The 108,413-nt window shown below is 35.3% G+C and carries 79 protein-coding genes and 1 tRNA gene (1 of these 80 cut by a window edge); 52 read left to right on the forward strand and 28 right to left on the reverse strand.

Annotation, left to right across the window (positions count from 1 at the left end; translation table 11 throughout):
• The 12 genes from rpoN to V7719_RS11930 form a co-directional block, all read right to left on the reverse strand.
• On the reverse strand, nt 1–1,364 hold the 5' portion of the coding sequence (gene rpoN, locus V7719_RS11875) for an RNA polymerase factor sigma-54 (RefSeq protein ID WP_335730127.1). 97 nt of this gene lie to the left of the window's left edge; the window shows 1,364 of its 1,461 coding nt (coding positions 1–1,364); the start codon lies at nt 1,362–1,364; the stop codon falls past the left edge of the window.
• Nucleotides 1,365–1,482: 118 nt separating this feature from the next.
• Entirely contained in the window at nt 1,483–2,925 is a 1,443-nt protein-coding gene (asnS, locus tag V7719_RS11880) for an asparagine--tRNA ligase (protein WP_335730128.1), read from the reverse strand.
• Nucleotides 2,926–2,955: 30 nt separating this feature from the next.
• On the reverse strand, nt 2,956–5,379 hold the full coding sequence (locus tag V7719_RS11885) for an efflux RND transporter permease subunit (RefSeq protein ID WP_335730129.1): 2,424 nt from the start codon (nt 5,377–5,379) through the stop codon (nt 2,956–2,958).
• A 71-nt stretch (nt 5,380–5,450) separates the two neighbouring features.
• The gene (locus tag V7719_RS11890) at nt 5,451–6,728 is read right to left on the reverse strand and encodes a hypothetical protein (protein ID WP_335730130.1); all 1,278 of its coding nucleotides are present in this window, start codon (nt 6,726–6,728) and stop codon (nt 5,451–5,453) included.
• 61 nt (nt 6,729–6,789) lie between these two features.
• Nucleotides 6,790–7,347 carry a ribosome recycling factor gene (gene frr / locus V7719_RS11895; RefSeq protein ID WP_335730131.1) on the reverse strand — a complete coding sequence of 186 codons (558 nt, stop codon included), beginning with the start codon at nt 7,345–7,347 and terminating at the stop codon, nt 6,790–6,792.
• A gap of 49 nt (nt 7,348–7,396) precedes the next feature.
• Nucleotides 7,397–8,104: a UMP kinase gene (gene pyrH / locus V7719_RS11900; protein WP_335730132.1), complete on the reverse strand. Its 708-nt coding sequence runs from the start codon at nt 8,102–8,104 to the stop codon at nt 7,397–7,399.
• A 216-nt stretch (nt 8,105–8,320) separates the two neighbouring features.
• Nucleotides 8,321–9,295, reverse strand: a complete 975-nt coding sequence (tsf, locus tag V7719_RS11905; RefSeq protein ID WP_335730133.1) for a translation elongation factor Ts — start codon at nt 9,293–9,295, stop codon at nt 8,321–8,323.
• A gap of 87 nt (nt 9,296–9,382) precedes the next feature.
• Nucleotides 9,383–10,309, reverse strand: a complete 927-nt coding sequence (rpsB, locus tag V7719_RS11910) for a 30S ribosomal protein S2 (protein ID WP_335730134.1) — start codon at nt 10,307–10,309, stop codon at nt 9,383–9,385.
• Nucleotides 10,310–10,537: 228 nt separating this feature from the next.
• The gene (rpsI, locus tag V7719_RS11915) at nt 10,538–10,924 is read right to left on the reverse strand and encodes a 30S ribosomal protein S9 (protein ID WP_335730135.1); all 387 of its coding nucleotides are present in this window, start codon (nt 10,922–10,924) and stop codon (nt 10,538–10,540) included.
• Entirely contained in the window at nt 10,924–11,379 is a 456-nt protein-coding gene (gene rplM, locus V7719_RS11920; RefSeq protein ID WP_335730136.1) for a 50S ribosomal protein L13, read from the reverse strand. Before rplM ends, rpsI begins: the two co-directional genes overlap by 1 nt.
• Nucleotides 11,380–11,751: 372 nt before the next feature.
• A complete protein-coding gene (locus V7719_RS11925) occupies nt 11,752–12,336 on the reverse strand; it encodes an HD domain-containing protein (protein ID WP_335730137.1) in 585 nt (194 codons plus the stop codon).
• Nucleotides 12,333–13,226, reverse strand: coding sequence for a YitT family protein (locus V7719_RS11930; protein ID WP_335730138.1), 894 nt, complete (start codon nt 13,224–13,226; stop codon nt 12,333–12,335). The genes V7719_RS11925 and V7719_RS11930 overlap by 4 nt, the downstream gene beginning before the upstream one ends.
• 205 nt (nt 13,227–13,431) lie before the next feature.
• Here V7719_RS11930 and V7719_RS11935 point away from each other — a divergent pair, with 205 nt between their 5' ends.
• Together V7719_RS11935 and V7719_RS11940 are read left to right on the forward strand one after the other, a co-directional pair.
• A complete protein-coding gene (locus V7719_RS11935; protein ID WP_335730139.1) occupies nt 13,432–15,063 on the forward strand; it encodes an ABC-F family ATP-binding cassette domain-containing protein in 1,632 nt (543 codons plus the stop codon).
• A gap of 587 nt (nt 15,064–15,650) precedes the next feature.
• Nucleotides 15,651–17,603 carry a YgiQ family radical SAM protein gene (locus V7719_RS11940; RefSeq protein WP_335730140.1) on the forward strand — a complete coding sequence of 651 codons (1,953 nt, stop codon included), beginning with the start codon at nt 15,651–15,653 and terminating at the stop codon, nt 17,601–17,603.
• Nucleotides 17,604–17,761: 158 nt separating this feature from the next.
• Here V7719_RS11940 and V7719_RS11945 read toward each other — a convergent pair whose 3' ends face one another.
• The 3 genes from V7719_RS11945 to polA form a co-directional block, all read right to left on the reverse strand.
• Nucleotides 17,762–20,032: an aminotransferase class III-fold pyridoxal phosphate-dependent enzyme gene (locus tag V7719_RS11945; protein ID WP_335730141.1), complete on the reverse strand. Its 2,271-nt coding sequence runs from the start codon at nt 20,030–20,032 to the stop codon at nt 17,762–17,764.
• 90 nt (nt 20,033–20,122) lie between these two features.
• Nucleotides 20,123–20,515: a (deoxy)nucleoside triphosphate pyrophosphohydrolase gene (locus tag V7719_RS11950; protein ID WP_335730142.1), complete on the reverse strand. Its 393-nt coding sequence runs from the start codon at nt 20,513–20,515 to the stop codon at nt 20,123–20,125.
• A 10-nt stretch (nt 20,516–20,525) separates the two neighbouring features.
• Nucleotides 20,526–23,387, reverse strand: coding sequence for a DNA polymerase I (polA, locus tag V7719_RS11955; RefSeq protein ID WP_335730143.1), 2,862 nt, complete (start codon nt 23,385–23,387; stop codon nt 20,526–20,528).
• Nucleotides 23,388–23,676: 289 nt separating this feature from the next.
• Between polA and V7719_RS11960 the strand changes: the two genes are divergently transcribed.
• Complete coding sequence (locus V7719_RS11960; protein WP_335730144.1) at nt 23,677–24,606, forward strand: isoaspartyl peptidase/L-asparaginase family protein; 930 nt, start codon at nt 23,677–23,679, stop codon at nt 24,604–24,606.
• Between the two features lie 3 nt (nt 24,607–24,609).
• Here the strand turns inward: V7719_RS11960 and V7719_RS11965 are convergent, their stop codons facing one another.
• Nucleotides 24,610–25,473 (reverse strand): cyanophycinase, encoded by an 864-nt coding sequence (locus V7719_RS11965; RefSeq protein ID WP_335730145.1) that lies wholly within the window; start codon nt 25,471–25,473, stop codon nt 24,610–24,612.
• 97 nt (nt 25,474–25,570) lie between these two features.
• Here V7719_RS11965 and cphA point away from each other — a divergent pair, with 97 nt between their 5' ends.
• A complete protein-coding gene (gene cphA / locus V7719_RS11970) occupies nt 25,571–28,210 on the forward strand; it encodes a cyanophycin synthetase (RefSeq protein ID WP_335730146.1) in 2,640 nt (879 codons plus the stop codon).
• A gap of 70 nt (nt 28,211–28,280) precedes the next feature.
• On the opposite strand, the gene V7719_RS11975 is transcribed toward cphA, so the two are convergent.
• Nucleotides 28,281–28,553: a hypothetical protein gene (locus V7719_RS11975; protein WP_335730147.1), complete on the reverse strand. Its 273-nt coding sequence runs from the start codon at nt 28,551–28,553 to the stop codon at nt 28,281–28,283.
• 172 nt (nt 28,554–28,725) lie between these two features.
• Here V7719_RS11975 and V7719_RS11980 point away from each other — a divergent pair, with 172 nt between their 5' ends.
• Nucleotides 28,726–30,138 (forward strand): aldehyde dehydrogenase family protein, encoded by a 1,413-nt coding sequence (locus tag V7719_RS11980; protein ID WP_335730148.1) that lies wholly within the window; start codon nt 28,726–28,728, stop codon nt 30,136–30,138.
• Here V7719_RS11980 and V7719_RS11985 read toward each other — a convergent pair.
• The 3 genes from V7719_RS11985 to V7719_RS11995 are packed head-to-tail and all read right to left on the reverse strand — an operon-like array spanning nt 30,135 to nt 35,817.
• Nucleotides 30,135–31,157: a N(4)-(beta-N-acetylglucosaminyl)-L-asparaginase gene (locus V7719_RS11985; protein ID WP_335730149.1), complete on the reverse strand. Its 1,023-nt coding sequence runs from the start codon at nt 31,155–31,157 to the stop codon at nt 30,135–30,137. The genes V7719_RS11980 and V7719_RS11985 overlap by 4 nt on opposite strands.
• Nucleotides 31,158–31,164: 7 nt before the next feature.
• On the reverse strand, nt 31,165–32,829 hold the full coding sequence (locus V7719_RS11990) for an MFS transporter (RefSeq protein ID WP_335730150.1): 1,665 nt from the start codon (nt 32,827–32,829) through the stop codon (nt 31,165–31,167).
• Between the two features lie 39 nt (nt 32,830–32,868).
• Nucleotides 32,869–35,817, reverse strand: coding sequence for a GH92 family glycosyl hydrolase (locus V7719_RS11995; RefSeq protein WP_335730151.1), 2,949 nt, complete (start codon nt 35,815–35,817; stop codon nt 32,869–32,871).
• 273 nt (nt 35,818–36,090) lie between these two features.
• Between V7719_RS11995 and V7719_RS12000 the strand changes: the two genes are divergently transcribed.
• Both V7719_RS12000 and V7719_RS12005 read left to right on the forward strand, forming a co-directional pair.
• Complete coding sequence (locus tag V7719_RS12000) at nt 36,091–37,314, forward strand: metallophosphoesterase (RefSeq protein WP_335730207.1); 1,224 nt, start codon at nt 36,091–36,093, stop codon at nt 37,312–37,314.
• A 143-nt stretch (nt 37,315–37,457) separates the two neighbouring features.
• Nucleotides 37,458–37,754: a thioredoxin family protein gene (locus tag V7719_RS12005; protein ID WP_335730152.1), complete on the forward strand. Its 297-nt coding sequence runs from the start codon at nt 37,458–37,460 to the stop codon at nt 37,752–37,754.
• Between the two features lie 15 nt (nt 37,755–37,769).
• On the opposite strand, the gene V7719_RS12010 is transcribed toward V7719_RS12005, so the two are convergent.
• Together V7719_RS12010 and V7719_RS12015 are read right to left on the reverse strand one after the other, a co-directional pair.
• Complete coding sequence (locus tag V7719_RS12010; protein ID WP_335730153.1) at nt 37,770–38,411, reverse strand: polysaccharide deacetylase family protein; 642 nt, start codon at nt 38,409–38,411, stop codon at nt 37,770–37,772.
• 86 nt (nt 38,412–38,497) lie between these two features.
• Complete coding sequence (locus V7719_RS12015; protein ID WP_335730154.1) at nt 38,498–41,854, reverse strand: glycosyltransferase family 117 protein; 3,357 nt, start codon at nt 41,852–41,854, stop codon at nt 38,498–38,500.
• A gap of 150 nt (nt 41,855–42,004) precedes the next feature.
• On the opposite strand from V7719_RS12015, the gene V7719_RS12020 reads away from it, so the two are divergent.
• Nucleotides 42,005–42,077, forward strand: a tRNA-Gln gene (locus V7719_RS12020).
• A gap of 61 nt (nt 42,078–42,138) precedes the next feature.
• On the opposite strand, the gene V7719_RS12025 is transcribed toward V7719_RS12020, so the two are convergent.
• Nucleotides 42,139–42,963 carry a universal stress protein gene (locus tag V7719_RS12025; RefSeq protein WP_335730155.1) on the reverse strand — a complete coding sequence of 275 codons (825 nt, stop codon included), beginning with the start codon at nt 42,961–42,963 and terminating at the stop codon, nt 42,139–42,141.
• 155 nt (nt 42,964–43,118) lie between these two features.
• On the opposite strand from V7719_RS12025, the gene rimP reads away from it, so the two are divergent.
• The 3 genes from rimP (at nt 43,119) to infB (ending at nt 47,731) form a co-directional block, all read left to right on the forward strand.
• Complete coding sequence (gene rimP / locus V7719_RS12030; protein ID WP_335730156.1) at nt 43,119–43,583, forward strand: ribosome assembly cofactor RimP; 465 nt, start codon at nt 43,119–43,121, stop codon at nt 43,581–43,583.
• Between the two features lie 12 nt (nt 43,584–43,595).
• Nucleotides 43,596–44,828, forward strand: a complete 1,233-nt coding sequence (gene nusA, locus V7719_RS12035; RefSeq protein ID WP_335730157.1) for a transcription termination factor NusA — start codon at nt 43,596–43,598, stop codon at nt 44,826–44,828.
• A gap of 65 nt (nt 44,829–44,893) precedes the next feature.
• The gene (infB, locus tag V7719_RS12040; RefSeq protein ID WP_335730158.1) at nt 44,894–47,731 is read left to right on the forward strand and encodes a translation initiation factor IF-2; all 2,838 of its coding nucleotides are present in this window, start codon (nt 44,894–44,896) and stop codon (nt 47,729–47,731) included.
• Nucleotides 47,732–47,799: 68 nt separating this feature from the next.
• Here the strand turns inward: infB and V7719_RS12045 are convergent, their stop codons facing one another.
• Entirely contained in the window at nt 47,800–48,180 is a 381-nt protein-coding gene (locus tag V7719_RS12045; protein ID WP_335730159.1) for an SPOR domain-containing protein, read from the reverse strand.
• 243 nt (nt 48,181–48,423) lie between these two features.
• Here V7719_RS12045 and V7719_RS12050 point away from each other — a divergent pair, with 243 nt between their 5' ends.
• The 24 genes from V7719_RS12050 to V7719_RS12165 all read left to right on the forward strand — a co-directional run bounded on the left by V7719_RS12050 (nt 48,424) and on the right by V7719_RS12165 (nt 87,027).
• A complete protein-coding gene (locus V7719_RS12050; protein ID WP_335730208.1) occupies nt 48,424–49,710 on the forward strand; it encodes a c-type cytochrome in 1,287 nt (428 codons plus the stop codon).
• 34 nt (nt 49,711–49,744) lie between these two features.
• Nucleotides 49,745–52,894 (forward strand): TAT-variant-translocated molybdopterin oxidoreductase, encoded by a 3,150-nt coding sequence (locus tag V7719_RS12055; protein WP_335730160.1) that lies wholly within the window; start codon nt 49,745–49,747, stop codon nt 52,892–52,894.
• Nucleotides 52,895–52,925: 31 nt separating this feature from the next.
• Nucleotides 52,926–54,377 carry an NrfD/PsrC family molybdoenzyme membrane anchor subunit gene (nrfD, locus tag V7719_RS12060; RefSeq protein ID WP_335730161.1) on the forward strand — a complete coding sequence of 484 codons (1,452 nt, stop codon included), beginning with the start codon at nt 52,926–52,928 and terminating at the stop codon, nt 54,375–54,377.
• A 9-nt stretch (nt 54,378–54,386) separates the two neighbouring features.
• The gene (locus tag V7719_RS12065) at nt 54,387–54,917 is read left to right on the forward strand and encodes a DUF3341 domain-containing protein (RefSeq protein WP_335730162.1); all 531 of its coding nucleotides are present in this window, start codon (nt 54,387–54,389) and stop codon (nt 54,915–54,917) included.
• Between the two features lie 9 nt (nt 54,918–54,926).
• On the forward strand, nt 54,927–55,487 hold the full coding sequence (locus tag V7719_RS12070; RefSeq protein ID WP_335730163.1) for a c-type cytochrome: 561 nt from the start codon (nt 54,927–54,929) through the stop codon (nt 55,485–55,487).
• A gap of 24 nt (nt 55,488–55,511) precedes the next feature.
• Nucleotides 55,512–56,900: a quinol:cytochrome C oxidoreductase gene (locus V7719_RS12075; RefSeq protein ID WP_335730164.1), complete on the forward strand. Its 1,389-nt coding sequence runs from the start codon at nt 55,512–55,514 to the stop codon at nt 56,898–56,900.
• Between the two features lie 27 nt (nt 56,901–56,927).
• A complete protein-coding gene (locus V7719_RS12080; RefSeq protein ID WP_335730165.1) occupies nt 56,928–57,989 on the forward strand; it encodes a cytochrome c oxidase subunit II in 1,062 nt (353 codons plus the stop codon).
• 24 nt (nt 57,990–58,013) lie between these two features.
• Nucleotides 58,014–59,804, forward strand: a complete 1,791-nt coding sequence (locus tag V7719_RS12085) for a cytochrome c oxidase subunit I (protein WP_335730166.1) — start codon at nt 58,014–58,016, stop codon at nt 59,802–59,804.
• A 69-nt stretch (nt 59,805–59,873) separates the two neighbouring features.
• Nucleotides 59,874–60,896 (forward strand): Holliday junction branch migration DNA helicase RuvB, encoded by a 1,023-nt coding sequence (gene ruvB / locus V7719_RS12090; protein WP_335730167.1) that lies wholly within the window; start codon nt 59,874–59,876, stop codon nt 60,894–60,896.
• Between the two features lie 90 nt (nt 60,897–60,986).
• Complete coding sequence (locus V7719_RS12095) at nt 60,987–62,318, forward strand: cytochrome P450 (RefSeq protein ID WP_335730168.1); 1,332 nt, start codon at nt 60,987–60,989, stop codon at nt 62,316–62,318.
• 73 nt (nt 62,319–62,391) lie between these two features.
• Nucleotides 62,392–66,489: a hybrid sensor histidine kinase/response regulator transcription factor gene (locus V7719_RS12100; protein ID WP_335730169.1), complete on the forward strand. Its 4,098-nt coding sequence runs from the start codon at nt 62,392–62,394 to the stop codon at nt 66,487–66,489.
• Nucleotides 66,490–66,653: 164 nt separating this feature from the next.
• Complete coding sequence (locus tag V7719_RS12105) at nt 66,654–67,736, forward strand: class I SAM-dependent methyltransferase (RefSeq protein WP_335730170.1); 1,083 nt, start codon at nt 66,654–66,656, stop codon at nt 67,734–67,736.
• A 79-nt stretch (nt 67,737–67,815) separates the two neighbouring features.
• Nucleotides 67,816–68,487 (forward strand): hypothetical protein, encoded by a 672-nt coding sequence (locus tag V7719_RS12110; protein ID WP_335730171.1) that lies wholly within the window; start codon nt 67,816–67,818, stop codon nt 68,485–68,487.
• A gap of 73 nt (nt 68,488–68,560) precedes the next feature.
• Entirely contained in the window at nt 68,561–69,139 is a 579-nt protein-coding gene (locus tag V7719_RS12115; RefSeq protein ID WP_335730172.1) for a hypothetical protein, read from the forward strand.
• Nucleotides 69,140–69,461: 322 nt separating this feature from the next.
• Nucleotides 69,462–70,805, forward strand: coding sequence for a cytochrome-c peroxidase (locus V7719_RS12120; protein ID WP_335730173.1), 1,344 nt, complete (start codon nt 69,462–69,464; stop codon nt 70,803–70,805).
• Nucleotides 70,806–70,867: 62 nt separating this feature from the next.
• Complete coding sequence (gene queG, locus V7719_RS12125) at nt 70,868–71,788, forward strand: tRNA epoxyqueuosine(34) reductase QueG (protein ID WP_442969081.1); 921 nt, start codon at nt 70,868–70,870, stop codon at nt 71,786–71,788.
• Nucleotides 71,789–71,911: 123 nt separating this feature from the next.
• Entirely contained in the window at nt 71,912–74,191 is a 2,280-nt protein-coding gene (locus tag V7719_RS12130) for an NADP-dependent malic enzyme (RefSeq protein ID WP_335730175.1), read from the forward strand.
• 82 nt (nt 74,192–74,273) lie between these two features.
• Nucleotides 74,274–74,855 carry a Holliday junction branch migration protein RuvA gene (gene ruvA / locus V7719_RS12135; protein ID WP_335730176.1) on the forward strand — a complete coding sequence of 194 codons (582 nt, stop codon included), beginning with the start codon at nt 74,274–74,276 and terminating at the stop codon, nt 74,853–74,855.
• Between the two features lie 66 nt (nt 74,856–74,921).
• Nucleotides 74,922–82,298: a T9SS outer membrane translocon Sov/SprA gene (gene sov / locus V7719_RS12140; protein WP_335730209.1), complete on the forward strand. Its 7,377-nt coding sequence runs from the start codon at nt 74,922–74,924 to the stop codon at nt 82,296–82,298.
• Between the two features lie 61 nt (nt 82,299–82,359).
• Nucleotides 82,360–82,740 (forward strand): glycine cleavage system protein GcvH, encoded by a 381-nt coding sequence (gcvH, locus tag V7719_RS12145; RefSeq protein ID WP_335730177.1) that lies wholly within the window; start codon nt 82,360–82,362, stop codon nt 82,738–82,740.
• Nucleotides 82,730–83,095: a VanZ family protein gene (locus V7719_RS12150; RefSeq protein ID WP_335730178.1), complete on the forward strand. Its 366-nt coding sequence runs from the start codon at nt 82,730–82,732 to the stop codon at nt 83,093–83,095. Before gcvH ends, V7719_RS12150 begins: the two co-directional genes overlap by 11 nt.
• Nucleotides 83,096–83,158: 63 nt before the next feature.
• Nucleotides 83,159–83,884 (forward strand): energy transducer TonB, encoded by a 726-nt coding sequence (locus V7719_RS12155; RefSeq protein ID WP_335730179.1) that lies wholly within the window; start codon nt 83,159–83,161, stop codon nt 83,882–83,884.
• Nucleotides 83,885–84,002: 118 nt separating this feature from the next.
• Nucleotides 84,003–84,797, forward strand: a complete 795-nt coding sequence (locus tag V7719_RS12160) for an energy transducer TonB (protein ID WP_335730180.1) — start codon at nt 84,003–84,005, stop codon at nt 84,795–84,797.
• A 118-nt stretch (nt 84,798–84,915) separates the two neighbouring features.
• Entirely contained in the window at nt 84,916–87,027 is a 2,112-nt protein-coding gene (locus V7719_RS12165; protein ID WP_335730181.1) for a gliding motility protein RemB, read from the forward strand.
• A gap of 3 nt (nt 87,028–87,030) precedes the next feature.
• On the opposite strand, the gene V7719_RS12170 is transcribed toward V7719_RS12165, so the two are convergent.
• Nucleotides 87,031–87,915 (reverse strand): MBL fold metallo-hydrolase, encoded by an 885-nt coding sequence (locus V7719_RS12170; protein ID WP_335730182.1) that lies wholly within the window; start codon nt 87,913–87,915, stop codon nt 87,031–87,033.
• Nucleotides 87,916–88,042: 127 nt separating this feature from the next.
• Here V7719_RS12170 and cyoE point away from each other — a divergent pair, with 127 nt between their 5' ends.
• From cyoE to tsaB, 16 genes are all read left to right on the forward strand, one after another.
• Nucleotides 88,043–88,936, forward strand: a complete 894-nt coding sequence (cyoE, locus tag V7719_RS12175) for a heme o synthase (RefSeq protein WP_335730183.1) — start codon at nt 88,043–88,045, stop codon at nt 88,934–88,936.
• Nucleotide 88,937: 1 nt separating this feature from the next.
• Nucleotides 88,938–89,519 carry a cytochrome c oxidase subunit 3 gene (locus V7719_RS12180; RefSeq protein WP_335730184.1) on the forward strand — a complete coding sequence of 194 codons (582 nt, stop codon included), beginning with the start codon at nt 88,938–88,940 and terminating at the stop codon, nt 89,517–89,519.
• Nucleotides 89,520–89,657: 138 nt separating this feature from the next.
• A complete protein-coding gene (locus V7719_RS12185; RefSeq protein WP_335730185.1) occupies nt 89,658–90,635 on the forward strand; it encodes a cytochrome c oxidase subunit 3 in 978 nt (325 codons plus the stop codon).
• A gap of 22 nt (nt 90,636–90,657) precedes the next feature.
• Nucleotides 90,658–91,098, forward strand: a complete 441-nt coding sequence (locus tag V7719_RS12190) for a cytochrome C oxidase subunit IV family protein (RefSeq protein ID WP_335730186.1) — start codon at nt 90,658–90,660, stop codon at nt 91,096–91,098.
• 89 nt (nt 91,099–91,187) lie between these two features.
• Nucleotides 91,188–91,904 (forward strand): hypothetical protein, encoded by a 717-nt coding sequence (locus tag V7719_RS12195; RefSeq protein WP_335730187.1) that lies wholly within the window; start codon nt 91,188–91,190, stop codon nt 91,902–91,904.
• Between the two features lie 6 nt (nt 91,905–91,910).
• Entirely contained in the window at nt 91,911–92,666 is a 756-nt protein-coding gene (locus tag V7719_RS12200; RefSeq protein ID WP_335730188.1) for an SCO family protein, read from the forward strand.
• 6 nt (nt 92,667–92,672) lie between these two features.
• Nucleotides 92,673–93,242: a DUF420 domain-containing protein gene (locus V7719_RS12205; protein ID WP_335730189.1), complete on the forward strand. Its 570-nt coding sequence runs from the start codon at nt 92,673–92,675 to the stop codon at nt 93,240–93,242.
• A 3-nt stretch (nt 93,243–93,245) separates the two neighbouring features.
• The gene (locus V7719_RS12210; protein ID WP_335730190.1) at nt 93,246–93,473 is read left to right on the forward strand and encodes a hypothetical protein; all 228 of its coding nucleotides are present in this window, start codon (nt 93,246–93,248) and stop codon (nt 93,471–93,473) included.
• A gap of 135 nt (nt 93,474–93,608) precedes the next feature.
• Nucleotides 93,609–94,310, forward strand: coding sequence for an ABC transporter ATP-binding protein (locus V7719_RS12215; protein WP_335730210.1), 702 nt, complete (start codon nt 93,609–93,611; stop codon nt 94,308–94,310).
• Complete coding sequence (locus tag V7719_RS12220; RefSeq protein ID WP_335730191.1) at nt 94,303–95,547, forward strand: ABC transporter permease; 1,245 nt, start codon at nt 94,303–94,305, stop codon at nt 95,545–95,547. The genes V7719_RS12215 and V7719_RS12220 overlap by 8 nt, the downstream gene beginning before the upstream one ends.
• A gap of 1 nt (nt 95,548) precedes the next feature.
• Complete coding sequence (locus V7719_RS12225; protein WP_335730192.1) at nt 95,549–96,811, forward strand: ABC transporter permease; 1,263 nt, start codon at nt 95,549–95,551, stop codon at nt 96,809–96,811.
• Nucleotides 96,812–96,860: 49 nt separating this feature from the next.
• Nucleotides 96,861–98,018: an efflux RND transporter periplasmic adaptor subunit gene (locus V7719_RS12230; protein WP_335730193.1), complete on the forward strand. Its 1,158-nt coding sequence runs from the start codon at nt 96,861–96,863 to the stop codon at nt 98,016–98,018.
• 55 nt (nt 98,019–98,073) lie between these two features.
• Nucleotides 98,074–99,516, forward strand: a complete 1,443-nt coding sequence (locus V7719_RS12235; protein WP_335730194.1) for a TolC family protein — start codon at nt 98,074–98,076, stop codon at nt 99,514–99,516.
• Nucleotides 99,517–99,519: 3 nt separating this feature from the next.
• The gene (locus V7719_RS12240; RefSeq protein ID WP_335730195.1) at nt 99,520–100,821 is read left to right on the forward strand and encodes an efflux RND transporter periplasmic adaptor subunit; all 1,302 of its coding nucleotides are present in this window, start codon (nt 99,520–99,522) and stop codon (nt 100,819–100,821) included.
• Complete coding sequence (locus tag V7719_RS12245; protein ID WP_335730196.1) at nt 100,811–101,314, forward strand: TlpA family protein disulfide reductase; 504 nt, start codon at nt 100,811–100,813, stop codon at nt 101,312–101,314. The genes V7719_RS12240 and V7719_RS12245 overlap by 11 nt, the downstream gene beginning before the upstream one ends.
• A gap of 6 nt (nt 101,315–101,320) precedes the next feature.
• Nucleotides 101,321–101,992: a tRNA (adenosine(37)-N6)-threonylcarbamoyltransferase complex dimerization subunit type 1 TsaB gene (gene tsaB, locus V7719_RS12250; protein ID WP_335730197.1), complete on the forward strand. Its 672-nt coding sequence runs from the start codon at nt 101,321–101,323 to the stop codon at nt 101,990–101,992.
• A gap of 2 nt (nt 101,993–101,994) precedes the next feature.
• On the opposite strand, the gene V7719_RS12255 is transcribed toward tsaB, so the two are convergent.
• The 3 genes from V7719_RS12255 to V7719_RS12265 form a co-directional block, all read right to left on the reverse strand.
• Entirely contained in the window at nt 101,995–102,801 is an 807-nt protein-coding gene (locus tag V7719_RS12255) for a mechanosensitive ion channel family protein (RefSeq protein ID WP_335730198.1), read from the reverse strand.
• Nucleotides 102,802–102,893: 92 nt separating this feature from the next.
• On the reverse strand, nt 102,894–103,577 hold the full coding sequence (locus V7719_RS12260) for a hypothetical protein (RefSeq protein ID WP_335730199.1): 684 nt from the start codon (nt 103,575–103,577) through the stop codon (nt 102,894–102,896).
• A gap of 319 nt (nt 103,578–103,896) precedes the next feature.
• Complete coding sequence (locus tag V7719_RS12265) at nt 103,897–104,796, reverse strand: NifU family protein (RefSeq protein ID WP_335730200.1); 900 nt, start codon at nt 104,794–104,796, stop codon at nt 103,897–103,899.
• 353 nt (nt 104,797–105,149) lie between these two features.
• Between V7719_RS12265 and V7719_RS12270 the strand changes: the two genes are divergently transcribed.
• The coding region (locus tag V7719_RS12270) for a choice-of-anchor L domain-containing protein (RefSeq protein ID WP_335730201.1) at nt 105,150–108,413 on the forward strand (3,264 nt) is incomplete at its 3' end.

The raw sequence follows: 108,413 nt of genomic DNA on the forward strand, positions 1-108,413 counted from the left end.
ATGGTCGCTAATTTTTCGTCGGTTAATGGTTTTTTCTTGTTTTCCTCTTCAATAACGATTTCCAGTATTTTCTTGATTTCGCGCGTAGAAACTTCTTCACCTTGATCGTTGGTCATCGATTCACTAAAGAATTCTTTGATGAGTTTTGTTCCATAAGGCGTATCTACATATTTACTATTCGCTACACGAGATACTGTAGAGACATCCATGTTGATTTCATCTGCAATATCTTTTAAGATCATTGGCTTTAAATTGCGTTCATCACCTGTAAGGAAGAATTTCTTTTGATAATGCATAATAGCACTCATGGTTACAAAAAGGGTCTGCTGGCGTTGTTTAATAGCTTCTATAAACCATTTGGCGGCATCTAACTTCTGCTTGATAAACATCACCGCGTCTTTTTGCGATCTACTCTTGTCTTTAGATTCCTTATACCCCTTCATCATATCGTTGTATTCACGAGATACGTGAAGCTCTGGAGCATTTCTTCCGTTTAGTGTCAATTCCAAATCACCATCTACAATTTTGATAGCAAAATCTGGAACCACATGTTCTACCATTTTATTATTTCCAGCATAAGAACCTCCTGGTTTAGGGTTCAAACGCTCAATTTCTTCTATGCCATCTCTAAGCTGAACTTCAGTAATATCAAACTTTTGAAGTAATTTTTTGTAGTGCTTTTTGGTGAATTGATCAAAAGCTTTATCGATAATATTACAAGCGAGTTCTACATCCGGATGTTTTTCTTTTCTATGCAATTGAATACTTAAACACTCCTGAAGGTTTCGAGCGCCAACTCCTGCTGGATCTAACTGATGTACAATGTGGAGTACCTTTTCGATAGATTCTTCTGTAGTAAAGACATTTTGAGTGAATGCCAAATCATCCATAATATCGCTTAGTGAACGGCGTATATAACCACTTTCATCAACACTTCCGACTAAAAATTCAGCGATTTCTCGTTCTTCATCATCAAGTCTGAAGGTGTTTAATTGATTCCGTAAATGCTGGGTAAAAGAGGTGCCTGCAGCATATGGCATTACTTTTTCTTCGTCATCAGCACTGTAATTACTAGTTTGAGTCCGATATTCGGGGACTTCATCATCACTTAAATATTCGTCAATGTTGATGTCTTCAGTGTTGATTTCATCATTATCGTTATAATCATCTTCCGAATTATCAAACTCGTCAAATGTGTCATCATCCTTATCTTCTTTACCAGTATCTAGTGCAGGATTTTCTTCTAGCTCTTGTTTTATACGTTGCTCAAATGCTTGCGTAGGCAACTGTATCAACTTCATAAGCTGAATTTGTTGCGGTGACAACTTTTGTGATAACTTAAACTGTAAATATTGTTTGAGCATGCTATGTTTTCCTTTAAAGTAAAGTTAAAAAAACTATTGATATACGCTTATAAAAACAATGGCTTTTAAGAATAATTTAAAAGACTACTCAAAATGTGGTAACTGAGTGAAGTCGAAGTTAAAACTCGGCATTTTGTGGTGTTCTAGGATAAGGAATTACGTCTCTAATATTACCCATTCCTGTTGCGAACATGACTAAACGTTCAAAACCTAGTCCAAAACCAGAATGCACAGCAGTACCATATTTACGTAAATCTAAGTACCACGATAACTCTTCTTCAGAAATATCTAAAGCTTTCATTTTTTCTTTTAAAACATCTAAACGTTCCTCTCGCTGAGATCCTCCTACCATTTCCCCAATACCTGGAAATAGGATATCCATTGCTCTAACTGTTTCTCGACCTTGATTATCAGGTTCGTTTAAACGCATATAAAAGGCTTTAATATTCGCAGGATAATCAAATAAGATTACGGGACATTTAAAGTGCTTTTCGACTAAGAAACGTTCATGTTCACTTTGTAAATCGGCTCCCCATTCTTCAATGATATAATTGAATTTCTTTTTCTTGTTAGGCTTACAGTTTCGCAAAATATCTATTGCTTCAGTGTAGCTTACACGCTTGAAATTGTTGTCGACAACGAATTTAATTTTTTCAATTAAACTCATTTCAGAACGTTCTACTTGAGGCTTAGTTTTTTCTTCGTCCAGTAAACGGGTTTCTAAAAACTCTAAATCTTCACGATTGTTTTTAAGCACATAACTTAATACCGATTTCATAAAATCTTCAGCTAAGTCCATATTTCCGCTTAAGTCCATAAAGGCTACCTCAGGTTCTATCATCCAGAATTCTGATAAGTGACGAGTCGTGTTGGAATTTTCAGCTCTAAACGTTGGTCCAAAGGTATATACCTTACCTAAAGACATCGCAAAGGTTTCGGCTTCTAATTGACCAGAAACGGTGAGATTGGTTTCTTTTCCAAAAAAATCCTTTTTATAATCTATATTTCCGTCGTCATCTAAAGGCGGGTTTTTAGCATCAAGAGCACTTACTCTAAATATTTCACCTGCACCTTCAGCATCACTTCCTGTAATGATTGGTGTGTGCATGTTGTAAAATCCGTTGTCATTAAAATACTTGTGAACAGCAAATGATAAAGACGAACGTAGTCGCATCACTGCACTAAATGTATTTGTACGCGTACGCAAATGTGCATTTTCACGTAAGAATTCAAACGTGTGTTTTTTAGGTTGAATCGGGTACTCATCAGGATCAGAATCACCAAGAATGTCAATAGAAGAGACTTGTATCTCTACCTTTTGACCTTTTCCTTGGCTTTCTACCAATTCGCCCTTAATATGAACAGCAGCACCTGTAGTAATACGTTTGAGTAATGCTTCATCTGTATTTTCAAAATCAACAACACACTGAATATTATGTATCGTAGAACCATCATTTAAGGCAATAAAACGATTGGCTCTAAAGGTTCTTACCCAACCTTTAATTTCTATAGGTTGAAGTGTAATATCTTGTGTTAATAACTGTGAAACGGTATAGCTCATTAGTTTAAAATTTTATGCAAATATAAATGTTTATGAATTTATGTCTTCTTCGGAATGATCATCTACGGAATCGTCATCCTCAACCGGAATAATATTTATCGATGGCTCTCGCATCACTTCCTTATTCGCAATGCTGCGCTCAAGTGATAGTAATAATGACGGAAGCAATAGTAAATTTGATAACATTGCAAACAATAAAGTAGCTGAAACCAATGCTCCTAATGCGACTGTTCCTCCAAAACTTGATGTTGTAAATACGATAAAACCAAAGAACAATACGATTGATGTATAGAACATACTCACACCAGTTTCGCGTAATGCAGCGTAAACCGATTTACGTATTTTCCAGTGGTTAGCTTGCAGTTCTTGTCTGTATTTTGCCAAAAAGTGAATGGTATCGTCTACCGAAATTCCGAAGGCAATACTAAACACCAAAATTGTTGAAGGTTTAATAGGGACACCTAAGTAGCCCATTAATCCTGCAGTAATCACAAGTGGAAGAACATTTGGAATTAGTGATACGATAATCATTCTTACGGATCTAAACATATACGCCATGAATATGGAGATCAATAATATGGCTAACGACAGTGATATCGCTAAGTTTTTGACTAAGTATTTGGTTCCTTTTTGAAATACCAATGCTTTTCCAGTCATGGTCACATTGTAACGTTCGGCAGGCTTGAATACTTTATCTATTTTATTTTGAAGATCCTCTTGAATACGTTCCATTTTTTTTGTGCCAATATCTTTCATAAACGTCGTTATACGGGCATATTGACCTGTACTATCTACAAAATTTTGCAATAAATCAACATCAGATGATGAGTTTTTGGCATAGGATAAAATGAAACTATTTTCTTGACTTGTCGGCAATTGATAATATTTAGGATTCCCATTATAATATGCTTGCTTGCTGTATTTCACCAAACTCACTACGGAAATTGGACGAGATAACTCAGGTATTTCGTCAATGAGGTCTTCAATCTGCTCCATTTTTTTGAGCGTACTCAACTTCATGACCCCTTTTTTATGTTTGGTATCCACCATAATCTCTAGAGGCATAATTCCATCAAATTCTTCTTCAAAGAATCGAATGTCTTTAAAAAAGGCTTCCTCTTTTGGCATATCTTCAATAAGACTTCCAGAAATTTCAATCTTATAAATTCCTATAATACTAACAATAATGAGTACAAGAGAGGTTACATAAATGGAGATTTTTTTCTCTCTCACCATACGTTCGATCCAATTGACAAAACCACCAATCCAACGTTTGTTTAAATGTTCTAAATGACGCTCTTGCGGATAAGGTAAAAACGTATAGATGATTGGTATCACCAGTAAACACAGTATGAAAATCGCCAGAATACTCAACGATGCAACGATACCAAACTCCTTTAATAGTTGACTTTCAGTTAAAATAAAAGTGGCAAAACCAGAAGCGGTTGTCACATTGGTCATCAAGGTGGCATTACCAATTTTGGTAATGACACGCTGAAGTGATTTTACTTTATTGCCATGAAGTTTTACTTCATGCTGGTATTTATTGATGAGGAAAATACAGTTAGGAATTCCTATCACAATTATAAGAGGCGGAATTAATGCTGTAAGAACTGTAATTTCATAATTGAGCAATCCTAAAATCCCGAAGGTCCACATCACACCAACACAGACAACGATGAGCGAAATAATTGTCGCTCTAAAGGATCTAAAAAATAAAAAGAAAATCAGTGAGGTAACACCTAAAGCTAACCCAATAAAGAGTCCGATTTCATCTACAATATTTTGGGAGTTTAAGGTCCGTATGTAAGGCATTCCTGAAACGCGAACATCCAAATTATTGGCAGCTTCAAAATTCTTGATGTTTTCATCAAGCGTTAACATGATAAAATCTTTCCTAGCCGATGTATTTACTATTTCTTTTTTGAGATAGATAGCGGTTCTAATCGTTCCTGTTTCGGTATTGAACAAGAAATTATCATAGAATGGATACTGTTTAAATAACTCCTCTTGTAGTGTTTTAATCTGCTCTTGGGAGCTTATAGAGTCTTTGATAAAAGGCACCAAATCGAAACGCTCTTCGTCGGTATTCTTTATAAGTTTTTGCAAGTCGTTAATAGACACTACAGTTTCAATTTCGTCGTAAGCTTTAAAATCTTCGGAAAGTTGATTCCAAGCGTTTAACTTTTCCACTGTAAAAAGCGTAGAATCCTTAACACCAAGAATGATTAAGTTGCCTTCTTCACCAAAAATATCGAGAAATTCATTATAAGTGACATTGACCTCATGCTCGTCTGGAAGTAAATTGGCTTCGGTATAGGTAAAACGCATGTTTTTCCATTGCGTACTAAAGAAAAGGGTTGCCAAAACTATGACCACCAAAATGCCGATTTTATTACGCAAAATTAGTCGCGCAACAACTTCCCAAAAATTCTTTGTAAACAGTTTAAACATTTGCTTTGTAAACGAAGCGCAAAGGTAGAAAAAACCCGAGGATAACTGATAAAATTTAACGATATATTGTCTTATAAACTCACATTAAAAGTAAACTTTGCAGCAATATTATCTGCTATTGAAGGTAGATGATAACCTCCATATCGATAAGCGAAACTCAAACCGAAACCCAAGAGTAATTTATTCAATTCAAATCCTGCTTCTGAATAGCCTTTTGATAAAGTTCCAAAACTGATATTTTCATGGCGTTCAATATCTTGCATATCACCAAGAGCAAATCTTGAAATAAGGACCAATTGTGGTCTATAACGTTCGGTGATTTTGAAGGGTTTTACAAAATGTTTAAGTTGAAGCGTTGCGTACCTGTCTGAGAAAAATTCATTAAAATACATGGTTTCAAAACTATTGATTCCAGCAACAGAGAAGCGCTGTAAAATAGTTTCTTTTGTAATGTTATTGGGATATGCATGGTACAAATGTGTTAAAGGTGTTTGTCCTGTAGCAATACCACTTGTAAGAATTGCTTCGGTAAAAACATCTTCGTTGTATCTAAATCGGTGAATCGTTCTGAAGTCGGTTTTAAAGAAATTGAAATCTCCATTTAGAACATCTCTGTAACTTTGGGTGAACTGTAAAGTGAATTTTGGATAACCATTTTTAGTTTCATTAACTTTACCTTTATCAACTTCAAAATCACTAAAAGGACTCCATTGCAATGCTATTTTTGCCGTACTGACATCAAAATTCCCAAACGATTCACCATTTACATTAAATAGATATTCATAGGTTGGATCTATTTTACTAACCGCTAATTCCATTTCCGAAAGCAAATGATTAGAGAATTTGTGTTCAAGTGTAACGGCTTTTGTAATGTGTTTGTGAAAGAGGTCAATATTTAATAAACGAGGTTCAAAAAAAGAGAAAAATCGTTTGTCGGTTAAAAATGTAGAACTTCCAGTTTCTTGTAAATCATCTGTGTAAGAGAGGTTTATCCAAGTGCTTGTAGACTCACTAACTCTAAATCCACCACCAATTTTGTATTTGAATCGATGGTCTTTAAATCCGTAAACCACGTAAGAATCGATACTGTATTTTTTTGAAAAGCCATCATTTGTTTCTCCACCAAGTCCAGTTCTTAGACCTTCATATTGGTTGTATTTTACTAAATATTTTAAATCTATGTTTAAAATTTTGGTTGGATAAAACCCATTGCCTAATTGCTTTAAAAATTCTCTTTTGTTTAATGAATCGTTCTTAACTTTAGTGGAATCATTTTCCTGATTAGGCGTTTGAGAATGCGATGCATAAGTGAATAGTGTCAATAGAATTAAGCAACAAATCTTATGCATTTAATAGTTGAATAAATGAATTAATAAAAAAAGCGACATTTGGTTGGTCGCTTTTTGAGAGTTATACTGTCATGATTTCTTTTTCCTTGACATCATAAATATCGTCTATCTTTTTAACGTACTTGTCAGTCATTTGTTGCACGTCAATTTCTGCATTTTTTTGTTGATCTTCAGAAGCATCATCAAGGTCTTTGATGTCTTTGTTAGCTTCTTTTCTTGCGTTTCTTACACCAATTTTGGCATCTTCAGTTTCAGCTTTAGCTTGTTTTGATAGGTCACGCCTGCGTTCTTCAGTTAAAGGGGGAACGTTAATGATGATGGTTTCTCCATTGTTCATTGGGTTGAAACCTAAATTTGCAAACATAATACCACGTTCAATTTCTTGAAGCATATTTTTTTCCCATGGTTGAACTGTAATTGTTCTACCATCTGGTGTGTTTACATTGGCGACTTGTGATAATGGTGTTTGAGAACCATAATAATCAACCATTACACTTCCTAGCATTGCAGGACTTGCTTTACCAGCCCTAATATTTGCAAGTTGTTTTTCTAGGTGTTTTAAAGCGCCATCCATTGCTTCTTGAGTCGCATCTAAAATAAATTTTATGTCTTCGTTCATTATTTAAAAACTTTAATTTGTAAATATCTTACCAAAAAATAAGCCAAAGTTATAAATTAACCTTTGTTCCAATGTTTTCGCCGGAAACAACCTTTAGTAAATTTCCTTTTTTATTCATGTCAAATACGATAATAGGAAGGTTGTTTTCCTGGCTTAATGTAAACGCGGTGGTGTCCATGACTTTGAGTCCTTTTCTTAAAACATCGTCAAAAGTAATATGATCAAACTTTACAGCATTTATATCTTTTTCTGGATCTGCAGTGTAAATACCATCAACTCGAGTGCCTTTTAAAATCACATCAGCTTCAATCTCAATTGCCCTTAACACAGCAGCAGAATCTGTAGTGAAATAAGGATTTCCTGTTCCTCCACCAAAAATGACAACACGTCCTTTTCTGAGATGACTCATTGCTTTCCGTCTAATGAAAGGTTCTGCAACCTCGTTAATTTGTATGGCTGTTTGTAATCGTGTTTTAACATCAGCATCTTCTAGGGCATTTTGTAATGCTAAGCCATTAATAACAGTAGCTAACATGCCCATGTGGTCCCCTTGAACACGATCCATACCTGCCATTGCACCAGCGACTCCTCTAAAAATATTTCCACCCCCAATTACAATGGCGACTTCTACCCCTAAATCTGTAATTTCCTTGATGTCCTTAGCATATTCTGATAAACGTTCTGGGTCAATACCATATTGGCGAGATCCCATTAGCGCTTCACCAGATAATTTCAGTAGGATTCTTTTATATTTCATTTGTTCGTGTCTATTGCTTTTAATAATCGAATGCAATTCTCTATATTAAAATTTGTCTTTTATTCAAATTAGCAGCTATGGCTTATTTCATAATTGCGATGATAGTTTAGCAAATATAATCATTATTGTAATTTAGAAAAGTAGAATTTGAAATGAGTTCATAAAAAAACCTCTCAGGTAGTGAGAGGTTTAGTTTTATATGAAAGAATAAATAGATTATCCTAGTGTAGCACGTTTAAATCCTGTAACAGCAACGTCACCATTAGACGCTACATACCTAGCAACAGTTTGCTTCTCATCTTTGATAAACTTTTGATCCAATAAACATTGTTCTTGGTCTAAAGTGGTGTTATCAGAAATGAAACGCTCCATTTTACCTGGTAAAATTCTGTCCCATATTTGTTCTGGCTTACCTTCAGCTGTTAATTCTGCTTTTGCAGCGTCTTCAGCTTGAGCAATTACTTCTGGAGTTAACTGCGCCATAGAGATGTAAGTAGGTACATTTTTTAAAGTTTTACCTAAACGTCCTAATTCAATATTATCTTTTTCAATCACTGCAATTCTAGCTTCAGTTTCCGAAGCGATAAAAGCAGGATCAAAATCTTTGTATGATAATGTTGTTGCTCCCATAGAAGCGACTTGCATAGCAACATCTTTCACTAAAGTTTCAACGTTATCCACTTTTGCAGATAATCCTACTAAAGCAGCAATCTTGTTAATGTGAACATATTGTCCAACATAAGGTGCATCTAACTTTTCAAAAGCAGTAATATCTAATTTCTCACCAATTACTCCAGTTTGTTCTATTAATTTTTCTGCAACAGTCATTCCACCGAAATCAGCAGCTAAAAACTCCTCTTTTGTATTACAAGTTAAGGCGATATCTGCTAATGCGTTAGCTAATGTTACGAAGTTGTCGTTTTTTCCAACGAAATCTGTTTCACATCCTAATACGATAGCAATACCAGAAGTGTTCTCTGCATTAATTTTTGCGATTGCAGCTCCTTCAGAAGAATCTCTGTCGGCTCTTTTTTCTGCAACTTTTTGTCCTTTTTTACGAAGTACTTCAATGGCTTTATCAAAATCGCCTCCAGCTTCAACTAAGGCGTTTTTACAATCCATCATACCAGCTCCAGTGGCTTGTCTTAATTTATTTACTTCTGCTGCTGTAATTTTTACAGTATTTTCCATTGTGTTATAAAATTTAAAAAAGTCGTTTAATTTATATTTCGTGAAGAAAACAATTAAACGACTTATCTATATTGAGTATTTGTTAATTTATTCTTCTTCGTTAGCTGCTACTACTGGTGCAACTACTTCAGTTTTTTTCTCAGCTTTTGCTTCAACCTTTGCTTCAACCTTTGTTTCTGCTTTGGCCTCAACTGTTGTTTCAACTACTGCTTCAACTGTTGCTTCAACTGTTGCTTCAACTGCTGCTTCAACTGCTGCTTCAGTTTTCACTTCTTTTTCTGCTTCTGGTGATTTTTCACTTTTAGCATCTTTTTCAGCTTTCTCTGATTTTCTTTCAGCTAAACCATCAGCAACTGCTGCCGCTACTGCAGACATAATGCAGTCAATAGACTTAGAAGCATCATCATTAGATGGAATTAAGTAATCTACTTCACGAGGATCAGAGTTTGTATCTACCATTGCGAAGATTGGAATGTTTAATTTCTGTGCTTCTTTAATAGCGATGTGCTCACGTTTGATATCTACAACAAATAATGCTCCAGGTAAACGTGTCATATCAGAAATAGAACCTAAATTCTTTTCTAATTTAGCTCTTTGACGATCGACTTGTAAACGTTCTTTCTTAGATAGAGAGTTGAATGTACCATCTTTTTTCATACGATCAATCATAGCCATTTTCTTAACGGCTTTTCTGATGGTTACGAAGTTGGTTAACATTCCACCAGGCCATCTTTCAGTAATGTAAGGCATGTTTACATTACCTGCTTTTTCAGCAACGATGTCTTTAGCTTGTTTTTTTGTAGCAACAAATAAGATTTTCTTTCCAGAAGCTGCAATCTTGTGCAATGCTTCAGAAGTCTCTTCAATTTTTGCTTGTGTCTTGTATAGGTTGATGATATGGATACCATTACGTTCCATATAAATGTAAGGAGCCATGTTTGGATCCCATTTTCTTGTCAAGTGACCAAAGTGTACACCTGCTTCAAGTAAGTCTTTTACTTCTACTTTTTGCATTTTGTAATTGTTTACGTTCTGTTAAATTAGCAATGATTAAGTGGTTGCTTTAGCTCGCCTTAATCATTTAGATGCTAAACTTGTACCTGAACTCGTTTCAGGATTTTTAATGTTTGCTGAAAAATTCTCAGCGGTTTTAATTTAAAGCTGTTCTGATGATTGACCAGAACAGCTTTGGAATTTTTTTTATATTCCGAAGAAAATTCAGAATAATAAAAAAGAATAGGATTAACGTTTAGAGAACTGGAATTTCTTCCTTGCTTTCTTCTGACCGAACTTCTTACGTTCAACCATACGAGGGTCTCTTGTTAATAATCCTTCTGGCTTTAATATTAGTCTGTTTTCTGCATCAAGCTCACACATAGCGCGAGATAATGCTAAACGGATCGCTTCAGCTTGGCCTGTAATGCCACCACCAAAAACGTTTACTGTAATATCAAAGTTGCCATCGTTGTTAGTCATGACTAAAGGTTGGTTTACTTTATACTGCAATGTTGCAGTAGTAAAATAAGCCGCCATGTCTTTTTTGTTTACCGTGATCTTGCCTTTTCCTTTAGCAAGGTACACACGAGCAACAGCCGTCTTTCTACGACCGATTTTGTGCATTACTTCCATTAGTTAACTTTGTTTAAGTCAATTGCTTTTGGTTTTTGAGCTTCATGTGTATGAGCCGAACCAACAACAACATTTAAATTACGGAATAACTCTGCGCCTAATTTGTTTTTAGGGAGCATTCCTTTTACTGATTTTTCTACGATTCTTGCTGGATCTTTTCCAAACAATTCAGTCGCAGTTAAACTTCTTTGACCACCTGGATAACCTGTGTGACGAATGTACGTTTTGTCATTCCACTTGTTTCCCGATAAGTTGATTTTTTCAGCATTGATAATAATTACATTATCTCCGCAATCAACATGTGGTGTGAAGTTAGGCTTGTGTTTACCTCTTAAAAGTATTGCTACTTTAGAGCATAAACGACCTAGCGTTTGATCTGCAGCGTCAACTAAAACCCACTCTTTATTAACAGTAGCTTTGTTTGCTGAAATCGTTTTGTAGCTTATTGTGTCCACACTTATTAATATTAATTACCTATTCTCGATAGGTAGGTTAAACATTTCTCTCTCGAAAAGAGTTTGCAAATTTACGATTAAATATTTGATTAACAAACCCTATTTAGGCAATATTTCTGGGAACTCTATAATTATTTTATTTCCCTATTTAATTGATATTTAACTTATTCGTTTAAAATTTCTGAAACGGTAGGTTTTACTATTATAAAGACTCTAAATAGAAGTCCTTATAATAACTTTTATTAGTGATTTAGAATCACCAACTATTGATGAACAGCTTTATGAACCAGATTGGAAAGTTGTTGTGTAGACTAAAGATTACAAAGAATTTGAACCAGATGTTGGAACATCGTCTACTGTGCAAACCAAAATCTATCGCATATTAGACTTAAGAAGCTCCAAATTTTTAAGTTTTCTGAAGGTTTTGTAGTGTTTGCAATACCTCGTATGAAATGTATGGTTTTTAATGAAATCAATTTGAATGTGATTCCATTTAGTTATGGTTAAACTTGAGTTATAGTGACATAGCTCTTGATACAATGAAGCACCAATTTCCCAAAACTGAGCCGTTGCCAAATACTCTAAATCGGCATCTGCCAAGATCTCCTCTAGTTTGTTTTTAGGGTTTTGCGGAATCCTAGTTGCCATAATCATTCCGCAAACGGTAGCGATATCATCTTCGGAATATCCATATGTTTTTAATTGACGCTTAGCAATGTTGCAACCTTCTTTTTCGTGTTCAACATGTGATTTCACAAAGCCGATATCGTGATATAAAGCAGCAACTCTCAAGAGTTGTATGTCTGCTTTTTTAATGTTTTCTTTTTTCGCGATGTATTCAGCCTTATCTAGCACGTATAAGGTATGATTGACATTGTGATACGCGAGGTGTTTCGGTAGGTTATCGTCTAAAATTTTGACGATATCATTGTATATTTTATGGAATGGCGTTTTCAAAAATGATCTGATTTTTTACTAATGACACCTCCATTAACTTCGTTGATGTTTTCGACATACATAAAGGCTTTTGGATCTGATTCCCTAATGGCCTTTCGCATTTTATGGACTTCTAGTCGAGTTACAATAGTGACGATAATATCACAATCGTGTTTTACATTATAGCTACCTGGTAAATTCCCGCGTTCACCTTTTAAGATGGTCACAGGTTTGTTAAACTGGTTAACGACTATATCTTTAACGAGTTCATGGTTAGGAGAGATTATGGTCAAGGAAATGAGTTTTTCAAAACCGTCAACCACATAATCAGATACCTTTAAAGCTGTAAAATAGGTCAATATAGAGTACATGGCTTTTTCTAGCCCCAAGAATATGGCTATAATTAAAAATATTGATGTGTTTATGGCCATAATGATTTCGGTGACTGTTAATCCAAACTTTTTATTAGTAAAGCCTGCCACAACCTCTAAACCATCAATAACACCACCACCTCTAATGACAAACCCAATCCCTAATCCTACAAAAACACCACCAAATGCAGCAACGAGAAAGTAATCTTTAGTTACTGTTGGTACAGGTAGAAAGGTCATAAAAACTCCTAGCAAGATTAAGGAGACTAAAGTGTTTATGGCAAAGTTTTTTCCAATTTTTTTATAGCCAATAAATACAAAAGGTAAGTTGAGACCTATTAAAATTGAGGTAACATCAATATGATAAAATTCGTGAACAAGGATAGAAATCCCTAAAATGCCACCATCTAAAAAATGATTCGGAATCATAAATCCTTTGATGGCAACTGTAGCACATAAGGCGCCAATCGTTTTTAAGAGTAAAGATTTAAATGAAAAAATACTACGTAAATTGAGAGGGTCGTTTGCGCTGTGGCTCATCTGGATTGGTTTAGTTGAAACTCAAAAAAAAATTCATGACTAAAATACGATAATTTTTAAGGTAAGTGACATATCGACTTGTACTTTAATAGCTTCGAAAATATCAACTTCTAAAGTTCTGTTTTTAAAACCAATTCAGATATTTTGCCATTTGTACCATTCTGTTTAGCACTTTCATTAGTTTTGCTGCTTTAAAATTTGAAAGATGATTTCAGTAGATAATTTAGCAGTAGAATTTAGTGGTCACTCCCTTTTTCGTGATGTATCATTTACGATTAATGCAGATGATAAAATCGCATTAATGGGAAAGAATGGTGCAGGAAAATCCACAATGATGAAAATTATTGCTGGTGTTCAGAAGGCGACTCGCGGAAACGTGAGAACACCTAAAGATGCTATTATTGCCTATTTGCCTCAGCATTTATTAACTGAAGATAATACAACCGTTTTTGATGAAGCCTCAAAAGCTTTTCGTCATGTATTTGCTATGCGTGATGAGATGGAAGGTCTTAACAAGCAGCTCGAAACCAGAACCGATTATGAGTCTGATGAGTACATGAGAATTATTGAACGTGTTTCAGATTTGGGTGAGACCTTTTATGCCTTAGAAGAGGTGAATTACGATGCCGAAGTTGAAAAGGCACTCAAAGGTTTAGGGTTTAAGCAAACTGATTTCACAAGACAAACCAATGAGTTTTCTGGCGGTTATCGTATGCGAATTGAACTCGCAAAGATTCTATTACAAAAACCAGATTTAATATTATTAGATGAGCCTACCAATCATATCGATATTGAATCGGTGATTTGGTTAGAAGATTTTTTGGTCAATAAAGCCAATGCAGTCGTCGTTATTTCGCATGATCGCGCCTTTATTGATAATATCACCAATCGGACTATTGAAGTAACGATGGGACGGATTTACGATTATAAAGCGAAGTATTCACATTACTTACAATTGCGAGAAGACCGTCGAACACATCAAATCAAAGCCTATCAAGAACAGCAAAAATTTATTGCTGATAATATGCAATTTATTGAGCGTTTTAAGGGGACATATTCAAAAACCAATCAAGTCACTTCTAGAGAGCGTATGCTAGAAAAATTGGAACCTATAGAGATCGATGATGTGGATACCTCTGCTTTAAAATTACGTTTTCCACCAACGCAACGTTCAGGTGATTATCCTGTAACTGTAAAAGAGGTGTCTAAATCCTATGGTGAACTTGTGGTGTTTAAAGATGCAAATATGTCTATTTCTAGAGGAGAGAAGGTGTGTTTTGTAGGACGAAATGGAGAAGGGAAATCGACGATGATCAAAGCCATTTTAGGCGAAATTGATGTCGACGGAACCTGTAGCTTAGGTCACAATGTGAAGGTGGGGTATTTTGCTCAAAACCAAGCAGCTTTGCTAGATGAAAGCCTCACTATTTTTCAAACTGTTGATGAGGTTGCTAAAGGTGATGTGCGAACACAAATTAAAAACATACTTGGTCGTTTTATGTTTAAAGGCGATGAAATTGATAAAAAGGTAAGTGTACTGTCTGGTGGAGAAAAAACCAGATTGGCTATGGTTAAGTTATTGCTTGATCCAGTGAACTTGCTCATTCTCGATGAGCCAACAAATCATCTTGATTTAAAATCTAAAGATGTCCTTAAGGAAGCACTCCAAAATTTTGATGGTACACTTATACTAGTCTCTCACGATCGTGATTTTCTACAAGGCCTTTCTAAAAAGGTATTTGAGTTTAAAGAACAACGTGTGATTGAACACTTTGAAACGATTGATGATTTCTTAGTTAGAAATCGTGTTGAAAGTTTGAAGGGTTTGGATTTGTAGCGGAAAAATGTTGATTTGTTGATGCGTTTAATTGTTTATGCATTGGCTTGCGTTAGGGATTACTCATTGATTTTAAATTATTGAAATCGTGAATGCAAAGCATTTGAGGCATTTGTTGAAGCTCTTTTTATGTTCATTTTGTCTTGAAACAAAACGAACCAAAAATTCAAGACCAAGCCAAGGAATTTTTCAGTTTAGAAAAAACTGAAAACCAATTTGAAAACTCCGTGTCGAACAAAGTTCTCCTGCTTTCGGAGCTTTTCTTCATCTATTCTTCGCCTTGGCGTTCAATTCCTTGAATTGATTTGGGTCATGAACTTCTGCTATGTTTTGTTCTTCCCAATGTTCCTTTTCATTTTTGCTAACTGCTAACTGCTAACTGCTAACTGCTAACTGCTAACTGCTAACTGCTAACTGCTAACTGCTAACTGCTAACTGCGTTAGCGATTGTAATGAAAAGCCCACAGCGAAACCAATTTTTATTGGGAGCGTGAGGACTTGCAACGGAAAGCGCGACCCTTGGGTAACGCCCAAAATAATGGACTAATGATGTGTAAGCACCTATTTTTGACTATTTTTGCAGTCTGATGGATGAATTAAGACTTTCAAGTTGGTTACCTACCACAAACAAAGAGGTTAAAATACGCGGTTGGGATGCGCTTGACGTTATCCTATTTAGTGGTGATGCTTATGTGGATCATCCTTCGTTTGGTCCTGCTGTAATTGGCCGTATTTTAGAAAGTTATGGATTGCGTGTAGCCATTGTTCCGCAACCTTGTGTTACTGATAATCTTCAAGATTTTGAAAAGCTTGGTGCGCCAAAATTATTTTTTGGAGTCACCGGAGGTTGTATGGATCCTATGCTTAGCAACTATAATGCTAATAAAAAGCGTAGAGATAAAGACGCCTATACGCCAAATGGAGATATTGGTTTTAGACCAGATTACGCAACAACTGTGTACTCGAATATTTTAAAAGAAAAATGGCCAGATACACCAATTTTAATTGGAGGTATTGAAGCGTCTTTACGTCGTGTTACCCATTATGATTTTTGGAGTGATACCCTAATGCCAACCATTTTAGAAAGTTCTAAAGCGGACATGTTAGTTTACGGTATGGGAGAGCAACCGCTTCGTGAAATTGTACGTTTGATGCAAAAAGGGGTTCCGTTTTCTAGTATTACAACGGTTAAACAAACAGCCGTGTTATTGAATGCCGATGCGAAAATTCCTAAAAATAGTAATTGGGAAGATGTTGAAATCGCCTCTCATGAAGTCTGTTTAAGTGACAAGAAAAAATATGCTTCTAACTTTAAGGTTATAGAACAAGAATCTAATAAGTTAGCCGCCAGACGTATTTTTCAGAAAGTTGGCGATAAGACCTTGATGATTAATCCGCCATGTCCTACCATGACGGAAGATGAAATTGATGCCTCTTTTGAGTTGCCTTATACAAGAATGCCACATCCAAAATATAATAAGCGTGGACCAATTCCTGCTTATGAAATGATTAAGTTTTCTATCAACATTCATAGAGGCTGTTTTGGAGGTTGTAGCTTTTGTACCATTTCTGCACATCAAGGAAAATTTATAGCCTCTCGAAGTCAGGAATCTGTATTACGTGAAGTCGATACCGTTGCCAATATGCCAGATTTTAAAGGTTACTTATCTGATATTGGTGGACCAAGTGCCAACATGTATAAAATGAAAGGGAAGGTACAGTCTATCTGCGACAAGTGTGTTGCGCCTAGTTGTATTTCGCCAGTCATATGCAGTAATTTAGATACGTCTCACAAGCCTTTAACAGATTTATATAAAGCAGTTGATAGTCATCCAAAAGTGAAGAAGTCTTTTATAGGTTCTGGTATTCGTCACGATATGTTGGTGCCAGAGTTTAATAAAAATGCGGATCCTAAAGAGTTAGACGATTATACAGAAGAAGTGATGACTAAGCATGTCTCTGGACGACTAAAAGTCGCACCAGAGCATACGAGTGATCCTGTGTTAAAACTGATGCGTAAACCATCGTTTAAATACTTTCATAAGTTTAAAGAACGTTTTGATAAGATTAATATCGCAAAAGGATTGAAGCTTCAATTGATACCATATTTTATTTCGAATCATCCTGCTTGCGAAGTTGAAGACATGGCAAACCTTGCTGCCGAAACGAAAGATATGGGTTTCCAGTTAGAGCAAGTACAAGGCTTTACACCAACGCCTATGACGGTTGCAACGGTAATTTATTATAGTGGTTATCATCCTTACACGCTTAAAAAAGTAAATACGCCTATTACACGACAAGAAAAAGATGAGCAACATCGTTTTTTCTTTTGGTATAAAGAAGAAAATAAAGCGTGGATTAAAAAGACCTTAAATAGATTAGGACGCGAAGATTTATTAAAAGTATTACTTCCCGAAAAAGACGAAAAGTGGCGTAAAAACAAACCGACTGGTGAGGCAAAGAACACCTATAATGATGCTATTCCTTTTAATCAACGGAAGGATAAGGCGAAGTTTCGGTCTAAGAAGAAGAGGAGGTAGATTACACCCCTAAAACCCCCTTGAGGATAGGCGAGAAACAAAATATTTTTTGTTTTGAAGGTTGCGAGCACAGCTCATGAGGGGTGTCCGAGTAGTCAGAAATATCAATGAAACTATAAACGACAACATTTCCAAGCATTCACCTTCCCGAAGACAACTTAAACCTCCTTTTCATAATACCCTTCCAACACAGATGCTATAGTATCCACCACGAGTTTCGCATTTTCTTTTGTGAAACACAAAGGCGGTTTTGTTTTAATCACACTATCATGTGGGCCATCTGTACTTATTAGAATAAATCGGTTTCGTAATTCGTTTTTAATATGATGGGCTAATTCGGTATTGGGTTCTATGGAGTTTTCTTTGACGATTTCTATGCCAATAAATAATCCAGAACCTCGAACATCACCAATACAAGAGTATTCTGCTTTTAGTTTTTTGAATAGTGATTGGTAATAATCACCAACAACTTTAGCATGTTGCTGTAACTGGCCAGCTTCAATGTCTTTTAAAACAGTTAATGCTATTTTGCAAGAGACTGGATTACCACCAAAAGAGCTAAAAAATTCAACACCTTTACTAAACGATTCAGCAATGGCTTTAGTCGTAACAAGAGCTCCCATGGGATGCCCATTGGCGATTGGTTTACCTAAAATCACTACATCTGGAACAACGTCTTGTGCTTCAAATCCCCAAAAATGATCGCCTAAACGTCCGAAACCTGTCTGCACTTCATCACTTATACAAATACCACCTTGGTTTCTAATCGCTGGATAAACGTCCTTTAAATACCCTTTTGCTAAAGGTACTTGTCCGCCACAACCAACAATCGGTTCGGTAATAAAAGCAGCAATTGGCGTGTCGCTATTTTCAATTTGTTGTATCGCAGCTTTAGCATAGGCTTTTCCAGCGGAGCCATCATTTGTCGTGTATTGACCTCTGTAGGTATCTGGAATTGCAGTTTCTATAATATGATTTTTCTGCCCTTGACCTTTCTTATTATTGTACTTATAATGACTAATATCAATAGACGTTTGCGTATTGCCATGATAGCCATGCTCCATGACCATAATGGTGTCGTGTTTTGTATGAGTATGTGCTAACCGAATTGCTAAATCACTCGCAGCACTTCCTGAATTCACAAAGAACACCGTATCTAATTCTTCTGGGAATTTCGACAATAAGGCTTCTGCGTATTCTGAGTAGGCATCAAATACATATCTGGTATTGGTGTTTAAGGTTGCCATTTGTTGCGAGGCTATCTTTGTGATTTCAGGATGCGCATGTCCAATATGCGGAATGTTATTATAAGCATCCAAAAACGTATTTCCATAGGCATCGTACATATATTGAAACGCAGCGCCTGTCATGTAAATAGGATAATCATAACTTAACGATAGTATAGGACTCGACACCTTATGACGCTTTGCTATGACATCGCTTATAGGTTTTGGTGTTTCACTCCGGAAATTGGCAGCCTTTAAGAACTCGCTTTTTGCATGTATAGGATTAATTTTTATCCAATGGTGCAGCATGCTCAATGCGTTTTTTTCACTACTGGAAGCATAACTATTTTTAGGATTTATTTTTTTGGAATGTGCCGCATTACATAAACTCGTGCACAAGCGTCCTGCAATCAAATAATACAGAATCTCTAATTCTTTTTCTTCCAAAGGAAGTACGTTGTGATAGCCTTTTATGACATGAATCGCCCATGGCAAAGGATCATCTTTATCATAACAGGCATAGGCTATGGCTATAGCAAGTTCATTAATTAATGGCGAATGTGCTAAATCGCCAAAATCGATGAGTCCAGAAACGGTATTGTTTTTAACTAAGGTATTCCATTCGTTAACATCGTTATGGATGATAGATTTTCGTAATTCAGGAAGTATAGGTGCCACGTGCAAGTCGAATTGCTGAAAGAAATAAGACACCAAGTGTCTATCGCTAGCGTCTTCAATTGCATATATGTATTTTTTATTTAGGCTTAGATATTGTAAATCCCATTCCCATACTCTTGCTTTTAAAACATAGTTATTTAGTTTTGAAAGCTGAAGATCTAGCTGTGCTGTAAACCTGCCTATAGATTCTATTAAATGAGGGGTATGTTTAATATCACCTAAAAAATCACCCTCTAAAAAAGTGAGTACTCTACAAATGGTTTTGGTATTGTTTATTTCTGCTATTTTAAGAAAGCTACCATCTTTAAAAGCAATAGGTTGTGGAAACGTGTTCTCGTTTTCTAACGCATTTAATACAGAATTCTCAGCTTCAATTAAAGCCATCATGTCTTCTGAATACTTGTATGTCTTAAAAATGAATTTAGCGCTATCGGTTTTTAGTAGATAATTTATGTTCTCGTAACCGTTGAGTTTTTTAAGTTCTAGGATTTCGAAATTAAACCAAGATTTGATGGTGTTTAGCATGTGGTGTGTTTTGCTGATGCTAAATTAGGGAATAATTTAATTAAGAACTGTATTTAAAAGAAATTGAGATAGACGAGTTGTACCATCAGATTAAATAGAAACTCCAACAAACTCATTTAAAATAGGCAAGTCTGCTTCAGCCCAATCTAAACCCATTAATTCTTTTTTGTCAGCTAATATGAAGTTGCAATGCTCTCTTAATTTCAATTCTCCAGAAAGATATTCGGCAGTAAAAGGAATTAATTGAATTTTGAAGTTTGGATACTCATGAACTACTGGAGTTAATCTTTTTTTTATTTCAATTTTTATGTTTAATTCTTCAAATATCTCTCTTTTAATACACTCAATTTCAGATTCTTCAGATTCTATTTTGCCACCTGCAAATTCCCACTTCAAAGGAAGCTTCATGGTTTCACTTCTTTGAACTGCTAAAATTTTATCATCAAAATGAATGATTGCACAAGTGACAGGAATTGTTTTCATCTAAATTACGTTAATGCGCCTCCAACCAATTATCACCAATATCCATTTCAACATCTAAAGGAACGTCTAGTATATAAGCATTTTCCATCTCGGTTTTGATGAGGGTTTTCATGGTCTCGAGTTCGGGTTTGTAGACATCAAAGACCAATTCATCATGTACTTGTAAGAGCATCTTCGTTTTAAAATCGCCTGCTTGCAATTTGTCATAAATATTAATCATGGCAACTTTAATGATATCTGCTGCACTCCCTTGAATAGGAGCATTCACTGCATTTCGTTCTGCAGCACCACGAACGATGGCATTACGAGAGTTGATGTCTTTTAAATAACGACGACGTCCTAAAACCGTTTGTACATAACCATTGTCTCGTGCAAAATCAACTTGCTCACTCATGTACGCGCGCAATTTTGGATAGGTTTCATAATAAGTGTCAATCAATTCTTTGGCTTCACCACGTGATAAGTCGGTTTGATTGCTCAATCCAAAAGCAGACACACCATAAATGATTCCGAAGTTGACCGTTTTAGCATTGCCACGTTGCTCACGAGTGACTTCAGTAAGTGGCACACCAAATACTTTAGAAGCGGTTGATGCGTGGATATCTTCACCATTTTTAAAGGCTTCAATCATGGTTTCCTCTTGACTTAAAGCGGCTATAATACGCAGTTCTATTTGCGAATAATCGGCAGCAAGCAAAGTGTACTCTTCATTTCTTGGTACAAAGGCTTTTCTAACCTGGCGACCACGTTCGGTACGAATAGGAATGTTCTGTAAATTCGGATTATTACTACTCAGTCGTCCAGTTGCTGCAACAGTTTGCATATAATCGGTATGTACGCGACCAGTAATGTCTTCCACCTGAAGCGGTAAAGCATCGACATAGGTGCTTTTTAGTTTTGCTAGTCCGCGATATTCTAAAATATCACGAATAATCTCATGCTCTTTCGCTAAATACGATAAGATGTCTTCACCAGTAGCATATTGTCCGGTTTTGGTCTTTTTCGGCTTATCAACTAATTTTAATTTTTCAAATAAAATGATCCCTAATTGCTTTGGCGATGCGATATTGAATTCCTCGCCTGCAGCTTCATAGATCGCTTTTTCAAGATCTTCGATGTCAGTATTGAGTTGTTCAGAAAGCGAATTTAAAAAGTCTTTATCGAGATTAATACCTTCCAATTCCATAGCCGCTAACACACGCAATAACGGAAGTTCAATCTCATCAAATAGCTTTTTAGTATTGGCATCCCTCAGTTCTTTTTCGAAATGCTCTTTGAGCTGTAAAGTGATATCAGCATCTTCAACAGCGTACTCCGTTTGTTTTTCCAACGGAACGTCACGCATCGACAACTGGTTCTTTCCTTTTTTACCAATGAGCTCTACAATAGAAATTGGTGTATAATTGAGATAGGTTTCCGCCAACACATCCATATTATGACGCATATCCGGATTAATCAAATAATGTGCTAACATGGTGTCAAAGAGTTTGCCTTTGACCTCTATATTGTATTTTGCTAAGACCTTGATATCGTACTTTAAATTCTGACCAATCTTTTCAATGTTTTTATTTTCAAAAAACGGACGAAAGACTTCGATAAGTTCTTGGGCTTCCGTTTTGTCCTCTGGAAATGGTACATAATAACCTTTCCCTGTTTCCCATGAAAAGGCGATACCAACGAGTTCGGCTGTTAATGGATTGAGTCCAGTGGTTTCTGTGTCAAAACATACTGACGTTTGATTCATTAGGTTTTTGACAAACAGTTTGGTTGCCATTCCTGAAGCGATACTTTGATAGAAATGTGATGTATTTTCAGCAGTTTTTCTAGTGTGTTCTGAGACCGTTTCAGTTGCTTCTGTAGTATCTCCTCCAAACAATGAAAATTGTCCTGCACCAGCAGATTTCTGTTCTATAGGTGTCGGTTTAGACTTCTCTTCTGTAGGTTTAGCATTAGATGCTTGAGTTGTTTCAGTTTTAGGCGCAGTCGCTTCCGCAGAAAATGTTTTATTAAAATTGTCAATTAAACGTCTGAATTCTAATTCTTGAAAAATTTCTGTGACTTTAGGAATATCAGGTTGCTCTAATTCAAAATCATCAAAATTAAATTCTACAGGAACATCCAACATAATGGTAGCCAGTTTCTTTGAGAGAATTCCGAGCTCACCATTAGCCTCAATCTTTTCTTTCATTTTGCCTTTGAGCTCATGGGTATTTGCTAACAAATTTTCCATGCTTCCATAAGCTGCTAAAAATTTCTTAGCTGTTTTTTCTCCAACGCCTGGAAGTCCGGGAATATTATCAGAAGCATCTCCCATCATTCCTAAAAAATCAATGACTTGTAATGGATCTGTGACTTCAAATTTCTTCTGTACTTCTGGAATTCCCCAAGTTTCATATCCACCTCCAAACATAGGTCTGTACATGAAGATATTTTCAGAAACGAGTTGCGCAAAATCCTTATCAGGTGTGACCATAAAGGTTTTGTAGCCTTCTTTTTCTGCTTTTTTCGCTAAGGTTCCGATCACATCATCGGCTTCATAACCTTCTTTTACCATGATTGGAATGTGCATGGCTTTTAATATTTCGAGGATATAGGGAACAGCCGTCTTAATACCTTCTGGTGTTGCATCCCGATTGGCTTTATATTCCTGATACATTTCTACACGATCTGCACTTCCGCCTTTATCAAAACAAACCGCTAAATGATCTGGTCGCTCGCGTTTGATGACATCCAACAAGGAGTTCATAAAGCCCATAATGGCTGACGTATCTTCACCTTTAGAATTAATTCTAGGGTTTTTTATAAAAGCGTAATACCCACGGAAAATAAGTGCGTAAGCATCAACAAGAAATAGTCGTTTTTGGTCTGACATGTTATATCATTATTTATTTAAGTAAAGCTTCGTAAAAAGCTCTTTTTTCATTTCTACATTAAAATAAAAATATACCGTAACTATGGCTATGCTATATTTTTCTTTTTCGTATAAGCTGAAAAAATCATCATTTTGCTTGTCCGCTAACCTAAACAAAAAATGATATTGAGTGATTTTTTGAAGTCTATAAAGCTACGAAAAGTTATGCGTTTATATGGAACAAATTGAACTACAATTTGTAAATTTCCGACCTGTATGCCGAGCGAGGCATAAGTAAAAAAATGATAGAATGAAAAATTTTTCGATTGCGATTCACGGCGGCGCTGGAACTTTAGTCAAAGGGATGATGACTCCCGAATTGGAAGCTAGATATAAACACGATTTAAAAGCAGCTTTAGATGCAGGTTATAATCTTTTGAAAGAAGGTAAAACTGCTGTAGATGCTGTAGAACTTGCTGTTAAAACTCTAGAAGATTCTCCATTATTTAATGCGGGAAAAGGGTCTGTATTTACAGCAACCGAATCTCACGAAATGGATGCTTGTATTATGGAAGGTAAAACCTTAAATGCTGGTGCTGTAAGTTTGATTACTGGAATTAAAAACCCAGTGAGTTTAGCTCGTGATGTGATGGAAAAAAGTGAACATGTGTTTTTAGCAGGTGAAGGTGCGATGCAGTTTGCTAACGAACTCGATTATAAATTAGAGGATGCAACGTATTTCTATGATGAGTTTAGACATAAACAATGGTTGGAAATAAAGGATACGGATAGTTTTCAGTTGGATCATTCTACAAAAAAAGATTCGAAGTTTGGAACTGTTGGGGCAGTCGCTTGTGATCAAGATGGCAATATCGCAGCAGCAACATCTACAGGAGGAATGACCAATAAAAAATGGGGACGCGTTGGTGATTCACCAATGGTTGGTTCTGGAAATTATGCCAATAATAAGACCTGTGCGATTTCATGTACTGGAAGTGGTGAGTTTTTTATTCGAGGTGTCGTCGCTTATGATGTGGCCTGTTTAATGGAACATAAAGGAATGAGTCTGAAAGCCGCTTCCGAAGAAGTGATTCATAAACGTATTCTTGAGATAGGTGGAGATGGCGGTTTAATTGCTGTTGATTCAAAAGGAAATATAGCAATGCCCTTTAATACCGAAGGAATGTATCGCGCGAGTAAAACTTCCGAAGGGAATGAAGACATCGCTATTTATAAATAAGCTTTAGATGAAAGGGGCTTCTATTGGAAGAACCGACACTTTTCTGTTTTTAATATTGTATTGATCTCCATTTGAAAGCACATGAACAGTAAGATTTGCCATGGTCATAGGTGTACCTTCTTGGAGTATTTTTTCATTGTTGTGCGTTAATTTGCTTCCGTCAAAAACAATGACCATTCCAGAGCCAATAACTGTACAATCATTACCGTTTTTGATAATAAGACCTGTGTCTTCTGCAAGTCCGAAACCAACTAAATCAGGGTGTTTAGCAATGGCTTCACTTTGTCTGCCAAAACGCCCACGTTTGATAAAGTGGGTATCGATAATCAAACTTGGAATTAAGCTTAATCCTCTATACATAGCAACGGCTCCTTTTATAAATGATTCGGCAGCACTTCCGCCAGCAATCATTTCGTTAGACATAGCCATAGCTCCTGCACTTGTACCAGCAATTACAAAACCTTCGTTGTTTTTGTAGCGTTCTACTAGAATATCATGAATTGTTGTACCACCAATTTTATCAGTAATTTTAGATTGATTACCACCAGAAAACATGATACAATCTGCAGATTTGATAAGCGAAATCGATTCTTGTTTTTCAGAATCCTCTTTGCTTCTAATATCCAATACCGTTACATCGTTACATCCTAATGTTTTGAAAGCCGATAGGTAGCTATCCCCGACCTCCTTAGGAATACTAGACGCTGTAGGGATGACAACAATTTTTGAATTTACACCGCCAGCTTCTTTGACAACATGATATAAAATACCTTCGTCAATAAACTCTAAGGTGTGCATTTCATTGTCTTCTAGGCCTTTATCTTCATTTCCTCCAATAGGAATAAGTGTTCCTTTAATCTTCTGCATAAAATCTGTCCTGTAGTTTGAATATTGGGCAAAAATAAACTAATTTTTCTTTTGAAAAATGTTATATTTATAATCTTTCACTTATAAAATTAACCATATGGACATACGAAGTATCAACGCAATGAGAGGACCAAATTATTGGTCTATTAGACGACATAAATTAATTGTAATGGTTTTAGATCTTCAAGAAATGGAGGAGCGACCATCAAATAAAGTCGATGGTTTTTACGATCGCCTTAAGGCTATGTTTCCTGGTATGTTTGATCATCGCTGTTCGGTTGGAGAGCCAGGTGGTTTTTTTCAACGTGTAGAAGAAGGTACTTGGATGGGTCATATTATTGAGCATATTGCTTTAGAAGTACAAACTCTCGCAGGTATGGATGTTGGCTTCGGAAGAACAAGAGGTTTTGGTGAAGAAGGTGTTTATAATGTCGTTTTTGCCTATATGGAAGAATCGGTTGGACGTTATGCTGCAAAGGCTTCGGTAAGAATTTGTGAAGCTTTAATTAGTGGAGAAGTTTATGACTTATCTGAAGACATCCAAGAAATGCGAGAATTGCGGGAGGCAGATCGATTAGGTCCAAGTACAGGATCTATTGTAGAAGAAGCCGAAGCAAGAGGAATTCCGTGGATTAGATTAAATAAATACTCATTATGTCAGTTAGGATATGGAGCCAATCAAAAACGAATTCAAGCTACTGTAACTAGTGAAACCAGTAGTATTGGTGTAGAATTAGCATGCGATAAAGAAGATACAAAATACCTATTAGAACAAGCTGAAGTTGCTGTGCCTCGTGGTGATATTATTCGTCGCGAACGCAGTTTAGAAGAAGCGTGTCGTTATGTAGGTTACCCATTAGTAATAAAACCAGTTGATGGTAATCATGGAAGAGGAATTACAGTTGACATACAAAATTATGATGATGCATTAGTCGCTTTTAGACATGCCAAAGAGAGTTCACGCAGTGGTGCCATTATCGTAGAAAAGTTTATAACAGGTGAAGATTATAGGCTGTTAGTTATTAATAATGTATTAGTCGCTGGTGCAATAAGAACTCCTGCACATGTTATTGGTGATGGAAAATCAACGGTTCAAGAACTTATAGATAAAGTAAATAGTGATCCGCGTCGTGGTTTTGGCCATGAAAATGTGCTGACTAAGATTACCACAAACGAGTTGACACAAACCATTATTAAGGATGAAGGTTATAGCCTAGATTCTATTATTGCTAAAGGAGAACGTCTCATTTTAAAAGATACAGCGAACTTAAGTACGGGAGGGACTGCCGAAGATATTACAGATATAATACATCCTGCAAATGTTAGTATGGCAGAGCGTATTTCGAAAATTATAGACTTAGATATTTGCGGAATTGATATCATGACCACAGATATTTCTAAGCCTTTATCTGAAACTGGAGGTGCAGTCCTTGAAGTTAATGCTGGACCTGGATTTAGAATGCATTTAGCACCAACAACAGGATTACCACGTAATGTTGCTGCTCCTGTAATTGATAAATTATTTCCGCAAAAAGGCGATACTGGACGTATTCCTATTATTGCGACTTCTGGAACTAACGGAAAAACAACAACAACGCGTCTTATTGCGCATATAGCAAAAATGAAAGGTTATCGTGTCGGTTATACAACAAGTGATGGTGTATATATTCAAAATAGATTATTGATGACAGGCGATTGTACAGGACCAGCAAGTACTGAGTTTGTACTCAAAGATCCAACGGTGAACTTTGCAGTTTTAGAATGCGCTAGAGGTGGTTTATTACGTGCTGGATTAGGATTTAAAAAATGTGATGTTGCTGTAGTTACTAATGTTGCTGCAGATCATTTAGGTTTAAAAGGAATTAATACCATAGAGCAATTAGCGAAAGTTAAAGCAGTTGTGCCAGAAACAGTATTACCAGATGGTTATGCAATATTAAATGCCGATGATGATTTGGTTTATAATATGCGACGTAATTTAGAGTGTAATGTTGCCTTATTTTCTATGGATGAAAATAACCCTAGAGTAAAAGCATTACAACGTCTAAATGGGATTACTGCTGTATATGAAAGTGGTTATGTTACCATCTGTAGAGGCCAATGGAAAATGCGTATTATGAAGGCAGAACATATTCCGCTGACTTATGGTGGTAAAGCTAAATTTATGATTCAAAATGTACTAGGAGCTGTGCTTGCTGCTCATGTTCAGGGCATTAGTATTGAAGATATGAAAGCAGCCTTGGAAACCTTTATTCCCTCAGCGGCACAAACTCCAGGACGTTTAAACTTATTTGAATTTAAGGACTTTAATATTTTGTTAGATTATGCTCATAATGCAGCAGGAATGCGTGCCTTACAGAAATTTACAGATGAATTAGATGCTACTGTAAAAGTTGGAATTATTGCAGGAATTGGAGATAGACGTGTCGAAGATAATAACGAAATGGGAGCGATTGCTGCCGAAATGTTTGATGAAATTATCATCCGTCAAGATAAACGCTTACGAGGAAAAACAGAAGAAGAGCTCATTAAAATGCTAACTGATGGTATTAAGATGAAGGATCCTAACAAAAAAACTACGATTATTCCTTCGGAAAAAGAAGCGATTACTTTTGCTGTAAAAAATGCAGTTAAAGGTTCATTAATTATATTGTGTAGTGATGTGATTCCAGATGCTCTTGACTTAGTGAAAGAATTTAAAGAGAGAGAGGCCAGAGGAGAGCTGACATTTTCATAACTAACTTTAAATAAAGCATAAAAAAATCCGAAACGTGAGTTTCGGATTTTTTTTATTTATTTATAACGGATTAGCAAAGCTTAATTGTCTTTACTTTTATCTGTAAACTTTTTCTGTATGCTTTAATACTAATAATTTCAGAACTTTTCTTTCTGTTTATTCTTAATGCCTTAGCTTTCATTACAGAACTAGTTGTTGTTTCTTTCTTAATTGTTTGAGTTTCTTCCTTATTTTCGATTACAGTTTCTACAGTATCGTTATTTTTGATATCTACATTAGTATCCTGTCCCATCGAAAGGAGAGGTAATAATGTAAAGGCTAAAATTGTTAATACTTTTTTCATAATCGTAGAGGGTTTTGTTATTAAACTCAAGTCAAAGAAACGCAACATTAAAGATGAAAATGAATATATTAGATAAAGAGGGCGCTTTTTAGTTAAGATGAAAGCGTTCGCGAAAAACATCGACGAAATACACAAAAATGGCTCGCAGCCCAATAAAAACGTCAAGGATTAAATGATAGATTATTCAGATAACAGGTATTTTGAATTGTTTGAGAAGCAAAAATCAAATCAATTCGCTATTGGTAAGACCAATTATAAAGAGCGTCTTAAAAAGTTGAACAGCTTAAAAACAGCTTTAGAGAAAACTTTTAAGCAAGAGATAAGAGACGCTTTATACAGTGATTTTAAAAAACCACATCTTGAAACAGACCTCACTGAAATCTATCCAGTAGTTGATGAGATTAATTTTGCAAAGCGAAATTTAAAGTCTTGGTTAAAGCGGCAAAAGGTAGATACACCTATAGCAATGTTAGGGAGTTCATCATGGATAATAAATGAACCTAAAGGTGTTTGCTTAATTATATCTCCTTGGAATTTTCCGGTAAACTTAACTTTTGGTCCTTTGGTTTCTGCAATTGCTGCAGGTAATACTGTTATTTTAAAACCAAGTGAAATGACACCTCACACCTCTAAGGTGATGCTCAAGATTGTAAGCACACTGTTTAATGACAACGAAGTCGCTTTAATTGAAGGTGAAGTTGAGGTATCGCAAGAATTATTGAAACTACCTTTTAACCATATCTTTTTTACGGGTTCACCCCAAGTAGGAAAGATTGTGATGAAAGCAGCTTCACAACATTTGACTTCTGTGACATTAGAGTTAGGGGGTAAGTCTCCTGTTATTATTGATGACACCTATAATATAGATAACGCTGTGAAGAAAATTATCTTCGGAAAGTTCTTAAATGCTGGTCAAACATGTATTGCACCAGATTATGTGTTAGTCAATGAATCGATAAAAGAAGCATTTAATACGAGTTTTAAAAAGCACTTGACTGAGTTTTATTCTGAAAACCCTTCAGAATCTAAGTCCTTCGGAAGAATTGTGAATCAAAAACATTTCAATCGTTTAAAAGGGTATTTAGAAGATGCTAAGTCCCGTAATGCAACCATTGCATGTGGCGGAGCTTCCGAAGAAAAAGATAATTATATAGAACCAACCTTAGTGTTTGATGTTTCTGAAGAGAGCGAATTGATGCAAAATGAAATTTTCGGACCTATACTTCCTGTAAAAACCTATACATCTTCTCAACAGGTTATTGATTATGTTAATTCGAAAGAAAAGCCATTGGCGCTTTATATATTTAGTAAAAACAGAAAGCGCGTGACTGAAATTTTAAACGATACAAGAGCTGGTAGCACCTGTATTAATCATAATCTATTACAATTTTTAAATCACAACTTGCCTTTTGGAGGTAGCAATAATAGTGGTATTGGTAAATCACATGGCTATTTCGGGTTTTTAGAGTTTGTTAACCAACGCTCGGTTTTAAAGCAGCATACTATGGGTGCCGTCGATTTATTAATGCCTCCTTATAACAACTTTAAACAGAAGATTGTAGATTTAACGATTAAGTGGTTTTAAGCTTTATTGAAATAATCTGATTGAATCTGTTCATTAACACCATCTTGAAATTTGGTCATGCTAAACCATTGATGTACGGAGTAGCTTCCTGTTTCTCCTTTTTTGTTCACTGCAATGTAACCAACCTGAAAGTTTTTGTAGTTACTATTCGGTTTGTTCACAATTCTACTAATCGCTTCTTCACATGCTTCTTGAGGTGATTTGCCTTGGCGCATCAATTCAACTACCAAAAAGCTACCAACGGTTTTTACGACTTCCTCTCCTAATCCTGTTGCAACACAAGCACCAATTTCATTATCGACAAATAACCCAGAACCAATAATTGGAGAATCCCCAACACGGCCACCCATTTTATAGGCTAATCCGCTTGTTGTGCAAGCACCTGAAATATCACCATTTTTATCAATGGCTAACATGCCAATCGTATCATGGTTTTCGATATTGATGATAGGTTTATACTCCGCTTCTATTTTCCATTTTTCCCAAGCTTCTTTTGAAGCATCAGTTAATAAATCTTCAGGTTCAAAACCATTGGAAACCGCAAATTGTTTAGCGCCTTCACCTGCGAGCATAACATGAGGTGTGTCTTCCATCACTTTCCGAGCTACCGAAACCGCATGTGTAATATCCTGAAGATAGACCACCGAACCACAGTTGCCATGTTTGTCCATAATACAGGCATCTAAAGTGACATTGCCATCGCGATCAGGTAATCCACCTTTACCAACCGATTGGCCTTTTTCGTTAGCTTCTTCAACTCTGCAACCTTGTTCTACAGCGTCAAGAGCATTGCCTCCAGCTTGTAAAACTTCCATGGCTTTGGCAGTAGCGTCAATCACATGCCAAGTCGCAATAACTAATGGTAATGATGCTTTTTCATTGTCGTCCATAGCATTAGCGACGGATGATTTTTCTACAATCTTATCTGATGTTCCTTCAGCGCAACCTACAAGTGAGTTTCCTACTGCTAGTCCAACTCCTGTTAAGGATGCGTTTTTTAAAAAGTTCCTTCTTTTCATAATTCAATTAATAAGTAACACCTTGTTTATCTAAAATTGATTTGGTTCTAAATGTGTAAAATAATAAATATGCAAAACATAATACAGCAATGATATATGAAGGCTGAATTCCAAATACATCAGCTAATTTTCCTTGTAAAGGAGGAATGATAGCGCCTCCTAAAATCATCATAATTAAAAAGGCAGAGCCTTGAGAAGTGTATTTGCCTAATCCAGCAATACTTAATGTGAATATACATGGCCACATGATAGAGCAGAATAAACCACCAGATAAAAATGCGAAAAGCGCTACGTTGCCCGTAGCTAACAAACCAACTATCATAGCTATAACACCCAAAAGACTAAATATTTTAAGTGTTTTAACAGGATTGTCTTTAGCTAAAAAGAATCCTCCAATTTGAACAGCTACACAGATTGCAAAGAACAGTATTTGGTTAGCCGAATATTCACCAAAATTAACTAATAGTATAACTCCAAAAGCGACGTAAGGCACAATGATAAGCAGCCACTTTTTTAACCCTTTACTTGGGTTAAAAACAGTAATCGCACCAACCCAACGACCAATCATTAATCCTCCCCAATATAAAGAGATAAATGGAGCAAGCTGTGCATCGTTAAGTGTTGGTAATCCTAATTCGTTTAAATTGGTTCCATCTACAGCTTTTTTAAGTAATTCACCTAAATTACTACCAACAGTTACTTCTACACCAACATATGTAAATATAGCTAGCATACCCAAGACCAATTGCGGGTATTTCATTGCTCCCCAACCTTCAGGCTTTTTTGCAGAACTTGAATACGCAAACAATAAACAACCTACAACAGCAGCTAAAGCTATAATTAAAAAGGTGAGACGTTTGTTTTCTAATGCTTCAGAAACTACTTCGTTACCAGTATAAGTACTAAAAATATAACCAAAGCATCCAATAATAATTACAGTTAAAATGATAAGTAAGTTCTTAGCTTTATTAGCTGGCTCAAAAGCAGTGTCGGATTTTAAAGCAGGTAATTTTTTCGAAAAATGAAACAAGGCTGCTGCTAATAAAAATAAGACACCAACACCAATATATAATGCTTGAACAGTGGTTAATTTAATATCATTATTTTTTATCATTAGAGCTAATTCCTCGCTAGATAAAGGTGCAGAACCAAAAATAATAAAGGCAACTACTATTGGTCCAATGGTTGTTCCAAAAGAGTTAATTCCGCCTGCTAAATTCAATCGATGCGATCCTGTTTTTGGATCACCTAAAGCAATAGCAAATGGATTAGCTGTAGTTTGTTGTAATGAAAACCCTAAACCAACAATAAACAAAGCAATAAGCACAAAATAGAAAATACTGGTTTGACCTTGTTCTGCACCGGCTGTAGCCGGATACATCACAAACGCACCAATAGCAGATAGGAGTAAACCATAAATAATTCCTTTTTTGTAGCCCCAAAAATTGATAATGTCTTTTTTAATAGAGCTTGATATGATAAACAATAATAGAGCTCCAATATAATAGGCACCATAGAATGCAAAGTCTACCAACTGTGATTGAAATTGGTCTATATTAAAATAGGTCTTACAAAATGGAATAAAAACACCATTTGAGGCAGCAATAAATCCCCAGAAAAAGAAGACCGTTACTAGAGTGGTTAATGCAGATTTGTTGTTTTGATTTGTCATGTGTGAGTTAATTAGTTGTCTAAATATAATTTAATATGTCTATTTGATTGAAATTTCATCGACAAATATCCAGCTTCTTCCATCATGTGGATAGCCCAAATGCCAAGTTGGTAATTCTCCCATTTTTTTAGCGATGATTTTTGCGTAGCGATAACTTTCTGAAGACACATTAAAAGATATGTTTTTTATAAGCACTTCCTCATTTCGCTTGGCTGCATCAATCTTAATGGTTTCAATAGATGTAAACTGTTTGCCATCTTTTGAAACGAGGCATTCTACTTCCGTAGGATAAAAAATCCAAGCGCCTTGATCTTGTAAAAAGTTGATGTATATGTTGCTAATTTGTTTTACGCTTCCCATGTCAACTGTTGTGATTAAATCTTCATCCCAATAGCCTTGCCAGGTTCCGGTTCTAAAATCTTGAGTTCCTAGAATTCCATCTATAAGTGCATCGTTGCCACCAGCATTGTATTGATTCGCATATTTGGTGTCCAGCTTAATGGAAAGGTTTGGATCAATTTTGTAGAATTTGGTTTCAATAGTTGCACTTTTATTTCCATTACTATCAGCGGCATAGACTTTTAATGTCATGGCTTCGGAAATAGTAAAAGGAGCAGTATATCGTTTAAATTCAGAATTATCAAGACTGTAAAAGATTTCTGTTTCAGATTGTACTGTTCCAAGGCTAACTTCTGTTTCTCCTTTGAATGCGACATTGCCTTTAGCTATAAATGGCACTGGAACAATAACATGTTCATCAATTTCAGTTCTTGGTTCTTGTCCATCACGACTTCCCCAAACCGCTGGATTATCTGTCATTCGGAATTCTAGAATCCCACCAGAAATGATGTCTTCATGAGCAATGAATGTCTTATCAAGCGTTTTTCCGTTGAGGTATGCATATTCAACATATATATTTTTGTCACTCAAATTTTGGGCAAGGATGGTAAATTGTTTTCCGTTTTCTAGGTTTATTGTGGCTTTATCAAACAAAGGTGTGCCGATTATATAGTCATTACTGCCAGGTGTTACAGGATAGAACCCCATTGATGAAAACACGTACCATGCACTCATTTGTCCGCAATCTTCATTTCCGGAAATACCATCAGGTTCATTGGTATATAATTCGGTTAATATCTGATGCACTTTCTCTTGAGTTTTGTGAGGTCTGTTAACGAAATTATAGAGATAAGCCATATGGTGACTTGGCTCATTTCCATGAGCGTATTGTCCAATTAGTCCTGTAATATCAACTTGATTGCGACCAGAAGTTTCAGCTTCGGCAATAAATAATTCATCTAACTGTGCTTCGAGCTTATCTTTTCCACCTAACAAATTCATGAATCCTGAAACGTCTTGTGGCACATAAAAGCTGTACTGCCATGAGTTAGCTTCTGTGTAGTTGAAATTGACTTCATAAGGATCAAAAGGTGCAAACCAACTGTTACGAAAACGTCCACGCATGAATTTACTTTCGGGATCGTATATGTTTTTATAATACTGCGCTCTTTCAGAATACAATTTATAATCTTCATCTTTTCCCATAGCTTTAGCCATTTGCGCAATGGTCCAGTCATCATAGGCATACTCGAGTGTTTTGGAAACCGATTCGCTTTCTTCTTCCACAGGAATGAAGCCAAATTCTTTGTAAGATTTGAGCCCGAGTTTATCTCTAGTCGCCGAATGTTTCATAGCTTCAAAAGCTTTTTCTGCATCATAATTGGTAATTCCTTTTAGATAAGCATCGGAAATCACAGGAACGGCGTGATAGCCAATCATACAACCCGTGTAGCAAGCTGAAAGATCCCAAATTGGCATAATTCCGCCTTCGTCATATTTGGCTAGGAATGTATTAATGAAATCGTTAGTTCTGTCCTGTTCAATAATCGTATACAATGGATGTGCAGCACGATAGGTATCCCAAAGTGAGAAGACAGTGTAGTACTCAAAATCTTTGGTTTCGTGAATTTCTAAATCCATGCCACGATAGCGACCATCTACATCTTGGTAAAGATTTGGAGCCAACATCGTATGATATAATGCGCTATAAAAGTTGGTCTTGTAATCATTGTTTTGAGATTCGACGACAATTTTATCCAGTTGTGTTTCCCAAATGTCTTGAGCTTCTTTCTTAACTTGATCAAATGTTTTGTTTCCTATTTCTTGTTTAAGATTTTTAGTAGCTCCAGCTTCATCAACTGCTGAAATTCCTATTTTAACGTAAATAGGATCGTTGTTTGGATTCTCAAATTCAATGGCAGCCTTTTTACTTTGGTATTTGTAGTTTTTAGAGATTGGTGTTCCGTTCTCTTCGTAAGTGATGTTTTTTATTGATTTCGAAAATTGAATGGTGTAGAATAAGCGTTGATCTGTTGCCCAAGCTTTAGAATGTCTAAATCCTGAAATTGTTGAATCGTTGACTTTCTTAATTTTATAATCCAAAATCTGATCACGATGATCTAAATCAAAAATCATGTACTGATTATTTCCCGAAGGATATTGGTATTTATGAATCCCACTTCGTTTTGAAACTGTAAGTTCAACTTCAATTTCAGTAGAATCTAGATGTACTTTGTAATAGCCTGGCTGTGCAATCTCATTATCATGCGAAAAATGTGCACGATAACCAGCTTTTTCATTGCTTCCGTTATTAAAATTAATGGCATTAGTAGGCATCAAAAGGATATCTCCATAATCGCTAACACCTGTTCCACTAAGATGCGTATGTGAAAATCCGTAGATATACGAGTCGCTGTAGTGATAGCCAGAACAACCATCCCAACCATCAAGTCGAGTATCTGGACTTAATTGCATCATTCCAAACGGCATTGTTGCTCCAGGATAGGTATGACCATGTCCCCCAGTTCCAATAAATGGATTGACATATTCGATAAGTGGTTTGTCTTTTTTTGCGATTTCTATTTGAGGATCTGTTTTACAACTTATTAGTATTAAGGTTGTTAAAACAATAGACAAAAGAGGTTTCATAGAAGCTTATTTAAATCGAATGAAAAGATACTAAATCTTAGAGACTGTTTGAGATATGTGATTGAATTTTTTGTGTGCTATATTTGATTTAGTACAAGGTAAAATTTTTAAGCATTGCCTAGTTGCGGTTAAAATTTTCAACAATATAATACACAAAAAGAGGGGTGAAGCGCGATTGACATATTTGGAATAATCTCTTAACATATCGTTAAATGTAATTTAAGTAATAAGTTCCTTTTTTAAAATGACTTATCTTTGATAAAACTTCATTTTATGGTGCGTTGGATTATATTCATTTTAATCTACAGTATTTTTTCATTTTACGGATATCAAGCTATTAAAACAGTGACCAAATCGAGTTGGTTACATTATCTATTTATAGCAGTTGCTGTGATTATTGCAGGGAACTTTATTTATCAAATAACATCTGGTGAAGGACGAGTTCTTACCCCTGGAAAAAGTTACGCTTTTGGGTTTCTATTGGCTTTTATGTCTTTAAATTTGGTGATAGTACCTGTTTTATTTGCCGAAGATATTATAAGAGTTGTTTTTGGGTTGTATGATAAATTAGTGACTAAAGAGGTTTTTGATATACCGTCCAGGCGAAAATTTATAAGTCAGGTCGCTTTGGGCTTGGCTGCAATTCCATTTACATCATTGCTCTACGGAATGTATAGAGGGAAATACAGATTTAGAGTTTTGGAATATGAACTTCATTTTGAAGATTTACCAGACGCCTTTGATGGTTACCGTATTACGCAAATTAGTGATATACACTCAGGAAGTTTTGACAATCATGAAAAGATTAAATATGGTGTAGATCTTGTTAACGAGCAAAAATCTGATGTGATTTTATTTACAGGAGATTTGGTTAATAATAAAGCGACTGAAATGTTACCTTGGAAGGACCTTTTTGGAAGTTTGAAGGCAAAAGATGGTGTATTTTCTGTTTTAGGAAATCATGATTATGGTGATTATGTAGATTGGAATACCCCTTCTGATAAAGAAAAAAATCTAGAGCATCTAAAACAGATTCAAAAAGAAATGGGTTACGACTTATTACTTAATGAAAGTAGATTTATAGAAAGGGATGGTCAGCGAATCGCTTTAGTAGGTGTTGAGAACTGGGGAAAGGGCGGATTTAAAAAAGCAGGTGACCTAAGGAAAGCCAGTGAAGATATTGATTCAAAAGATTTCAAGGTTTTAATGAGCCATGATCCTAGTCATTGGGAAGAGTGTGTTATTCATGATGACTATCATTTTCACTTAACACTAAGTGGACATACTCATGGTATGCAGTTTGGTATTGAAATTCCAGGTTGGATTAAGTGGAGTCCAGTAAAATGGCGATACAAACATTGGGCTGGAATGTATGAGCAATTGGGGCAACATATTAACGTTAATAGAGGATTTGGGTATTTAGCATATCCTGGGCGTGTTGGCATTTGGCCTGAAGTGACTGTAATTACACTTAAAAAGGGTTCAAATAATGCTTAATATCGTGGAAATGTTATATTTACTATTAAATTGTTTATTTTTATAAATATGTCAGAGTGAACCTACTACAATAGATAATTTGAAGTAGTACAAAAAATTTATGTAGGTTTGTAATAACATATTTGATTCAAAAGTTTAAACACATGTCAAAATTTGGAGAACTTATAGATGTTGATATCCCTGTTCTGTTAGATTTTTTTACAGAATGGAATGAGCAATCTACAGCAATGCATCCAGTAATGCGTGATGTAGCTGCAGCTCTTGGTGACAAGGCAAAAGTCATCAAAATTGATGTCGATAAAAACAAGGAATTAGCCGAAGCTCTTCGCGTTAAAGGCTTACCAACACTTATTATTTACTTAAATGGCGAAATGAAATGGCGTCATAGTGGAGAACAAGATGCCAACACTTTGATTGGTATCGTGCAAGAGTATATCTAAGCCAGACAAAAATATTTAGGATAGAGATTTAAACTCATACCCCTTTTTACTAAATGTTTCTAACACCTTCGGAAGCACATACATCATATTCTTAGCGGCTTTTACACTATCGTGAAACACGATAATACTTCCTGCTTTACTTTTAGAAATGACATTTTCTAAACACTTTTCTTCGGAAAGATCTTGATCCCAATCAAAAGACAACACATCCCACATGATAATTTGATAACCCAAATCTATTAGTTTTTTACCTTGCTTTGGTTTTATTTGACCGTAAGGAGGGCGGAAAATTTTTGACTTCCCAGGAGTGATATGAGCGTTGATAATATCTTGGGTTTTAGCGACTTCTTTTAAGTAATTTTTGGTTTTCGTTTTCCAGCCTTTAACGTGATGTTGTGTGTGATTCCCAATGGTGTGACCATCATTGATAATATTTTTAAAGATGGCTGGATGCTTTTCGATATTGGCTCCAATACAGAAAAAGGTAGCCTTTGCATTGTATTGTTTAAGCGTTTCTATTGTCCAGTTGGTGATGTCTGGTGTTGGACCATCATCAAAAGTCAAAAACAATTCCTTTTTGGTAGTTGCGATGTCCCAAACATAGTTTGGGAACATTTTTTTAGCAACTGCGGGTGTTTTTACAGGAGCTATTTTCATCTAAATAATTTTATTAATAACCTACTGTTTAATATTTGCTAATGGTCGTTTTTAACTAAGTGCCCATTATGAGCTTTTAAAATTCACTATTGTTGGATGCCTAAGATACTATCAATGGTATCTTTTGGAATATCTCTGTCTTCTCTTTGTGGTTCTGCCTCAGTTTCATCTTCTCCAATAAAATGCTTAAAGAGCTTAAGGTAGTTGTTAAACTTCTCAGTTTCTTGCAGAGCAAATTCCTTATCATTATAGATGACTAATAAATCTACAAGGCTTCTATAGCGTTCGATATCTGTTACTATTTCGTCAAGGTAGCGCGTTTGATTTTTAATGGAAAGTTCGCTCCAATAGGATAGGCTTTCTTGATATTTTCTCGACACATCTGTGTATAGTTTTCTAGCTTTGTCCTTCTTGTCGATTTCGTAGTAGCCACTAATGTAAGGTTCCAATAAAGTGTAATAACCAAATTTATCTACTGGCATATTCTCCATGGCGATATCAGCTATTTTTTCGGCTTTGTCATATTGTTCCTCATTGATTAATTGTTCAATAAGTCTGGCAAGGTTCCCTCTATATGTGATTCCGTTTTTACGTGTTTCAACATCATGGTAAATATGGTCACTACCACTATTTCCCCAATCCCAAGATATAACTTTGTTATACATCAAATCAGAGTCTACACGTCCCATATCAAAAGGATTAGCTCTATCAACGGCTGTTTTTATTGGTACGAGTTTATAGCAAAGACCATCTAGTTGTAAATAATCTTTCATCCATATATAATCTTCATCGCTAAAAGCACCACCTGTAAAATAAATTGGGCGCTCCCAATTGTTGTTGGCAATAATATCTAGCATCAATAAACGATTTTTGTACAATCCACTACTCGAAATATTGAGATCAATAAACGGTTCGATTTTGTCGGCATCTTTTGGTTGTACGACTCCGTTTTTTAATACTGTAGCTTTATCAACAGGGACTCTAATATTACTTGTAGGTAAATAGTTAGCATCTAATAATTGTTTTGGATAACCAGTGGGATCTTCACCTCTTCGTTCCATGCCATATTTGAGGCTATATTTAGGGTCATCATTAGAAATGAAATCCATAAAGTCTTTGATTAGCATTGGATCCTCGGTAAGCTCGAATTTAGATATATAATCACGAGTTCCAAATCTATATTGCTCATGTGTTAATTGCGACGGAATAGGATCACTGTCATAGGCTTTACGCTTCATCTGATCGATGTACCAATCGGTTTGGAATAGACTGGTGTTGATCACACGAACGTCTGTTCTTACGCCTTCAATTTCCTGTAAATACCACAACGGGAAACTATCGTTGTCACCAATAGTGAACAATATAGAATTGGGCGCACAAGATTCGAGATATTTTCGAGCCATGGCTTGAGCGGTATATTTTTCAGATCGGTCATGATCATCCCAATTTTCAGCAGCTAGAATTCCAGGAACTAAAACCAAACAAACTACTGTAACAACAGGAGCCAAGAACTTGGAGCTGGTATATTTCCGAAGTAAATCAAAAATAGCATAGACCCCAAAACCAATCCATATAGCAAAAACATAGAAGGAACCAACAACTGAGTAATCGCGCTCTCGAGGTTCGAAAGGGCGTACATTGGTATAAAATTGTATGGCTAATCCAGTAAATAAGAAAAATACGAGCAATACCCAAAAGCGTTTAGGGTCTCTTGAGAGTACAAATAAAAACCCGATGATACCTAAAATTAGAGGTAACATATAATACGTATTTCTGGCCTTATTATTTTTAACGTCACTTGGGAGATTGTTCTGTGAGATACCTAAATGCCATTTGTCGATAGGGTCAATTCCGCTAATCCAGTTTCCATGTAAATCATCATATCTTCCTTGAATGTCGTCTTGTCTTCCGGAGAAATTCCACATAAAATAACGCCAATACATATAGCCTAATTGGTAATCTACCATATAATAAAGGTTGTCACCAAAGGAAGGCTTTTCAATATCTAAAAAGTCACGGCCAAATTGTTTTAGAAAGTCATTATATTCTTCATAATCAATTTTTCCTTGAGCAACTTCACTCCTAAAATTATTGACAATGTCACGCACCTGATTCTCCATCCGGTATTCGGGCTTGATTTTAAAATCAAGTAAGCCAGTAAACATCATATAATTTTCGGCGTGCTCAAAGCTCCACATCCTAGGTAAGATAGCAGCTTGTGTTGCGTTATAATTTTGTTTAGCGTTTTTCCATTCGTTTACAATGATATATTCACCTTTGTCATAATCTTTTTCATATTTAGGTTTGTCATCTATATAAGGGTTGTTTTCATCCAAGCCAGTATATTGTTCGGTAAATAATGGACCATAAAACAAGTGTGTTTCTGGATACTGTTCTAAGTTATAATAGGCTAATAATTCTCTGGCACTTGATGGATTATTTTCGTTGATGATTACATTGGCATTTGCTCGAATAGGTAACATTACCCATGATGAAAAACCAATAAAAATAAATATAAGGCAAAGCGTTAAGGTGTTAGCGTATTTGTAACCTTTCTCTCTCGTATATTTTAACCCGAAATAGAACGCAGCAATAACGAGCAGTCCTGCGATAATAGATCCAGAATTAAATGGAAGTCCAATAGTATTGACAAAGAAAATTTCCAAAGTACTAAAAAGGCGTAATGCATTTGGTAGTAGTAATTTGAAAATAAATAATAGTATGGCTGCCGCAATAACATTAGCAAGAATGAAATTGGTTACAGTGATCGTTTTATAGTTTTTAAAATAATAGATTAAGCCTAAAGCTGGAATGGTTAATAAGCCCATAAAGTGAACACCAAACGATAGCCCGATTACAAATGCAATTAATATTAACCATCTGTGTCCTCTAGGTTCGTGCATATCTTGTTCCCAACGCAACCCTAAATAAAAGAGAATAGACATGATAAGTGTTGCCATAGCATACACTTCGGTTTCAACGGCATTAAACCAAAATGAATCTGTGAATGTGAATGCTAGACTTCCTACTAAAGCACTTCCTAATATGGCTATATATTGATTTTTTGATAAAGGAACCTTAGAGGTATCCTCTGAGTTTTCTTTTCTAGGATTAGAAATTGCAGTGACTTTTAACATTAAAAGACTAATGGTCCAGAACATAAATAAAATGGTAAATGCACTAGAAACGGCACTCATCATATTGAGCATTGCGCCAATTTGGGCAGGTTCCAAAGCAAACATTGAGAAAAATGCGCCTAACATTTGAAATAAAGGTGCTCCTGGTGGATGACCTACTTGTAATTTTGATGAGGTGAGGATATATTCTCCTGCATCCCAAAAGCTAACTGTAGGTTCTATAGTTAGTCCGAACGTGATTAACGCTACGGTAAAAGCAAACCATCCTAAAATGGTATTCCATTTCTTGAAGTTGAAATGTGTCATAAAACAAGTCTATTTAATGCGAGCGAAATTAACAATAAATATCAAAAGCACTACTCATTTTAAGTAAAGGTTACCATTTTTTGATTTTTTTATAAAAAATTGTTTGTTCAAATGAAACTTTGTTTTAAATTTGCACCCTCTTTAAGAAATTGGCCCATGGTGTAACTGGCAACACGTCTGTTTTTGGTGCAGAAGAGTCTAGGTTCGAAACCTAGTGGGCCAACAAAAACTAAAAAGTCCTTACTATTAACGTAAGGACTTTTTCTTTTTTAATCATTTCTTACTTAAATCTTGAATGTTATTACAGGCCTTTTTGCATGATTTACTAAGTCTTCACTTATGCTTCCGTTGAAGAAATGAGCAATGCCTTGTCTGCCATGTGTACTAACACCTATTAAATCTGCATCTATAAGTTTAGAGAAATTTAGAATTCCTTTTTCAACAGATTCATCATTATAGATATTTATCGTAAAATTTTTAAAGCTATAATCCTCAATAAAGGTATTGATTCTATCATTGGCCTTTTCGGTTGTTGTAAAATTGCTAGCCGTATTAACCATTAGCAAATGTATTTGTGCGTCAAAAGCTGTTGCTAAATCGGTAGCCTGACGATAGGTTTCTCTATTGTCATTTTTAAAGTCTGATGCAAATACAATATCATCAATACTAAAATCTTCATAATCATTTTTAATAACCAAAACCGGAACATCAGAAGAACGAACTACCTTCTCGGCATTAGAACCAATAAACATTTCCTTTAGGCCACTTGCACCATGAGACCCCATGGTTATCATTGAAATATCATGCTCCTTGCAGATCTCCGTGATGCCGTTGAAAGAGCCATCAGGTTTTACAATTTCATGAACTGTAAGTCCTTCTAAATAGTCGCTGTCCATAATTTCTTTAAACTTTTGATGCGCCATTTTCATAAAAAACATAATTTCTGGTACATCAGCATGACTACTAACCGCATCTATTTCCTGCATCGGAATTTCTAACATGTGCAATAAATAAATCTCACTGCCGTGTTTTTTAGCGATTTGTGAAGCGACTTTTAGTGCGTTTTCTGCTTCTATTGAAAAATCGGTGGGAACGAGTATTTTTTTCATACGGATGGGTTTAAATTCAAGTACATAAATTTAATAATAAAAATCGAAAGTAAACGTATTTGTAGAAATCAATTAAAATGTTGTATATTTGCAGCGTTGTTTGAAGAAAAAAGAATAATGAGCGGACGGAAAGTCCGCTCTTTTTATACTTAAAAATGTTCAAGGGTACTGTTAAGAAATTATTAGACGAAGCGTTAAACCAACGAGAGGACCTATTTATAATCGATTTTGATGTGTTAGCTGATAATACAATAAAAGTAGTCATAGATGGTGATAAGGGTGTTTTGGTAGAAGATTGCATGTTTGTAAGTCGAGCTATCGAACATAACCTAGATAGAGAAGAACAAGATTTTTCGCTAGAAGTGTTATCTGCCGGCGCAACAGCACCTTTAACAAAATATAGGCAGTATAAAAAGAATCTAGGTAGAACACTAAGTGTGAAAACTATAGAGAATGAAACTATCGAAGGAACGCTTACCCAAGCTAATGAGGAAAAGATTCTTTTAGAGTGGAAAGCAAGAGAGCCTAAGCCAGTTGGTAAAGGTAAAGTAACCGTAAAAAAGCAAGCTGAAATTTCGTATGATGCGATTTCAAAAGCTCAAGTTGTAATAAAATTTTAATTCATAATAGTTATGGAAAATATTGCATTAATTGATTCGTTTTCAGAATTTAAAGACGAAAAATTAATCGATCGTGTAACACTAATGGCGATTTTAGAAGATGTATTAAGAAATGCATTGAAAAAGAAATATGGGGATGATGACAATTTTGATATCATTATAAATCCAGATAAAGGAGATTTAGAAATTTGGAGAAATAGAATTGTAGTAGCAGATGATGAGGTTGAAGAGCCAAATCAAGAGATTGCATTATCAGAAGCGCAAAAAATAGAACCAGATTTTGAAGTAGGTGAGGATGTAGCTGAAGAGGTGAAACTAGTAGATTTAGGTAGACGTTCAATTTTAGCATTACGTCAAAACTTAATATCTAAGATACACGAACACGATAATACAAACATATACAAGCAGTTTAAAGAGCTTGAAGGCGAGATTTATTCGGCTGAAGTTCACCATATTCGTCACAGAGCGATTATTTTATTGGATGATGATGGTAATGAGATTATCCTTCCAAAGGATAAACAAATACCATCAGACTTTTTTAGAAAAGGTGAGAATGTAAGAGGGATTATAGAAAGTGTTGAACTAAAAGGAAATAAGCCAGCAATTATTATGTCTAGAACGTCTCCAGCGTTTTTAGAGAAATTGTTTGAGCAAGAAATTCCTGAAGTATTTGATGGTTTAATTACCATTAAAAATGTAGTGAGAATTCCAGGTGAAAAAGCGAAAGTTGCTGTAGATTCTTATGATGATAGAATTGATCCAGTAGGTGCATGTGTTGGAATGAAAGGATCTAGAATTCACGGTATTGTTCGTGAATTGGGTAATGAAAATATCGATGTTATTAACTATACTAATAACCTCCAATTATTTATTACAAGAGCATTAAGTCCTGCAAGAGTAACATCTATTAAATTAAACGAAGAAACTAAGCGTGCTGAGGTTTTATTAAAACCAGAAGAAGTATCTAAAGCCATTGGTAGAGGTGGTCACAACATTAGATTAGCAGGTAAATTGACAGGTTACGAAATAGATGTGTTTAGAGAAGGTGCTGAAGAGGATGTAGAATTATCTGAATTCACAGATGAAATAGAAGGCTGGATTATTGATGAATTCAGTAAAGCAGGTTTAGATACTGCAAAAAGTATATTAGAACAAGATATTGTTGATCTTGTAAAACGTACCGATTTAGAAGAAGAAACAATATTAGATGTTATTAGAATTCTAAAAGAAGAATTCGAAGAATAATACCTGATTAACACAATAATGTTAATTTGGTATAAAAGATTTTTAAGTTATATTACAAGCAATTTATGGCTCAAACTAGATTAAATAAAGTATTAAGGGAACTTAACATCTCTATAGATCGTGCCGTTGATTTTCTAGAATCAAAGGGTGTCGAAATAGAGAAGAGCCCTAATACGAAAATATCAGAAGAGGTTTATTCTGTTCTTTCCAACGAATTTCAAACCGACGCTAATAAAAAAGTAGCTTCTTTGGAGGTTAGTGAAGCAAAACTAAAAGAAAAGGAAGAGCTCCGTGAGCAACGTGAGCGTGAATTGGAAGAGAAAGCTCTAAAAGAAGCAAAGAACCGTGAAGTTGTTAAGGCCAAAGCTGAACTTAGTGGTCCTAAGCAAGTTGGGAAAATCGACCTAGAAAAACCGAGAGAAAAGGCCAAAGTCGAAGAAATACCTGAGGTGAAAGAAGCGCCTGAGGTAAAAGAAGTGCCGAAAAAAGAACCGGTTAAAAAAGTTGTTGAAGAAAAAGAAGAACCAGTAGCTAAAAAGGAAACTCCTAAAGAGGCTCCTAAAAAAGAAAGTTCTAAAGAGGCTCCTAAAAAGGAAACCTCTAAAGATGCTCCTAAAAAGGAAGCTTCTAAAGATGCTCCTAAAAAGGAAACTTCTAAAGAGACGCCTAAAGAAGTAGCTGAAGTAAAACCTGAAGCTGATGCTGGGCCAGTTGAAGAAACTTTAAAAACACAATACAAGAAACTTTCAGGTCCAAAAATTGCAGGCGATAAAATTGATTTATCAAAATTCAATAAGCCCAAGAAGAAGAAGGAGGAAAAGAAGCCGGCTTCAGATTCAGATAATAAAAAGAAAAGACGCCGAATTAGTAAAGGGCCTACTCCAGGTGGAGATAATAGATCGACTACCAGAGGAGGAAGTCCAGGTGGAAACCAGAGAGGTGGTTATAAAGGCAAAAGCCAAGTAGGTAAACGAACAACTACTGTTAAAGCAGAGCCAAGTGCAGAAGAAGTACAAAAACAAGTACGTGAAACACTAGAGAAACTTCAAGGTAAATCTAGTAAAGGAAAAGGAGCTAAATACCGTAGAGAAAAAAGGGAACAACATAGAGAGCAGACCGAAATCGATCAAAAGATTGAAGATGCAGAAAGTAAGATTCTGAAAGTAACAGAGTTTGTAACAGCAAATGAAGTTGCTACAATGATGAATGTGTCTGTTACCGATATTATTTCAGCTTGTATGTCGCTTGGTATGATGGTTACTATGAACCAACGTTTAGATGCCGAAACATTATCTGTAGTAGCAGATGAGTTTGGTTATAACGTTGATTTTGTAACTGCTGATATTGAAGAATCTATTGAAGAAATAGTAGATAAACCAGAAGATTTAGTAACTCGTGCCCCAATTATTACGGTTATGGGTCACGTTGATCATGGTAAAACGTCTTTGTTAGATTATATACGTAATGAAAATGTAATCGCAGGAGAATCTGGTGGAATCACACAGCATATTGGTGCTTATGGTGTTCAGTTAGATAACGGACAAAAAATAGCATTCTTAGATACGCCAGGTCACGAGGCCTTTACAGCCATGCGTGCTCGTGGTGCTCAAGTTACCGATTTAGCAATTATTGTAGTTGCTGCGGATGATTCTATCATGCCACAAACTAAAGAAGCAATTGCGCATGCTCAAGCAGCAGAAGTGCCAATTGTTTTTGCGATAAATAAAATTGATAAAGTTGGAGCAAATCCTGAAAAAGTAAAAGAAGGATTAGCACAAATGAATTTATTAGTTGAAGATTGGGGTGGGAAAATCCAGTCCCATGATATTTCGGCTAAAAATGGAACAGGTATTAAAGAGTTATTAGAAAAAGTATTGCTTGAAGCCGAATTATTAGAGCTGAAAGCTAATCCAAATAAAAATGCAACTGGTACAGTTGTAGAAGCTTTCTTAGATAAAGGTCGTGGATATGTATCTACTATTTTAGTTCAAGCAGGAACGCTTCGAGTAGGAGATTATGTGCTTGCTGGTAAAAACAGTGGAAAAGTTAAGGCCATGCAAGATGAGCGTGGAAATGAAGTTAAAGTAGCTGGACCTTCAACGCCTGTATCAATTCTAGGATTGGATGGAGCGCCTCAAGCAGGTGACAAATTCAGTGTCTTTGAGGATGAGCGTGAAGCAAAACAAATTGCTGCAAAACGTACACAGTTACAACGTGAGCAATCGGTTAGAACACAACGTCATATTACACTAGATGAAATTGGACGTCGTATTGCACTTGGTGATTTCCAAGAATTAAATATCATCCTTAAAGGTGATGTGGATGGTTCTGTGGAAGCATTAACAGATTCGTTCCAGAAATTATCTACAGAAGAAATACAAGTTAATATTATACATAAAGGTGTTGGTGCTATTACTGAAAGTGATGTGTTACTAGCAACTGCTTCTGATGCGATTATTATCGGATTTAACGTGAGACCAATGGGTAATGCGCGTCAAATTGCGGATAAGGAAGAAATCGATATCAGAATGTACTCGATTATTTATGATGCGATTAATGATCTTAAAGATGCGATGGAAGGTATGTTATCTCCAGAGCTTAAAGAAGAGATTACTGGTACTGCTGAAATTAGAGAGACATTCAAAATTTCTAAAATTGGTACGATTGCAGGATGTATGGTGACTGACGGGAAAATTTACAGAAACTCTGGAATTCGTTTAATTAGAGATGGTGTTGTAATTCACACAGGAGAATTATCATCGTTGAAACGATTTAAAGATGATGCGAAAGAAGTTGCAAAAGGTTATGATTGTGGTGTCCAGATGAAAAACTATAACGACATTCAAATAGATGATGTTCTAGAAGCCTTCCAAGAAGTTGAGGTAAAAAAGAAACTCAAATAATCACAATAAGAAATAAAAAAAGCGACTCCTAGAGTCGCTTTTTTTTATAGCATGAATTAGTTGAATTTCTAATTATCTTTTTTAGGTTCAAAAACCATAGCTTTTGAAAATTTCTTCTTGATTTTTAAAAGTGCAATGTCTGCTTCTAATCGTGTACTAAAATTACCTACCCAAACTTTATAATTTGGTGTTTCATAAACGACATCAGTTGGCCATTGTGAAAATGTGTTTATAAATGTTTGTTCTAGTGCCATCGCTTTTGAGCGAGACCCAAAATCTAATTGTATTTTATATAAATCTGCAGTTTTTACATCTTTCTTGTATTCTAGTAGTTTTGAGATGTCACTATCTTGATCGATTGTGACTACACCGTCTTGAGCAAATGTAGAATGTGCAAACGCAAAGAACGCTAGTGAAATCATTGATATTTTTAATGTGTTTGCTTTCATAATTTTTGAAATTTGATACAAAGAAAACGTTTTTTTTTAAGTGTTGTTTTAATAGTTTAAAATAATAACTATTTTCGATGCTAAATTATTATTTAGAATCCTTATAAATTATCAATTAACAGTTCTGTAACATTTCTAAAATGGTCTATAAGTATTATTTTTGCATGACATTTTACAAACGTTTTTTCAATAGCAATAATGAAAAAATCATACCAAAGTTTAGAAGATAATTCAACTAACAATATGATACAGGTGATTTACCGACATTTAGCCTCAAAGATTCCTTACTTAGGATTGGTTATTTTACTTACGTTTTCCACTTCACTTACTGCCCAAGAAGGCGATCCTGCAAAAGGAAAAACTTTATTTAATACCAACTGTGCGTCTTGTCATCAATTAGACAAGAAAATGACTGGACCAGCACTACGTTATGTAGAAACCCGTTTAGACGAAGAGCAGGGATTGGACAGAGAGTGGCTTAGTGCTTGGATTAGAAATAGTGCAGGAATGGTGAAATCTGGTGATGCTTATGCTAATCAGATTTTCAATGAGTACAACGGAACTGCAATGACAGCATTCCCGCAATTAGAAGACCAAGATATTGCAGATATTTTAGCATATACAGCTACTGATCCACCTGTAAAAGAAGTTTCTGGTCCAGAAACTGAGATTAAGGATGGTGATCAAGGCGGAATTTCAAACAAATTAATCTTAGGTGCTCTAGCGATATTATTTGCCTTATTAGCAATTGCTTTAGTATTAGTTAGAAAAACATTAGATCGTTTTGCTGAAGAAAAAGGTATTGAAGCAGCTTCAAAAGATAAGAGTCTTCCAATCTGGAAAGCTTTTGTTCAAAATCAATTTTTGGTTTTAGTAACTGCAATCTTCTTCTTGTTAGCAAGTGCTTATTTTATATATGGTTATACGATGCAATTAGGGGTTGATCAAGGGTATCAGCCAGTTCAACCAATTCATTTCTCTCACAAAGTACATGCAGGAGATAATGGTATCGATTGTAAATACTGTCACTCTTCAGCAAGAGTGAGTAAGCATTCAGGTATTCCTTCATTGAATATTTGTATGAACTGTCACAAGTCGATTTACGAATACAATGGAGAAACATCAGAGAAGTATGACAAGGCATTTTATGATGCTGAAATTCAGAAGTTATATGCAGCTGCTGGATGGAGTGATGCAGATCAAAAATATACAGGAGACACAAATCCGGTGAAATGGGTGAGAATTCATAATCTTCCAGATTTTGCTTACTTCAATCACTCGCAACATGTTGAGGTTGCAGGTATACAATGTCAAACATGTCATGGTCCTGTTGAAGAAATGGAAGTGATGTATCAGCATGCACCATTAACAATGGGTTGGTGTATTAACTGTCATAGAGAAACAAATGTAAAAGTTGAAGGTAATGCGTATTACACAAAAATACATGAGCAATTATCTAAAAAATATGGTGTAGACCAACTTACAGCTGCTCAAATGGGTGGATTAGAATGTGGTAAGTGTCACCATTAATTAATAATAATAAGAAGTAATTCAATTATATAATATGTCATCAAACAAGAAATACTGGAAAAGTGTTGAAGAGCTAAACGAGAACAGCTCTATTGTTGAGACGCTAAAACAAAATGAATTTGTTGAAGAGATTCCAACTGGTGAATTCTTAGGAAATAAAGAATCATTAGAATCTTCTTCTACGACGCGTCGTGACTTTTTGAAGTACGTAGGTTTTAGTACTGCTGCTGCATCACTTGCAGCTTGTGAAGGGCCAGTAATTAAGTCGATTCCTTATGTTGTACAGCCGGAATCTATTGTTCCTGGTGTTGCTAACTATTATGCAACAACTATTGCAAATGGTTTTGATTTCGCAAGTGTTTTAGTAAAGACGCGTGAAGGTCGTCCTATCAAAATTGAAAACAACAACTTAGCAAAAACACATAGTGGTGCTAATGCAAGAGTTAACGCTTCTGTTTTAGGATTATACGATAGCCTAAGAGCTAAAGGCCCAATGAAAGGCGATGCTGCTATTTCTTGGGAAACTTTTGATACTGAAACCAATCAGAAATTAACAGATTTGATGACTGCTGGTAAAGAGATTGTGTTATTAACACAAACTTATGCTAGTCCGTCTACGTCTAAATTAATTTCAGAATTCAAATCTAAATACGGAAATGTACGTCATGTCATTTATGATGCTGTTTCAGAATCTGCTGCATTAGATGCTTTTGAAGCGAAATATAATACGCGTGGATTAGCTGGTTATGATTTCTCTAAAGCAACGACTATTGTTTCAGTTGGAGCAGATTTCTTAGGAGATTGGCAAGGTGGTGGATTTGATTCTGGATATGCGAAAGGACGTGTTCCGAAGAACGGAAAAATGTCTCGCCATATTCAGTTTGAATCAAATATGTCGTTAACTGGTGCTAACGCAGACAAGCGTGTGCCTTTAACACCAAGTCAGCAAAAACAAGTATTAGCTAAATTATATAGTTTAGTTGTAGGAGGATCTGCTTCTACAGATTTACCAGAATATATAAATGCTGCTGTTCAAAAAGCGGCTACAGAATTAAAAAGAGCAGGAAGTAACGGTATTTTAGTTACTGGAATTCAAGAAGTCAATGCGCAAACTGTGGCATTAGCTATCAACGAATCGTTAGGAAGTAAAGCATTTGATGCTTCTACACCTATTTTAACAAGACAAGGTAATAACGCATCTGTAACTAAATTAGTTGCAGATATGAAAGCTGGACGTGTAGGCGGGATCATCATGAGTGGTGTTAACCCAATGTATACATTACCAAATGCGGCTGATTTTGCTGAAGGTCTTGAAAAAACAGAATTATCTATCGCTTTCTCTATGAAAGCTGATGAAACATCTACAAGAGCACAATATATTGCTGCTGCACCTCATTACTTAGAGTCTTGGGGAGATGTTGAGCTTAAGAAAGGACATTATAGTTTAATGCAACCGACAATTCGTACGTTGTTTGATACGCGTCAGTTTCAAGAAGCATTATTATTATGGACTGGAAATAGTAAAAACTATCGTGAATACATAAAGGAAACTTGGGGAACAGGAATCCTAACAGGTTCTTCTTTTAATAAAGCCTTACAAGATGGTGTATATGTTGGTAGTATTGCTACGGAAACAGTAGATACAACATCAGAAGGAACAAATGTTGTCGATGATTTATTCGCGGCAGTTGTGCCAACAGTAGCTTCAGCAGGAAGTGCGGCAAGAGCATTAGCATCTTCTTCGAAATCTGAAGGAATGGAATTGTCATTATATACTAAAGTTGGTATGGGTGACGGTCAACAAGCAAATAATCCATGGTTGCAAGAGTTTCCAGATCCAATTACAAGAACATCTTGGGATAACTACTTAACAATCTCTACTGCAGATGCAACTTCATTAAATTTAATTAATGAACATGTAGCAACAGGAGCCTTAAATGGTAGTTATGCAGATTTAGAAGTAAACGGAATTCCACTTAAAAATGTACCTGTAATTATTCAACCAGGACAAGCTAAAGGATCTATAGGATTATCTTTAGGATATGGTAGATCGGCAGGTTTGAAAGATGAAATGATGACTGGTGTTAATGCATATGTATTATACCAGAATTTCAATACAGCACAAAGCGTTTCTATTAGTAAAGCTTCAGGAGCTCATGAATTTGCATGTGTTCAGTTGCAAAATACATTAATGGGTCGTGGAGATATCATTAAGGAAACAACATTAGAGATATTTAATACTTACGATAGTCAAGATCGTAAAAACGGTTGGAATAGAATACCAACGGTATCATTAAACCATGAGGAAGTAGCTATTACTTCTCCAGAGGTTGATTTATGGGATGAGTTTGATCGTTCAATTGGACATCACTTTAACTTGTCTATCGACTTGAATTCTTGTACAGGTTGTGGTGCGTGTGTGATTGCATGTCATGCTGAAAACAATGTACCAGTTGTTGGTAAAGAAGAAATTAGACGTAGTCGTGATCTGCATTGGTTACGTATTGATAGATATTATTCTTCAGAAGATACATTCGCTGAAGATGACACCAAAAAAGATGAATTTTCTGGACTTACTGGAGATAAAGGTTCATTAAGTGGATTTGCTGAATTAGAACATCCAGCTGATAATCCACAAGTAGCGTTCCAACCAGTAATGTGTCAGCATTGTAACCACGCACCTTGTGAAACTGTATGTCCAGTGGCAGCAACATCACATGGTCGTCAAGGGCAAAACCACATGGCGTATAACCGTTGTGTAGGTACGCGTTACTGTGCGAATAACTGTCCGTATAAAGTCCGTCGTTTCAACTGGTTCTTATACAATCAAAATGATGAGTTTGATTACCACATGAATGATGACTTAGGTCGTATGGTATTAAATCCAGATGTAACAGTACGTTCTCGTGGGGTGATGGAAAAATGTTCGATGTGTATTCAAATGACACAAAAAACAATCCTAGATGCAAAACGTGATGGACGTGTGATTAAAGATGGTGAATTCCAAACAGCTTGTTCTGCAGCTTGTAGTAGTGGAGCTATGTCATTTGGAGATATCAATGATAAAGGCAGTCAAGTTGCAAAACTTAAAGAAGATGATCGTATGTATCACTTATTAGAAGGTGTTGGTACTAAACCTAATGTTCAGTATCATACTAAAGTGAGAAATACAACAGAAGCATAAAAAATTAATTAAGAAACAATTATAATAGATTATGGCGTCTCATTACGAAGCACCTATTAGAAGACCCTTAGTTACAGGAGAAAAATCATATCACGATGTATCGGTAGATGTGGCAGCTCCTGTTGAAGGAAAAGCAAACAAAGCTTGGTGGATTGTGTTTTCAATCGCACTTGTCGCATTCCTTTGGGGAATTGGGTGTATTATCTATACAATTTCTACAGGTATTGGAACTTGGGGTTTGAACAAAACCGTTGGTTGGGCTTGGGATATTACTAACTTCGTTTGGTGGGTTGGTATTGGTCATGCAGGAACTTTGATTTCTGCTGTACTATTACTTTTCCGTCAAAAATGGAGAATGGCGATTAACCGTTCTGCAGAAGCAATGACAATTTTCTCAGTAATTCAAGCAGGGTTGTTTCCAATTATACACATGGGTCGTCCATGGTTAGGATACTGGGTACTACCTATTCCAAACCAGTTTGGGTCACTTTGGGTAAACTTTAACTCCCCATTACTTTGGGATGTATTTGCGATTTCTACATATTTATCAGTTTCATTAGTATTCTGGTGGACTGGTTTATTACCTGATTTCGCGATGATTCGTGATAGAGCAGTGAAACCTTTCCAAAAGAAAATCTATTCTTTATTAAGTTTCGGATGGTCAGGACGTGCTAAAGATTGGCAACGTTTTGAGGAAGTATCTTTGGTACTTGCAGGTTTAGCAACACCATTAGTGCTTTCAGTACATACGATTGTATCGTTTGATTTCGCAACCTCTGTAATTCCTGGTTGGCATACAACAATCTTCCCTCCGTACTTTGTTGCTGGAGCGATTTTCTCAGGATTTGCAATGGTAAACACACTTCTTATTATCATGAGAAAGGTGTGTAACTTAGAAGATTATATTACAGTACAACACATCGAATTAATGAACATCGTTATTATGCTTACGGGTTCTATAGTCGGTGTAGCATATATTACTGAGTTATTTATCGCATGGTATTCTGGAGTTGAGTACGAACAATATGCATTCTTAAACAGAGCAACAGGTCCTTACGCTTGGGCTTACTGGATGATGATGTCATGTAATGTATTCTCACCTCAGTTTATGTGGTTTAAAAAATTAAGAACGAGCATTATGTTCTCATTCTTTATCTCTATCGTTGTAAACGTTGGAATGTGGTTTGAGCGTTTCGTAATTATCGTAACATCATTACACAGAGATTACTTGCCATCGTCTTGGACAATGTTTTCACCAACATTTGTTGATATTGGAATTTTCATTGGAACGATTGGTTTCTTCTTCGTATTATTCTTATTGTATGCGAGAACATTCCCTGTGATTGCTCAAGCAGAAGTAAAAACCATCTTGAAATCTTCGGGAGAACGTTACAAGAAAATAAGAGATCGTGGAGATAGTTTAGTAGGTACTGGTTCAGATGAAAGAACTTCAGTCAAAAATAATAAAGAAACAAAAAACTAAAAGTAGCATATGGAAGCTTCAAAAGTAATTCACGCTATTTATACAGATGATGATGTTTTAATGGCAGCCGTTAAAAAGGTGAAGTCTGCACATCATCATATTGAAGAGATTTATACGCCTTTTCCAGTTCACGGACTAGACAAAGCGATGGGATTAGCTCCTACAAGAATAGCTATTGCATCATTTATATATGGATGTATTGGTTTAACTGTAGCAATTGTAATGATGAATTTCATTATGATTGAAGATTGGCCTCAAGATATTGGTGGTAAACCAAGTTTTAGCTACATCGAGAATATGCCTGCATTTGTACCAATTATGTTTGAGTTAACTGTGTTTTTCGCAGCTCACTTAATGGTAATCACATTTTATTTAAGAAGTAGAATGTGGCCATTTAAAAAAGCTGAAAACCCAGACCCAAGAACAACTGATGACCACTTTTTAATGGAAATCCCAGTTCATGGAAATGAAGATGAATTGACAGATTTGTTGAAAGAAACTGGAGCAGTAGAAATTAATTTAATTGATAAAGCGCATTAAACGATAAATATGAAAAGCTTAATTAAAATAGCAATAGTATTAATGGTATTTGCAAGTGTTGTAGCCTGTAAAAAGGATACAAGACCTAATTACCAATTCATGCCTAACATGTATGAGCCGGTATCTTATGAAGCTTACCAAGAATCTGATGCTTTTCCAGGAGGTGTTGAAGCTCAATTGCCTGCAGAAGGTTCAATTCCTAGAGGTGATCATATGCCTTTTGAAATTGAAAATACAACTGAAGGTTACGACTTAGCAAAAGCGTCATTAGTAAGCCCGTTAGATTCTATGCAAATAGATGCTGAGAGAGCTGCTCCATTATATGATATCTACTGTGGAATTTGCCATGGTAAGAAGGGTAATGGTCAAGGTACTTTAGTAAAGAATGAAAAAATATTAGGGATACCTAGTTATGATGATGCAGGTCGAGCGATTACAGCAGGTAGTATCTACCACACGATCTACTACGGAAAAAATGCAATGGGTTCTTATGCGAATCAACTTAATGAAGAAGAACGTTGGCAAGTTGTTGATTATGTGTTGAAGCTAAAAGCAGACTTAGAAAAATAAGATAGATAAAGATTATATATAGATATGTATACATTTTCAAGTAAATTAAAATCAGTTGCAATTGGCCTAATGATATTAGGAACCATTGGTGTTGCTTATGGTTTTTTCACATCTAACAAAGATTTTGCGGCAGTAGAGACTATGTTGGCTAGCGAATCTGATCATGGTGATGGGCATGGAGAAGCAGCGGGCCATGACGAAGCTAAAGTTGATGATACTGAAGAAGCTCATGGAGATAACCTTGCAAAAACCGAAAGTCATGATTCACGTGCTGAGGTTGATGAACACACAAAACATGTTAACCATGTGATGCACTCAATGCATAATAGGCCTTGGTCTGCATTATATATTGCAGCATTTTTCTTCTTTATGATTGCACTTGGTGTATTAGCATTTTATGCAGTTCAATATGCGGCACAAGCGGGTTGGTCTCCATTACTATTAAGAGTCATGGAAGGTATTACGGCATACATGTTGCCAGGAGCTTTAATCGTTTTAGGGATAGCAGCATTATCTCACTTTATAGGACATAACAATATTTTTGTTTGGATGGATCCAGATATGGTAGATCCAGCAAGTGAACATTATGATAAGTTAGTCGCTGGTAAAAAAGGCTGGTTAAATATTTGGATGTTCATTTTAAGAGGATTGATATTTATTGGTGGATGGTTTCTTTACAGATACTTTTCTCGTAAATTTTCAATTGCTCAAGATAAAGCAAGTGACAACAAAAACTTTAAAAAGACATTCCGTATCTCAGCAGCATTCTTAGTATTCTTTTTATATACTGAATCGATGATGTCTTGGGATTGGATTATGAGTGTTGATCCTCACTGGTTCTCAACATTATTTGGATGGTATGTGCTTGCCGGAATGATGGTATGTGGTATTACCGTAATTGCAATGATTACTATTTATTTAAAGTCTAAAGGGTATTTACCTAAAGTGAATGATAGTCATATACACGATTTAGCTAAATTCATGTTTGCGTTTAGTATTTTCTGGACCTACTTATGGTTCTCTCAATTTATGTTGATTTGGTACTCTAATATTCCCGAGGAAGTCACCTATTTTGTGACACGATTCCAAGATTACCAATTACCTTTCTTAGGAATGGTAGCCATGAACTTTGTGTTTCCATTACTAGTATTAATGAATAGCGATTACAAACGTATTCCTTGGTTCGTTATTATGGCAGGTATCGTTATTTTATGTGGTCACTATATCGACATATTTAATATGATTATGCCAGCTACTGTTGGAGATCAATGGTCAATTGGAATTCCAGAAATAAGTTCAATGCTACTTTTTGCAGGATTATTTATATTTATTGTCTTTACCGCTTTAACAAAAGCACCATTGACACAAGAGCGTAATCCTTTCATCAAAGAAAGTGAACATTTCCATTATTAATAAAATATATAAAGAACAGAAACAACAATGACTGCTTTTTTAACAATTGTAATAGTACTTTTCATAGGTGTTGCCATTTGGCAAATGGTCAAGATATTTGATTTAGCTCAAGTAGGATCATCAAACAGTCAAGTCGCTACAGATAAAGACAATAAAATTAATGGCTATTTAATGATGGGATTCTTGGTCTTCATCTATGCCATTACCATTGCGAGTTTTTGGTATTTAGGAGACTTGCCGTTAACGTCTAATTCTGCATCGGAACATGGACCAGGTTTAGATAATTTAATGATTATCTCTATGGCTCTTATTTTCATAGTGCAAACGATTACTCAATTTTTATTACACTACTTTGCTTTCAAGTACAAAGGTGAAAAAGGTCGTAAAGCATTATTCTATGCAGATAATAATACACTTGAAGCCATTTGGACTTTTATTCCAGTTGTGGTGTTGGCAGGTTTAATCATTTATGGTCTATTCACATGGACAAGTATTATGAATGTTGAGGAAACTGAGGATACACTAGTTGTTGAACTATATGCTCAACAGTTTAACTGGAAAGCACGCTATTCAGGAGAAGATAATGTTTTAGGGATGGCTAATGTTCGATTAATTGATATTGATCGTGCTAACATTTTAGGTCTAGATGAATCTGATCCTTATGCTCAAGATGATATGATTACGACTGAATTACACTTACCTGTTGGTCGACCTGTGTTATTTAAAATGCGTTCTCAAGATGTTTTGCACTCGGCTTATATGCCACACTTTAGAGCACAAATGAATTGTGTTCCTGGTATGATTACTCAGTTTGGTTTTACACCAACTGTAACAACTGCAGAAATGCGTCAGAATCCTGATATCGTTGAAAAAGTAGCGAACATTAACGCATTAAGAGTGCAAAAGAGAGATGAGATTGAAGCTAGAGGACAAGAAGTAACATATGAGTTTGATTATTTATTGTTATGTAATAAAATTTGTGGAAAATCACACTACAACATGCAGATGAAGATTATTGTAGAAACTCAAGAAGAATATGATGCTTGGATTAAAGAGCAAAAATTATTCAAGAATTCTTTAACTAACTAAAAAGATTTAAAAAGAAAATAGATTATGTCAGCACACGCAGATACTCACGCACACGACGATCACGGACATCATCATAAAGAGACTTTTGTTACTAAATATATATTTAGTCAAGATCATAAAATGATTGCCAAGCAGTACCTAATTACTGGTACTATAATGGGAGTTATTGGAGTTTTGATGTCAATAATGTTTCGTATGCAAATTGCATGGCCAGAGGAACCTAATGTGCTTTTTGAAGCATTACTAGGGAAATGGGCTCCTGGAGGTGTTATGGATGCCGATATTTATTTGGCTTTAGTAACGATTCATGGTACCATTATGGTATTCTTTGTATTGACGGCAGGATTGAGTGGTACTTTTAGTAACCTATTAATTCCATTGCAAATTGGAGCACGAGATATGGCTTCTGGTTTCTTAAATATGGTGTCTTACTGGATGTTTTTCTTGTCAAGTGTTGTTATGGTTATTTCCTTATTTGTTGAAGCTGGACCAGCAGCAGCAGGTTGGACAATTTATCCGCCTTTAAGTGCCTTACCAATGGCTCAAGGTGGTTCTGGTATGGGTATGACCTTATGGTTAGTATCTATGGCCATATTTATTGCGTCGTCTTTATTAGGGTCTCTTAACTATATTGTAACCGTAATCAATTTACGTACAAAAGGAATGTCTATGACTAGATTACCATTAACCATTTGGGCGTTCTTTGTAACAGCTATTATTGGTGTGGTATCATTCCCAGTATTATTATCCGCTGCATTATTATTAATAATGGATAGAAGTTTTGGAACATCATTCTTCTTATCAGATATATTTATTCAAGGTGAAGTATTACATTATCAAGGAGGTTCTCCAGTATTATTTGAACACTTATTTTGGTTCTTAGGTCACCCTGAAGTATATATTGTATTATTACCAGCATTAGGTATTACTTCCGAAATTATAGCCACAAACTCTCGTAAACCAATTTTCGGTTATCGAGCGATGGTCATGTCAATTTTAGCTATTGCATTCTTATCGACAATCGTTTGGGGTCACCATATGTTTATTTCAGGAATGAATCCATTCTTAGGATCTGTATTTACATTTACAACCTTATTGATTGCAATTCCTTCCGCAGTAAAAGCTTTCAACTATATTACCACCCTCTGGAAGGGTAACCTCCAGATGAACCCAGCAATGCTATTCTCTATCGGATTAGTATCTACATTTATTACAGGTGGTTTAACAGGTATTATTTTAGGTGATAGTGCTTTAGATATTAACGTTCATGATACGTATTTCGTTGTAGCGCATTTCCACCTAGTAATGGGAATCTCTGCTCTTTATGGAATGTTTGCCGGAATCTATCATTGGTTCCCTAAAATGTTTGGTCGTATGCTAAATAAAAACCTTGGTTATTTACACTTCTGGGTAACTGCAATATGTGCTTACGGAGTTTTCTTCCCAATGCACTTTATAGGTATGGCAGGTTTACCAAGACGTTATTATACAAACTCTAATTTCCCGTTATTTGACGATACAGCTAATGCTAATGTTGTTATTACAATATTCGCAATTGTAGGTGGTATTTTCCAATTGGTATTCTTATGGAATTTCTTCTACTCTATTTTCTTCGGAAAAAAGACGGTGCAAAATCCATGGAGATCAAATACCCTAGAGTGGACTGCTCCTATTAAGCATATCCACGGAAACTGGGAAGGAGAAATACCTCACGTTCACCGTTGGGCTTATGACTATAGTAAGCCAGGACATGATGATGATTTCGTGCCTCAGAATGTCCCTTTAAAGGATGGTGAGGAAGAATTACAACATTAAAATTTGGATATAAAATATTGAAAAGCCTTTCGTAACTATCGAAAGGCTTTTTGTTTATATTTGTGTTAGATGAACAACAACCTAGATCCAACAGACGATAACTTTTCTCCAGAAGAACAAGAAGTCGAAAAAAAACTAAGACCCTTATCCTTTGATGATTTCACAGGTCAGGATCAAGTGTTAGAAAATCTTCAAATCTTTGTTCAAGCAGCTAATGGTCGAGACGAAGCTTTAGATCACACCTTATTTCATGGTCCTCCAGGACTAGGAAAAACGACTTTAGCTCATATTTTAGCAAGTGAACTTAATGTTGGTATAAAAGTCACTTCTGGACCTGTATTGGATAAACCGGGAGACTTAGCTGGTCTACTTACTAATTTAGATGAACGTGATGTCTTGTTTATAGATGAAATTCATCGTTTGAGTCCCATTGTTGAAGAGTATTTGTACTCAGCTATGGAAGACTATAAAATCGATATTATGATTGAGTCTGGACCTAATGCAAGAACTGTTCAACTCAATTTAAATCCGTTTACCTTAGTTGGAGCTACGACACGTTCAGGACTTTTGACATCTCCAATGCGTGCACGTTTTGGGATTCAAAGCCGACTTCAATATTATAACACCGAATTACTAACCACAATTGTTCAACGAAGTGCATCTATTTTAAATGTACCAACTTCTATGGAAGCTGCTGTTGAGATTGCAGGACGTAGTCGTGGAACACCTAGAATTGCCAATGCTTTATTACGTCGCGTTCGTGATTTCGCCCAAATAAAAGGAAACGGAAGTATTGATATAAAGATAGCAAAGTTTGCACTGGAAGCGCTTAATGTTGATGCTCATGGTTTGGATGAAATGGATAATAAGATCTTAGAGACTATCATCGAGAAATTTAAAGGTGGTCCAGTGGGTATTACAACTATTGCAACAGCTGTTAGTGAAAGTGCCGAAACCATAGAAGAAGTTTACGAACCCTTTTTAATTCAACAAGGCTTCATCATGCGTACACCTCGTGGCCGAGAAGTTACGGAACTAGCTTATAAGCATTTAGGAAAAATTAAGGGTCCAAGTCAAGGCGGATTATTTTAAAAAAGCCCACGTCACTCTGAACTGTCATACTGAGTGGAGTCGAAGTATTATTTCAGAATCTCATTTCACGAATATAGGAGACAAATAGCAATGGATACAAACAAAGACATACCTACAGTTCCTTTAAATAAATTCATAAAGCATTCGCTAGAGATTCTTAAAAACCCATTGCCTTTTCATCGTCAAAACTTTAATGATAAAGGGGATACATTCCGATTAAAAGTTGGGTTTAATACTGAAATATTTTTTTCAAGAGATACGGCATTAGCACAATATGTACTTCAGAAAAATCAAAAAAACTACGTTAAATCCAAAATTCAAACAGTAGATCTAGCCAAATATGTTGGTGAAGGTTTATTAACTTCTGAAGGCGAGAAATGGAAGAAGCAACGCAAAATGATGCAGCCTGCTTTTCATAAAAGGCAACTGGAAAATTTGTTAAGCGGAATGCAAGACACCATTGTTTCAGAATTTGCAACTATAGCAACTAATAAATCGATTGACCTTTTTCCTATTGTTAATGATTTGGCATTTCAAACGGTTGTAAAGTCATTATTCACTAAAGCAGCAAAAGCAAAAGATATGGAAAGGCTTCAGTTTATAACGGAAGCGAATCAAAGAATGTTAGTTAGAGAATTACGTCAACCTTATTTAGGGTGGTGGTTTAAAATAAGTGGAACGTTAGATAAATATTTAAATCTTTCAAAAGAAGCACGAACGATTCTAAAAGGGATTGTTGAAGAAAGAAAAGCCTCAGGGAAACGTTATGGCGATCTGCTAGATATGCTTTTAGAGACCAGATATGATGATGGTAAAGGAATGACTGAAGAGCAATTGATCGATGAAATCTTAATCATTTTTACGGCTGGACATGAAACCACTTCTAACGCATTAACCTTTTCATTTCAGTTATTGGCGAAACATCCTGAATGGCAAGACAAGATTTATGAAGAATGGCTAAACTTAGGAGGCGATGATGCCGATGTAATGACTCGAATTTCAACGTCTAAAGTTTGTCAACAAGTACTTGAAGAATCGATGCGATTATATCCACCAGCATATTTTATAGATCGTGTGAATGTTGAAGACGATAGTTTCAACGATATGCATTTTGAAGCAGGTTCTAATTTGTTGTTTTCAGTGTATGAAATGCATCGCCACCCAGAATTATGGGAACAACCTAATGCATTTATGCCAGAGCGATTTGCTGATGGTAGTCGTAAATTCTCATCACAATATTTCCCTTTTGGTGCTGGGCCAAGAAAATGTATTGGAAATAACTTTGCGATGTTTGAAATGATTATAGCTGTGACCGAACTGATTTCAAAATTCAAAATATATCCAGAATTTGATGAGATAGATATCACTCCCTTAATTACGTTGAAACCTAAAAATGCGTTTTTAAGGTTCAGAAAACGTTAAGCTCTATAAGTAAGCTTATTAAAAACCATCCGTTAAAAAATCACTAACTTTAAGCAAACCAACCAATTGTAAAGTGATTATTCATTGTGGAATTTTTAATTTTAGAAACCCGTGGCAAATTTTTGTTGCACTATACTTTTGCTTAATTACCTTATTTTCTTCTTCAGCTCTAGCTCAATCTAATAAGGATGCATTTAGAATTAAGCAATTTACCTTAGAAGATGGTTTATCCCAAGTTTCAACAAATGATCTTTTACTTGATAAATTTGGGTTTGTATGGATTGCTACACAAGATGGATTGAATAGATTTGATGGCAATGAGTTTAAATATTTTAAACACAGCGAATCGGATTCTACAACAATTTCAGGGAACCTTACCAATAAATTACTTGAAGATAACAATGGGGATATTTGGGTTGGAACAATAGGTAATGGGTTAAATAAATACGATATAAACAAAGCTGTTTTTCGCCGAATTAAATTAGAAAACACAAGTGATCACAATGAGATTATTTCTGGGTTAGCACAAGATAGTAATGGAGGTATTTGGGTAGCATCACGAATTTCTGGGTTACACAGATTGGAGTATAATGATGATACTTATGAACAAACGAGTTATTTACATAATCAACCATTAAGCGCGCTGTTATATGATCAACACGGGAGTTTATGGGTAGGAGGTTTTGAGGGAAGCATATATAAATTTGATTTAAAAAATAAAGAAACATTTCAAAACAGCACTGAAATACGAGTAAAAGGAAATGTACAGTCGTTATATAACACTGGACGACATCTGCTTATTGGAAGTGATTATGGCTTCTTTATATATGATTTTAAGACCAAGAAAACAGATTTAATTGAGCTTGAAGAGTCAGGTCTTTTCAAAACTAAGCATGTCCTTGCGTTTTTGCAACAAGATTCTGAAACGGTTTGGATTGCCACAGGAAATGGTCTTTACCTTTTTGATTGGAATCAAAAAAAAGTATTAAATAAGATTCAATATCTAGGAAACGATAATAATGGATTGAGTAATAATACGGTTCAAGCATTACAAAAACTTTCTAATAATGAATTACTTGTTGGCACAGCCAATTATTTAAACTTAGTAGATTTTAGCCAATCCTATTTTAATAATATATCTAAAGACAAACGGGGAAAGCACTTGCTTAATGATAATGTTATATTTTCCATTTTTAAGGATGGAGAAGATTTATGGGTTGGGACTTCAGATGGAGGACTTAACTTAATAAGAAATGACAAGGTCTATTATTTGACAGGAGATGAAAATAATCCAACCAGTATCTCTGGTTCTGTCGTTAGAGCAATTATCAAAGATGAAAAAAATCAAAGGATGTGGTTGGCGACTACAAGAGGTCTTAATTTGTTAGATCTAAATGATTTTAATCCTAACAATCCAAAATTTGTGACTTTTCATCATGACCCAGAGAATATAAACACTATAAATGGAGATTTCTTGAAGGATTTGGCCTTAGATAAAGAAAACAACCTTTGGGGTGCTACGTATGGTCATGGTGTTTTTAGACTCGAAATGGATAGCAATAAGACGACTAAAATAATTCGATACCGAAACGAAAGAAGTAATCAGAATTCTCTTAAAAATGATTTTGCAGCTTGCATAAGGGTAGATAAAGAAAATAATATTTTAATAGGTACACAAGGAGGCTTGTCTAAACTCAGTTTTACTAATGGGAATTATGAAAACCCGAAGTTTGAGAATTTCTTCAGAAACGCGGACTCAAAAAAAGCAATGTCTCATAATTCCGTTTATGATGTTGTAATTGATAAGAAAGAACGTGTTTGGGTTGCTACTAGGCATGGCTTGAACCTTTTTTTAGGAAATAATGAATTTGAATCATGGACTGTGCAGGACCAATTTCCAAATGCAGTAGTTTATAGTATTCAAGATGATAATTATGGTAACCTTTGGCTAGGTACAAATGACGGTCTTATTAAATTTAATCCAGAAAGCGAAAAATTTTCACAATACAATCTGGCAGATGGTATACAAAGTAAAGAGTTTGATATTCATGCTAAGTTTAAAGATGTAGATGGGGTGATATATATGGGAGGTATTGGAGGTCTTACCTATTTTCATCCCGAGGACCTTATTAGTGTAGACAATCCAAAACCGCTTTATTTTTCTCAATTAAAAATAAAAGACAAAATAGTTAAGCCTTCTAATTCTAATAATGTGCTTTCAAATTTGCTTTTCCAGACAAAAGAGTTAGAGTTTAAGCAAAAACAGTTCCCATTTTATCTGCAATTTTCCGCTATAGATTACCGTCTTCAAAAAAACATAGCATATGGCTATAAGCTATTACCAAATGACGAATGGAATATGCTTGCCACTACAGAAATTCAATTTTTAAACCTTCCATCAGGAGATTATACACTTCAAGTTAATGGATTTTCACGCGGCAAACAATGGAATCAACCACCTTTAGAAATGACATTAAAGATTTTGCCCCCACCATGGGCTACTTGGTGGGCTTATGCTTTGTATGCCCTTATTTTAGGGAGTCTGTCTTATTTGTTTTATAGTTTTCAACTGTCTAAAAAATTAGCTGTTGCAGAGCGTAATAAGCTAAAAGACCTCAATACATTAAAAAGTAATTTGTATACTAATATCACACATGAATTTAGAACACCACTCACCGTAATATTAGGTTTAGCGGATACTATTAAAGATGACCTTAAAGTGCAAGACTATAAGACCGCAAATGAAGGGATGGGTATAATTGAACGTAATGGTAAGGATTTACTCCAGCTTGTTAATCAACTATTAGGACTTAGCAAAGCAGAAAGTGGTACTATGGAATTAAATTTAATTCATGCAGATATTGTGCCTTTTTTGAGATACATCTGTGAGAGTTTTCAATCTTTGGCTAAAACATCCAATATAGATATTACCATGTATTTTGAGACCGAGAGTTTCAATATGGATTTCGATGATGGAAAGTTGCAAATCATAATATCTAACTTACTCTCAAATGCCATTAAATATTCTCCTGATGGCGAGAGAATTATTTTTCACGTAAAAAACGGGACTATTAATGAAGATGAATGTATTATTATTAAAGTCAAAGATTATGGAGTAGGTATTCCTGAAAAAGCATTGCCTCATATTTTTGACAGATTTTACCAAGTAGAAAATTCATTTTCGAAAGTAGGTAAAGGTACGGGAATTGGCTTAGCGTTGACTAAAGAGCTGGTAATGCTTATGAAAGGTGCTATTGTCGTAAAAAGTATTGAAAGAAAGGGTACAGAGTTTACCGTAACAATTCCTATAACTCGAAATGCATCAACAACTACAAAAATACTTACGGCAGACTCCGTTAATTTTGTGGAGGACGTAAATGAAGAGGAAGAATGGTCGTTGCAGCTTTTTGATAACGATGTCAATTTGCCAAAGGCCTTAATCATTGAAGACAATAAAGATGTTGCTTATTATTTGAAATTATGCCTACAAAATAAATACCATTGTCTATTTGCTAATAATGGCGATTTAGGATTAGAAATGGCGTTCGAAAAAATCCCAGATGTTATTCTCTCTGATATCATGATGCCAGGACGAAATGGTTTTGAAGTTTGTGAAATATTGAAAACGGACGAACGTACCGATCACATTCCAGTAATTATGCTAACCGCGAAAACATCTGGAAAGGATAGATTAAAAGGGTTGCAACATGGCGCAGATGCTTATTTAACTAAGCCCTTTTTAAAAGCGGAATTACTCACGCGTTTAGACCAACTTATTTTGTTACGTAAACGAATAAGCCAAGCTTTAGCTAAAAATAAATTCTCTCAAATATTAGAATCTAAGGATGCTACACCTGAAACAAAATTTCTTCAAAAAGTGATACTTGTTATCCAAAATAATATTGATAATCCTAACCTTGGTTCTAGGCACGTTGCGCAAAAAATGCAACTAAGTGAATCTCAAATTTATAGAAAACTTAAAGCTATAACAGGGAAATCTACAGCTGTTTTTATTCGTTCTGTACGTTTAGAAAAAGCAAAAGACCTTATTCAAACTACCGATAAATCTATTTCAGAAATTGCTTATCAAGTCGGTTTTAATGATCCATCATGGTTTAGTAGAGCGTTTAAAGAAGAATTTGGTCACACACCTAGCGCAATACACAAATAGCTATAGGTCAGTACTTTAATTTCATTTTCATTTTTTTTAGACAATATAATGCTAGTCTTTTATGAACCTGCATAAATAGGTCTATATAATTGTAACATAGTGAAAGTCAGCTCTTCTGACTATTGTTAGCTTGCCTTCGTTAATTAATCTTGATATTTAAAATCATGGAAATCATGGAAATCATGGAAATGATGGAAATCAACGAAAACAAACTGAATACCTTATTAGGAAAAATGGTTACCGAAATGGGAGCAGCCGCTATTGGACCTCTTATTATTATAGGTGATAAACTAGGAATTTATAAAGCCATGGAAGCTAAAGGCAGCGCTACCTCAGTGGAGCTTGCAGAAGCGGCTGGAGTAAATGAAAGGTATTTAAGAGAATGGTTATCTGCACATGCAGCTTCGGGTTATATAGAATATGATGATACCAAAGAAACATTTTCCTTATCACCAGAACAAGCTTTTGTATTCAGTAATTCGGATAGTCCTGTATTAATGACAGGAGCTTATTACGCGATATCATCAATGTATCATGATGTGCCAATTATGGAAAAAGCGTTTAAATCTGGAGATGGTGTGTCCTGGGGCGACCATCACAGTTGTTTATTCTGCGGTACAGAAAAATTCTTTAGACCGTCATACGCGACGAACTTGGTTCAAACTTGGTTGCCTGCTCTAGATGGCGTGGTAGAAAAATTACAAAAAGGGGCTAAAGTCGCCGATGTTGGATGTGGTCATGCCGCCTCCACAATGATTATGGCTAAAGCATTTCCTAATTCCGAGTTTATTGGTTTCGATTTTCATCAAGGCTCTATAGATCATGCCACTTTAAATGCAAAAGCATCTGGTCTAGATAATATTTCCTTTAAAGTAGCAACAGCGAAAGACTTTCCTGATAGTGATTATGACCTTATTACGTTTTTTGATTGTTTGCACGATATGGGAGACCCTATTGGTGCTTGCGCTCATGTAAAAAAAGCACTGAAACCCGACGGCACTTGTATGATTGTAGAGCCCTTTGCTAACGATACTTTAAAAGAGAATATAAACCCTGTCGGCAGAGTGTTTTACTCCTTTTCAACGCTGCTATGTACGCCAAGTTCTATGAGCCAGGAAGTCGGTTTGGCATTAGGTGCCCAAGCAGGCGAACAACGTCTAAGAAACGTGGCGCTAGATGCTGGTTTCAATCATTTTAGACGTGCTACAGAAACACCGTTCAATTTAATTTTAGAAGCGCGACCATAAATGAAGTAAACTCTAAGAATTGCAATTAAAGCACTAATGCTTTATAACATAAAATGTTTAATCTTTAAAATCAAATATTATGAAAACCAAAATTTTAATTCAATTAAGTCTTTGCCTTGCGTTTGTGATGGTCTCATGCAGCAATGAACCACTTACAGATTCTGCTACGGATAGCGAATCTTTATTAAAAGCAAGGAATCATTCTTCAACATCAATAGTGTATCCGCATAATGGAGAAGAGTCTGGAACGTCAACATTACATAGAAGTAAAAATGGAGTTACCATAAATTTCAAAGTTGAAAATTTAACTCCAGGGTATGCCTATACGTTATGGTGGGTAATATGGAATAATCCGGGAAATTGTGGAGTTCCAAATGCGTGTCTTGATACCGATTTTGGAATTGCAGATCAAGTAGCTGTTGAAGTGCTTTATGCTACTGGTCATGTGATTGGAAACAGTGGTAAAGGGAACTTTTCAGCCCATCTAAGCGTTGGGGATGATTCAGGATCAATAAATTCTCTTTTTGGTCTTCCGCCTGCAGGTGGTTTACAATCTGGCAATGCATTCGGAGCCGAAGTTCATGCTGTATTACGTAGTCATGGACCTGCCGTTCCAGGTGTAGTCGATGAACAAATTAACTCATACAACGGAGGTTGCGCTGTCCAATTAGGTGTTTTTACTGGAAATATTCCCGACGAGGTAGGTGAATGTGGTGATATATTAGCTGCAATTCACGCACCTGTAAATTAACAGACCACAATTAATTGGTGTTATCTGAAAGTGATTATTGGGGTAATACATATTAATCTAACTCAAACATATTATGAAAAATTCATTAAAACTTATTTCGCTATTAATTATTATGGCTTTATTCTCTTGTAGTAAAGAACCAATAATAGAAAGTGAAATATCAGAACAATCGGTTGAAAGTAAATCTTCAGCAAAAAAATCAACAATTCCAATTGTGGATCTCGACGGAAATGAAATTGAAGGAGCTTCATCAACCCTGCATCGAAAGAAAAATAAAATTATGGTAAATTTTAAAACTGAAAATTTAATACCCGGAAATGTCTATACTTTGTGGTTTGTAATCTTTGGGGATATGGGAGGTCCACCAATACTTGTTACTTATGCTGATGGTCTAATTGCAAATCCAAGTGGGAAAGGTAATTTTTCTACACATTTAAGCGTTGGCGATATTTTTAATAACCCTCTAACAGCTGAAGTTCATATGGCATTACGTACTCATGGACCAGTTCAGCAAGGAATGATGCCTGAGCAGATAGAAACTATTGATGGTGGTTGTACTTCTGGTTTTCCTTCAGGGCCAATGTTACATCCAGACTCTGATGTAGTAGGGTATTGTGCTAATATACAAGTTGCTATGCATCCTGCAAATTAATAATAAATAAAAACGTAGCATTTCATTTAGAGATGCTACGTTCCTATTCAAGAAGGTAGTAAAGAGGGTGTTTTTTGATCGAGTTACTGCTAGATTACACTTTAAGGAAATAGATATCACACCTTTAATTACGTTGAAGCCAAAAAATGCGATGCTTAGATTTGAAAAACGAGATTAGATCTTGAGGCTTTCTTTAATCCTTAAAAATTAACACTTCATCTTTCAGACTATTATCTGAACTAAAAAACCGGGTTTTTATCTAGTTTATTTATTCAATTTTATATTTTGGTTTACTTTTCTAAATCTTATTAAACCAATCAAAATGAAAAACTTACAATTCTCAACATATATTGTTGTTGGTGCTACGGCTTTATTTATGTCATGTACATCAGATGATGATAACTATGTAGTAATTCCATCGCAAGATATCCTCGAAAATAGAATCGTTGAACTTTATGGATCTAAGGACGTATTAATTCAACCATTGGCCACAGATTTTAATCTGATTCCCAATGACGCTAATAATCCACTTACAGAAGCCAAAGTAACCTTAGGTAAATTACTGTTTCATGAAACAGGTTTAGGAATGAATGCCAATATGGATGAAGGAATGCAAACCTATTCTTGTGCAAGTTGTCATCATGCTAAAGCGGGTTTCCAAAGTGGCATTTTACAAGGGATTGGAGAAGGCGGAATGGGTTTTGGTATCAATGGAGAAGGCCGATTTAAAAATGCATTGTATTTAGAAACTGATTTAGATGTGCAACCTATTAGAACACCAAGCGTACTTAATGTCGCCTACCAAGATGTCATGCTCTGGAATGGGCAATTCGGTGCTACTGGTACAAACGAAGGCACAGAAGCCAATTGGACAGTTGGAACACCAAAAGAAACAAATAATTTAGGTTTTGAAGGTGTCGAAACTCAAGCCATTGCAGGTTTAGATGTACATAGAATGGTGATTGATGAAGACTTTATTTTAAATTCTGAATACAAAGATATGTTTGATGAAGCCTTTCCAAATGTGGATGCTTCCGAGCGCTATTCAAAATTAAATGCAGCATTAGCTATTGCGGCTTATGAACGTACATTATTACCAAATCAAGCACCTTTTCAGCAGTGGTTAAACGGAAATTTGTCAGCAATGAACGAACAAGAAACGGAAGGAGCTCTGCTCTTTTTTGATGATGCTAAATGTTTTTCATGTCATTCAGGGCCAGCTTTAAACGCTATGGATTTTCATGCCCTCGGAATGAAAGATCTGGCTGGAGAAAATATCCTTACTACAATTGACGATGCTACAAAACGTGGTCGTGGAGGCTTTACAGGTAACCCTGATGATGATTATAAATTTAAAACGCCTCAGTTATATAATTTAAAAGATGTCACATTCTTTGGTCATGGTGGAAGTTTTCAAACCATTGAAGATGTGATTCGCTACAAAAACAATGCTGTCGTAGAAAATCAAGATGTACCATCCGCTCAATTGTCGACTTTGTTTACGCCTCTTAATTTAACTGATGAGGAAATTGATGCGATTACCGCTTTTCTAGAAAATGCGCTTTATGATAGCAACCTGCAACGCTATGTTCCTGAAGAGTTACCTTCGGGGAATTGTTTTCCAAATGCAGATACTGTATCATCTCAGGATATGGGTTGTGAGTAATTGATTCTATTTTTGATGCTGATAAAACACTAAAATATACTTTAGATGTTTTAAATTTGAGCGTGAACAAAACGCAATACTCCCAATTTATTAAATCCGAAGCCAAGCGTCTTGGCTTTTTATCTTGTGCAATTAGTAAAGCACAATTCTTAGAAGAAGAAGCGCCAAGACTTGAGAAATGGTTGAAGAACAATGCGCATGGTGAAATGCGTTATATGGAAAACCATTTTGATAAACGACTCGATCCAACAAAACTAGTTGAAGGTTCTAAAAGTGTGGTGTCTTTATTACTAAATTATCATCCTTCAGAAGTTCAAAATACTGAAAGTTATAAGTTGTCTAAATATGCTTACGGAACCGATTATCATTTTGTCATTAAGGATAAACTAAAGGAATTACTTCATTCTATTCAAGATGAAATTGGTGATGTTCATGGTCGTGCGTTTGTAGATTCAGCTCCTGTTTTGGACAAAGCTTGGGCAGCTAAATCTGGTTTAGGGTGGATTGGTAAACATAGTAACCTCTTAACACAACAAATAGGATCCTTCTATTTTATTGCAGAACTCATTATCGATTTAGAATTAGACTATGACCATGCAACGACCGATCATTGCGGAACTTGCACAGCATGCATTGATGCTTGCCCAACACAAGCGATTACAGAGCCCTATGTCGTTGATGGCAGTAAATGTATTTCGTATTTCACTATCGAGTTAAAAGAGAATATCCCTTCAGAATTTAAAGGACAATTTGATGATTGGATGTTTGGCTGTGATGTGTGTCAGGATGTATGTCCGTGGAACCGCTTTTCAAAAGCTCATAATGAACCATTATTCAACCCACACCCTGATTTACTCTCTATGACGAAAAAAGATTGGGAAGAAATCACTAAAGATACCTTTAATAAGGTGTTTAAGAATTCCGCAGTAAAACGGACTAAGTTTGAAGGTTTACAACGAAATGTTACGTTTTTAAAAGATTAATATTTCCGAAGAGATACTTCCAGTCTCTAGGCTTTTTTCTATAAACCTTACTCATAAAACACTTACATTTGTAATTCGGTTTGTAAGCAGGTATAGTTACGAATTGATTAATTCACAAAGTATATGAGCAAGCAAAGTAAACGTAGAGAGGCCTTAGTTTATCACGCAAAACCAACACCTGGAAAGATTCAGGTGGTTCCAACAAAAAAATATGCATCCCAAAGAGATTTATCTTTAGCGTATTCTCCAGGAGTTGCTGAACCTTGTCTTGAAATTGAAAAAGACAAAAACAATGCTTATAAATACACAGCCAAAGGAAACTTAGTTGCCGTAATTTCTAACGGAACAGCAGTTTTAGGTCTGGGAAATATTGGTCCTGAAGCTTCTAAACCAGTAATGGAAGGGAAAGGCTTACTCTTTAAAATCTTTGCCGATATTGATGTGTTTGATATTGAAGTCGATACAGAAAATATCGAGGAGTTTATACAAACGGTGAAGATGATTGCTCCAACTTTTGGTGGTATAAATCTAGAAGACATAAAAGCTCCAGAGGCTTTTGAAATAGAACGCCGTCTAAAAGAGGAGTTAGACATTCCAGTAATGCACGATGACCAACATGGAACAGCAATTATTTCTGCCGCAGCCTTATTAAATGCTTTAGAAATCGCTGAAAAGAAGATTGGAGAGGTTAAGATTGTTATAAGTGGCGCAGGAGCAGCAGCAATTTCATGTTCACGATTGTACCAAGCTTGTGGTGCTAATCGTAAAAACATGGTGATGCTAGATAGCAAAGGTGTGATTAGAGATGATCGTGAAAATTTAACAACAGAGAAATCTGAATTTGCTACGCATCGAAAAATAGATACGCTTGATGAAGCTATGGCAAATGCTGATGTTTTTATTGGTTTATCAATGCCAGATTTGGTAAGTCCTGAGATGTTAAGGTCCATGGCAATAAATCCGATTGTATTTGCAATGGCTAACCCAGATCCTGAAATAAAATATCAACTAGCAGTGGATACGCGAGATGATATTATCATGGCAACAGGGCGAAGTGATCATCCGAATCAAGTAAATAATGTACTCGGGTTCCCATTTATTTTTAGAGGTGCACTCGATGTAAGAGCAACAAAAATTAATGAAGCCATGAAAATGGCTGCAGTTCGCGCTTTAGCAGATTTGGCGAAAGAACCAGTTCCTGAACAGGTTAATATTGCTTATGGTGAAACGCGTTTGACCTTCGGGAAAGATTATATCATACCAAAACCATTTGATCCAAGACTTATTGCCGAAGTACCTCCAGCAGTAGCTAAAGCAGCTATGGAGAGTGGTGTGGCTAAAGAGCCAATAGAAGATTGGGAAAAATATAAAGATGACTTATTAGAACGTTTAGGTTCTGATAACAAGATTGTGAGGTTGCTACTCAATCGTGCAAAATTAAACCCTAAACGTGTTGTTTTTGCTGAAGCAGATCAACTCGATGTCTTAAAAGCAGCTCAAATTGTTTTCGAAGAAGGTATTGCTATTCCAATTTTATTGGGACGTAGAGATACGATTTTAGCGCTCATGGAAGAGTTAGAATTTGAAGAAGATGTAGAAATCATCGACCCAAAATCTGACGAAGAAGAAGCCCGTAAAAATAAGTATGCTAAAGTCTATTGGGAACAGAGTAAACGTAAAGGGGTGACCTTGTTTTCCGCAGAAAAAGTAATGCGCGAGCGTAATTATTTTGCTGCAATGATGGTTAACGAAGGTGATGCAGATGCTTTAATCTCTGGATACTCTAGAAGTTATCCATTAGTCGTTAAGCCAATGTTAGAACTTATAGGTTTGGCGCCAGGTTCTACTAGAGCGGCAACTACCAATGTGATGATGACGCAACGTGGACCAATGTTTTTAAGCGATACGTCTATAAATATTAATCCGTCTGCAAGCGATTTGACGAAAATTGCCCAAATGACAGCAGGTGTTGTTAAAATGTTTGGAATGGAACCTGTGATGGCAATGATTTCCTATTCTAATTTTGGGTCTTCAAAAAATCAAACAGCATTGAAGGTTAGGGAAGCTGTCGAATATCTTCACAGAAGACACCCAAATCTAGTAGTAGATGGTGAACTCCAAACCGATTTTGCATTAAATAAAGAGATGCTTCAAGATATTTTTCCGTTTTCAAAATTAGCAGGACGTAAGGTAAATACGCTTATTTTCCCGAATTTGGAATCGGCAAATATCACCTATAAACTCTTAAAAGAACTGAATAAAGCTGACTCCATTGGACCTATTATGATGGGAATGAAAAAACCGGTTCATATCCTTCAGTTGGACGCTAGCGTGGATGAAATTGTAAATATGACAGCCATTGCTGTTATTGATGCTCAGCAAAAGGAGAAAAACAATAGCTAATCGTGCTACTGCTTTAGACCGCTATTCGTCTTTGTAATGTAAATAATTTTATTACATTTGAGTTTTTAACCCAAGAGAGTAAATGATTACGCACATTCAAGGAAAATTGGTGGAAAAGAATGCAACAGATGTTGTTATTGATTGCAACGGTGTTGGTTATCTTTTAAACATATCATTACATACGTTTTCACAAATTCCCGATAGAGAAGCACTCAAACTCTATTCGCACATGATCGTGCGCGAAGATTCTCATACCTTGTTTGGTTTTTCTTCGTTGGTTGAACGTGAAATTTTTAGACTTTTAATTTCTGTTAGTGGCATTGGAGCTAATACTGCACGTACGATGTTATCGTCATTAACTCCTCAACAGGTTAAAGAAGGTATTGCTCATGGTGATGTTGCGTTAATTCAATCTATAAAGGGGATTGGAGCTAAAACTGCAGCACGTGTTATACTAGATTTAAAGGATAAAGTGCTAAAAGTATACGATATTGACGAAGTTTCTGTTAATAAAAACAATACCAACAAAGGTGAAGCGTTATCTGCTTTAGAAGTTTTAGGATTTGTGAAAAAACAATCCGAACGAATTGTGGATAGAATTGTGTCTCAACAGCCAGATGCAACAGTAGAAACAATTATTAAGGAAGCTTTAAAAAATTTATAAAATTTGATTACAACTAACTTTACTTTATCAAAATCATATCGACTAATATTTTTCCTTGCTTTTGTAATGGTTAGCGGTCTTGGGCATGCCCAAGATAGTACTAAGACAGGTTTTTCACTAGGGAAAATAGTAATACCAAATCCTCAAAGTATTGTTTCTAAATACACTTACGATCCTACAACTGATAGATATATCTACACAGAAAAAGTAGGTGACTTTAGTATTAACTATCCGCTAATTTTAACTCCAGCTGAATATCAAAAACTTATTCTCGAAGAGAGACAGCGTTTATATTATAAACAAAAAATTGATGCTGCAGCCGGACAAAAAGAAGGTTCTGAGGAAGATCAAAAAAATCTATTGCCCGAATTTTATGTGAATTCTGGGCTTTTCGAAACGATTTTTGGAGGGAATACTATTGAAGTAATTCCACAAGGTTCTGCAGAAGTTGACTTAGGTATTCTATTTACAAAACAAGATAACCCAACCTTCTCACCAAGAAACCGGAGTAATTTTACATTCGATTTTGATCAACGTATTAGTGTGAGTTTATTAGGTAAAGTAGGAACACGTTTGCAGGTTACTGCTAATTACGATACCGAATCTACTTTTGATTTTCAGAATTTGGTAAAACTAGAATACACACCAACCGAAGATGATATCGTAAGAAAAATAGAAGTTGGTAACGTAAGCATGCCGCTAAACAGTTCATTAATAACTGGTGCGCAAAGTTTATTTGGTGTAAAAACCGAATTACAATTTGGTAAAACAAGAGTGACCGCAATTTTTTCTGAACAACGATCTCAATCACAATCTGTAGTTGCACAAGGTGGTGGAACTGTAGAGGAGTTTGAGTTCTTTGCAAGAGATTATGACGAAAATAGACACTATTTCTTAGCACAATATTTTAGAGATACTTATGATGAATCGATGTTACGATATCCTTACATCGCTAACAATATTCAAATTACAAGAGTTGAAGTTTGGGTGACCAATCGAAGTAACCAAACCGATAATGTAAGAAACATTGTAGCACTTCAAGATATTGGAGAATTCGAGACTTTCGGACTTAATGGTGGTGTTGCGCCTGGCGGATTTATAAGTCCTTTAGGGTCACAATTTCCAGATAATAAGAACAATGCCTTTAATCCTAATAATATTGGTCAAGGTGGTTCGTTTTTATCTCCAGCAGTTAGAGATATTACAACGGCAGAGCAAGGTATTTTGACACCTGTTAACGAAGGTTTTGACTTCGGGAAATTAGAAAATGCTCGAAAACTGCAACAAGGAAGAGATTATGTGCTGAGTCAACAGTTAGGTTACATCTCCTTGAATCAGAGATTACTTAATGACGAGATTTTGGCAGTTGCATTTCAATATACCATTGGAGGCGAAGTGTTTCAAGTAGGTGAGTTTGCTAACGATGGTGTTAATTCTACAGCTACAAATAATGACGATGATAACGATGGGATTCCCAACGTTGCAGATGTTGATATCAATGGAGATGGTATTGCCGATAATGGCACCGATTCAGATGGAGATGGCATTAATGATAATACCGATTCTGATGTGAATGGCGACGGAACAATAGATAACGGTCCAGATGTCAATGCAGATGGGATTAACGATAGCTTTGTTATTGTTGAAGGTTCTACACAAAGTTTGGTAGTAAAAATGTTAAAGAGTCCGATTACTGATGTGAATCAACCTATTTGGGACTTAATGATGAAGAATATCTATGATACCGGCGCATTTCAGATTGATAGAGAAGATTTCAGATTAAACATCTTTTATACTGAGGCTTCACCTTTAAATTATATTGGTCCAGTTGAAGGAACAACATTTCCGGAATTTGCCAATAACACACCTTTTGATAATACCGATGATGGTGAAATTATAGACACACCTTTAATTCGATTATTTCATTTAGACCGATTGAATTTTAATAATGATCCGCAAGCAGGAGGTGATGGGTTTTTTGATTTTGTTCCAGGATTAACGGTATTAACCCAAAACGGAAAAATCATTTTCACCAAAGCAGAACCTTTTGGTCGTTACCTCTTTGATATTCTTGATGACGATGGTAGTGCAAATAATGATGCAGATTACGAATTAGAAACCTATACAAACCTTAACCAAGAGAAATATGTTTTCGATATACTTTACAAGCAGACTAAGACAGCTGCATTGGACGAAGCAGAGAAAAATAAATTCCAAATTAAAGGACGATATAAAGCTTCAGGAGGTGATGGTATTCCATTAGGAGCTTTTAATGTGCCTAGAGGTTCTGTTGTTGTTACAGCTGGAGGAAGAACTTTAGTTGAAGGTCAAGACTATACTGTGAACTATCAAATTGGTCGTGTATTTATTATTGATGAAGCATTAAAATCGTCAAATATACCTATCAATGTTTCCGTAGAAAATAACGCCGTATTTGGACAACAAACAAGACGTTTTACAGGAGTTAATGTCGAGCATCAGTTTAATGAAAATTTTGTTTTAGGAGCAACATTACTCAACTTAAACGAAAGACCGATTACTCAAAAAGCCAATTTTAATTCCGAACCAATTAATAATACAATTTTTGGTATAAATGGGAATTTCTCTACCGAAGTTCCATTTTTCACAAGATTAGTAAACAAGTTACCAAATATAGATACGGATGCACCTTCAAACCTTTCAGTTAGAGGTGAATTTGCGTATTTAGCACCTGGAGCACCAAAAGGAACCGACTTTAATAATGAAGCTACGGCTTATGTAGATGATTTTGAAGGAACTCAAGGCGCTATAGATTTATTGTCACCACAATCATGGTTTTTATCAAGTAGACCAAGAAGCTTAGGTGAAATATACGCAGGTTTTGGTGGAGAGGATGAAAACGGAATTCAAAACGGATTTGATAGAGCCTTATTAAACTGGTACACTATTGATCCGATTTTCTATAGCAATCAACGTCCAGGTGATATTAGCGACGAAGATGTTTCAGATTTGTACACAAGACGTGTATTTATAGACGAAGTGTTTCCACAATTGGACATTGCCCAAGGACAGAGTACAGTAATCAATACTTTAGATTTAACGTATTATCCAACCGAAAGAGGACCTTATAATTTTGAAACAGCTGCTGCTGGTGATAACTTAAACCCTAACGATAGTTGGGCAGGTATTACGAGACAAATTACGTCTACCGATTTTGAACAAGCCAATGTCGAATACATCGAATTCTGGTTAATGGATCCGTTTATGAATAATCCTGCCGGAACGAGTCAACCTGGTAAGCTATTTATCAATTTGGGTAATATTTCCGAAGATGTATTAAAGGATGGTAAAAAACAATATGAAAATGGATTGCCAGAAGATGGTGATATTACACCATTATTACCAATAACTTCTTATCAAACAGTTGTACCTCGAAATCAATCTTTAATTTACACCTTCTCATCAGGAGGAGCAGAACGTGATAACCAAGATGTTGGTTATGATGGTTATGACGATGCAGAAGAACTAGCACAGTTTGGAGGTGTTTTTGGAGAAGATCCAGCAAAAGATAACTACACCTATTACTTAAATACAGAAGGTAACATTTTTGATCGCTATAAAAAATATAATGGTCAGCAAGGGAATTCACCAGATGTGTTTACCGACACCAACCGTGGATCTACTCCACAGCCGGATGTTGAGGATATCAACAGAGATAACACGATGAATACTATTGATAGTTATTTCCAATATGAAGTAGATATTGATGAGAACACGCTAAATGAAAGTAATCCTCAAATTAACGATGTAAAAGAACGTATAGTAACTTTACCAAATGGTCAATCGGCTACTGTTACGTATTATCAATTTAGAATTCCAATTTCTGAACCAACTGAAGCTGTTGGTGGTATCACCGATATTAGATCGGTACGTTTTGCACGTTTATTCTTAACAGATTTTGTTGAAACCACAACACTTCGTTTTGCAACCTTAGATTTGGTTCGTAGTGATTGGAGACGTTATAAATTGACACTTGATGATGATCCAAACAACGAAAATGACAACACTGAATTTACTGTTGGAGTTGTAGGTCTTCAACAAAATGACGGAAATTATGTATTGCCTCCAGGTGTCGTATTGGAGCAATTAAACAACAACAATAATATTATTAGACAAAATGAGCAATCTTTACAAATTGAGGCTTGTGGTTTAGAAGTAGAAGATTCTAGAGGTGTCTTTAAAAATATCAATGTAGATATGCGTCAGTATAATAAACTGCGTATGTTTATTCATGCTGAAGAAGGTGATGTAGGAACACTCAACGATGGCGATCTAGTAGGATTTATTCGTATGGGTAATGATTTTACACAAAACTATTATCAAATAGAAGTGCCATTACAAGTATCTTCTGGACAGGCTTCTGCTGAAACCGTTTGGCCTGAAGCGAATGAGATAGGCATCGAATTGGACATACTGGAACAAATTAAATCTTTAGGGATTGCTAACGGAACATTAGCAAACATAGATCCTACATTTTATGACCTTGTTGGTAGTCAACTTACAGAGGTTGATGAGTTTGACCCCTATCCTCCAATTGGTGTAGAAAAAATTCAAAGAGTTGCTATTAAGGGTAATCCAAACTTTGGTGACGTTAGAGTATTAATGGTTGGAGTTAAAAACTCTGGTCAAAATGGAGGAGATGTTTGTGGAGAAGTTTGGTTTAATGAATTGCGATTAGCAGATTTAGATAATGAAGGTGGTTGGGCAGCAGTTGCCGCAATGGATGCTAATTTTGCCGATTTCGCTAATGTGAGTGCAACAGGAAGAAAAAGTACTATCGGTTTTGGATCGGTTGAGCAACGTCCTAACGAACGTAGTCGAGAAGATGTCGAACAATATGATGTTGTTACTAATTTAAATTTAGGACAGTTGTTACCAAAAAAATGGGGAATTCAACTCCCATTTAATTATGCCATAGGAGAACAAACTATAACTCCAGAGTACGATCAATTTTATAGAGATATTAAATTGGATGCGCGACTAGATGCTGCCAATTCCAACGAAGAACGTGAAACGATTAGAATCCAGTCTGAGGATTATACCAAACGTAAAAGTATCAACTTTATAGGTGTTAGAAAAAATAGAACAGGAGACGCCAAACCACGTTTCTATGATGTAGAAAACTTGACTTTCAATTATTCTTATAATAAGGAAGAGCATCGCGATTTTGAAATAGAGAATGCTTTGAGTCAGCAAGTAAGAGCTGGAGTTAACTACAACTACAGTTTTGAGCCTATGACTATTGAACCCTTTAAAAAGAATGATTCATTATTCACTGGGAAGTACTGGAAGATTCTTAAAGATTTCAACTTTAACCCAATTCCAACAAGTTTTTCAATAAATACTGATATTCTTCGTCAGTTTAATAAGCAGAAATTTAGAGAAGTTGATTTAACCGGTGATAATATTGGGTTGGAAGAATTATTCCGAAGAAACTACAATTTCAATACGCAATATGCCATCAATTATAATTTGACTAAAGCTTTGAGTTTAAACTTTACGGCTGCCAATACAAATATCGTAAGAAACTATTTTGTAGATGATGTAATTAACGGGAGACAAGATTCTAATCTTGATGTTTGGGATGGCTTCTTCGATTTAGGTGATCCTAATATTCAAAACCAACAGTTGCAGATTAATTATGAGTTGCCTTTATATAAAATTCCAACCTTGAGTTTTATGCGAGCGACGTATTCATATACTGGTGACTTCCAATGGCAAAAGGGATCTGATTTAAATACGAATCTACCCATAGAAAATGATGATGGATCGTTTACCACATATAATTTAGGAAACTCGATTCAAAATGCAAATACGCATAATATCAACTCGACGTTCAATCTAGAAACCCTATATAAGCATATTGGTTTAACTAAAAAGAATACTAAATCATCGGCAAGAAGTCGTAGAGTAACAACGCCAGGTGCTTTAGATAAAGATGGTAAACCTATAGTAGCCAAAGGGACTGCTGCTGCAACTGCTAGTAAAAAAGGAGTGGGTTCTAAAATTCTTAATGCTGGAATAGATATCCTAACAGCTGTAAAGCGTGTTCAAATAAACTATACTGAAAATAATGGGTCTTACTTACCGGGTTATTTAAGTACTCCTGGATTTATCGGAACGCTTAAGCCTACATTAGGTTACACGTTTGGAAGCCAGCAAGATATTAGGGACTTAGCGGCCAGAAACGGATGGTTGACTGTATTCCCAGATTTTAACCAGCAGTACAGTGAAACGACCAATCGTATTTTAGATATTTCGGCAGATATTGAGTTGATTAAAGACTTAAATATAGATTTAACAGGTGGACGTGTATATTCTAAAAATACCACACAAAACTTCAACACGACTGATACAAATGGTGACGGACTGAGTAATACCTATAATAGTTTGATTACAAATTCCTTCGGAAACTTTAATATTTCGACCGCTTTAATAAAAACAGCATTTAGTACGAGTGATGAAAATCAGTCTCCTGCTTTTGAAGATTTTAGAGCTAACCGATTAACTGTAGCACGACGATTGGCAAGAAATTTTTATGGAAATGATAACTTTGCTGTAGATGGCGAAGGCTATCCATTAGGCTTTGGGAAGAATAGTCAAGCCGTATTATTACCATCGTTTTTGGCAGCATACCAAGGAGCTAACCCTGATAAGATAAGCCTATCTGCATTTAGAGATATTCCAATTCCTAATTGGCAGTTAAAGTATACTGGTTTTATGAAAATGAAGTGGTTTAAAAAGAGGTTCAAGCGTTTTTCTATTACACATGGCTATCGTTCGAGTTACACCATAAATCAGTTTAGAACCAATCTGGATTTAGACTCAGACTTATTACAGCCAGGAGTTGATTATGAAAGTCAAAACCCGGAGGTTTTAGACCAATCAGGAAACTTTAAAAACGGAACAATATTTAGTAATATCAACTTAGAAGAACAATTTAGTCCATTATTTAGATTGGATTTTGAGATGAAGAATTCTGTTAAGATTCTAGCTGAAATGAAAAAGGACCGAATTTTATCGCTGAGTTTTGATAATAACCTATTGACTGAAATTCGTGGGAATGAATATATCCTCGGACTTGGATATCGTATTAAAGACTTACGTATTCGTTCTAAGCTTGCTGGCCCAAAGCAGGTCATTAAAAGTGATTTGAATATGAAAGCAGATATTTCAGTGAGAAATAATAAAACCATTATTAGATATCTCGATATTGAGAATAACCAAATCACGCAAGGACAGACAATTTGGGGAGTGAAGTATACAGCAGATTATGCGTTTAGTAAAAATCTAACGGCTATTTTCTATTTTGACTATACGTTCTCAGAGTATGAAATATCTACAGCATTTCCGCAAACAACAATTAGATCTGGATTTACATTGCGATACAATTTCGGAAATTAAATAGCAATTAAAGGCTAAAAAAATTACATTTGTAACTACAGAATAACATTTAATTTACAAGATGAATATACCATCAGATTTAAAATACACCAAAGACCACGAATGGATTAAGATTGAAGGTGATACAGCCACAGTTGGTATTACAGATTTCGCACAAGGTGAACTTGGAGACATCGTTTACGTAGAAGTAGAAACTGTTGATGAAACTTTGGATATTGAAGAAATTTTCGGAACAGTAGAAGCTGTTAAAACAGTTTCCGATTTATTCTTACCATTATCAGGTGAAATCGTTGCCTTTAATGAAAGTTTAGAAGACGATCCAGAAAAGGTAAATACAGATCCTTACGGAGGCGGTTGGATGATTAAAATTAAGTTTTCTGATGCTTCAGAAATAGATGATTTATTATCTGCTGATGACTACAAAGCTATTATTGGCGCTTAAAAAATGGGCGCTACCTATTGTTATTGCCTACGCATTGGCACTAACAATTGCAAGTTTGGTTCAAATTGGAGACATACCAAGTTTGGGGTCTTCTTTTGATGACAAAATATTCCATTTTATTGCCTATTGTATGTTTATGATCCTGGTGGATAACTATTGTAGAGCAAAACAATATACCAGCCCAATTTTAATTTCATCAGTAGCTGTAATTATTTATGGCATTATTATTGAGATTTTACAACATACAATAACAGAACATCGCACTTTAGACGCCTACGACGCACTTGCAAATACTTTGGGTGTGTGTTTTGCCGTTTTGCTGTTAAAGTCAAGAAACAAACTAAAGTTAAAATGAACGAATCTTGCTTTTTTAACAAATAATTGGTTAATTTAGCATTCAGAAAAATCTTATTTGCACATGGAACCTAAAAAAAATACAAAAGCAGACATTAGCAGAAATAGTTCGCTATACTTTGCTGTAGGTCTAGTATTGATGCTTGCTTTAACTTATATGACTATCAATTTCAAGACATATGAAAAAGAAGATATCGATATTGGGCAACTAAATTTAGATGATTTAGAGGAAGAAGAAATTCCTATTACAAATCAAGAAATAATTCCACCACCACCACCACCACCGCCACCAGTTGTGCCAGAGGAAATCGAAATTGTGGAAGATGAAAAAGAAATCGAAGAAACTGTAATCGAATCTACTGAAACAGATCAAGAAGAAGAAATTGTTGAGGTTGAAGAGATAGAGGTAGAAGAAATGGAAGAAGATATTGAAGTTCCTTTCTCGGTTATTGAAAACGTTCCAATCTTTCCTGGTTGTGAAAAAGAAAAAGGCAACAATGCGAAAAAACAATGTATGTCTGATAAGATTGCTAAATTTGTAAACAAAAAATTTAATACAGAATTAGCAGGTGACTTAGGATTATCTGGAAGACAACGAATCAACGTGATTTTCAAAATTGATAAAACAGGTAATATTGTAGGTATTCAAGCAAGAGCTCCACATCCAGGATTGGAAAAAGAAGCTAAGCGTGTTATTGGATTATTACCAAAAATGAAACCAGGTAAGCAAAGAGGTAAGGCTGTAATTGTACCTTATTCTTTACCAATATTATTCCAAGTGCAAGACTAGATATAGATAAGCATATTATATAATTTCAAAATCCCATCTAAAATTAATTAGATGGGATTTTTACTTTGGTATGCTTATTGTGATTTTGACATAATATTAACATTTTAAAATACGTATTATGAAAGATTTAAACAAATCGCACGATATTGCTGGTCAGAGCAATAAAGAAGTGCAAAAATCACACAAGCACGATGCAAATTTACAAAAAAACTCGTCGCTGTATTTTCAAATTGGTTTAATCCTATGTTTATTAGGAACCTATGGCATCTTTGAGATGAAATTTGAAACTAAAAAAATTGACCAAGCTACCTTAATTCCTTTAGGTCCTGAAGACGACAGATATGTCATGCCAACGTTTGTTGTAGAACCCGATGCACCAAAGCCAAAGCCTATTAAAAAGCTGAAGAAAAAAGTGATTACTCAGGAGCTTAAGATTGTTGTGGATGATTATAAAATTACGGATGTTGTTGATTTAGTAACATCTCCAGTTCCAACTGATATTGTAGATCTAAGTTCTTTTAAAGATCCAGTAGATCCTGTTGATTCTATTATCGAGATTTTCGATATGAAAAATGTCGAAATCGTTCCTATTTATCCGGGTTGCGAAAAAAAGAAAACGAACAAAGACAGAGTTAAATGTATGTCTGATAAGCTAGGACGACTGGTTCAGAAAAAATTTAATACGGATTTAGCTTCTGAACACGGTTTAAGTGGTGTTCAAAAAATTCAGATTCAATTTAAGATTGATCAAAATGGAAATATAACAGAAGTGTTTACTAGAGCACCACATCCTAGTCTTGAAAAGGAAGCACTGCGATTAGCAAATAAAATCCCAAAAATGAAACCAGGCGAACAAAGACATAAGCCAGTTTCTGTAATTTACAATTTACCTATTGTGTTTAAGGTAAATTAGTAACATTATATTGGTAATATGAGTAGGCGGTTTAAAACGAGTTTTTAGACCGCTTTTTTTGAGCGCCTATTTTGAAAAAAATAGTATCTTTCGGCATCTAATATGATGCGCTCGCTCTATGAAGAATAGCTTCTTATTCATTTTCTTATTTACATTTGGACTATTGTCAGCTCAAGACATTTCAACTTTTGAAAAATCACCAATATTTCCAGGATGTGAATCACAACCCATTTCAGAATTAAAAATGTGTTTCAACAATCAAATCAATTCTCATATTTTTAATGCGTTTAAAGTACCTCAGATTGTTAATGATGAAAGTTATAAAGGGGAAGTGCAAGTGCTTTTTGAAGTTGATAAAGAAGGACGAATAACGGTTTTATACATTGATGCTGTTTATGATGAACTAAAAGAAGAAACCAAACGTATCTTTGAGGCATTGCCGAAAATAACTCCTGGTAGCTACAATGGCAAACCTACATATTTTCAATATTCACTTGGTATCGACATTCCTTTAATCAATCCTGCGGAAATTCAAACTAAAAAAGAAGAGATTGCATTACAGGATATTAAAAATATCGAAGACCTCAATGCAGATGTAAGCAAAGAGTATGATAATGTAAATGACAGTATCGTTGCTTATACTCAAAAAGAATATAGTAGTCAGTTAAATATTCCGTTTACGCATAATTATTATGCAAGATTCGACCAACAAATGAGTGGTCTAGGTACTAATAGTCATACAGCTTCTAAACCGTTTATTTATGAAGATGTTTCAGCATATTACGATTTTAAGGCGGAGAAAGAATCTTTGGTTATAGGCAGTGATGGTTGGTGGAGCCGAAAACTTTGGAACGAACATTTAGTCACAGTGCAAGGAGAAGACTACTGGTTTACTGCGGATCCTGTTTTTGATTTACAAATTGGTAAAGACACTGAAGCCGATTTCAGTACAACTTATAACAATACAAGAGGTGTTTTTATTCAAGGTGGATTGGGGAAAAAGTTTAATTTCTCGGCGTCTATATATGAAAGTCAAGGTCGTTTTGCTCAGTACTTTAATGAATATGCACTTGGCTTAACAGCTGAAGGCGGAGAGCCAATTGTTCCTGGAAGAGGTTTGTCTAAAATTTATAAAGACAATGGGTTTGATTATCCAGTAGCAGAAGCTTATTTGTCTTACTCACCAGCTAAATTTATAAACATCCAATTTGGACATGGTAAGAATTTTATTGGTGATGGTTACAGGTCGCTTTTAATGGGAGATGCTGCGAGTCCGCATCCGTTTTTAAAGTTGAACACTAAATTCTGGAAAATCAAATACACCAATACGTGGATGTGGTTAAAGGATGTAAGAGGAGAAGTCACAGAAGATGGCGCATTCTTAACCAAGTATATGGCTAATCATTACTTAAGCTGGAATGTTACCAAGCGCTTAAATATTGGGTTATTTGAATCTGTATTGTGGACAAATGATAACGACAGAGGTTTTGATATTAATTACCTAAACCCAATTATTTTTTATCGTGCTATAGAGTTCTCTACTGGACAAGACGCAGGAAATGCTATTTTAGGCGCCTCAGCAAAATACAAATGGAATAATAAGGTGAATCTTTACGGACAATTTATTCTAGATGAATTTTCGCTTAACGACATTACTGGAGGTGACAAGAGTTGGAAAAATAAATATGGCTATCAATTAGGTGTCAAGTATTTTGATGCTTTTAAAGTAGATAATTTATTGGTTCAATTTGAATATAATAGAGTGCGACCATATACCTATTCACATAATTCAGTTGTGTTAAATTATGCGCACAATAACCAACCCATGGCACATCTTTGGGGAGCAAATTTTAGTGAAGCAATCTTGATTGGTCGTTATACCTACAAACGTTGGTTTGCTGATGCAAAATTTGTCTTTGGAAAACGAGGTTTCGATTTTAATGATGGTGTCGACAACGCTAACTATGGAAGCAATATCTTTAGAAGTGAAGTTGATAGAAATGCAGACACTGGTATAACAGTTGGACAAGGAAACACAACTAATGTGTTTCAAGCCGATGTGGCAGGTGGTTATATTATTAACCCTGTAACTAACCTGAGATTATTTACTAATATTACCTTTAGAAATTATAATCCGCAAGCCAATACTGCTGCTGCATTAGACACAAGTACAGTTTGGTTCACAGTTGGTGTGAGAACCGATTTATTTAATTGGTACAATGATTTTTAATCACTATTGCTTCAAACTCAAATAAAACGCTCGTCGAATTTTTTCAGAATTGATAAAACCTGTTCCGTAGTTTAGATCATCATAGGTTTTCGTGATGCTTTCGTTTTTGGCAACCTCATCTTCAGATTTACCTGCTTTGATTTCAACAAGTACAGCCATTTTTAGATCTTCTAACATTTTTAAAAACAATGCATACTCTGCTTTGTTAGATAAACTTCCATGACCGGGAATAATTTTAGTATTATCGTCGACAAGCTGAAGTCCGAGTTTAACAGCTTCAATATAACCATTAACACTTCCTCCCGATTTTAAATCGATATAAGGATAGCGACTTTTAAAATAGGTGTCTCCAGTATGTAAAACATTACTTTCAGTAAAATATAAAAGGGCATCGCCATCCGTATGAGCATGTTCTACATGAAACACACCAATTTTTTCGCCATTGACATATAAACTCATTTGATCATTAAAGGTGATGATTGGTAAAGCAGCTTTAACTTTCATAGAACCATCACGTTTAGGAGTCGTTTCTAGACGCTGTCTTACATTGTCATGAGCGATGATGGTTGCTCCAAGTTTTTGCATGTTTTCATTTCCGCCAGTATGATCGCCATGGAAATGCGTGTTTACCAAAAAGGTTATGTCTTTATCACTAAGTGCTTTAATAGCTGCGTTTATTTTTTCAGTTAAAGGCGCAAATTGGTCATCAATAACAAAAACGCCATCATCACCAATAGAAACGCCAATGTTTCCTCCAGCGCCTAAAAGCATGTAGACATGGTCAGAAACTTTTATGGTTTCAATTTTCACGTTGTCAAAACGTTGTGCATTGGCAAAACTTCCGAAGATAAAAAAAGCAATAAGAATAGATTTAGAAATACATGGCATAGTGATGTGATTTTAAACAAGAGTCCTATAAATATACTTAAACTTACAATGCTAGAATTAATTATGTTTTGAATTGTCCAAAAGCTTTTTTCAGAGTATCTTTGCAAACGCAATAAAAGGACTAGGATTGAGTACTATAAAATCAACAGTTAAACAGGCTTCTATAATTTCCGATTTCAAGGAAATTACAAAAATGAGACTATCGCTTAGTGTTGTGTTTTCAGCACTTGCTGGATATTTACTTGGAGCAATTGAAGTTGATGTATACACGCTTGTTTTACTAGCTTTTGGCGGTTATTTTATGGTTGGCGCTTCTAATGCGTTTAATCAAATCATTGAGAAAGATTTAGATGCCTTGATGGATCGCACGAAAAATAGACCAATTCCGGCTGGACGAATGAGTGTGCGTTCGGCATTTATAATTGCGACCATCTTTACCGTCTTAGGAATCACAGTACTTTATATTATCAATGAAAGAACGGCGATGTATGGAGCGATTTCTATTTTTTTATATACCTGTGTGTATACGCCTTTAAAAACCAAAACACCTCTATCTGTTTTTGTTGGAGCAATTCCTGGAGCGATTCCATTTATGCTAGGTTGGGTTGCTGCACGAAATGATTTTGGAATTGAGTCTGGAACATTGTTCGCCTTACAGTTTTTTTGGCAATTTCCTCACTTTTGGGCGATTGGATGGTTTTTGTTTGAAGATTATGAAAAAGGTGGATTTTATATGCTACCGACAAGAAAACGAGATAAAGGAACAGCTGTGCAAACGATTATGTATACCATTTGGACACTATTAATATCTATAGTTCCTGTATTTGGTGTGACGGGTGATTTAAAACTCTCCATTGTAGCAGCAATCATAGTTTTTATATTAGGTTTAATGATGTTGTATTACGCCTTTGAATTATTTAAAAAGAGAACTGCTAAAGCAGCAAAACAATTGATGCTCTCAAGTGTGTCATACATTACATTACTGCAAATTGTATATGTTGTAGATAAATTTATAAGATAACATGGATTTAACCGAAGGAACGCTAAAAGAAAAAAATGACAGAGCCAAACGCATGATGCTTTGGTTTGGGATCATGGCATTAATTATGTCATTTGCTGGACTTACGAGTGCTGTTTTGGTAAGTAGAAAACGTGAGGATTGGATGCACGATTTTACGATGCCAAAAGCTTTTTTAATTGGTTGCTTCATCATTGTAATGAGTAGTGTGACTTTTATGTTGGCAAAACGCGCATTAAAAAATAATAATAGAAGCTTAACAGCCTTAATGTTACTAGTGACATTTGTATTAGGTGTAACGTTTATTGTATGTCAATTTTATGGGTTTGGACAAATTTTGGACTCAGGCTATAATCTAACAGGTCCAACTAGTAATGTGACCATGAGTTTCATTTATGTCATTGCATTCGCTCACATTTTGCATGTTGTAGCTGGACTGATTTCAATAATAGTGGTAATTTATAATCATTTTAAACAAAAATATTCAGCAACAGAAATGCTAGGGATGCAACTCTCTGCTACCTTTTGGCACTTTGTAGATATACTGTGGTTATTCTTGTTTTTATTTTTAACATATGTAGTTTAATTTTTTAATCATTTTGACAGGCTTGAACATGCTATATAGTCTAGTAATGACCTATGTTTCTAATTTTTAGAAAAGGATGTTTTTTTAGATAGATAAAATGATTATTTTTGTGCAACTTTTAACAACTAAATGCTTTATATGGATACTACAGTAGCAAATACTGGAACAGAAGGCAAACCTTGGGGTGGAGGAAATCAACCACTAAAATCAAGTTACGGTAAAATGATGATGTGGTTCTTTATCGTGTCTGATGCCTTGACGTTTTCTGGATTTTTAGCAGCTTACGGATTTTCGAGATTTAAGTTTATTGACTCCTGGCCAATAGCGGATGAGGTGTTTACACACGTTCCATTTTTTCATGGAAATTATCCAATGATTTATGTGGCTTTTATGACATTCGTTTTAATTATGTCGTCAGTAACAATGGTGTTAGCCGTTGATGCTGGTCATCATATGAAGAAATCCAAAGTAACCATATACATGTTCTTAACCATCATTGGTGGTTTGATATTCGTTGGTTCTCAAGCTTGGGAATGGGGAACATTTATCAAAGGAGATTATGGAGCAGTTCAAACTAAAGGTGGAAATATTCTTCAGTTTGTCGATACTGATGGACACAGAGTAGCCTTAAGAGATTTTGTTGTAGCTGAAGAAAAGGAAAGAGCAGAGCATGGTCGTAAAGACGGTTTGTGGTTTGTTGAAGAAGGCACATTGCCATCTTACACAGTAGACGAAGTTTATGAAGGATTAGAATCACATTCAAACGTATTAGTGAGAACTCAAATCATTAATGAAGAAGGTGAAAAAACGGTTTTAACCAGAGAAGAATCTTTAAAGCAAATTAAAAATAATGGCAAATTGGTTGTTGAAGGTGCAAACCTTCACGTCAATGAATATGGCACGTCGCTATTTGCCGATTTCTTTTTCTTTATTACAGGGTTTCACGGTTTTCACGTGTTTTCTGGAGTAGTAATTAATGTCATTATTTTCTTCAACGTTATCTTAGGAACCTATGAGCGAAGAGGGAGTTACGAAATGGTGGAGAAAGTTGGTTTATACTGGCACTTTGTCGATTTAGTTTGGGTATTCGTATTTACATTCTTCTACCTAGTTTAAATTTTATATAATAGAACATAACATGGCACACGAACATAAATTAGAAATATTTAGAGGTACGGTTAAATTTAAATCTAACACTCAAAAAATTTGGGGTGTATTAGTTTTCTTAACTATTGTTACCGGAATAGAAGTTATTCTCGGGATATACAAACCACATGCTTTACTGGGATCATTAATGACGCCTTTTGAAGGAGGTTTGTTGGCAACATTGGGTAATATCTTATTTTCTCCAATCATTTATATGAAGAGTTTAAATTTAATCTTCATTGTATTAACGATTGTTAAGGCCTATTATATCACTTGGGATTTCATGCACATGAGAGATGAAACGAAAGCCTTACAGCGTATGGTAGTTTGGACTGCTGTATTCTTAATTTGCTACCTTATTTTCATTTTATTACAAGAAGGTGGATATATTGAAAGCGTTTACACTAACGGATATGTTAAAAGAGATTTTTAACATAGAACCATAGATATAAAGTATATGAAAAGACGGTTTTTTAAACCGTCTTTTTTATTTTTGTAGAACGAAAGAAAAGATATTTTACTATGAAAAAGAGGCCATTAAAAACCAAATTAATTTTAGGTGTTTTGTTTTTCCTGCCTGTTATCTTTCTTTTGTTTTTATATCCCTCTACGCATAATTATAATCCGTTAGATATTGTAGATGATAAGGTTGTCGATTTGCAATTGTTTTCATCAAATTCTGAAGAAGACATCCAACTTGAAGAACACATCACCATATTGGGTTTCCTCGGGAATGAGCCAATTAACCACGCTATAGAGGCTTCAAATCTAAAAGAGCTGGTGTATGATAAATTTAAAGGCTTTAAAAAATTTCAGATTGTTATTGTATTACCTAAAGGATCCGAAAGTAAAGCAGAGCAGCTTCAAAAGGAAATCAATAATTATGATGATATGCGCTTTTGGCATTATGTTTTTGGAGAACCTAATGATATTAAAACACTCTTCAATAGCTTAAAAACCGAAGAATCCCTAGATGCTAACTTGTTTACAGATCATGTGTTTATTGTTGATAAAGATGTGAAACAGCGTGGTCGACTAGATGACAGAGAAGATAAAGAGAAAGAACGGAAAGAAGCAATTTATACATTGTATTCTTACGATTGTATCGAAGTTGCCGAAGTAAAAAATAAAATGAGTGATGATCTCAGGATTTTATTCACTGAGTATCGTCAAAAACGTAAAGGGAATTTTGATTCAACAACTCGACGTGCTGAAGACCTAAATGCTAACGATAAATAAATTATTATGAGCACTAAAAAAACAAATTACTCCTACATAGGGATCGCTTTTATTCTTTTGGTATTTGGAATTATTTTTATTCCAAAAATTATAAATAGAATAAAAGGAGGTGATGTCACAAGAACTGAAAGCAGAAGTAAAAACGTATCTATTAATGCTGAAGGTTATGTGTCTGATTTGATGTTCTTGGAAATTAATGGTGAGCCTAAAAAAGTTCCTCCGTTTTCATTTGTAAATCAAAATGGGAAAACCATAACCAATAAAGATTTTGAAGGTAAAGTATATGTGGTAGAGTTTTTCTTTACTACCTGCCCATCAATTTGCCCAAGAATGAATAGAAACTTGGTGCAGATACAAAATACGTTCTCAGATTTTGAGGATTTTGGAGTTGCATCGTTTACCATAAATCCAGATTATGATACTCAAGAAATCTTAAAAACTTATGCCGAAAAGTATGGTATTAATAATCCAAACTGGCACTTAATGACAGGGGATAAAGAGGTAGTTTATGCCTTAGCAAACGTTGGTTTTAATATATATGCAGGGGAAAACCCAAATGTAGAAGGTGGTTTTGAGCATTCTGGGAATTTTGCACTTATTGACAAAAACGGATTTATGCGTTCAAGAAAAGATGATTTCGGAAACCCTAAAATTTTCTATAAAGGTATCATCAGTGAAGAAGAAAAAGAAGATGAAGATGGAGAAACCGAAGAAATTAGCTTGCTAAAAGAAGATATTGCAAAACTATTAAAAGAAGATTAAGTTAGAATGAGTACTATTAAGAATCCTTCCGACCAGTCTGCCGACAAGGCAGAAGAAAAGAAATATAATAAATGGATTGTGCTTTTGGCAATTGTCATTCCTGTAGTCGTTGCGATTCTATCGAGAATAAAGCTTCAAGATTTTGGAATCGACATTGAACCTTTATCCTTTTTGCCTCCAATTTACGCAACTGTCAATGCGATTACAGCGTTAGTATTGGCTTTCGCTTTTTGGGCAATTAGAAATCGAAAGCGTAAACTTCATGAGAATTTGATGAAATTTGCTATTACATTATCTGTTGCTTTTTTAGCGATGTATGTGGCTTATCACATGACCAGTGAATCAACAAATTTTGGTGGTGAAGGTGCGATTAAATATGTGTACTACTTTATCTTATTGACACATATTTTACTTTCAATAGTAGTAATTCCTTTTGTGCTCATCACTTATGTAAGAGCAATTACGAATAACTTTGAACGTCATAAAAAGATTGCAAGAATCACTTTTCCTATTTGGTTATATGTAGCCGTTACAGGTGTAATTGTATATATTATGATATCTCCATATTATGTTTAATATATGAAACGTAAGATTGCCATTTCACTATTTGCTTTTCTTTTTGCACTTCAGGCAAATGCGCAATGTGCTATGTGTAGAGCTGTTTTAGAAAGTGAAGAAGGGCAATCTACTGCCGAAGGCGTTAACGATGGGATTATGTACTTAATGGCCGTTCCTTACATCCTAATCGCTGGAGTTGGGTTTTTAATCTATTGGAACTTTTTCCGAATTAAAAAAGACACCCAATAAAACACATGATTTTGATGTAACAACTTTGGTGTATAGTCGTCTTATACATATTAATCAAACATGTAATTCTTAACAAATACTTAGCATAAACCCGTTCGGGATTTACTTAATTTTGTGGAGTTAACCATCCATACTATGATTCAAATTAAAGATTTACATAAATCTTATCAAATGGGAAGCAATTCGCTTCACGTTTTAAAAGGTATCAACTTTGATGTAAAAGAAGGAGAACTTGTATCCATAATGGGGTCTTCAGGATCTGGTAAGTCTACTTTACTAAATATTTTGGGGATGTTAGATGAAGCAGATCAAGGAAGCTACATGTTAGACGGTGTTCCGATTAAGAATCTTAATGAAAAGGTAGCAGCGCGTTATAGAAATAGATTTCTAGGCTTCATTTTTCAATCCTTTAATTTAATTAATTATAAATCGGCTTTAGATAATGTGGCCTTGCCCTTGTATTATCAGGGGATGGCCCGTAAAGAGCGCATTGAAAAGGCAGCCCATTATTTAGAAAAAGTAGGATTAGCTGAATGGTCTCATCATTTGCCAAATGAATTATCCGGTGGTCAAAAACAACGTGTAGCAATTGCTAGAGCGCTTGCCAGTGAGCCTAAAGTATTATTGGCTGATGAACCAACGGGAGCCTTAGATTCTGTAACCTCACATGAGGTAATGGATTTAATACAAGGGATAAATGACGAAGGTAAAACAATTCTTATTGTTACACATGAACCAGACATTGCACAGATGACAAAACGCATTGTAAATTTAAAGGATGGTATAATTATCGATGATAGTCCAGTAGAACAAATTAGAGCAAAAATTCATGTTTAATATAGAGCGTTGGCAAGAAATATTTGATACGTTGAGTAAAAATAAAATGAGAACCATTTTGACTGGGATTTCTGTGGCTTCTGGTATTTTTATCTTTATAGTTCTTCTTGGATTTAGTACAGGTGTTCAAAACGGAGTTAAAGAACAATTTGCTGGTAATGCAACCAATAAGATAAGTGTGAGAGCAGGCCGCACTACAAAACAATACAAAGGTCTTAACCCTAACAGGCGCATCCAATTAAAAAATGAGGATTTCGATAATATTTCCAATACCTACGCCGATTATTTAGAATACAAATCTGGTGGTTATTCTAATTGGGGAGCACAATTAGTTTATAAAAAAGAATTCGGAAATTTTTATGTTAGAGGTGTGGATCCAGACTACCAATTTATTGCAAATGCCAACATAACTGAAGGACGTTTTTTAAATCAAGGAGATATTAATGAAGCGCGAAAAGTCATTGTCGTTAGCAATAAAACAAAAACAGAATTATTTAAGGGTAAAAGCCCAATAGGCGAGATAGTTTCAATTTCTGATATCAATTTTAAAGTGATTGGTGTGTTTTCGGATCCAGGTGGAGAACGCGAAGAAAGTCAGGTCTTTATTCCGTTAACGTCAGCTCAAATTGCATTTAAAGGGGGTAATAACCTAAGAGATATGTCTTTTACAGTAGCGATGTCTGATAATTTTGATGAGGCTGTGGCGCTTTCACAAAATTTAGTCTTAAGTATTGAGAATGACATCAGAACAAAACACATTATTGCACCAAATGATAGGGCTGCTATTCGTGTTGAAAATACCCTAGAAAAAGCACAAAAAATATACTCACTCAGCGATATTATAAAGGCTGTTTTTTGGTTTGTAGGTATTGGCACTATCATAGCCGGCATTGTAAGTGTGGGTAATATTATGATTATTATCGTAAAAGAACGCACCAAGGAGATTGGTATAAGAAAGGCATTAGGAGCAGAACCGCTTTCTATTATTGGTATGATTTTACAAGAATCTATTTTTGTAACCATGTTCTCTGGCTTATTCGGGCTAATAATAGGCCTTGGGTTATTAGAGATTTTAGGGCCAACAATTGAAAATGATTTTATTAAGTACCCACAAGTAGATTTCAATACAGCACTTATCACCGTGTTTATATTGGTGGCTGCAGGCACTTTAGCAGGATTTATTCCTGCATATCGCGCTGCAAAAATAAAACCTATTGTAGCACTAAGAGACGAATAATATGTTTAGTAAAGACCGTTGGAACGAGATATTAGAAAGTTTAACTGCTAATAAGTTTAGAACCTTATTAACAGCTTTCGGTGTGTTTTGGGGTATTACCATATTGGTTTTACTACTCGCTTTAACCAATGGTCTAAAGAATGGCGCAACGGTTGAGTTTAATAATTTTGCCACGAATTCTATTCTTACATGGTCGCAAGGCACTTCAATAGCATATAAAGGTTTGCCTAGGCGCAGACGTTTTAGCTTGAAGTTAGATGATATTGAAGCCCTGAAAACCCAATTTCCTGAAATAAAATATGCCTCACCAAGAAATAAGATTGGTGGCTATCGTGGTGGAGGGAATAATGTAATAAGAGGAACTAAAATTGGTGCCTTTGGAATTTTTGGCGATTATCCAAATTATATCAATCAAGAACCGATGGATATTCTTGAAGGTCGCTTTGTGAGCTATTCTGATATAGAGGCTAAGCGAAAGGTCTGCGTTATTGGTGTCGATGTGATTGCAGGTTTATACGATAAGGATGAAACGGTCATTGGCTCCTATATTGAAATAAATGGTGTTAATTTTATGGTTGTTGGTACCTTTAAAAAGCCTAATAGTCAGGGAGATGCTGAGGAGGAGGCTAATGCTATAATTATTCCGTTTACGACTTTTAACCAAGCGTTTAATCAAGGAGACCGTATTTATTATATGGTTATAACTGCCTACGATGCCTATGACATAACCGAGCTTAAAGAAGCCATCTTTAGTTTTCTTAGAGTGAGACATAACGTCCACCCCAATGATAAACGTGCTTTAGGACATCGTGATCAGTCTTTAGAATTTAAAAAGATGTCAGGCCTTTTTAGCATCCTATCCGTGGTCGGTTATTTTGTAGGAGCACTTATTTTATTATCTGGAATTATTGGGATCAGTAATATTATGCTCATTTCTGTAAAAGAACGTACCAAAGAGATTGGTGTAAGGCGTGCTCTTGGAGCATCACCATGGACTATTAAAACACAGATTCTGCAAGAAAGTTTAATTCTAACGATTATTTCAGGAATGACTGGAGTCGCATTTTCGGGAGCTGTCATTTGGGTAATGAACTATGCCATATCGAAAAATGGACCTGTCCAGAATTTCATAAACCCCAGTGTTGGCATGCAAGTTATTTTTATTGCCTTAACAATATTGACTGTTTCAGGACTATTGGCAGGTTTAATTCCAGCTAATAACGCTACAAAAATGAAACCAGTAGATGCACTTAGAATAGAATAATGCAAACAGACCTAAATAAACAAATAATTAAATACTAAGAGAACCAGCAATGAAACGCACAACAACAGTCATTACACTAATAGTTATCGTAACCGCCTTTGCCGCGGCCTTAATTTATTTGTGGGGAAAAAATCAAGAAAATCCTGTTACCTATACTACAGAAAAGGCATCTCAGCAAACCATTGTCATAAAAACTATGGCTACAGGTAGCATTGTTCCAAAAGAAGAAGTTTTAATTAAATCAAACATTTCTGGTGTTATCGAAGAGGTGTTTATTGAAGCAGGTGAATATGTAAAGCAAGGCGATTTGATTGCGCAAATTAGAGTCATTCCAAATGTATCTAATTTAACGAGTGCTAAAAACAATATTGCGTCTAATAGAAATGCATTACAAACGGCCGAAATTAATTATAAAACTCAGAAAACAGTTTATGATCGTCAAAAAGATTTATTTGATAAAGGTGTGGTAGCAGCTAATGAGTTTGACCAAGTCAATAATACTTTTTTACAGGCAAAACAGCGTGTAGAGCAAGCAAGAATAGATGTTACACAATCGCGTCAAAATTATGATATTATAAAAACGGGGACAACTTCAGGTGTAGGTAATGTTGCACAAACCCAAGTTAGAGCTACAGTTTCTGGAATGGTATTGGATATTCCTGTGAAAGCAGGTAACCAAGTTATTGAAGCCAATAACTTTAATGAAGGGACTTCAATTGCCTCTTTAGCTGATGTGAAACAAATGATTTTTGAAGGTAAAGTTGATGAGAGTGAAGTAGGGAAAATCAAAGAAGGCTTACCACTTGAAATCACTGTTGGAGCTATTGAGGATCAAAAATTTGATGCTATTCTAGATTATATTGCTCCAAAAGGTGTTGCAGAGAATGGCGCCATTCAATTTGAAATTAAAGGCTCTTTAAAGAGTGTTGATTCTACATTTATTAGAGCAGGATTAAGCGCAAATGCGTCCATTATCTTGGATAAAGCTGAAAACGTTTTAGCCATTAAAGAAGCATTAGTGCAATATGATGATGAAACCAAAAAGCCGTTTGTTGAAATTGAAGTTGGTGATCAACAATTTGAGAGAAGAGACCTAGAATTAGGAATAAGTGATGGTATTTTTGTTGAAGTTAAAAACGGCATAACCAAAGACACTAAGATTAAGGTTTGGAACCAGTTACAAAGCGTCCAAAAATTCAATCAATAATAATTTTAACATTTAACTGTAACACTTTAATATTTAAAGAGACCTATAGATAATTATGAAAAAAATAGTTAGCATATTTATCGTTTTAATAACGATGAGTTTTCAAGCTCAAAGCAAGAAATGGACACTTATTGAATGTGTCGAATACGCATTAGAGAATAATATATCAGTTAAGCAAAGTGAACTGGATATAGAAGTTGCAGATATTGATAGACTTACCGCTATGGGTAACTTTATGCCTAGTCTAAATGCTGGTACTGGAGTTTCTGAAAACACCGGACTTAGTTTTAACCCAGTTACAAATAATGCACAAACCACTACTTTTTTATCGGCTAGTGGAAACATTAATGTTGGATATACCTTATTTGATGGATTAAGAAACGTTAGAACGCTACAACGTGCTAAAATTTCAATACTGGCAAGTCAATATCGTTTGGATAAAATGAAAGACGATATTTCTCTTTTTGTAGCCAATGGTTATCTTCAAGTGATTTTGAATAAAGCCAACTTAAAAGTTTTGAAATCTCAAAATGAAGTCACTCTAGAACAGATTGAAAGAACCGAACAATTGGTGGAAGCGGGTTCAATACCAAGAGGTGATTTGCTAGAAATACATGCGACTGACGCAAGTGAAAAGCAATCGATTATCAATGCCGAAAATAATATCACTATTTCTCTTATAAGTTTAGCACAGTTATTACTAATTAAGGATTATGAGAATTTTGATATTGAAGATGAAGGATACGATATTGTTGATTCTAGTATTGCAGATAAAGATATATCTGAAATTTTAGCAAAATCAAAAGAAACACGATCAGAAATAAAAATAGCTGAGCAAAATGTATCCATAGCCGAAAAAGATTTTCAAATCGCTAAAGGAGCAAACCTTCCAACGCTTTCAGCTTTTTTTGGATATAATACACGATATACAAATACAACATCTTTTACACAAATAATTGATCCTAATAACCCAACAGTTACTCAACAAATTGGTGTTGTTGAGGGAACTGGTCAATCGGTTGTTTCTCAATTTCCAAATACAATAGTTCAAGAAGTTGGAGCAGATTCATTTATAGATCAGTTGTCTCAAAACGATGGTATTGGATATGGACTCAATTTAAACATTCCTATTTTTAATGGATTTGCAACTAAGGGAAATATTAAACGTAGTAAAGTCAATTTAATGCGTAGTAAATTCCAGTTGGAGCAAGCTGAATTGGATTTAGAATCCACGGTATATCAAGCTTATGTTGATGCAAAAGGTTCGTTTAAGTCTTACGAAGCTGCACTATCATCTTTAGAATCTCAACAATTGGCTTATGAATATGCTAAAGAGCGTTATGATGTTGGATTAACAAATGCATTCGATTTTAGTCAATCTAAATTGAGACATGACAATGCTAAAATTCAAGTCAATCAAGCAAAATACGATTACATATTTAAGTTGAAGGTTCTAGAGCTATACTTCGGAATTCCTGCAACAGAATTAAAGTTTTAAACCATGACTAAAAGAACAAAAATTATTATAGCTGTTATCATCTTGTTGCTAATAGCATTAATTGCAGGATCTAAAATGGGTCTGTTTGGTAAAAAAGGTAATTTCAAGGAAGTTGATGCCAAAAAAGTAGCTTTGGTAGACATCGTTGAAACTGTTTCTGCAACTGGAAAAATACAGCCAGAAGTAGAGGTGAAAATTTCAAGTGAAGTCTCTGGAGAAATTATAGAGTTGCCATTTAAAGAGGGTCAACAAGTAAAAAAAGGAGATCTTTTGGTTAAGGTTAATCCAGATTTAATACAATCTGCCGTGAGTAGATCAGAAGCATCTTATCAAAACGTAAGATCAGGATTAGACCAAGCTGAAGCATCGCTAAGAGAAGCTAAATCAAATTATGATAGAAATAAAGCATTATTTGAAAGAGGTGTTATTTCAAAAGCAGATTGGGATAGATCAGTCGCTGCTTACGAGACTGCTCAAGCGGCACGAAGCTCAGCATACTATAGTGTGCGAAGTGCAGCTGCAACTGTTAATGAGGCTAAAGATAATTTGAGTAGAACAACCATTTATGCGCCAATGAGTGGAACAATCTCGTTGCTTAATATAGAATTAGGGGAGCGTGTAGTTGGAACACAACAAATGGCTGGTACCGAAATTTTAAGAGTAGCGAACCTTAATAATATGGAAGTTGAGGTTGACGTCAATGAAAATGATATTGTAAAAGTACAAATTGGTGATTCTACAATTGTTGAAGTAGATGCTTACTTAAAAAAGGAATTTAAAGGTATTGTAACAGAAATAGCAAACTCTGCAGCTGGTGCTTTAACAGCAGATCAAGTAACTAACTTTAAAGTTAAGGTTAGAATCTTAGAAGAATCGTATCAAGATATTATGGAAGGTAAACCAGAAAGTTTTTCACCTTTTAGACCAGGTATGACTGCTACTGTTGATGTGATTACCGATAGAAGAATAAAATCTGTGGCTGTACCAATTAGCGCTATCGTAATTAAAACGGATACCTCTTCAGTTAAGAAAGATTACAAGAACCGAGATACTGAAGAAATTAAACCAGAGAATGAAGAAAAATTTGAATGTGTTTTTGTTAATGACAATGGTGTAGCAAAATTAAGAGTAGTAAAAACAGGAATTCAAGATGATACAAATATTGAAATTATTTCTGGACTAAATGATGGTGATGAAATCATTACAGGACCTTACAACATTGTTTCTAAAACATTGAAGTCTGGTGATAAAATTGAAAAGAAAGTAAAAAAGAAGACTAAAGAGGAGTCAGTCGATGAAGATTAAATTTACTTTAATACTTGCGCTTACATTTTTGGTTTGTGGTTTAGGATTTGCGCAGAAAAAGCAAATGTGGGCAAAGTCATATCTTAACCAAAAAGCACCTAGTATAGATTCAATAAAATGGATTACCGATCAACCCGATACCAAAGGGAAATTTGTGCTTTTAGATTTTTGGGCAACTTGGTGTAAACCATGTAAAAATGTTATTCCTCATATGAATGCCTTTAGCACAGAGTTTAAAAATGATATAATTGTAATAGGTATTAGTGAAGAAACCGAAGAGAAAGTAAAAAGTATGAAAACTCCAGTAATGGAATATTTTAGTGCCTTGGATGCTAATTCTTCTTTAAATACAGCCTATAGTATTCAAGGGATACCTCATGTCGTACTTATTGATCCTAAAGGCGTTGTCCGTTGGGAAGGTTTTCCTGCTTTAACAGATCACGAATTAACTTCGGAAGTGATTAAAGATATTATTGATAAGTATGATCAATAGACAACTATGGCTATAATATTAAATATAGAAACATCTACAACAAATTGCTCAGTCTCTCTTTCTAAACAAGGAGAGACTTTGGTCTTAAAAGAAGATAATAGTGCCAACTATTCTCACGCCGAATCTTTGCATGTCTTTATTGATGAAGTTTTGAAAACTGCAAGTATAGATAAAACCCAAATAGATGCCATTGCAGTAAGTAAAGGCCCGGGCTCTTATACTGGTTTACGTATTGGTGTTTCTGCAGCTAAAGGCTTAAGTTACGCTCTAAATATTCCTTTAATTTCTGTGTCTACACTTGAAGCACTAGCTCATCAATTAAAGATTGAAGATGGTGTGATTGTATCTATGCTTGACGCAAGACGTTTGGAAGTCTACTCGGCTATTTACGATAGTAGTTATAACTTACATAGGGAAATTGAAGCTCAAATCTTAAATGAACAATCTTTTGAAGTTTATTTAAGCAAAGGAAAAGTATACTTTATTGGGAATGGTGTTGAAAAGACAAAACAACTTATCAAACATGCTAATGCTATTTTTATCGATAATAAACTACCATCAGCTAATGAAATGAGTATTTTGGCATATGATAAGTATAAAAAAAGCGACACCGAAGATGTCGCCTATTTTGAGCCTTTTTATTTAAAAGATTTTATTGCTTTAAAACCGAAGTCTTAAGCTTACTTCCGAATTTCGACTGCATGTGGATAAGGAATTTCTATACCAGCAGCGTCTAGTGCTTCTTTTGTTTGTTCGGTCACACTAAAGTAAACATCCCAATAGTCTTCTGCATTGCACCAAGGTCTTACTACAAAATTAATAGAGCTATCAGCCAATTCAGAAACCGCAATAGTTGGAGCTGGGTCTTTCAATACTTTTGGGTTTGAAGCCAAAACTTGACTAAACACTTCTTTTGCTTGCTTGATATCAGAATCGTACCCAACACCAAATACCAAATCTACTCTTCGAGTTCCCTCAGTCGTATAATTAATGATGTTTCCATTAGAAAGGGCAGCATTTGGAATAATGATTTCCCTGTTGGAAAGTCCGGTAAGTTTGGTTGTGAAAATTTCAATTTCTTTGACAACACCAATTTCACCTTGAGCTTCAATAAGGTCTCCGATTTTTATTGGTTTAAAAATCATTAATAAAACACCTCCAGCAAAATTAGCTAATGATCCTTGTAATGCTAAACCAACAGCCAAGCCAGCTGCCGCTAATAATGCTGCGAAGGATGTGGTTTCTATACCAACTGTTCCTAATACAACTACAATTAATACAATCTTTAATATCCAACCTAAAAGGTTCAATAAGAATTTTTTAAGACTTGGGTCATGATCTCTCTTATCCATAGCCTTTCTCATTCCTTTAACGAGCGATTTAATAACCCATGAGCCAATAATCCAGATAGCAACTGCTGCTATGACTTTCGGTCCAAAATCAATCATAAGGTCATAACCTTTGTCAATCCATTTTTGTAACTCCATTGTGTAGTTTTTATTTAAGGTATAATATTAATGAAAAAACCCGAACGATTAATTAAAAAATCGTTCGGGTTTTTTATTCTTAAAATAGTTACTTATAGCGTGCTGATGTAATTAAGTAACTTAACTAAATCTGCCTGTTTGGACGTTTTTATTTTGTTAGCTTTTATAAAGCTTAAGATGTCTTTTGAATGCTTTGGAAATGCTTTAGCCAAATCTTTTTTATTACTTGACAACACAATAGCAACGCCATTATCGTTCAATGAAAAATATAAATCGCCTTTACGTTTATATTGGGCTGGTTTAGTTTTACCATAGCTGTTTTTTGCCTGTTGTTTTTCAGTGAAAATAATTCTTTCTTTAACCAATAGAGGTTTTGCTTCATCAGAAACAACAACGAAGTAGCCTTTCATACTATTATTAGTAACAGGATCTATGTAGTTATATGCACTATATGATTTGTTGTCTTTGGTGAAAGTCACTGTAACATCAGTCAAATTTATGTTAAGTGCATTAAGATCACCATTGCTTTTTTGTACTTCAATAACATCATTAAAGGCATTATATCTTAAGCTGTATATTTTACTTTCTTTATCGATAGAAATTTTCCCAGGCATAAACTCATTAACAATATAAGGGGTCCCTTTTATTGTGTTGTCATTCAAATCGAATGAATAAATCATTCCGGGAGAAGTTAAATTTTGCCTTGCAGCATCTTGAGCAAAAGTGTTAAATGACAATAGTGTTACCATTGCCGCCAAAAAAATTGATTTCATCATAATTAATGTTTTTTGATTCGTATAGACCAATAAACATGCCAAATTTTATAATAATTTGGTTGTCTATCTTATTTCAAAAGTTAATTTTAAATGCACTCTAAACTCTGTGACATCGTTGTCTTAACAATAGCACTTTGATCCTATACATATACAGATCGAATATTCTTTACTGTTTACGACGCTTCTTTTAATGCTTTTCTGGTCGCATCTTCCAGCTTTTATCTGATTTAGATAATACTTCAATTACTTTTAATTCTGTCTTTTTTCCTGTTTAAATTATTAAAAACAAGAACTATAAAGGTATAAATAATTATCGATATTATCCATTTATAGCTTCAACAGTCTCAACCTTGCCCTTAAGCATTTCCTTGAGCATGTTTTCAATACCGCTTTTCAGGGTAAATGTAGATGAAGGGCAACCGCTACATGCGCCTTGTAGGATTACTTTTACTTTTTTCTCTTTTGGATCATAAGATTGGAATTCTATATTTCCACCATCACTAGCAACAGCTGGTTTTATATATTCTTCAAGAATATTGATGATTTCTTTAGAAATATCATCTCTTTCTTCATATTTACTATCCAAGTATGCTTCCGTTTTTTCGATTTGTTTTGGAGCATTTGCACTAATGATGTCCTTACCGTTTTCGATATAGACTCTTATGAATTCCCTGAGCTCCGTTGTAATATCATTCCATTCAGCAACATCAAATTTTGTTACAGATACAAAGTTGTCGTCGATAAAAACACTTTTCACAAATGGGAAATGAAATAGTTCAGCAGCCATAGGAGCATATTTTGTATCATCAATAGAAGTAAACTCATGTGTACGAGTAACTAGCTTTTTATTGGCAACAAATTTTAAAACCGACGGATTTGGTGTGCTTTCAGCATAAACTGTAACCGGGGTTTTCTTTTTTTCTTCGGAGGAAGTAACCACAATCCCATCAGAATTTAAATAATCTTCAATTTGTTTTGCAACTTCTTCTTGAACATCTTTCCATTCTACAATGTCAAAGCGCTCAATGGCAACAAAATTACTGGAGATATATACCTTTTTCACAAATGGCAAATAAAATAGTTGTTGAGCAAGAGGAGATGACTTAGCCTCATCGATGTTATTAAATTCAAAACTCTCATGTTTGGTAATAAAACTATTAGTTTCAAATTTCAGTATGGCTGGATTACTAGTTTCTTTTATTGAGATAGAATAATTCATGATGATTTTTCTTTTTGCAAAAATAAGTAACAAAAAATTCAAAACGTATGTTTTAAGAATATGATAACTATTTAAAATGAAGAAATCGTTGAAATAAAAAACTATTTATTGTGTTATTTTTAATTATGATGTTAGGGTTTTTAACTGTTAAACTGTTATTTTAAAAATGAATTAGAAGTTCTAATTACTTAATTTTTACTAAATTTCGCCCTTGTTATAAAAACCTCTAACGATAACTAGATTACTATTAACGTTTTGTAAATAAAAGTTGATTCATAGTTATGGTCTTTATCAATGCACTAATTGTTAAAGAGAGTAAGTTTAATAATAAGTTTAAAACTATTTTAAACACTATGAAGAAGCTCTACATTCTTTTCGTATTAATATCTTTTAATGCCTTTTCACAAGACTTAAACATGCAAGATGGTACGTTTGATAGATGTGCACCAGATAAGTTCTACGATTCTGGAGGTCCAGGAGGTCCTTACTCAAGTGATGAAAATTTAGTAGCCACAATATGTCCTCAAAATGCGGGTGAATTTATCATTTTAGATTTTATTACCTTTAATACACAACTCAATGTAGATGTTTTAACTATTTATGATGGTGATGATACTTCAGCACCAGTAATAGGGACTTATAATGGTGCTAATAATCCGGGAACTGTAATTGTATCAGCTACAAATACAAGTGGTTGTATTACTATTCAGTTTGAGACTGATGGTACTGGGACAACCACAGGTTGGGAAGCAGATATTATTTGTGCCGTACCATGTCAAACAATTACACCATCAATTACTACTATACCAGTAGCTAATACAGCTGGTGTTATACAAGTTAATGTTGGACAACAAATCGATTTTACAGGCAGTGCTATCTTTTCAACCGATGGAACAGGAGCAACTTATGATTGGAGTTTTGGAGATTTTAATATAGATTCTGGAGCTAATGTTTCTCATGCATATGCTGCGTCTGGAGCTTATAATGTGATTTTAACGGTTACTGATGCTAATCCAGTTGGTTGTGATGAGGTTGCTATAATTCCTATTTTTGTAGTAGGTGAAAATATTGTTGTTGATCAAACTACTTTTACAGTTGAAGAACTAGTGCTAGATGTTCTAATTGATAGCCCTTGCGCTCAAGTTAGTAATATTACCTTTTCAACAGGAACTAATTTTGGAGACGATAATGGTATAGGCTATTTCATTAATGATGGATCAATTTTTCCTTTTACGGATGGTTTATTATTAACTTCTGGTGATGCGAGTAGCGCTAGAGGCCCTAACAACAATGCTTTAAGTGATGGTGGATTTGGTTGGCCAGGTGATGCAGAATTAGATGCTGCAGTTGGTATAAACTCTAATAACGCATCTATAATACAGTTCGATTTCGTGCCACTAGCTGATAGTATTAGTTTTGATTTTTTAATGGCTTCGGAAGAATATAATGGTAGCACAGGAGGAACTTTTGAATGTACTTTTTCTGATGCTTTTGCATTTTTATTAACAGACTCATCTGGAACCACAACGAATTTGGCTGTTTTGCCAGGAACTACTACGCCGATTTTAGTGACTAATATTCATCCTTTAAACCCAGGTTGTGTTGCTATAAATGAAGAATATTTTGGAGGATATACAGGAAATAATTCTGCTCCAATGAGTTTTGATGGTAGAACTATCGTATTTACGGCGCAATCGCCTGTTACTCCAGGTGAAACATACACCATAAAATTAGTTATTGCAGATGCATCAGATACAGCCTTAGATTCGGGGGTTTTCATCGAAGCAGGAAGTTTTAATTTAGGAGGTGATCTTGGTGATGATATTACAATTGCCGCAGGAACTGCTGAATGCGGTGGAGCGTCTATTGCTTTAGATACACAAGCACCAACTGCTAACCATGTTTGGTATAAGGATGGAATTGAAATAATAGGAGAAACCAGTTCCATTTTAAATGTTACTGAAGAAGGAACCTACTCTGTAGATGTTGTATTCTCAGGATCATGTCAAGCTTCAGATTCAGTATTTGTAGAGTTTAAGTCTAACGCAGAAGCAAATACACCTCCAGATTTATCGATTTGTAGCTTTTCTGGAATAGGAGATTTTACATTGACAGATAATGATGACGATGTTTTAGGTGCACAAGATCCAGCAGATTATATAATTACATATCACTTAACGGAACAAGATGCAATAGATAATGTTAACCCATTGCCTAGCCCATACACAAATGTATCAAACCCTCAAACAATACATGTTCGTATTGCTGAAAACACCCAAGAATGTTTTGATTTAACTTCTTTTGATTTATTGTTTACAGATCTTAATATCAACAATGCGGTTACTCCTATCAATGAGTGTGACGATAACAATGATGGTATTGCAATGTTTACCTTAACAGATAGGAATGCTGAAGTTATAGGTACACTTGACTCTTCTACAGTTACAGTATCTTATCATTTCTCACAGAATGATGCCGATAACAATGCAAATCCATTACCTATTCCTTATACAAATACACTACTAAATAATCAAACTGTTTATGTTAGGGTTGAGGCAAATACAGATTCTGGATGTTATAATACAACCACTTTAGATTTAATAGTGAGTCCTATTCCGGTACCAATAAGTCCAACAACTTTAGAAGTTTGTGATGGTGATAATGATGGTTTTGCAATGTTTGATTTAACATTGAGAGATGCCGAAATTTTAGGAGCTCAGACTAATATGACTGTGACCTATCACGAAACTCAAGCAGATGCCTATAATGGAGTGAATACTCAAGCTAGTCCTTACAGTAATATTTCACCAAACAGTCAAACACTTTTTGTGAGATTGGAAGGTGATAATTCAGGATGTTATGACACAGTCGAATTGGTTTTATTGGTAAATCCAATTCCTTCAGTGGGAACCATCTCTAATTATGAATTATGTGATTCCAATATTCCAGGAGATGAAATCGAAATTTTTGATTTATCAACAAGAGATGCTGAAGCTAGTATTGGTCAGACTGGAGTAACTGTATCATATCATGAAACTCAAGCAGATGCTGAAGACGGTGTTAATCCTTTACTTAATCTTTACAATAACACGAGTAACCCTCAAACGATATTTGTAAGTATTACTAATACAACATCTAACTGTACAAATGTTGGTAGCTTTAATTTAATTGTAAATCCAATTCCTGCATTAGTTGCTCCAACCGCTTTAGAAGTTTGTGACGATGGTACACCAGATGGCATAACAAGTATAGATTTAACATTAAAGAATGTAGAGGTTACAGGTAACAATTCGGATTATTCGGTGAGTTATCATTTAACTCAAGGGGATGCAGATAGCAATGCTAACCCATTACCAATTCCATACACAAATACGGTCAATGGCCAGATTATTATTGTGCGCGTTCAAGACATTAACACAGGTTGTTATGATACGACGACTTTAGAGCTTATCGTTGAGCAGGCGCCAATAGCGAACACGCCGACACCATTAACGTATTGCGATCCAGACAGTGATGGTTTTGGGGTCTTCGATTTGATGAGTAAGGACATCGAGATTACCGGTGGAGATCCAAGTTTATCGGTGAGTTACCATGAGACGATGGCCGATGCCGATAAT

It is taken from the genome of Psychroserpens sp. (genome assembly GCF_036960315.1).
In the GTDB taxonomy this organism is placed as follows: Bacteria; Bacteroidota; Bacteroidia; order Flavobacteriales; family Flavobacteriaceae; genus Psychroserpens.

Bases quoted from the DNA above. Each gene is read 5' to 3' on its own strand.
- V7719_RS12240 (WP_335730195.1), top strand. From the start codon at position 99,520: ATGACTAAAAGAACAAAAATTATTATAGCTGTTATCATCTTGTTGCTA.
- V7719_RS12115 (WP_335730172.1), top strand. From the start codon at position 68,561: ATGAAAAATTCATTAAAACTTATTTCGCTATTAATTATTATGGCTTTA.
- V7719_RS12065 (WP_335730162.1), top strand. From the start codon at position 54,387: ATGGAAGCTTCAAAAGTAATTCACGCTATTTATACAGATGATGATGTT.
- rimP (WP_335730156.1), top strand. From the start codon at position 43,119: ATGTTCAAGGGTACTGTTAAGAAATTATTAGACGAAGCGTTAAACCAA.
- V7719_RS12010 (WP_335730153.1), bottom strand. From the start codon at position 38,411: ATGAAAATAGCTCCTGTAAAAACACCCGCAGTTGCTAAAAAAATGTTC.
- V7719_RS11960 (WP_335730144.1), top strand. From the start codon at position 23,677: ATGAAAAATTTTTCGATTGCGATTCACGGCGGCGCTGGAACTTTAGTC.
- infB (WP_335730158.1), top strand. From the start codon at position 44,894: ATGGCTCAAACTAGATTAAATAAAGTATTAAGGGAACTTAACATCTCT.
- V7719_RS12105 (WP_335730170.1), top strand. From the start codon at position 66,654: ATGGAAATCATGGAAATCATGGAAATGATGGAAATCAACGAAAACAAA.
- V7719_RS12120 (WP_335730173.1), top strand. From the start codon at position 69,462: ATGAAAAACTTACAATTCTCAACATATATTGTTGTTGGTGCTACGGCT.
- V7719_RS12045 (WP_335730159.1), bottom strand. From the start codon at position 48,180: ATGAAAGCAAACACATTAAAAATATCAATGATTTCACTAGCGTTCTTT.
- V7719_RS12210 (WP_335730190.1), top strand. From the start codon at position 93,246: ATGAAACGTAAGATTGCCATTTCACTATTTGCTTTTCTTTTTGCACTT.
- V7719_RS11995 (WP_335730151.1), bottom strand. From the start codon at position 35,817: ATGAAACCTCTTTTGTCTATTGTTTTAACAACCTTAATACTAATAAGT.
- V7719_RS12265 (WP_335730200.1), bottom strand. From the start codon at position 104,796: ATGAATTATTCTATCTCAATAAAAGAAACTAGTAATCCAGCCATACTG.
- V7719_RS12095 (WP_335730168.1), top strand. From the start codon at position 60,987: ATGGATACAAACAAAGACATACCTACAGTTCCTTTAAATAAATTCATA.
- ruvB (WP_335730167.1), top strand. From the start codon at position 59,874: ATGAACAACAACCTAGATCCAACAGACGATAACTTTTCTCCAGAAGAA.
- V7719_RS12000 (WP_335730207.1), top strand. From the start codon at position 36,091: ATGGTGCGTTGGATTATATTCATTTTAATCTACAGTATTTTTTCATTT.
- V7719_RS12075 (WP_335730164.1), top strand. From the start codon at position 55,512: ATGTATACATTTTCAAGTAAATTAAAATCAGTTGCAATTGGCCTAATG.
- tsaB (WP_335730197.1), top strand. From the start codon at position 101,321: ATGGCTATAATATTAAATATAGAAACATCTACAACAAATTGCTCAGTC.
- V7719_RS12015 (WP_335730154.1), bottom strand. From the start codon at position 41,854: ATGACACATTTCAACTTCAAGAAATGGAATACCATTTTAGGATGGTTT.
- V7719_RS12215 (WP_335730210.1), top strand. From the start codon at position 93,609: ATGATTCAAATTAAAGATTTACATAAATCTTATCAAATGGGAAGCAAT.
- V7719_RS12235 (WP_335730194.1), top strand. From the start codon at position 98,074: ATGAAAAAAATAGTTAGCATATTTATCGTTTTAATAACGATGAGTTTT.
- V7719_RS11980 (WP_335730148.1), top strand. From the start codon at position 28,726: ATGATAGATTATTCAGATAACAGGTATTTTGAATTGTTTGAGAAGCAA.
- V7719_RS12205 (WP_335730189.1), top strand. From the start codon at position 92,673: ATGAGTACTATTAAGAATCCTTCCGACCAGTCTGCCGACAAGGCAGAA.
- V7719_RS12245 (WP_335730196.1), top strand. From the start codon at position 100,811: ATGAAGATTAAATTTACTTTAATACTTGCGCTTACATTTTTGGTTTGT.
- V7719_RS12200 (WP_335730188.1), top strand. From the start codon at position 91,911: ATGAGCACTAAAAAAACAAATTACTCCTACATAGGGATCGCTTTTATT.
- V7719_RS11935 (WP_335730139.1), top strand. From the start codon at position 13,432: ATGATTTCAGTAGATAATTTAGCAGTAGAATTTAGTGGTCACTCCCTT.
- V7719_RS11965 (WP_335730145.1), bottom strand. From the start codon at position 25,473: ATGCAGAAGATTAAAGGAACACTTATTCCTATTGGAGGAAATGAAGAT.
- asnS (WP_335730128.1), bottom strand. From the start codon at position 2,925: ATGAGCTATACCGTTTCACAGTTATTAACACAAGATATTACACTTCAA.
- tsf (WP_335730133.1), bottom strand. From the start codon at position 9,295: ATGGAAAATACTGTAAAAATTACAGCAGCAGAAGTAAATAAATTAAGA.
- V7719_RS12230 (WP_335730193.1), top strand. From the start codon at position 96,861: ATGAAACGCACAACAACAGTCATTACACTAATAGTTATCGTAACCGCC.
- V7719_RS12070 (WP_335730163.1), top strand. From the start codon at position 54,927: ATGAAAAGCTTAATTAAAATAGCAATAGTATTAATGGTATTTGCAAGT.
- V7719_RS11885 (WP_335730129.1), bottom strand. From the start codon at position 5,379: ATGTTTAAACTGTTTACAAAGAATTTTTGGGAAGTTGTTGCGCGACTA.
- polA (WP_335730143.1), bottom strand. From the start codon at position 23,387: ATGTCAGACCAAAAACGACTATTTCTTGTTGATGCTTACGCACTTATT.
- V7719_RS11930 (WP_335730138.1), bottom strand. From the start codon at position 13,226: ATGAGCCACAGCGCAAACGACCCTCTCAATTTACGTAGTATTTTTTCA.
- V7719_RS11990 (WP_335730150.1), bottom strand. From the start codon at position 32,829: ATGACAAATCAAAACAACAAATCTGCATTAACCACTCTAGTAACGGTC.
- V7719_RS12130 (WP_335730175.1), top strand. From the start codon at position 71,912: ATGAGCAAGCAAAGTAAACGTAGAGAGGCCTTAGTTTATCACGCAAAA.
- V7719_RS12005 (WP_335730152.1), top strand. From the start codon at position 37,458: ATGTCAAAATTTGGAGAACTTATAGATGTTGATATCCCTGTTCTGTTA.
- ruvA (WP_335730176.1), top strand. From the start codon at position 74,274: ATGATTACGCACATTCAAGGAAAATTGGTGGAAAAGAATGCAACAGAT.
- V7719_RS12220 (WP_335730191.1), top strand. From the start codon at position 94,303: ATGTTTAATATAGAGCGTTGGCAAGAAATATTTGATACGTTGAGTAAA.
- gcvH (WP_335730177.1), top strand. From the start codon at position 82,360: ATGAATATACCATCAGATTTAAAATACACCAAAGACCACGAATGGATT.
- V7719_RS12170 (WP_335730182.1), bottom strand. From the start codon at position 87,915: ATGCCATGTATTTCTAAATCTATTCTTATTGCTTTTTTTATCTTCGGA.
- V7719_RS12190 (WP_335730186.1), top strand. From the start codon at position 90,658: ATGGCACACGAACATAAATTAGAAATATTTAGAGGTACGGTTAAATTT.
- V7719_RS12155 (WP_335730179.1), top strand. From the start codon at position 83,159: ATGGAACCTAAAAAAAATACAAAAGCAGACATTAGCAGAAATAGTTCG.
- sov (WP_335730209.1), top strand. From the start codon at position 74,922: ATGGTTAGCGGTCTTGGGCATGCCCAAGATAGTACTAAGACAGGTTTT.
- V7719_RS12160 (WP_335730180.1), top strand. From the start codon at position 84,003: ATGAAAGATTTAAACAAATCGCACGATATTGCTGGTCAGAGCAATAAA.
- V7719_RS12085 (WP_335730166.1), top strand. From the start codon at position 58,014: ATGTCAGCACACGCAGATACTCACGCACACGACGATCACGGACATCAT.
- pyrH (WP_335730132.1), bottom strand. From the start codon at position 8,104: ATGAAATATAAAAGAATCCTACTGAAATTATCTGGTGAAGCGCTAATG.
- V7719_RS11975 (WP_335730147.1), bottom strand. From the start codon at position 28,553: ATGAAAAAAGTATTAACAATTTTAGCCTTTACATTATTACCTCTCCTT.
- frr (WP_335730131.1), bottom strand. From the start codon at position 7,347: ATGAACGAAGACATAAAATTTATTTTAGATGCGACTCAAGAAGCAATG.
- rpsB (WP_335730134.1), bottom strand. From the start codon at position 10,309: ATGCAAAAAGTAGAAGTAAAAGACTTACTTGAAGCAGGTGTACACTTT.
- V7719_RS12195 (WP_335730187.1), top strand. From the start codon at position 91,188: ATGAAAAAGAGGCCATTAAAAACCAAATTAATTTTAGGTGTTTTGTTT.
- V7719_RS12025 (WP_335730155.1), bottom strand. From the start codon at position 42,963: ATGAAAAAAATACTCGTTCCCACCGATTTTTCAATAGAAGCAGAAAAC.
- nusA (WP_335730157.1), top strand. From the start codon at position 43,596: ATGGAAAATATTGCATTAATTGATTCGTTTTCAGAATTTAAAGACGAA.
- V7719_RS11985 (WP_335730149.1), bottom strand. From the start codon at position 31,157: ATGAAAAGAAGGAACTTTTTAAAAAACGCATCCTTAACAGGAGTTGGA.
- V7719_RS12110 (WP_335730171.1), top strand. From the start codon at position 67,816: ATGAAAACCAAAATTTTAATTCAATTAAGTCTTTGCCTTGCGTTTGTG.
- V7719_RS11940 (WP_335730140.1), top strand. From the start codon at position 15,651: ATGGATGAATTAAGACTTTCAAGTTGGTTACCTACCACAAACAAAGAG.
- nrfD (WP_335730161.1), top strand. From the start codon at position 52,926: ATGGCGTCTCATTACGAAGCACCTATTAGAAGACCCTTAGTTACAGGA.
- V7719_RS11950 (WP_335730142.1), bottom strand. From the start codon at position 20,515: ATGAAAACAATTCCTGTCACTTGTGCAATCATTCATTTTGATGATAAA.
- V7719_RS12260 (WP_335730199.1), bottom strand. From the start codon at position 103,577: ATGATGAAATCAATTTTTTTGGCGGCAATGGTAACACTATTGTCATTT.
- V7719_RS11890 (WP_335730130.1), bottom strand. From the start codon at position 6,728: ATGCATAAGATTTGTTGCTTAATTCTATTGACACTATTCACTTATGCA.
- V7719_RS12055 (WP_335730160.1), top strand. From the start codon at position 49,745: ATGTCATCAAACAAGAAATACTGGAAAAGTGTTGAAGAGCTAAACGAG.
- V7719_RS12050 (WP_335730208.1), top strand. From the start codon at position 48,424: ATGATACAGGTGATTTACCGACATTTAGCCTCAAAGATTCCTTACTTA.
- V7719_RS12180 (WP_335730184.1), top strand. From the start codon at position 88,938: ATGGATTTAACCGAAGGAACGCTAAAAGAAAAAAATGACAGAGCCAAA.
- V7719_RS12185 (WP_335730185.1), top strand. From the start codon at position 89,658: ATGGATACTACAGTAGCAAATACTGGAACAGAAGGCAAACCTTGGGGT.
- rpsI (WP_335730135.1), bottom strand. From the start codon at position 10,924: ATGGAAGTAATGCACAAAATCGGTCGTAGAAAGACGGCTGTTGCTCGT.
- V7719_RS12225 (WP_335730192.1), top strand. From the start codon at position 95,549: ATGTTTAGTAAAGACCGTTGGAACGAGATATTAGAAAGTTTAACTGCT.
- V7719_RS12165 (WP_335730181.1), top strand. From the start codon at position 84,916: ATGAAGAATAGCTTCTTATTCATTTTCTTATTTACATTTGGACTATTG.
- cphA (WP_335730146.1), top strand. From the start codon at position 25,571: ATGGACATACGAAGTATCAACGCAATGAGAGGACCAAATTATTGGTCT.
- V7719_RS12255 (WP_335730198.1), bottom strand. From the start codon at position 102,801: ATGGAGTTACAAAAATGGATTGACAAAGGTTATGACCTTATGATTGAT.
- V7719_RS12080 (WP_335730165.1), top strand. From the start codon at position 56,928: ATGACTGCTTTTTTAACAATTGTAATAGTACTTTTCATAGGTGTTGCC.
- V7719_RS11945 (WP_335730141.1), bottom strand. From the start codon at position 20,032: ATGCTAAACACCATCAAATCTTGGTTTAATTTCGAAATCCTAGAACTT.